106 protein-coding genes, 1 pseudogene and 1 riboswitch (1 of these 108 running past the window's edge) are annotated in these 114,836 nt (G+C 60.0%); of the genes and pseudogenes, 51 read left to right on the forward strand and 56 right to left on the reverse strand.

The genetic code is table 11. The features are described from left to right. The 3 genes in view from QOV41_RS03390 to QOV41_RS03400 are tightly spaced (at most 56 nt apart) and all read left to right on the forward strand, a layout consistent with a single transcriptional unit that may run on beyond the window. Positions 1–264: the final stretch of an iron-containing alcohol dehydrogenase gene (locus QOV41_RS03390; protein ID WP_284579522.1), read on the forward strand. The gene continues 951 nt to the left of window position 1, outside the view; the window shows 264 of its 1,215 coding nt (coding positions 952–1,215); its start codon lies beyond the left edge, outside the window; it ends in the stop codon at positions 262–264. 26 nt (positions 265–290) lie between these two features. Next, positions 291–1,751 (forward strand): NAD-dependent succinate-semialdehyde dehydrogenase, encoded by a 1,461-nt coding sequence (locus QOV41_RS03395; RefSeq protein ID WP_284579523.1) that lies wholly within the window; start codon positions 291–293, stop codon positions 1,749–1,751. Positions 1,752–1,807: 56 nt separating this feature from the next. Next, the gene (locus tag QOV41_RS03400) at positions 1,808–2,503 is read left to right on the forward strand and encodes a GntR family transcriptional regulator (RefSeq protein WP_284579525.1); all 696 of its coding nucleotides are present in this window, start codon (positions 1,808–1,810) and stop codon (positions 2,501–2,503) included. Positions 2,504–3,099: 596 nt separating this feature from the next. Here the strand turns inward: QOV41_RS03400 and QOV41_RS03405 are convergent. The 4 genes from QOV41_RS03405 to QOV41_RS03420 all read right to left on the reverse strand — a co-directional run bounded on the left by QOV41_RS03405 (position 3,100) and on the right by QOV41_RS03420 (position 7,316). Continuing rightward, on the reverse strand, positions 3,100–3,465 hold the full coding sequence (locus QOV41_RS03405; protein ID WP_284579526.1) for a recombinase family protein: 366 nt from the start codon (positions 3,463–3,465) through the stop codon (positions 3,100–3,102). A gap of 223 nt (positions 3,466–3,688) precedes the next feature. Then, positions 3,689–4,018: a DsbA family protein gene (locus tag QOV41_RS03410; protein ID WP_284579528.1), complete on the reverse strand. Its 330-nt coding sequence runs from the start codon at positions 4,016–4,018 to the stop codon at positions 3,689–3,691. Positions 4,019–4,480: 462 nt separating this feature from the next. Then, positions 4,481–4,900 carry a Ros/MucR family transcriptional regulator gene (locus QOV41_RS03415; protein ID WP_284579530.1) on the reverse strand — a complete coding sequence of 140 codons (420 nt, stop codon included), beginning with the start codon at positions 4,898–4,900 and terminating at the stop codon, positions 4,481–4,483. Between the two features lie 1,150 nt (positions 4,901–6,050). Further along, positions 6,051–7,316 (reverse strand): GGDEF domain-containing protein, encoded by a 1,266-nt coding sequence (locus QOV41_RS03420; protein ID WP_284579531.1) that lies wholly within the window; start codon positions 7,314–7,316, stop codon positions 6,051–6,053. Between the two features lie 218 nt (positions 7,317–7,534). Between QOV41_RS03420 and QOV41_RS03425 the strand changes: the two genes are divergently transcribed. Continuing rightward, the gene (locus QOV41_RS03425) at positions 7,535–7,873 is read left to right on the forward strand and encodes a hypothetical protein (protein ID WP_284579533.1); all 339 of its coding nucleotides are present in this window, start codon (positions 7,535–7,537) and stop codon (positions 7,871–7,873) included. A gap of 139 nt (positions 7,874–8,012) precedes the next feature. On the opposite strand, the gene QOV41_RS03430 is transcribed toward QOV41_RS03425, so the two are convergent. Next, positions 8,013–8,225, reverse strand: coding sequence for a cold-shock protein (locus QOV41_RS03430; protein ID WP_284579535.1), 213 nt, complete (start codon positions 8,223–8,225; stop codon positions 8,013–8,015). A gap of 376 nt (positions 8,226–8,601) precedes the next feature. Here QOV41_RS03430 and QOV41_RS03435 point away from each other — a divergent pair, with 376 nt between their 5' ends. The 7 genes from QOV41_RS03435 (at position 8,602) to QOV41_RS03465 (ending at position 15,840) form a co-directional block, all read left to right on the forward strand. Continuing rightward, positions 8,602–9,663: a LacI family DNA-binding transcriptional regulator gene (locus QOV41_RS03435; RefSeq protein ID WP_284579537.1), complete on the forward strand. Its 1,062-nt coding sequence runs from the start codon at positions 8,602–8,604 to the stop codon at positions 9,661–9,663. A 107-nt stretch (positions 9,664–9,770) separates the two neighbouring features. Continuing rightward, entirely contained in the window at positions 9,771–10,997 is a 1,227-nt protein-coding gene (locus QOV41_RS03440) for an ABC transporter substrate-binding protein (RefSeq protein ID WP_284579539.1), read from the forward strand. A gap of 72 nt (positions 10,998–11,069) precedes the next feature. After that, a complete protein-coding gene (locus QOV41_RS03445) occupies positions 11,070–11,996 on the forward strand; it encodes a carbohydrate ABC transporter permease (protein WP_284579540.1) in 927 nt (308 codons plus the stop codon). Then, positions 11,996–12,868, forward strand: a complete 873-nt coding sequence (locus QOV41_RS03450) for a carbohydrate ABC transporter permease (RefSeq protein WP_284579542.1) — start codon at positions 11,996–11,998, stop codon at positions 12,866–12,868. Before QOV41_RS03445 ends, QOV41_RS03450 begins: the two co-directional genes overlap by 1 nt. Positions 12,869–12,877: 9 nt before the next feature. Continuing rightward, complete coding sequence (locus QOV41_RS03455) at positions 12,878–13,951, forward strand: zinc-binding dehydrogenase (protein ID WP_284579543.1); 1,074 nt, start codon at positions 12,878–12,880, stop codon at positions 13,949–13,951. 5 nt (positions 13,952–13,956) lie between these two features. Beyond that, on the forward strand, positions 13,957–14,751 hold the full coding sequence (locus QOV41_RS03460) for a sugar phosphate isomerase/epimerase family protein (RefSeq protein ID WP_284579544.1): 795 nt from the start codon (positions 13,957–13,959) through the stop codon (positions 14,749–14,751). Positions 14,752–14,763: 12 nt separating this feature from the next. Continuing rightward, positions 14,764–15,840 (forward strand): ABC transporter ATP-binding protein, encoded by a 1,077-nt coding sequence (locus QOV41_RS03465; RefSeq protein ID WP_284579545.1) that lies wholly within the window; start codon positions 14,764–14,766, stop codon positions 15,838–15,840. 79 nt (positions 15,841–15,919) lie between these two features. On the opposite strand, the gene QOV41_RS03470 is transcribed toward QOV41_RS03465, so the two are convergent. From QOV41_RS03470 to QOV41_RS03560, 19 genes are all read right to left on the reverse strand, one after another. Next, positions 15,920–16,111 carry a hypothetical protein gene (locus QOV41_RS03470; RefSeq protein WP_284579546.1) on the reverse strand — a complete coding sequence of 64 codons (192 nt, stop codon included), beginning with the start codon at positions 16,109–16,111 and terminating at the stop codon, positions 15,920–15,922. A gap of 430 nt (positions 16,112–16,541) precedes the next feature. After that, on the reverse strand, positions 16,542–18,914 hold the full coding sequence (locus QOV41_RS03475; protein WP_284579547.1) for a PAS domain-containing hybrid sensor histidine kinase/response regulator: 2,373 nt from the start codon (positions 18,912–18,914) through the stop codon (positions 16,542–16,544). A gap of 31 nt (positions 18,915–18,945) precedes the next feature. Beyond that, positions 18,946–19,599, reverse strand: a complete 654-nt coding sequence (locus QOV41_RS03480) for a chemotaxis protein CheX (protein ID WP_284579549.1) — start codon at positions 19,597–19,599, stop codon at positions 18,946–18,948. Further along, positions 19,596–19,976, reverse strand: a complete 381-nt coding sequence (locus tag QOV41_RS03485; protein WP_284579551.1) for a response regulator transcription factor — start codon at positions 19,974–19,976, stop codon at positions 19,596–19,598. The genes QOV41_RS03480 and QOV41_RS03485 overlap by 4 nt, the downstream gene beginning before the upstream one ends. A 333-nt stretch (positions 19,977–20,309) precedes the next feature. Continuing rightward, positions 20,310–22,235 carry a chemotaxis protein CheA gene (locus QOV41_RS03490; protein ID WP_284579552.1) on the reverse strand — a complete coding sequence of 642 codons (1,926 nt, stop codon included), beginning with the start codon at positions 22,233–22,235 and terminating at the stop codon, positions 20,310–20,312. Continuing rightward, a complete protein-coding gene (locus QOV41_RS03495) occupies positions 22,235–23,107 on the reverse strand; it encodes a CheR family methyltransferase (RefSeq protein ID WP_284579554.1) in 873 nt (290 codons plus the stop codon). The genes QOV41_RS03490 and QOV41_RS03495 overlap by 1 nt, the downstream gene beginning before the upstream one ends. Beyond that, entirely contained in the window at positions 23,104–24,168 is a 1,065-nt protein-coding gene (cheB, locus tag QOV41_RS03500) for a chemotaxis-specific protein-glutamate methyltransferase CheB (protein ID WP_284579556.1), read from the reverse strand. Before cheB ends, QOV41_RS03495 begins: the two co-directional genes overlap by 4 nt. After that, positions 24,165–25,586 carry a chemotaxis protein CheW gene (locus QOV41_RS03505; RefSeq protein ID WP_284579557.1) on the reverse strand — a complete coding sequence of 474 codons (1,422 nt, stop codon included), beginning with the start codon at positions 25,584–25,586 and terminating at the stop codon, positions 24,165–24,167. The genes cheB and QOV41_RS03505 overlap by 4 nt, the downstream gene beginning before the upstream one ends. Before the next feature lie 2 nt (positions 25,587–25,588). Further along, positions 25,589–27,499: a methyl-accepting chemotaxis protein gene (locus QOV41_RS03510; protein ID WP_284579559.1), complete on the reverse strand. Its 1,911-nt coding sequence runs from the start codon at positions 27,497–27,499 to the stop codon at positions 25,589–25,591. A 1,323-nt stretch (positions 27,500–28,822) separates the two neighbouring features. Further along, the gene (locus QOV41_RS03515; RefSeq protein WP_284579560.1) at positions 28,823–29,875 is read right to left on the reverse strand and encodes an NAD-dependent epimerase/dehydratase family protein; all 1,053 of its coding nucleotides are present in this window, start codon (positions 29,873–29,875) and stop codon (positions 28,823–28,825) included. A 24-nt stretch (positions 29,876–29,899) separates the two neighbouring features. Further along, a complete protein-coding gene (locus tag QOV41_RS03520) occupies positions 29,900–30,478 on the reverse strand; it encodes a TetR/AcrR family transcriptional regulator (RefSeq protein WP_284579561.1) in 579 nt (192 codons plus the stop codon). A gap of 217 nt (positions 30,479–30,695) precedes the next feature. Continuing rightward, positions 30,696–31,352: a response regulator transcription factor gene (locus tag QOV41_RS03525; RefSeq protein WP_284579562.1), complete on the reverse strand. Its 657-nt coding sequence runs from the start codon at positions 31,350–31,352 to the stop codon at positions 30,696–30,698. Positions 31,353–31,591: 239 nt separating this feature from the next. Then, positions 31,592–32,293: a response regulator transcription factor gene (locus QOV41_RS03530; RefSeq protein ID WP_284579563.1), complete on the reverse strand. Its 702-nt coding sequence runs from the start codon at positions 32,291–32,293 to the stop codon at positions 31,592–31,594. Next, positions 32,290–33,471: a sensor histidine kinase gene (locus tag QOV41_RS03535; RefSeq protein ID WP_284579565.1), complete on the reverse strand. Its 1,182-nt coding sequence runs from the start codon at positions 33,469–33,471 to the stop codon at positions 32,290–32,292. The genes QOV41_RS03530 and QOV41_RS03535 overlap by 4 nt, the downstream gene beginning before the upstream one ends. A 347-nt stretch (positions 33,472–33,818) precedes the next feature. Next, positions 33,819–34,958 (reverse strand): amidohydrolase family protein, encoded by a 1,140-nt coding sequence (locus QOV41_RS03540; RefSeq protein ID WP_284579566.1) that lies wholly within the window; start codon positions 34,956–34,958, stop codon positions 33,819–33,821. 325 nt (positions 34,959–35,283) lie between these two features. Continuing rightward, positions 35,284–35,751, reverse strand: a complete 468-nt coding sequence (locus QOV41_RS03545) for a phosphatidylglycerophosphatase A family protein (protein WP_284579568.1) — start codon at positions 35,749–35,751, stop codon at positions 35,284–35,286. Next, positions 35,751–36,350, reverse strand: coding sequence for a DedA family protein (locus QOV41_RS03550; RefSeq protein WP_284579570.1), 600 nt, complete (start codon positions 36,348–36,350; stop codon positions 35,751–35,753). Before QOV41_RS03550 ends, QOV41_RS03545 begins: the two co-directional genes overlap by 1 nt. 273 nt (positions 36,351–36,623) lie before the next feature. After that, positions 36,624–37,862 carry a sensor histidine kinase gene (locus tag QOV41_RS03555; protein ID WP_284579571.1) on the reverse strand — a complete coding sequence of 413 codons (1,239 nt, stop codon included), beginning with the start codon at positions 37,860–37,862 and terminating at the stop codon, positions 36,624–36,626. A gap of 54 nt (positions 37,863–37,916) precedes the next feature. Then, complete coding sequence (locus QOV41_RS03560) at positions 37,917–39,860, reverse strand: serine hydrolase domain-containing protein (RefSeq protein WP_284579573.1); 1,944 nt, start codon at positions 39,858–39,860, stop codon at positions 37,917–37,919. Positions 39,861–40,122: 262 nt separating this feature from the next. On the opposite strand from QOV41_RS03560, the gene QOV41_RS03565 reads away from it, so the two are divergent. Continuing rightward, the gene (locus tag QOV41_RS03565) at positions 40,123–40,371 is read left to right on the forward strand and encodes a hypothetical protein (protein ID WP_284579574.1); all 249 of its coding nucleotides are present in this window, start codon (positions 40,123–40,125) and stop codon (positions 40,369–40,371) included. A 625-nt stretch (positions 40,372–40,996) separates the two neighbouring features. Here the strand turns inward: QOV41_RS03565 and QOV41_RS03570 are convergent. Together QOV41_RS03570 and QOV41_RS03575 are read right to left on the reverse strand one after the other, a co-directional pair. Beyond that, positions 40,997–41,365, reverse strand: a complete 369-nt coding sequence (locus QOV41_RS03570) for a hypothetical protein (RefSeq protein ID WP_284579575.1) — start codon at positions 41,363–41,365, stop codon at positions 40,997–40,999. Then, complete coding sequence (locus QOV41_RS03575) at positions 41,322–42,143, reverse strand: alpha/beta fold hydrolase (protein WP_350151108.1); 822 nt, start codon at positions 42,141–42,143, stop codon at positions 41,322–41,324. The genes QOV41_RS03570 and QOV41_RS03575 overlap by 44 nt, the downstream gene beginning before the upstream one ends. A gap of 52 nt (positions 42,144–42,195) precedes the next feature. Further along, positions 42,196–42,307, forward strand: a riboswitch (TPP riboswitch). Here QOV41_RS03575 and QOV41_RS03580 point away from each other — a divergent pair. From QOV41_RS03580 to QOV41_RS03605, 6 genes are all read left to right on the forward strand, one after another. Next, complete coding sequence (locus tag QOV41_RS03580) at positions 42,298–42,906, forward strand: YkoF family thiamine/hydroxymethylpyrimidine-binding protein (RefSeq protein ID WP_284579576.1); 609 nt, start codon at positions 42,298–42,300, stop codon at positions 42,904–42,906. (Overlaps the previous riboswitch by 10 nt.) 16 nt (positions 42,907–42,922) lie before the next feature. After that, positions 42,923–43,717, forward strand: coding sequence for an ABC transporter permease (locus tag QOV41_RS03585; RefSeq protein ID WP_284579577.1), 795 nt, complete (start codon positions 42,923–42,925; stop codon positions 43,715–43,717). Continuing rightward, positions 43,714–44,463: an ABC transporter ATP-binding protein gene (locus QOV41_RS03590; protein ID WP_284579578.1), complete on the forward strand. Its 750-nt coding sequence runs from the start codon at positions 43,714–43,716 to the stop codon at positions 44,461–44,463. The genes QOV41_RS03585 and QOV41_RS03590 overlap by 4 nt, the downstream gene beginning before the upstream one ends. A gap of 3 nt (positions 44,464–44,466) precedes the next feature. Further along, positions 44,467–45,474 (forward strand): ABC transporter substrate-binding protein, encoded by a 1,008-nt coding sequence (locus QOV41_RS03595; protein WP_284579580.1) that lies wholly within the window; start codon positions 44,467–44,469, stop codon positions 45,472–45,474. After that, the gene (locus QOV41_RS03600; RefSeq protein ID WP_284579582.1) at positions 45,471–46,271 is read left to right on the forward strand and encodes an NtaA/DmoA family FMN-dependent monooxygenase; all 801 of its coding nucleotides are present in this window, start codon (positions 45,471–45,473) and stop codon (positions 46,269–46,271) included. Before QOV41_RS03595 ends, QOV41_RS03600 begins: the two co-directional genes overlap by 4 nt. Beyond that, positions 46,268–46,774: an LLM class oxidoreductase gene (locus QOV41_RS03605; RefSeq protein ID WP_284579584.1), complete on the forward strand. Its 507-nt coding sequence runs from the start codon at positions 46,268–46,270 to the stop codon at positions 46,772–46,774. Before QOV41_RS03600 ends, QOV41_RS03605 begins: the two co-directional genes overlap by 4 nt. A gap of 485 nt (positions 46,775–47,259) precedes the next feature. On the opposite strand, the pseudogene QOV41_RS03610 reads toward QOV41_RS03605, so the two are convergent. Beyond that, positions 47,260–48,301 (reverse strand): annotated as a pseudogene (locus tag QOV41_RS03610) (IS110 family RNA-guided transposase). Between the two features lie 164 nt (positions 48,302–48,465). Continuing rightward, a complete protein-coding gene (locus QOV41_RS03615) occupies positions 48,466–49,494 on the reverse strand; it encodes a LacI family DNA-binding transcriptional regulator (protein ID WP_284579586.1) in 1,029 nt (342 codons plus the stop codon). Between the two features lie 49 nt (positions 49,495–49,543). Here QOV41_RS03615 and QOV41_RS03620 point away from each other — a divergent pair, with 49 nt between their 5' ends. From QOV41_RS03620 to QOV41_RS03640, 5 genes are all read left to right on the forward strand, one after another. Continuing rightward, the gene (locus QOV41_RS03620) at positions 49,544–51,946 is read left to right on the forward strand and encodes an alpha-L-rhamnosidase (RefSeq protein WP_415926740.1); all 2,403 of its coding nucleotides are present in this window, start codon (positions 49,544–49,546) and stop codon (positions 51,944–51,946) included. 57 nt (positions 51,947–52,003) lie between these two features. Further along, the gene (locus tag QOV41_RS03625) at positions 52,004–53,290 is read left to right on the forward strand and encodes an ABC transporter substrate-binding protein (RefSeq protein ID WP_284579588.1); all 1,287 of its coding nucleotides are present in this window, start codon (positions 52,004–52,006) and stop codon (positions 53,288–53,290) included. A gap of 71 nt (positions 53,291–53,361) precedes the next feature. Further along, positions 53,362–54,252 (forward strand): carbohydrate ABC transporter permease, encoded by an 891-nt coding sequence (locus tag QOV41_RS03630; RefSeq protein ID WP_284579590.1) that lies wholly within the window; start codon positions 53,362–53,364, stop codon positions 54,250–54,252. Then, a complete protein-coding gene (locus tag QOV41_RS03635; protein ID WP_284579592.1) occupies positions 54,249–55,076 on the forward strand; it encodes a carbohydrate ABC transporter permease in 828 nt (275 codons plus the stop codon). Before QOV41_RS03630 ends, QOV41_RS03635 begins: the two co-directional genes overlap by 4 nt. A gap of 4 nt (positions 55,077–55,080) precedes the next feature. Further along, positions 55,081–56,157 carry an ABC transporter ATP-binding protein gene (locus QOV41_RS03640; protein WP_284579593.1) on the forward strand — a complete coding sequence of 359 codons (1,077 nt, stop codon included), beginning with the start codon at positions 55,081–55,083 and terminating at the stop codon, positions 56,155–56,157. A gap of 161 nt (positions 56,158–56,318) precedes the next feature. On the opposite strand, the gene QOV41_RS03645 is transcribed toward QOV41_RS03640, so the two are convergent. Both QOV41_RS03645 and QOV41_RS03650 read right to left on the reverse strand, forming a co-directional pair. Then, positions 56,319–56,849, reverse strand: a complete 531-nt coding sequence (locus QOV41_RS03645) for an AAA family ATPase (RefSeq protein ID WP_284579594.1) — start codon at positions 56,847–56,849, stop codon at positions 56,319–56,321. Positions 56,850–57,026: 177 nt separating this feature from the next. Further along, positions 57,027–57,914 carry a LysR family transcriptional regulator ArgP gene (locus QOV41_RS03650; protein WP_284579596.1) on the reverse strand — a complete coding sequence of 296 codons (888 nt, stop codon included), beginning with the start codon at positions 57,912–57,914 and terminating at the stop codon, positions 57,027–57,029. A 74-nt stretch (positions 57,915–57,988) separates the two neighbouring features. Here QOV41_RS03650 and QOV41_RS03655 point away from each other — a divergent pair, with 74 nt between their 5' ends. Together QOV41_RS03655 and QOV41_RS03660 are read left to right on the forward strand one after the other, a co-directional pair. After that, complete coding sequence (locus QOV41_RS03655) at positions 57,989–58,618, forward strand: LysE/ArgO family amino acid transporter (RefSeq protein ID WP_284579597.1); 630 nt, start codon at positions 57,989–57,991, stop codon at positions 58,616–58,618. Positions 58,619–58,620: 2 nt separating this feature from the next. Continuing rightward, positions 58,621–59,520: a dihydrodipicolinate synthase family protein gene (locus QOV41_RS03660; protein ID WP_284579598.1), complete on the forward strand. Its 900-nt coding sequence runs from the start codon at positions 58,621–58,623 to the stop codon at positions 59,518–59,520. A 372-nt stretch (positions 59,521–59,892) separates the two neighbouring features. On the opposite strand, the gene QOV41_RS03665 is transcribed toward QOV41_RS03660, so the two are convergent. Then, positions 59,893–60,429: a dihydrofolate reductase family protein gene (locus tag QOV41_RS03665; RefSeq protein ID WP_284579600.1), complete on the reverse strand. Its 537-nt coding sequence runs from the start codon at positions 60,427–60,429 to the stop codon at positions 59,893–59,895. Positions 60,430–61,353: 924 nt separating this feature from the next. On the opposite strand from QOV41_RS03665, the gene QOV41_RS03670 reads away from it, so the two are divergent. Then, positions 61,354–63,399 (forward strand): methyl-accepting chemotaxis protein, encoded by a 2,046-nt coding sequence (locus tag QOV41_RS03670; protein WP_284579602.1) that lies wholly within the window; start codon positions 61,354–61,356, stop codon positions 63,397–63,399. 191 nt (positions 63,400–63,590) lie between these two features. Here the strand turns inward: QOV41_RS03670 and QOV41_RS03675 are convergent, their stop codons facing one another. Continuing rightward, positions 63,591–64,460 carry a TlpA family protein disulfide reductase gene (locus QOV41_RS03675; protein ID WP_284579604.1) on the reverse strand — a complete coding sequence of 290 codons (870 nt, stop codon included), beginning with the start codon at positions 64,458–64,460 and terminating at the stop codon, positions 63,591–63,593. A 179-nt stretch (positions 64,461–64,639) separates the two neighbouring features. Here QOV41_RS03675 and QOV41_RS03680 point away from each other — a divergent pair, with 179 nt between their 5' ends. Further along, positions 64,640–65,356 carry a LysR family transcriptional regulator gene (locus QOV41_RS03680; protein WP_284579606.1) on the forward strand — a complete coding sequence of 239 codons (717 nt, stop codon included), beginning with the start codon at positions 64,640–64,642 and terminating at the stop codon, positions 65,354–65,356. Between the two features lie 43 nt (positions 65,357–65,399). On the opposite strand, the gene QOV41_RS03685 is transcribed toward QOV41_RS03680, so the two are convergent. After that, entirely contained in the window at positions 65,400–65,723 is a 324-nt protein-coding gene (locus tag QOV41_RS03685; protein ID WP_284579608.1) for an ArsR/SmtB family transcription factor, read from the reverse strand. A gap of 49 nt (positions 65,724–65,772) precedes the next feature. Here QOV41_RS03685 and QOV41_RS03690 point away from each other — a divergent pair, with 49 nt between their 5' ends. Together QOV41_RS03690 and QOV41_RS03695 are read left to right on the forward strand one after the other, a co-directional pair. Next, positions 65,773–66,231, forward strand: coding sequence for an SRPBCC family protein (locus tag QOV41_RS03690; protein WP_284579609.1), 459 nt, complete (start codon positions 65,773–65,775; stop codon positions 66,229–66,231). Continuing rightward, on the forward strand, positions 66,228–66,704 hold the full coding sequence (locus tag QOV41_RS03695; RefSeq protein ID WP_284579610.1) for an SRPBCC family protein: 477 nt from the start codon (positions 66,228–66,230) through the stop codon (positions 66,702–66,704). Before QOV41_RS03690 ends, QOV41_RS03695 begins: the two co-directional genes overlap by 4 nt. A gap of 603 nt (positions 66,705–67,307) precedes the next feature. On the opposite strand, the gene QOV41_RS03700 is transcribed toward QOV41_RS03695, so the two are convergent. Beyond that, entirely contained in the window at positions 67,308–67,973 is a 666-nt protein-coding gene (locus QOV41_RS03700) for a hypothetical protein (RefSeq protein WP_284579611.1), read from the reverse strand. A 746-nt stretch (positions 67,974–68,719) separates the two neighbouring features. Here QOV41_RS03700 and QOV41_RS03705 point away from each other — a divergent pair. Further along, a complete protein-coding gene (locus QOV41_RS03705; protein ID WP_284579612.1) occupies positions 68,720–69,706 on the forward strand; it encodes a hypothetical protein in 987 nt (328 codons plus the stop codon). Between the two features lie 280 nt (positions 69,707–69,986). On the opposite strand, the gene QOV41_RS03710 is transcribed toward QOV41_RS03705, so the two are convergent. The 5 genes from QOV41_RS03710 to QOV41_RS03730 form a co-directional block, all read right to left on the reverse strand. Beyond that, a complete protein-coding gene (locus QOV41_RS03710; protein ID WP_284579613.1) occupies positions 69,987–70,220 on the reverse strand; it encodes a hypothetical protein in 234 nt (77 codons plus the stop codon). A 263-nt stretch (positions 70,221–70,483) separates the two neighbouring features. Next, complete coding sequence (locus QOV41_RS03715) at positions 70,484–71,707, reverse strand: GGDEF domain-containing protein (protein ID WP_284579614.1); 1,224 nt, start codon at positions 71,705–71,707, stop codon at positions 70,484–70,486. 135 nt (positions 71,708–71,842) lie between these two features. Continuing rightward, positions 71,843–74,200: a sensor domain-containing protein gene (locus QOV41_RS03720; protein WP_284579615.1), complete on the reverse strand. Its 2,358-nt coding sequence runs from the start codon at positions 74,198–74,200 to the stop codon at positions 71,843–71,845. 278 nt (positions 74,201–74,478) lie between these two features. After that, positions 74,479–76,494, reverse strand: coding sequence for a HAMP domain-containing methyl-accepting chemotaxis protein (locus QOV41_RS03725; protein ID WP_284579616.1), 2,016 nt, complete (start codon positions 76,492–76,494; stop codon positions 74,479–74,481). A 298-nt stretch (positions 76,495–76,792) separates the two neighbouring features. Continuing rightward, complete coding sequence (locus QOV41_RS03730; RefSeq protein ID WP_284579617.1) at positions 76,793–77,005, reverse strand: hypothetical protein; 213 nt, start codon at positions 77,003–77,005, stop codon at positions 76,793–76,795. 727 nt (positions 77,006–77,732) lie between these two features. Here QOV41_RS03730 and QOV41_RS03735 point away from each other — a divergent pair. After that, positions 77,733–77,945, forward strand: coding sequence for a cold-shock protein (locus QOV41_RS03735; RefSeq protein ID WP_284579618.1), 213 nt, complete (start codon positions 77,733–77,735; stop codon positions 77,943–77,945). 77 nt (positions 77,946–78,022) lie between these two features. Further along, the gene (locus QOV41_RS03740) at positions 78,023–78,217 is read left to right on the forward strand and encodes a DUF6894 family protein (RefSeq protein WP_284579619.1); all 195 of its coding nucleotides are present in this window, start codon (positions 78,023–78,025) and stop codon (positions 78,215–78,217) included. Positions 78,218–78,249: 32 nt separating this feature from the next. Here QOV41_RS03740 and QOV41_RS03745 read toward each other — a convergent pair whose 3' ends face one another. Further along, positions 78,250–78,678, reverse strand: a complete 429-nt coding sequence (locus QOV41_RS03745) for a response regulator (protein ID WP_284579621.1) — start codon at positions 78,676–78,678, stop codon at positions 78,250–78,252. A gap of 236 nt (positions 78,679–78,914) precedes the next feature. Here QOV41_RS03745 and QOV41_RS03750 point away from each other — a divergent pair, with 236 nt between their 5' ends. Then, positions 78,915–79,361, forward strand: coding sequence for a response regulator (locus tag QOV41_RS03750; RefSeq protein ID WP_284579623.1), 447 nt, complete (start codon positions 78,915–78,917; stop codon positions 79,359–79,361). A gap of 224 nt (positions 79,362–79,585) precedes the next feature. Further along, on the forward strand, positions 79,586–79,951 hold the full coding sequence (locus tag QOV41_RS03755; protein ID WP_284579624.1) for a hypothetical protein: 366 nt from the start codon (positions 79,586–79,588) through the stop codon (positions 79,949–79,951). A gap of 591 nt (positions 79,952–80,542) precedes the next feature. Here the strand turns inward: QOV41_RS03755 and QOV41_RS03760 are convergent. Beyond that, positions 80,543–80,929, reverse strand: a complete 387-nt coding sequence (locus tag QOV41_RS03760) for a response regulator (protein ID WP_284579625.1) — start codon at positions 80,927–80,929, stop codon at positions 80,543–80,545. 215 nt (positions 80,930–81,144) lie between these two features. Beyond that, on the reverse strand, positions 81,145–81,828 hold the full coding sequence (locus tag QOV41_RS03765; RefSeq protein WP_284579626.1) for a GntR family transcriptional regulator: 684 nt from the start codon (positions 81,826–81,828) through the stop codon (positions 81,145–81,147). Between the two features lie 131 nt (positions 81,829–81,959). Between QOV41_RS03765 and QOV41_RS03770 the strand changes: the two genes are divergently transcribed. From QOV41_RS03770 to QOV41_RS03785, 4 genes are all read left to right on the forward strand, one after another. Continuing rightward, the gene (locus QOV41_RS03770; protein ID WP_284579627.1) at positions 81,960–83,489 is read left to right on the forward strand and encodes an aldehyde dehydrogenase family protein; all 1,530 of its coding nucleotides are present in this window, start codon (positions 81,960–81,962) and stop codon (positions 83,487–83,489) included. A gap of 99 nt (positions 83,490–83,588) precedes the next feature. After that, on the forward strand, positions 83,589–84,554 hold the full coding sequence (locus QOV41_RS03775; RefSeq protein ID WP_284579628.1) for a sugar ABC transporter substrate-binding protein: 966 nt from the start codon (positions 83,589–83,591) through the stop codon (positions 84,552–84,554). A 107-nt stretch (positions 84,555–84,661) separates the two neighbouring features. Then, positions 84,662–85,678, forward strand: coding sequence for an ABC transporter permease (locus QOV41_RS03780; protein WP_415926741.1), 1,017 nt, complete (start codon positions 84,662–84,664; stop codon positions 85,676–85,678). Then, positions 85,675–86,403 (forward strand): ATP-binding cassette domain-containing protein, encoded by a 729-nt coding sequence (locus tag QOV41_RS03785; RefSeq protein WP_284579632.1) that lies wholly within the window; start codon positions 85,675–85,677, stop codon positions 86,401–86,403. The genes QOV41_RS03780 and QOV41_RS03785 overlap by 4 nt, the downstream gene beginning before the upstream one ends. Positions 86,404–87,352: 949 nt before the next feature. Here the strand turns inward: QOV41_RS03785 and QOV41_RS03790 are convergent. Further along, positions 87,353–88,015 (reverse strand): ArsR/SmtB family transcription factor, encoded by a 663-nt coding sequence (locus QOV41_RS03790; protein WP_284579634.1) that lies wholly within the window; start codon positions 88,013–88,015, stop codon positions 87,353–87,355. Positions 88,016–88,074: 59 nt separating this feature from the next. Here QOV41_RS03790 and QOV41_RS03795 point away from each other — a divergent pair, with 59 nt between their 5' ends. Continuing rightward, positions 88,075–89,319 carry an MFS transporter gene (locus QOV41_RS03795; RefSeq protein ID WP_284579636.1) on the forward strand — a complete coding sequence of 415 codons (1,245 nt, stop codon included), beginning with the start codon at positions 88,075–88,077 and terminating at the stop codon, positions 89,317–89,319. A 14-nt stretch (positions 89,320–89,333) separates the two neighbouring features. Here the strand turns inward: QOV41_RS03795 and QOV41_RS03800 are convergent, their stop codons facing one another. From QOV41_RS03800 to QOV41_RS03815, 4 genes are all read right to left on the reverse strand, one after another. After that, complete coding sequence (locus tag QOV41_RS03800; protein ID WP_284579637.1) at positions 89,334–89,864, reverse strand: AAA family ATPase; 531 nt, start codon at positions 89,862–89,864, stop codon at positions 89,334–89,336. A gap of 479 nt (positions 89,865–90,343) precedes the next feature. Next, positions 90,344–90,727 (reverse strand): type II toxin-antitoxin system VapC family toxin, encoded by a 384-nt coding sequence (locus tag QOV41_RS03805; RefSeq protein WP_284579639.1) that lies wholly within the window; start codon positions 90,725–90,727, stop codon positions 90,344–90,346. Further along, positions 90,724–90,984, reverse strand: coding sequence for a type II toxin-antitoxin system Phd/YefM family antitoxin (locus tag QOV41_RS03810; protein WP_284579641.1), 261 nt, complete (start codon positions 90,982–90,984; stop codon positions 90,724–90,726). The genes QOV41_RS03805 and QOV41_RS03810 overlap by 4 nt, the downstream gene beginning before the upstream one ends. Positions 90,985–91,747: 763 nt before the next feature. Beyond that, a complete protein-coding gene (locus tag QOV41_RS03815) occupies positions 91,748–92,056 on the reverse strand; it encodes a BrnA antitoxin family protein (RefSeq protein WP_415926742.1) in 309 nt (102 codons plus the stop codon). Between the two features lie 275 nt (positions 92,057–92,331). On the opposite strand from QOV41_RS03815, the gene QOV41_RS03820 reads away from it, so the two are divergent. The 3 genes from QOV41_RS03820 (at position 92,332) to gpmI (ending at position 96,462) form a co-directional block, all read left to right on the forward strand. Further along, positions 92,332–93,363, forward strand: a complete 1,032-nt coding sequence (locus tag QOV41_RS03820) for a serine hydrolase domain-containing protein (protein ID WP_284579642.1) — start codon at positions 92,332–92,334, stop codon at positions 93,361–93,363. 635 nt (positions 93,364–93,998) lie between these two features. Next, positions 93,999–94,790 (forward strand): ion transporter, encoded by a 792-nt coding sequence (locus QOV41_RS03825; protein WP_284579644.1) that lies wholly within the window; start codon positions 93,999–94,001, stop codon positions 94,788–94,790. Between the two features lie 133 nt (positions 94,791–94,923). Next, positions 94,924–96,462, forward strand: a complete 1,539-nt coding sequence (gene gpmI / locus QOV41_RS03830) for a 2,3-bisphosphoglycerate-independent phosphoglycerate mutase (RefSeq protein WP_284581168.1) — start codon at positions 94,924–94,926, stop codon at positions 96,460–96,462. 51 nt (positions 96,463–96,513) lie between these two features. Here the strand turns inward: gpmI and QOV41_RS03835 are convergent, their stop codons facing one another. The 3 genes from QOV41_RS03835 to QOV41_RS03845 all read right to left on the reverse strand — a co-directional run bounded on the left by QOV41_RS03835 (position 96,514) and on the right by QOV41_RS03845 (position 100,481). Beyond that, entirely contained in the window at positions 96,514–98,181 is a 1,668-nt protein-coding gene (locus QOV41_RS03835; protein WP_463054428.1) for an ABC transporter permease, read from the reverse strand. 36 nt (positions 98,182–98,217) lie between these two features. Next, positions 98,218–99,246 (reverse strand): extracellular solute-binding protein, encoded by a 1,029-nt coding sequence (locus QOV41_RS03840; RefSeq protein ID WP_284579646.1) that lies wholly within the window; start codon positions 99,244–99,246, stop codon positions 98,218–98,220. Positions 99,247–99,392: 146 nt separating this feature from the next. Continuing rightward, positions 99,393–100,481, reverse strand: coding sequence for an ABC transporter ATP-binding protein (locus tag QOV41_RS03845; RefSeq protein ID WP_284579647.1), 1,089 nt, complete (start codon positions 100,479–100,481; stop codon positions 99,393–99,395). A 551-nt stretch (positions 100,482–101,032) separates the two neighbouring features. On the opposite strand from QOV41_RS03845, the gene QOV41_RS03850 reads away from it, so the two are divergent. Next, entirely contained in the window at positions 101,033–101,521 is a 489-nt protein-coding gene (locus QOV41_RS03850; protein ID WP_284581170.1) for a DUF2087 domain-containing protein, read from the forward strand. A 346-nt stretch (positions 101,522–101,867) separates the two neighbouring features. Here QOV41_RS03850 and QOV41_RS03855 read toward each other — a convergent pair whose 3' ends face one another. After that, positions 101,868–102,353: a GNAT family N-acetyltransferase gene (locus QOV41_RS03855; RefSeq protein WP_284579649.1), complete on the reverse strand. Its 486-nt coding sequence runs from the start codon at positions 102,351–102,353 to the stop codon at positions 101,868–101,870. Positions 102,354–102,458: 105 nt separating this feature from the next. Beyond that, a complete protein-coding gene (locus QOV41_RS03860; RefSeq protein WP_284579650.1) occupies positions 102,459–103,484 on the reverse strand; it encodes a hypothetical protein in 1,026 nt (341 codons plus the stop codon). Positions 103,485–103,789: 305 nt separating this feature from the next. On the opposite strand from QOV41_RS03860, the gene QOV41_RS03865 reads away from it, so the two are divergent. The 3 genes from QOV41_RS03865 (at position 103,790) to QOV41_RS19715 (ending at position 105,453) form a co-directional block, all read left to right on the forward strand. Next, positions 103,790–103,957: a hypothetical protein gene (locus tag QOV41_RS03865; RefSeq protein WP_284579651.1), complete on the forward strand. Its 168-nt coding sequence runs from the start codon at positions 103,790–103,792 to the stop codon at positions 103,955–103,957. A gap of 56 nt (positions 103,958–104,013) precedes the next feature. Further along, positions 104,014–105,140, forward strand: a protein-coding gene (locus tag QOV41_RS03870) for an IS3 family transposase (RefSeq protein WP_415926715.1) whose coding sequence is annotated in 2 segments (ribosomal slippage) — positions 104,014–104,254 and positions 104,254–105,140 — 1,128 coding nt in all. Because the reading frame shifts where the segments join, the coding sequence is not laid out codon by codon here. Positions 105,141–105,210: 70 nt separating this feature from the next. Then, positions 105,211–105,453 (forward strand): GNAT family N-acetyltransferase, encoded by a 243-nt coding sequence (locus QOV41_RS19715; RefSeq protein WP_350150521.1) that lies wholly within the window; start codon positions 105,211–105,213, stop codon positions 105,451–105,453. Here the strand turns inward: QOV41_RS19715 and QOV41_RS19720 are convergent. Next, positions 105,450–105,854 carry a cytidine deaminase family protein gene (locus tag QOV41_RS19720; RefSeq protein WP_350150524.1) on the reverse strand — a complete coding sequence of 135 codons (405 nt, stop codon included), beginning with the start codon at positions 105,852–105,854 and terminating at the stop codon, positions 105,450–105,452. The two genes, QOV41_RS19715 and QOV41_RS19720, sit on opposite strands and share 4 nt — an antisense overlap. Before the next feature lie 196 nt (positions 105,855–106,050). Between QOV41_RS19720 and QOV41_RS03875 the strand changes: the two genes are divergently transcribed. Then, complete coding sequence (locus QOV41_RS03875; protein ID WP_284579652.1) at positions 106,051–106,719, forward strand: DUF2161 domain-containing phosphodiesterase; 669 nt, start codon at positions 106,051–106,053, stop codon at positions 106,717–106,719. Positions 106,720–106,786: 67 nt separating this feature from the next. On the opposite strand, the gene QOV41_RS03880 is transcribed toward QOV41_RS03875, so the two are convergent. Then, positions 106,787–106,945 (reverse strand): hypothetical protein, encoded by a 159-nt coding sequence (locus QOV41_RS03880; protein WP_284579653.1) that lies wholly within the window; start codon positions 106,943–106,945, stop codon positions 106,787–106,789. 117 nt (positions 106,946–107,062) lie between these two features. On the opposite strand from QOV41_RS03880, the gene QOV41_RS03885 reads away from it, so the two are divergent. The 3 genes from QOV41_RS03885 (at position 107,063) to dinB (ending at position 110,677) form a co-directional block, all read left to right on the forward strand. Beyond that, complete coding sequence (locus tag QOV41_RS03885) at positions 107,063–107,371, forward strand: TM2 domain-containing protein (protein ID WP_284579655.1); 309 nt, start codon at positions 107,063–107,065, stop codon at positions 107,369–107,371. A 152-nt stretch (positions 107,372–107,523) separates the two neighbouring features. Continuing rightward, on the forward strand, positions 107,524–109,596 hold the full coding sequence (locus QOV41_RS03890) for an ATP-dependent helicase (RefSeq protein WP_284579656.1): 2,073 nt from the start codon (positions 107,524–107,526) through the stop codon (positions 109,594–109,596). Between the two features lie 10 nt (positions 109,597–109,606). After that, positions 109,607–110,677 carry a DNA polymerase IV gene (gene dinB / locus QOV41_RS03895; RefSeq protein ID WP_284579658.1) on the forward strand — a complete coding sequence of 357 codons (1,071 nt, stop codon included), beginning with the start codon at positions 109,607–109,609 and terminating at the stop codon, positions 110,675–110,677. A gap of 41 nt (positions 110,678–110,718) precedes the next feature. On the opposite strand, the gene QOV41_RS03900 is transcribed toward dinB, so the two are convergent. Continuing rightward, positions 110,719–113,262 carry an ABC transporter permease gene (locus QOV41_RS03900; RefSeq protein WP_284579660.1) on the reverse strand — a complete coding sequence of 848 codons (2,544 nt, stop codon included), beginning with the start codon at positions 113,260–113,262 and terminating at the stop codon, positions 110,719–110,721. Then, positions 113,259–113,963, reverse strand: coding sequence for an ABC transporter ATP-binding protein (locus QOV41_RS03905; RefSeq protein WP_284579661.1), 705 nt, complete (start codon positions 113,961–113,963; stop codon positions 113,259–113,261). The genes QOV41_RS03900 and QOV41_RS03905 overlap by 4 nt, the downstream gene beginning before the upstream one ends. A gap of 13 nt (positions 113,964–113,976) precedes the next feature. Between QOV41_RS03905 and QOV41_RS03910 the strand changes: the two genes are divergently transcribed. After that, on the forward strand, positions 113,977–114,660 hold the full coding sequence (locus QOV41_RS03910; RefSeq protein WP_284579663.1) for an arylesterase: 684 nt from the start codon (positions 113,977–113,979) through the stop codon (positions 114,658–114,660). Positions 114,661–114,836 lie beyond the last annotated feature (176 nt).

Here is a 114,836-nt window from a genome sequence, read left to right on the forward strand (position 1 = left end):
AGGGCCCTTGGGCTCGCTGAAGGGGATGAGGCGGCCATGGCGCGCGCGGCAATCGACAAGGTCGCCGAGCTTCTGACCCAAGCCGGAATGCCGGCGACCCTTGCCGAGATCGGCTTTGAGGCAGACCGTATTGACTGGGCTGCCGAGCAGGCCATGACGGCGGCCCGGCTGGTCAAAAACAACCCTGTATTCCTGCGGCTCGAGGACATGCAACGCATCCTGCGCGCCGCCTTGCATGGCGACCGCGCCACGCTCGCAGCCTGAACCATAACGATTAGACGGATTCAATCATGTCCCAAGCTCATTCAGTCGACTTCAGCGCACTGCCCACCGACCTCCTGATCGGAGGGACCTGGCGCAAGGGCAATGGTGGGGAGGCGATCGAGGTGATCGATCCCGCCAGCGAAACGGTGCTCGCCTCGGTCGCCAATGCCTCGATCGAGGACGGCATTGCTGCGGTTGATGCGGCGTCAGCGGTGGCTGCCGCCTGGGCTGCCACGCCGCCGCGGCAGCGCGGTGAAATCCTGCGCCGCGCCTATGAACTGATGATGGCGAGATCGGAACACTTCGCCGTGCTCATCGCCCTTGAAAATGGCAAGGCCCTGCCCGATGCCCGGGGAGAGGTCGCCTACGCCGCCGAATTCTTCCGCTGGTATGCCGAAGAGGCCGTGCGAGTTTCCGGGGATATAACCCCTTCGCCCTCCGGCAATTATCGCATCATGGTGCAGTACCAGCCCATCGGTGTTTCGGTTCTGGTTACTCCCTGGAATTTCCCAGCCGCTATGGCGACGCGCAAGATCGGGCCGGCCCTTGCAGCGGGCTGCACGTGTATCCTCAAGCCGGCGACAGAAACGCCGTTGACGGCTCTCGCCGTGGCTCAGCTCCTTGAGGAGGCCGGTGTTCCCCCCGGCGTGGTCAATGTTGTCACGACGAGGTCCGCGGGCAAGGTTGTCGGCGCCATGCTTCGCGATCCGCGCGTGCGGAAGCTCTCCTTCACCGGTTCGACCGAGGTGGGCCGCATCCTCCTGCGCGAGGCATCGCATCAGGTCCTCAACTGCTCGATGGAACTGGGCGGAAATGCGCCCTTTATCGTCTTCGAGGACGCCGATATTGATGCAGCGCTCGCCGGAGCAATGATCGCCAAGATGCGCAATGGTGGGGAAGCCTGCACAGCAGCCAACCGGATCTACGTGCATAGCGCGATCTATGATCGCTTCGCCGAACAACTCGCCGAACGCATGTCGCAGCTCGTGGTTGGAAATGGCGCAGACCCGGATTCCCAATGCGGCCCGCTGATCAACATGGCGGCAGTGGACAAGGTGCAGGAACTGGTCGACGGCGCGGTGTCGCACGGGGCCAAGATCGTTACCGGTGGCCATCGTCTCAACAGGCCGGGCTTCTTCTACGCCCCAACCGTGCTTCGCGATGTGCAGAAGGGTGCCAAGATGCTCGAGGAAGAAATTTTCGGACCGGTGGCGCCGCTCGTGCGCTTCTCGGACGAGGATGAGGTGATTGAGGCGGCGAACGCCACCGAGTATGGCCTTGTCTCCTACGTCTTCACCAGTGACCTGGCTAGGGGCCTACGTGTGAGTGACCGGCTTGAAAGTGGCATGGTCGGGCTCAATCGTGGTCTTGTGTCGGATCCGGCGGCGCCGTTCGGTGGTGTCAAGGCCAGTGGCCTCGGGCGAGAGGGCGGCCAGCACGGCATCCTCGAGTACATGGAAGCCAAGTATACAGCACTTGCCTGGTAGAAGCGGCTAGCGCGTCGGTCTGGGCAAGTGTAGAAGCGGCGCTGCCAGGAGTTAAGATGGTCGGACGTAGTCGGGATGTGATTTCTGAGACGAAGACGGAGCCGGCCCTGGCCCGCCCCGTCCGCCTGGCCGATGAGGCCTATGATCTCATTCTCGATCAGTTGATTTCGCTGAAGCTTCCGCCCGGCGGGCGTATCACTGTCGACGAACTGTCCCGGCAATTTGGCATTTCGCAGACTCCGATCCGGGAAGCGCTCGGGCGGCTCGAGTCCGATGGGATGGTGATCAAGACCCATCTCGTAGGCTATCGCGCCGCACCGCAGCTGACGCGCGAGCAGTTCGAAAAGCTCTTCGAGCTCCGGCAATTGCTGGAGCCCGCAGCGGCCCGTCGGGCCGCACAGAGCGTGACGCCGGATAGTGCCGATCGGCTACGTCAATATGTGGCGGCCATGCGTGAAGAGGTCGAGCGCAATCTGCGGGTCAAGTATGGCCGCTTCGCGCAGCACGACAAAGAGCTGCACGTAATGATTGCCGAAATGGGTGGCAATGAGCTGATCGCGGATGCCCTTTCGCGCCAGCATACTCATGTGCATATCTTCCGGCTGTACTTCCACTCCTGGGTAACCGAAAGCGCGATCCTCGAGCACGAACATATCGTCGATGCGATTCTTGCCGGCGACGCTGACCGGGCGGAGGCAGCGATGCGGAAGCATCTGGCCAGTTCGTGGGATCGTGTCAGTCAAGGCTTCTGAGGGACACTGACCGCTTCGTTGCCCATCCCAAGCGAAGGTGGCAGGCTTTTCGACCAAGTTGCTCGAAGCTCGATCGGACGCATAGTAAGTGATGTCCATTCGCACACGGGAAGGGAAGAGCGCACGTAGCAATCTTGCCCACCGGATCCGGTCCAGATCGCAGGATTTGGAGTTCTTCGCCTGAGATATTCTCCATTTCGACAGCGAGAACCTGTTCCCGGCACCTGAGGAAGGCGTGCCCGGTGGCGCTTGCCGGGCTCTCAGGTGCCGGGAAGTCGGATCGTTCTGTCGGACGACTACGGCGGGGGCCTAACAGGCCTTCGCCTCGGTGGATGCCGCCGGGATCGACGTATGGTTAGCAAATAGGAAGGTAGTCGGTAGGCGATACGTCCGAGGCGTGGGTGACGACCAAGTGGTGGACGGTCGGCACGCTGGACGTGATCGGTGTCGAGCGGGACAAGGTCCACATGCCGTATGTCCTGCTGGCCGACGAGGACGGCTGGAGGGCGCGGTCTTCATCAGCTTACTGCATGTCCGGAATTGGCTGGAGTCCCTGTTTCTTCTCCCTTTTGCGGCGAGAGCGTTCTCGAATTTATCTATAAATGTCGATGAACACCGTTGGCTGAAAAAGAGCCTTCCGAGATCGAGCGGTGCAGGCTGTGTGTGCTGCCGACGATTGCAACACGTTTGTCGCCCACGATGACCCTGGCAACGACGCTGCGCAGGTAGTTGCGCCGCAACGCAGCGTCGCCGTTGTAGAGCTTGTCACGCACGGTGCGGGAGAACGCTTCGATGAGTTCGGCGCGTGACGGGTTGGTGCCCGAAACGCCTGCGTCGACGAAGGACTGTGTCACTGTCCAGCCACGTGCCTGGCAAAATGCTTCGATCTGGTGCTGCTGGCTGGGCAGAGAGACGTCTCCATCCGCCTGACGCATCGTACTGACACGCAGGTAAGCGGCCACCCGCCACTTACCGAGGCCAAGTGCTAGCGGCAGTCGAGCGAAACCTCTGTCTGCATATTATGTTGATGCGACATCGAGATAAGTGACTCGACAGGGAGTCGATCGCGGAGGACGATTGCTTGGAGATCTGAGGCACCGCGTCACGCTTGAACTCGTTGCTGAAATTGCCTTTGCCCATGTAGGCCTTCTTGCCTCAAAATTAGGGAAGAAGGCGTCTACAAGTCTAGGGGCTATTCAGACCATAGCCCTCTAGGGTTGCGACAGTGGCCATCCTCAGTGCCTTCAACTCAGGGTCCACAGGATAGGGAGGTTGCCCGGCCCAAGGTAACCCATAGCGCTTCGCTCGCCGTTCGATGGCGCGCCACATGTACGCCGCCTTGGCTGGCTTTTTGGCGAATGGGATGTTGTCCATCTCGACCATGATGGCGCGAACGTTGAAAGGGCGCCAACGAAGGATCAAACCGGATTGTTCGGCCAAGGCAGCCCCGCGAAGGGCGCTCAGGTACGTGTAAGTGCTCCCCGGAAAGTAGAAGACGTCGAGTGTTCCCGGCATCGGTCATTCCTCCAATCACCGGGAGAGGGGAGTACAGGCGGACTCTGTCATCGCATAGAGCCAGAGGCAGCGCCTGCGAGGGCCGCATTTGCTCTGGGGTGTTTTTGTGATCGGCTGGGCAGGAACGGGTTCGCTGAGGAACGGATTATGGGCACACACAGGTCTTAGCCCCTGTGACTTCCAAAGTTCACTTGCCCCGGCCTCGCGCTGGGGCTTTCTTTTTCCTGGTGGCAGAGGCGATCAGATCGCCTTCGATACTGCGGTCCTTTGCAGATCCCAGTCACTCGCCTCAGCGTCCGTCGAGGACATTGCCGCACGCGAAAACGCTCCGGCGAGCAATGCTGCCGATCTGAGTGGAGGTCTACCCATCAAAGCGCTTTGCCAGACTGCGCAGGAGTTCAAAGCTTCTCTAGTTAGTTCGCGGCAAGCCAAGGTCGAGATGCTGCAGGTGTGGCACGCTACTCAAGCAGCGTTTGCTGCTTTCCTTCCCAGCCCGTGAGTCTTGGCCAGCTCCGAACGGCGCTCTGCGTAGGCTGGGGCTACGATCGGGTAGTCCTTGGGCAGGTTCCATTTCGCACGATACTGGTCCGGCGACAGCTCGTGGTCCGTTCCAAGGTGCCGCTTCAGAGACTTCATCTTTCGCCCGCATTCCAGGCAGATAACGGCTTCTGGTGTTACCGACTTCTTTATCGGCACCGCGGGCCTTTGCGGCTCCACCGGTGGGGTGGCCGGCTCACCAGCATGAGTGGTGCGCAGCGCTGAGTGCACATCTGCAATCAAAGTCGGCAGGTCCCTGGGGCTGACCGAGTTGTGTGCCACATAAGCCGCAACCACGTCCGTCGTCAGAGCCACAAAATCTGGTGCGTGTTCCTGTTCATCCATTTATGGCGTTCCTCGCTTCTTCTGCGTCCTGCAATCAATCTGGCACGCGTCAGTCCGGCAAGTTAAATCTGGTGTGCAGGCTGGATGAGGCTGCTCTTATCCATCGCAGTAACAATCGCCCGCCATACCCACAGGCTAGCCTGGCTTTCGGGCCGCGCTTCCCCTTCAGCAACAGCTGAGTTCTCTTTCACATCAGAAGGAAAACCTCGATTGGCGTCCACCAACCGAGGTCTCCTGTCCCAACGAGCCAAGCGGCACGTGCACATCGCGCCGCGCTCAAGCTGGCTCCGCCGCGACGGCAGGATAAAGCTATGGCGCTGAGAGGACAACCGGGCAGGCTGCTACGGCGCGTTGCGCCGCCACCTGTCGAAGTCGTTGTAAACGGCTTCACCAATTCGAGGGCAGTAAGGCTGGGCTTTACCCCCAGCGCCCATCAGATGCGGGCACTTGGCTCGTAGCTCGTCCGAGAGCCAATAGGTGAAGCCCTTCTCGCGCCGAACCCACTCCGACGTTGCGCCGCATGTGCTGCATGTCGCGGCCACTATACCTCTCCAAGCTGCTTTCGAACGGGCCTTCTGCCACAAACTGGCGGACTCGGTCGAGGCTGGCTGCGGGCGAATCCTCGCAGCGAAGCCGTTGCGCTCCGTGGTGCTGCGGCTGAAACGTGTCAGCAGACTTTGAGCCGCTAAAGGAGCGAGCTCAATGCAAGGGCGGTCTCGTTTAATGGCCTCGATACAGTGGCAGCACGTAGTTGGCTACCAGCTGGTCTGATGCATCCGGTGCGACCAGACGGAAGCCAGTAGCGGCAACCCAGGCTGCGATCAGGAACACGGAGATCAATAATGCGAACGCTGCTATTGCTGATGCGCGGGAAGTCCGCTCCAGGGGCACAATGGTGACCTTTGAAAGAGCGGGTCTGCACGAAGATTGCTGTTGTTCAGTCAAGGCACTGCCAGAGTGTTCAAGAGCGCCGCACCTGCTTCGATTAAGTCGGCGTCATAAACAGGGATACCATGGCGCAGACTCGTGCTGTGATCACAATTGTTCCACAGCGGAACAGTTATTTGTTCTCGAATTCAGTATGCGGCCGGTGAGACGGCGGCGAGGGGCTTCGGGTGGGATCATGGATCATTTCACTCGGAGCGGCCTTTCAGCGGGGCTGCACTGAGGCCCTGTTAGTCTCAACCAAGCCAGCATTCCCTGAGTGGTGGACGTTCGTCTCATGGCCTCGCTGACAAGTTCGGTTCCGCCCCCTCCTTTTCGCCCGGTAAAGCTGGTGATCTGCAGCCTCAAGCAAGCCGTCGTAGTCATGCCCTTGTGTGGAATGACAGATGCCCGCACTGGCGGTCACCTCAATGGCTACCCCGTCCTGGGTAACACTTGCTGTTGCGATGGACTTCCTCAAACGCTCTGTCGCTTCGAACGCTTGATCAGCCTCCACGTCGGAAAGGATCACAGCGAACTCCTCTCCACCTATGCGAGCAACAAAATCACCATTGCTGATCCCCTGAAGGAGAAGAGCGGCAATTCTTCTCAGCACGACATCTCCTGCGGCATGACCATGCCGGTCGTTGACCCTCTTGAAGTGGTCGATGTCGAACAGCACCAGAGCGAACTGGCTGGAGCCGGCCTCCAGCTTGCTTCGAAGATACGCATCGAAAGCCCGGCGGTTGCTGAGTCCAGTCAGCGGATCCATCATCGCGGCCCGCCGCAAATCGTCGGCAGCACGCTCCGAAGCCAGCGAGAGCACGAGAAGAGTGCCGGTGGCGAGGTGGAAGAGGGCTACAATGAGGTGCACCTCCAGGAGGGTGTCGTACGGAATGTAGCTGCTGATCTGATCTGCGGCGGCGATGCCTTGGAGGGCCCGGGCGCCAAACGAGATCGCCATAAATAGATAGGCGCCGATCAGACCAATTCGGGACAGGAGCCCGTCATGGCGGTCACGCCAGAACTCGTAGGCCACAAGGAAGGCTTGGGCAGTCAGCACAACATTGGCCGCTGAATAGTTGGCGGCGCGGTCTGATGAGAGCAGCGCGAGGACAATGAAGGCAGGAGCCGGCGCCCACACCATCATATTCTGAACGGATCGTCCGCTAAACTGTCGAGCTGCGGCAAGACGGAGGCTGAACCCCGCAATCAGGAGCGCATCCGGCCAAACCGCCAAATGCGGGGGTAGATCTGGTGCGGTGAGATAGAGGACCAGCCCAGCCGCAAGAGCGAAGTTGGCAGCGATCCAGCTCAGCCAATGGCGGTCTGCTGGAGAGCGTAACCACACCCCCATATAGGCTGCGACCGATACGAGCAGGATGACAATGTTCGCCACGAACAAGGTCGAGTTGTCCAGCCCCATGGTCGCCTCCCGGTAGTCAATTCGGAGCCCATAGTCGAGCGGGAAGGTTATTATAGTGCTTCTCAACCTGCATCCGTCCGGCATGGGTGCCCCCTCAATCGTGGAAAGTGCTTAGGACTTCGTAACCTTGCTCCCGCATGTGCTTCACAAGGCCAGCCATGCTGCTGCGCAACCCAGAGCCTCTTCTACCGTTCTCCCAGAAGGAGGATGCCATGGAGGTAGGCAGAGATACTGCCCAGCGAGCGGGTACCGGGAATCAGGAGAATTCAGGAGCAGGCAGGTCAATGCTGCCGAGTGGCCTCTATGGCGTGCGCTTCAGGTACCAAGGCAAACAAGCTTCGGGCGTTGTGACCATAACAGGCGACAGCTTCGCTGGCGGTGACAGCGGCATGGCGTACCATGGCAAACTCATCCGAAGTGGCGGGCAGCTCAGAGCCAAAGTGACGACGCTCCGGCACACCGATACCGGCGGTGTTGCCCTTCTGGGGAGCGATAATTTGGAGTTAGTAGCGGAAGGCCAGCCCACCGCGAGTGGCGCGATCTTCTCAGGTGACGCGCCTCACACCGGCCAGCGGTTCGAGTTTTCCCTCAGTCGAATCCGAACTCCAGGTCTCACCTTTTGAACTCTATCTGTGGCGGTGTGCCCGCGCCGACCAAGACACCCCAACTCGGTAAAGGGGGTGGAACGGCTGCTGGCAGCTCACCGGAGTACGGAAGCCCTGCTAACTGGTGCAAGGGGCACCTGGTGGCGCCCCATCAATCTCAGTCGAGTAGCTTTAGATTGGTAGCCGACTCTTTGCCGTCGCGACCCGTCTCGAGTTCGTACTCTACCTTGTCGTTCTCATAGAGGCTGTCGAGCCCCGAACGCTGAACTGCTGAGATGTGAACAAACGCGTCCTTGCCACCGCTCTCCGGAGAGATGAAGCCGAAGCCCTTGGTGGTGTTGAAGAACTTGACGGTGCCTTTGATAGCCATATGGAAGTAGTCCGTTATGCTCTCGTGCGAGCGGTTAAGCCACGTGCGACATGCAGGTGGGTGACGTTCGCATGTAGTGGAGCCCGGAAGCCGAATGTGCTTCGGCAGTGGCAGCCGACTTAGGCTGCAAACGTGTGCGCGCAAGATATCCGATCACCGCGCGGCTGCAAGTGAAAGCCGCATCTTCCTGCAGTCCGGTCTAGGTGGCGCGGCCCGCGGACGGCCCGCCGAGGAGCAGCAAGTGCGACAAGGTTTCACTTTCTCATCCGATGCTGAGTTCCGAGTTTGCGAGCGCCTCCACATCAGGGACAAGCATCGGAAGGCTTGCCAATCACATGAATGGTGGACATTGAGAGCGGCTGATCAGGAGTAGCTATTGTCAAAGCGACCGACCCTCAAGGATGTGGCTGCCATTGCTGGTGTAACAACCGCTACGGTTGCCCGTGTTCTGAAAAACTCTGGGTACGTGGCCGCCGAGACCCGCGAGCGCGTGTTGAAGGCGGTTGAGCAGACCGGCTACAGGGTGAATTCACTCGCCCAGAGCCTGAAGCGGAATCGCAGCTACGTCATTGGCCATCTGCTCAAGTCCACCGTGCCCAACCCCTTCTATGTTGAGGTCGCCCGTGGGGTGGAGGAGCACGCCCGGGCTCGCGGCTATACCGCTCTCACCTACAATGTGCAGCATGATGCCAAGGCCGAGCGCCAGGCCATCAATACGCTGTTGGGATGGCGGGCCGACGCCCTGATCTTCAGCACCCCTGTAGAGGCGGCCAATGTGGAATATGTCGCCCAGCAGAAAGTGCCGCTGGCCCAGGTGGAGCGGCCAAGAAGCCCCCTCGGGCACCGCATCGTGGTCCACAACTATCCCAGCGCCGTGGCGGCCATGCGGCACTTGACCGACATGGGACACCGCAGGATTGCCTATGTGGGTGCAAGCCTATTGCCCGAGGACGGGCCTGCGGCTCTCTACGGGTATGTAGAGCGGGAGCGCTTCGAAGCTTTCCGGGATGTCATGCAGCAGGTCGGAAGCCTCTCGGAAGACCTCATCAGCTTTGGAGAGGCCTATATAACGGACGTGCCCACGGCGCAGGGCCACGGTTATCAGGCGACCCGAGCGTTGCTTGCCCGTCGCGATCGGCCTACGGCGATCATGGCGAGCAACGACATTCTTGCCGCTGGAGCGCTGCAGGCGATCCACGAGGCTGGCTTGAGGGTTCCTGACGATGTTTCGGTGATCGGGTTCGACGACACCATCGCTGCCTTCCTGACACCCTTGCTCACCACCGTGCGCCTGCCGGCCCGAAGGCTCGGGGAAATGGCAGCTCGGCTCGTTATCGACCAAATCGAAGGTCACGGCGAAGTGGCGCCGGATGGCCTGGCTCTCGAAGCCGAGCTGGTCATCCGCAAATCGACAGCTCCTCCACCCGCTCGCCCCTAACTCAACGTCTTGACAAGCGTTCGAAGCGGGCAGAACATGTCAACGATGACACATGCCCGAACAGGGGCAGGTCGGAACGGCGGCTAATCACCGCCAAGGGAGGAATTATGACCAAGTTGACGAGGCTCGCAGCCGCGAGCGTACTGTCTATCTGCGCCACCGGTGTTCTGGCTCAGGACACCGTGACCCTGCGTGTATGGGACACCTTCACCGAAACTTCCGAAGGCATGGACGCCCTGATTGCTGCGTTCGAGGAAGCCAATCCGGACATCGACATCCAGCGTGACGTGCAGTCAGTGGATGACATGAGCCCCACCATACAAACGGCCCTTAATTCTGGGTCCGGTCCCGACGTCTTCTACTACGACACTGGCCCGGGTTTTTCCGGCGTTCTCGCCGATGCGGGCCTCCTGCGACCGCTGGATGAGCTCTATGACAGCGGCGAACTCGACCATTTGTATGAATGGACCCGTGAGCGCTCGACATTTGGTGGTCAGACCTATGGCATCGGCAATGCCGTTGAGTTCCTATCGGTCTACTACAACGCGGACATTTTCGAGGAGCATGGCCTATCAGAGCCATCCACCTACGAAGAGTTCCTCTCGGCCTGTGACACGCTTAAGGAGGCTGGCATCATTCCTGTTGCCTTCGGCAACGCCGCCGGTTGGCCCGCATTCCACATCTTCAGCCTCTACGCGAACAATCTGGTGCCGCAGGACCAACTGCAGGCGATGATCCGAGGCGAGCAGTCCTGGGATGCGCCTGAGGTGGTGGAGGCGATTGATGCCGCTTTCGTCGAGATGCAAGATCGTGGTTGCTACAGTCCTTCGGTGAACGCGGCGAGCTATGACGATGCCAATGCGTTGTTTACGTCGGGTATGGCGGCGATGACCATGACGGGGAGCTGGATCATCCCAGTTTTCAGCGAAGCACCGTTTAACGTCGACTTCTTCTTTCTGCCCGCGCCTGAGGGTGGCACCACGACCCCTCCTGCAGGGCTGGGGTCGGGGTATTTTGTCTCGGCTACGACCGAGAACCCGGAAGCTGCGGAGCGCTTCCTCACCTTCATCTTCGATCCTGAGAACGCCTCGTATTGGGTGGAAGACATGTCGATCCTGCCACCTTATCCAGTTGAGGCGGGGGAAGTGGATGCCACGCCACTGCTGGCCAAGACCATGGAGTCGCTGGATCCAGACGCCATGGGGCTCAACATCGACGTCCTGACGCCCGAAGCATTCAACACGACGATGCTTGACGGCTTCCAAGCTGTGCTCGGCGGTGATCGCACTGCCGAAGAACAGGCTGCGGCCCTCCAGTCCTCCGTGGGTCAGTAGCTCAAGGGCCTGCCAGGAGCGGCAAGCTCCTGGCAGGCCACCGACCCGGTGTTGCCAAGCCGAGGACCCATCATGTCACGACCCAAGCGATCGCGCCTCCAGGCCCGCCAGCGCGCAGGCCTCTGGTTCGCCTTGCCTGCTCTTATCGTCTACCTGGTCTTCTTTGGTCTGCCGTTTGCAGCAACTGTCTGGCTGAGCTTCACCGAATGGAACGGTGTCGGCTGGCCTGATTTCACGGGCCTTGCAAACTATCTTCGGCTGGTCACCGATCAAGCCATGTGGGCGGCCCTGCGCAACAACATGATCTGGGTGGTGATCGGTACTGCCGTGCCAATTTTCGTCGGACTGATCCTGGCGGTGATGCTCTGGTCGGACCCCCGGCAGTCTCTCGTCTACCGTACAATCTACTTCCTGCCGGTGGTGCTTTCACCAGTGGTGATCGGCATCATTTGGATGTGGATCTTCAATCCTATCTTTGGGCTGCTCAATACCGGCATTCGAGGAGTGGATGCGGCCCTGGTCGGCATTGGACTCGATCTCGGGCTTGATCGGCTGGCCATCGGCTGGCTGGGCGAGCGGGGAACAGCCCTCTACGCCGTCCTCATTCCAGCTATTTGGTCCTATCTGGGCTTCTGCATCGTAGTGCTCTTTGCGGGTCTGCAGAAGGTCGACCCGGAACTCGTGGCCGCTGCGCGGGTCGATGGAGCCAATGCCCGGCAGCGCTTCCGTCACGTCATTGTTCCGCAAATCCGCCCGGTCCTGACAATGGTGATCGTCTACACAGTCATCGGCGGCTTCAACGTTTTCGATCTGGTCTGGGTGATGACGCAAGGCGGGCCCAACAACGCCACCGAAGTCATTGCCACTTACACCTACGAAGTCGCCTTCCGAGCAAACGAGTACGGCTATGGAGCCACCCTTTCGATGGTGATGTCCGTCGTAGCTCTGCTCGCGGCCTGGCTCGCCATGCGCATCCGCCGCGGGGAGGCACCGGTCTGATGAACGTACATTCCACGAACCTTCCAGTCACACGAAGAAAGACCCGCTCCAGGCGCCAGAGCGCCACGCGGTGGTGGCGCCACATCGTTCTGTTCTTCTTCGCGGCGTTGTCTTTCTATCCGATCCTCGTGATGTGGTTCACGGCGCTCCGGCCCATGCAGGAGGCGATGCGGAGCCCATTCGGCGTGCCAAGCTCGCTCTATCTCGAGAACATTACCACCGCTTGGACCCGTGGACGCTTTGGCGCCTATTTCCTCAACTCGGTGATCATCACCGTGCCCAGTGTCATCGGTGTTGTCGCTCTATCGGCACTGGCCGGCTACGGCATCGCGCGGTTCCGCTTTCGCGGGCGCATGGCGATTTTCTTCCTGATCCTCCTCGGGCTCACCGTGCCGTTCCAATCGGTGATGATCCCTCTTTACTACCAGCTTCTCGCCATGGGGCTCCTCGGCACGTACCTGGCCGTCATTCTCCCCTCCATTGCGTTCGGTCTGCCATTTGGCGTGTTCCTGATGCAGTCGTTCTTTGAGGACCTGCCCAAGGAGCTGCATGAGGCTGGCAGGACGGACGGCTGCAGCGAACTGCGCATCTTCTGGTCCATCATGCTGCCCCTGGCCCGCCCAGCAATCTCGACCCTGGTGGTGTTTCAGTTCATGCGCAGCTGGAATGAGTTCCTGATGCCGCTGCTCTACCTGCAGAACGAGGAGCTGCGCCCCATTCCTTTGGGACTCATGTTCTTCCAGGGCGCGTATGCCCGGGACATCGGGTTGATTGCCGCGGGCGTCTCGCTGGCCACCATTCCGGTCATCATTGTCTATCTCATCTTCCAACGGCAGTTCGTCCGCGGTCTCACCGCCGGCGCTGTCAAATAGAGGCCCCGTATGAACGAGCGTCCCGTGCCGCTGAAGCCCAATCTGCCTTTTCAGCTCACCATCGAAGCCCCCGGCAAGGTGGGTTTTGAGACCCATGATCCGCAGCCCCTTGGGCCCCATGAGGTGCGTATCGCCACACTCTACTCCGGGATTTCCGCCGGCACAGAGATGACAGCCTTTCTTGGGACCAGTCCTTTCCTCAACCGCCATTGGGATCCGCAGCAGCGCCTCTTTGTGGAAGGCGAGCAGAGCTGGACCTTCCCAATGCCTGCCATGGGTTACGAGGAGGTGGGGCGCGTGGTTGAAGTGGGCACAGGCGTCACCAAGGTCCACGAGGGACAGGTCATCTGGGGCACGTGGCGGCACCGCAGCGAGCATGTCGCCTCCGAAGACTGGGCCGCGATGCGGGTGCTTGCTCCCGACGTGGACCCAAAGCTCGGGATCTTCTCACAGATTGGGGCGATTGCCCTCAACGCGGTGATCGACGCGAACATTCATCTTGGCGAGTATGTCGCCGTATTCGGCCAGGGCGTGCCGGGTCTGATGGTGACGCAACTCGCTCGTCTCAATGGGGCAACGGTGATTGCGGTAGACCGCATGGCGTCGCGTCTCGAACACGCAAGAGAGCTGGGCGCCGCCCACACCATCGATGCGTCACAAGGAGATGTCGCGGCACAGATCAGGGGCATTACTGGTGGACGTGGCGCCGACGTGTCCATCGAGATCTCGGGTGCCTGGCCGGCCCTGCACGAAGCGATCCGGTCCACAGCCTACAACAGCCGCGTCATTGCCTGCGGCTTCTTCCAGGGAGAAGGCCAGGGGCTGCGCCTGGGGGAAGAGTTCCACCACAACCGGGTGGCGATCATCTGCTCGCAAATCAGCGGCCTCAACCCAGGACTTGACCACCGCTGGGACCGTAGTCGCCTGGACCGCACCGTGATGGGGTTGATTGGAGAGGGCAGGGTCGATTTCGGGCGTCTGATCAGCCACGTGGTTCCTGCACTGGGTGCGCAGGACGCCTTTGACATGCTCCGCGAGCGGCCAGGAGAATGCCTCCAGGTTGTGCTCGATTTCCAGGGATGACCACCATGAAGCTTGCTGTTCAAGAGAACCTCATCCCCGGCAGAGACCTGATCAGCCAATGGAGGCTTATCCAGGAGATTGGCTATGAAGGCATCGAGCTGCGCGGCAGCACCGGAATGCGGGAGCGGCTACCCGAACTGCAGCGGGCTCGTGCTGAAGGGGTCGTGTTCTCATCAATCTGCGTGATTTCCGATCGGTTCATCGGTGACTTCGACGCCGACCGCCGCGCTGAGGCGCTCAGCGCTATGACCGAGCTGTGCGACGTGGCGGGGGAGGTGGGCGCCACAGGCGTTATCACACCCGCATCCTATGGCATGCACTCTGATCGGCTGCCGCCCTTCAAAGCGCCACGCGAACCGCAAGAAGATCGCGCCATCCTGCTGCAGATGTTGGGCAAGCTTGGAGAGCACGCTCGCAGTCGCGGCGTAACTGTGCTCCTCGAGCCGCTCAATCGCTACGAGGACCACATGGTGAACACGTTGCGGCAAGGGGCGGAGCTCTGCCGATCTCTGGGGCTCCACTCAGTCCGGTTGATGGCCGACCTCTTCCACATGAACATCGAAGAAGCGAGTTTGGCGGCAAGCTTGAGGGAAGCGGCTGACGTCGTCGCTCATGTGCATCTCGCGGATAGCTCGCGCTTGGAGCCCGGCACGGGGCACACCGACTTCGCGAGTGCCTTCGCGGCTCTCGAGGAGATTGGATTTAAGGGGTGTGCGGCAATGGAGTGCCGCTTTTCAGTAGACCCTGAGGCAGCCCTGCGGTCCGCGTACCAGGTCCTGCGCCGCTCGGCAGCCAGATAGGAGATCGGCAAAATGGCAGACGTCGTCTTGGAGCAGGTCACCAAGTCCTTTGGGTCAACGCAGGTCATCAAGGGCGTCGACCTGCAGATTGCCTCCCATGAGTTCGTGGTCATGGTGGGGCCATCTGGTTGCGGAAAATCAACCCTGCTGCGGATCATCGCGGGGCTGGAGGATGTCACCGATGGGACCATCCGCATCGATGGCGAGGATGTGACGGACTTCGAACCCGTGGACCGGGGCATCGCCATGGTGTTCCAGTCCTATGCTCTTTATCCCCATATGACCGTTGCTGAGAACATGACGTTCGGCCTCCGGGTTACCAAGGTTCCTCCTCAGGAAATTGAGACCAGGCTTGCCGAGGCAGCACGGATGCTGCAACTCGATGACTATCTGGATCGCCGCCCAGCCCAGCTGTCGGGTGGGCAGCGCCAGCGGGTTGCTATCGGACGGGCGATTGTCCGCGATCCAAAGGTCTTCCTGTTCGATGAGCCGCTGTCGAACCTCGATGCCGAGTTGCGCGTGCACATGCGCCTCGAACTTGCCAGACTTCACACGCGGCTCGGCTCGACCATGATCTACGTGACCCACGATCAGGTGGAGGCGATGACCCTGGCCGACAAAATCGTGGTGCTCAACGGCGGAAGAATAGAGCAGGTGGGGCCACCCCTGCAGGTGTTCGACGACCCCAACAACATGTTCGTCGCCGGGTTCATTGGCTCGCCGAAGATGAACTTCCTGCCGGCTCGCGTGACAAGTAGCACCGAGCCGACTTTTTTGATCGAGGGCAGGGAGGAGGCGGCGATTGCATTGCCGTGGCTCAAAGGATCACTTGAGACGGGCGAAGAAGTGAGGATCGGAATCCGTCCGCAGCACCTACGCATTGCGGATGGGGGGCTGCTCCGCGTGCAACCCGATGTCGTCGAGCAGCTCGGAGATGTTAGCTATTTGCATGGCCTTTCCCCTGGTGGCGTCGAGATTGTCGCCCAGCTTGCAGAGCGTCTGCCCTCCGTTTCGACAACCGAACTCCGGCTGGACTTCGATCCTGCACAGGTATTTGTCTTCAACGACGAGGGACACCGGCTTCGGTGAGGGTCAATTCTGTGCTGCACCAATCCAGGTAGCAGGCGAACCACCAGATCGTGCTGGTGACTGCACCAGCACCATCGGCTCAGTGGAAGAGGCTACCGGGGCTCTCTTGCAGGGGAGGCCGCTCCGGCAATCGGGAGAACACGAGCGCAGCTTGCTCCCGGCGCATGTCCTCCTCGAGAGCGGCGATCACCTTGTCGGTAAGTTCCGCAATGTTGGGAGGAGCTTCGGTTGAAACGTCCCGGTCCAGTTCGAATTCGTTGTAGCTGTCCATCTTCTCGCCCTCTGATCAGGTCGGGGCTAAATGGCTGACCGGAAATGCGGTTCCTGATGCCACCTGATCTTCACAGAACGATGAACTTGCTCCCGGGTGAAGACGCCTCCCTCGAGTGGCTATTCTCCAACTGTTGAACGGCAGCAACGCGCCCCCATTCTGCCGTTCAGGCGTTCGGCTCCGGTTCCTGAAACCTGCCAGCCCGCTTAGTGGCAGGAATGACCATGTTGGGGTGGAGTACTGACGGTCGGCTTTTAGGTAGCCTGTTAAAAAAGCAGACGCTCTTGGAATGCCAATGTTGGAGCTGTTTGCCGCTGCTTCGCAGTCGCGAGTAGCAGACGTTTCACACGCCTCGTCTGCAGAGGTGTCTTTGCTCTTCATGCGCACCTTCCCACAAGCGGCTGGGTGTAAGCACGGCACGCGGGAAGATCTATGGGTCGACCAACATCTGACGTATCTTCGTCGCCAAGTCGTCCATGGCGAACGGCTTGGTGATCATGTCCATGCCCGCACCAAGAAAATCGGAGCGAGAGGCAGCCATTGCGGCATAACCCGTGATGAAGAGAACACGCAGTTCGGGGCGGGATTGCCGAGCGAGGTCAGCGAGCTGGCGGCCGTTCAGGCCGGGAAGGCCAACATCGGAAATCAAAAGATCAAGACGAGCACTTGATTGCAGGATCGGTAAAGCTCCATCGCTATCCGCAGCCTCCAGGGCTAGGTAGCCCAGCTCCTGTAGAACATCGACAACCAGCAGCCGCACTGCAGGGTCGTCTTCCACGACCAGCACCGTTTCGCCCTCTCCCAAGGGTGTTCGTTCGATGGTCGGTGATGAGGTGATAGACGGTGCGCCATGATCGCGCGGTAGGTACACCGACACGGTGGTACCCTTGCCCACTGTACTGGCTATTTCCACATGCCCCCCGGACTGCCGCACGAAGCCGTAAATCATGGAGAGACCTAGCCCGGTACCCTGTCCTATCGGTTTGGTGGTGAAGAATGGATCAAAGGCCTTATCAAGGACCTCGGTGGGCATGCCCTCACCAGTATCTATCACTGCAATGCGCAAATAGTCTCCTACGGGCACTTCATCCACGCTTGAGGTGATCCCCTCCGCAAAGGTCACGTTGGCCACCTCGATGCGCAGTTGCCCACCATCCGGCATCGCGTCGCGAGCATTGATTGCAAGGTTGAGCAAGGCGCTTTCAAGTTGGTTCGCGTCGGTCACTGCCCGCCAGCAACTCTCCGGCAGAACGGTTTGCAGGGTGATGCGTTCACCCAGCGTACGGGTCAGCAGATCCCGTATTGAGTTTATCAGCGGCACCACATCGGTGGGCTTGCGATCAAGCGACTGACGTCGAGAGAAAGCCAGCAGGCGGTGCGTCAAGGACGCTGCGCGCTGAGCCGAGGTGATTGCCGCACTCATGAATTTGTCGAGTTCATCATAGCGCTTGTTGGCTATGCGGCGCTTCATAATGTCGAGCGACCCAATAATGCCGGTCAGCATGTTGTTGAAGTCATGCGCAATGCCGCCCGTCAATTGGCCAACAGCTTCCATTTTCTGGGACTGCCGCAGCAACGCTTCGGTTTCTTGCAGGATCTCCGCTTGCTTCCGCTCGGCGGTGATGTCGTGGCCGTAGAGATAGATCAGCTCGCCTTCAGCTGCTGCATCCCACGAGAACACGTGCAGTGACCCACCAGCGCCAACGAGCGCCACTTCCTCCGAGGCTGGTGGGCTGCTCCTGTTGAAGGCGACAAGCCGCTGCGCCTGGTCGCGCTCTTGCCCGTTAGCCAAGTCAACGAACGCCCTGCCAATCAGACTGGCCTCTTCGTAACCCAGTACAGTGTGCCAGGCCGGATTGACGTCTCGAATGACGCCATCGACCCCGACGACAGTAAGCAAGTCACGCGAGTTCTGCCATACCTGATTGCGCTCGCGGGTGCGCTCACGGACGTTTTCGGAAAGCGCTTCATTGGAAAGCCGTAGTCGCTCTTCGATGCGCTTAGAGTCGGTGATGTCGTAGAGGACGCCGATATATCGTAGCCCACTCGTCTCCATGTCCTCTTGGTACTCGCCGCGGCGGGCAAGCCAGCGTGTCTCTCCGGTATCTGCGCGTGTGATGCGGAACTCGATATTTCTTTCCGATCGCGGCTTGCTCGGCAGCTTGGGATCGATAATCGGACGATCTTCGGGATGAACCAGCAAGTTAATGGTTCTGACGGGAAGCACATTGGTCGGGTGCAGGCCGAGCAGCCTGCAGAACTGCCGTGAAACTGCTACGGTGCCGTAGCCTTCGGTGTGTTCAAAGGTGCCTATTTCCCCGGCGGTCTGAGCCACCCGCAATTGATCCTCAGTTCGCTTGCGATCGGTGACGTCAATAAGAGTGCCGTGAAACCGAATGGGCTGATCCTGCTCGTTTAGGACAGTTCCGCCATGGGCGTGAACCCAGCGAATACCGCCATCCTCCCGTTGCAGCCGGAAGTCCTTCGAGAAAACCTCCGCCCCGGCCAGCATACCCGCCACTGCGAGTCGGATGCGGCGAACATCTTCGGGATGGATGCTGGTGAAAAACTTACTAGTCGGCACACCTTGGGCAAGCTCAAGTGGGTCTTGACCGGTTAATGCCGCGAATCGCGGATCCGCAGTCAGACGGCGCGCCGCAATGTCCCATACCCAGCCGCCGGCAGCTCCCGCAGCTTCGAGGGTCAGTTCAAGCCGATGCCTTGCATCCTTGATCTGCCGCTGCAGTTCAGCAAGCTCAACTTGGGAGGATCCAGATTCATCCATATCTTCGTTGGTCAGCACTTAGGCAAGGCTTTCATCATTGTCGTAGTTTTCACCCACCGACTGCCCAGTTGCTGTCAGCGGTCACGCGGCTGATGAAATCGCCGAGCAGCTCCTTGAGTACGCCGAGCGAGGGGAGATCCATGATCATGGCAATATAGCCTCGGATGTTCCGGTCGCGGACGGAGAAGTTTATATACAGAAATAGCACGAGACCGTCAGTTTCGGCGCCTGTATCCACATCGAACAATACCTTGCCATCACCGTACAGAACCCTCGGCAAGGACATCTGCAGCGACTGGTTGAGCATGTTGGCAATCGTGCCAAGGCAGCCATTCAGGATCACGTTTCCCGTTTCGGCAAGCGCTTCGTCCTTGAGGGAGGCGACTTCGGTGGAGTCCAACTCGTCTCCAACGATGGCCCTGACCAGTTCGAGGCTGTTGTCCTCAGGGAAGATCAAAAGAGCCTTGCCAGAGAACGCACCACCGAACTCTTGTCGGATGGCAACCAGATCGTCGCTTTCGCGCTGGCCGATCAAGGCTGCAGCGGCATTCTGGGTAACGACCTCGACAGAAGGGACCGAGAGTAACACCTGCTTGCCTACCATTTTGCGCAGGCTAGCAGCAGCACGGCTCACGCCGATATTGACGAGCTCAGTCAGAGCATCGCGCTCAAGATCGTCAAGCGTCACGCCTATAGAGGTCATGCGCCAACCTGACGCAACCGCAGAGCCGCACCCCTGAGAAACCCCTTTATGGCGTCCTCCGTCACGGGCTTGCCGACAAAGGTCGCGTTCAACTCACGAGCGCGAGCAACGATCTCGTTCTGCACATTGGCCGTGATGATCGCGATTGGCATCTGTGGATAGGATTCCCGCAATTCGGCCGCGAGCTCCAGGCCATCCTTGCCCGGCATATTGAAATCGAGCACTGCCAGATCCACAGGCTGGTCCTTTACAGCTTGCAGCGCTTCCTCGGCATTGCTGGCTTCTACCCGTTGCCATTCCGGCTGGAGGGCGGCGATCGTCTTGCCAGCCACGATACGCGCCAGCTTGCTGTCATCCACGAGCAGGACCGTGACCATCCAAGAAACTCCGTCATAATGTGGATCCGAGGACCACTAAATTTAAACTGTAGGTGCACGACTGATCATCGACAAGCTAAGCCGCCGTCGTGTCAGGTGTACCACTTTTAACCAGCGGCAATAACCATCGCTGGATAAACTCATGTGAAGTCCTGCCTGTTATCTGAGGCGCAAGGGCCAAGATGACCTGCCACAGTGCCGTGTGTATCCACCCAGCCCCTGCGATATCTACTGGTAGGTCAGGGTTGGTCTGGATCAAGGCAAGCAGCGTCTCTGCTTCTTCTGCGCCACAGTCTCCGGAAAGAATGATAGCATCTGGCCTCAAGGTTACGCTCATCCTACCAGCTCCGCCACATCCAGCACCAGCAGCACCTCGCCACTGCCGAGCACCGTCGTACCCGCCATCCCAAGCATACCCTTTAAGAGACCACCAGGGGGGCGCGAAATGGTTTCAATCCGCTCGTTGATTTCATCGATGATGATGCCTACGCGTTGGTCGACGAGTTCCAGGACCAGAACGATCATCTCCTCGGCGGGTGGGGCCTTGGCCAATCCAAGTAGATCAGAGAGCGCCAGCAAGGGAACAGTGTGGTCCCGCAGCACGAAAGCGCGATTGGCCCGGATCGAAGTAATTGCCTCTGGTCTGATGCGCACAGTTTCAACGACATCCTGCATAGGCACGCCGTAGCGTTCGCCGCAGACAGAAACAACAAGTAGTTGTGTCATGGCGAAGCTGATCGGCAGCCGCAGCGTCGCTATCGTTCCCTGTCCCAAGCGGCTGTCAAGGCCGACTGTGCCACCAAGCCGCGCAATGTCGGTCCTTACTGCATCCAGTCCGACGCCGCGACCAGAGAGATCGCTGACCTTTGCAGCGGTGGAGAATCCCGGTGTAAACAAAAGGTCGAAGGTATTGCGATCGGAAAGCGATTCAGCACGTTCCGTGCTTATCAAACCCTTCCGCATGGCGGTGGAACGGATGATGGCGGGATCGATGCCGCGCCCATCATCGGACAAGCTGACCGATATGGTATCGCCTTCGCGGACCACCCGTAGTTCTATCCTTGCCGCCGCAGATTTGTTTGCAGTCAAGCGCTCCGCTGCCGGTTCAATGCCGTGGTCCATCGCGTTGCGAACTAGATGAAGCAACGGCTCGAACAACTCGTCGACGATAGTCTTGTCTGCTTCGATCGTGTCGCCGTCGATCTGCAGGTGAGTGGGCTTCCCCAGGCGCCGAGAGAGGTCGCGCACCATGCGGGGCAGCCTATTGAACGCCTGAGCCAAGGGTACCATACGCGTCTGCAGCACACCTCCGTAAAGCGCTCCACTGACGCGATCGAGGTCCTTCAGCGCTGCGGCTATGCTGCGGGCCAGTTCGGCACCACCTGGCAGTGCGATCGCTGTTTCTCCCAGTGCCGACATGCTGTTCTTGGTGGTTATGAGTTCACCGACAAGATCGAGCAAGGTATCGATGCGGGCTGGATCGACCCTGAGACTGCGCGCGGTGTCGGCCCGAGCCTCTGTCGGTGCGAGCTCCACTGGCTGTTCTGACGCACGGCGCAGGGACAAGATCTCGACCTGATCCGGCACCAGCCGAAAAATCGCTTCCACATCGCCGATGGGCGCAGCGCTCAATGCTTCGAAATGTAGATTGGAGCGGAATGGATCGAACATATCTATGGTCGACCATGGATCACGGTGTTTCACCGCAAGGTGAGTGAGCTGCGGGATGGATGCGATGAGTTCGAGGGGGTCGTCTCCGCTGAAAAAGCACTCTGGGTGCGGGCGATAGCGGAGCGCCACGGTTGCGCTACCGCCGACCTGGGCTGCCAGCGACAACGCCCACTCCGCGGCGTCGCTCGCCTCCGGCTCATCCGCGTGCCCTGCGCCCCCAACTAGCGCCTGCTCCAGCGCACTGGCTTGCTGGAGACGTTGAGGGTCAACGGCGCCATGAGCATCAAGATCATCGACGCACCGATCAAACCACTCGAGGCCCGCGCTGATGGCGTCGATTTGACTTGTGTCGAGATTCGCAGCGCCGGAACGGACGCGGCCAAGACTGTCCTCGGCAGCATGCAGCACCGTGTGCAAAGGCGTTAAATCGAATAGCCCAGTTGAACCCTTGAGGGTATGTACGGCGCGAAAGACGCTGTCGAGCCTGCCCGAATTGTCCGGCTCTACCTCGAGCGCCAAGAGATTATCAATCGCCGCCTGAACGAGCTCCCGTGCTTCCAGGATGAACTGATGCAGCAGCTCGTCCATCACGTCACCTCCGGCCGCTGGTAGACGATGGCCTGAGGGAAACGCCGGGTGATGAAGCGCTCGGAGATGCGTGACATGGACTCAGAGTGTCCCAGGCACACGTACCCGCCGGGCAGGAGGCTCGTGAACAGGTTTTCCACGCAGCGAACGCGCGCGATAGCATCAAAATAGATCAGTAGGTTGCGGCAGAAAATGACGTCGAAGCGGCCCTGCCGCGCCACTGATGCAGCATCGGTGATGTTGCAGGGGGTGAATATTACGGATTCCCGCAAATCTGCTATCAGCCTCACGCGGCCGTCCTCGGAGGGCAGGAAATAGCGCTGAATGAGTTCTGGTGGAAGTCGCATCACGGCACGCGAGCCGTAGTCCGCCTCTAGCGCTTCCGCGACGATTTCTGTGTCAATGTCGGAGCCCACGATCTCAACGTTAAAAGCGTCGACTAGCGCCCAATTTTCCAACAGCCAGATCGCGATCGAATAGGGCTCTTCGCCGCTTGAGCATGGCACAGACCAGATCCGGATCTTTTCGCCTGGCTCCTTGGACTGGATGATCTCGGGCAGAATGGACTGGCTTAGGCAGCTAAGTTGATGCTCCTCCCTATAGAAATAAGTCTCGTTGACGGTGAAGCTGTTGATCAATTGCTCGACTTCGCTTGGCTCGGTTCTTAGTAGAGCCTGATAATCGGCAAAACTGGTGAGATGCCTTTGAGCCATCCGGTCGGCCACACGACGGTCGATGTAGTACCGCTTGGCTTCCCCGAAGCGCATACCGGTGCGGGCATGAAGAAAATCAGTGAGGGTCGCGAGGTCAGCAACTGACAGCGCCGGCAACGCCTTGGCTCTGTTAAGCAGATCGGCTCTACTCGTGCTCATGCCAGCAACTCCGCAAGGCGGCGCGGAATTTCGTCAATCGGCAGCATTTCCGAAGCTCCGCCCCGCTTGGACAACTCCCCAGGCATGCCCCAGACCACAGCAGTGTCCCGCGTTTCGCCGATGGTGTATCCGCCCGCTGCGCGAAGCTCCGCCATGGCGGCGGCACCATCGGACCCCATACCGGTTAGCAAAACGCCAAGAAGCTGCGCTGCTGGGACATACTGGCAGGCACTGCGGACTAGGCGATCAACACTTGGGTGCCAGAGGTAATCCTCCTGTATGGGAGCAGCATTCGCCACCAGGTGCCCAGCGCGCGTCCCGATAATCATGTCCGTTCCACCACGGGCGATATAAACGCCGCCTGCCACCAAGGGCGTTAGTCCGCTGACTTCGCTAATGGAAAGGGGGGACAACTTGTCGAGCCGGCGTGCCAGCGGTCCAGTGAAAGCGGCCGGCATATGCTGGGCAATCACGATCGGCCAACGCAAGGTTTCGGGTAGATTGGAGAGTAGGATATCCAGAGCGGGCGGGCCGCCCGTTGACGTGCCGATCACAACCAGTCCGGAAGCACCCGGGTGCGGCGGGCCGGCCCTGAGGGCAGCGGGAACTGACACGGCACTAGCATTGCGTAAGCGCATCCGCTCTGCCAGACGTCGCGCTCGCGGTAACTGGACTGCCGCCGCGGCCCGGACCTTGGCGAGCAGATCACCAGCCAGCCTGTCCATATGGAGCGACACGGCTCCTTCGGGCTTTGCGATGAAGTCCACGGCGCCCATCTGGAGCGCGGTCAAGGTTTCTTCCGCGCCATCCTCGGTCAGCGCCGAGACCATCACGACCGGAACTGGATGCTCCAGCATGATGCGGTCGAGGCAAGCTAGACCGTCAAGCTTTGGCATGTTGATGTCCAGTGTCACCACGTCGGGGCGGAAGCTGATTATTTGTTCGAGCGTCTCCAACCCATCGCGTGCTACCGCGATGTCGAAATCACCTGCCCCCTTGAAGATGCCGCTGAGCAGCTTGCGCATGAGCGCAGAGTCTTCTGCAATGAGAAGTCGGATCACGCGGCGCCTGCGGAGGTCTGCCTGACGGCCATGTCAGCAAGCAGGTCCTGCTCTGCGCGGCTCAGCAGTTCCGCAGGATCGATGAGCAATATAAGCTCCCCGTCCTTTCCGAAGTGGACCACTCGATTGAACACGGTCGAACCTTCCGCAGACAGGGGGGGTGCAGCGACAACTTCGGAACTCGGCACAGAGACGATCTCGGAAACCGCATCCACGACAAGCCCGGCCTGCAGATCTCCAACCGTAACGACGATTACACGTGGCTGCACGGTCTCTGCCGAGGCCGGGGCGTCAAACCGCTGCCGCTGGTCGATGACCGGCACCGGCCGGCCGCGAAGATTGACTATACCGCTGATAAAACGCGGTCCATTGGGTAAGCGGGTGATGGTCTCTGGTAGGCGGAGGACCTCCTGAACCGCGGCAATCGGAAGACCGTAGCGCTCAGGCCCAAGCTCGAACACTACGAACTGCTCCTGTACTAGAATCTCGCCCTTATCAGCCATGATTGCAGCTTTCTCCTCGGTGCCAGAGAGTGTCGCTTCAACGGCTTTGTTGGCGAAGAGCCGAGGGACAGAAAGGATCGACAACAAAGGCTTACCCGCGCCCTGTCGACCTATTGCATCGAGTTCAGCCTTCCCTGCACTGCGCTGGAGAATGGGCGGAACTTCATCGACTGCTGCTTCGGGCAGCCGCAGAATTGCTTCAACACTATCAACGACGAGCCCGATCTGCGCGCCCGCTTGGTCAACCAACAGGACGCGGCTCTCGCTAAGTTCGCGGTGGTACATACCAAAGGCCAATAGTGCGCCAAGCGATAGGATGGGTAGCGTGTGGTCGCGCACCTCGGCCACGCCGAGCACCGCATCATCAGCACCTGAAACGCGGGAAACTTCTGCAGGAACGCGCAGGACTTCGACGACCGAGTCGAGCGGCAGAGCAAAGCTCTGCCCAGCGACTAGAAATGCCAAGAGGACGCGGTGGGCCATCTCCGGCACCCCCGAGTCAAGAACCGTTCCAACGGCTGCAAACTTTTTGGACGTTTGGGGCGTCTGTTGCCTGAACCCTGCTTCGAGTAGCGGCAAGAGATCGATGTGCTGGGTGCCCACAGTTTCCTTACCAATATCCAGCCGCAGCACGGCGTCGACCAGCACACCAACCGGACCACCATTGTCGACCACAACGAGCCGTTCTTCACTACCGGGATCCTGATCCATGAGCCTGGCAAGAGAAATAACCGGCAATACAGCGCCGCGGACATTGCTGACGCCCAACAGGGCTTGGGGTCCATTTGGCACTCGCGTAACCTTGGGGCGTCGCAGCACCTCGACGACGCTTTCCCCGCCAAGTGCATAGCTCTGACCAGCCACCGACACAGTTAGGTGGCGCTGGGCAGTGGAGCTGGCTACCTCTGTACTCACCCTCAACTCGCCGCTTGGAGTTCTTCGGACAGCAGCGCGATCTCTTCGATAGCCGCCGCCAGGTCCTCTGCTGCACTGGACTGTTCGCGCGCTGCGGTGGCGGCCTGACCAGCAGCCGCGCTCGCCTCCTGAGCCACCGCGGCGATCTGCTCGGTGCCTGCGAGGATTTCACGCACGGCTCTAAGCACTTCGTCCGCACCCGATAAAATTGCAGAATTGCCCGAGTTGATCGCTGCGCAATCGCGTTGCACTTGATCCAGACGATCGACAATAAGCCGGTTACGCGCGAGTTCGGCCTCAGAGGTCTGAACCGTCACCTCGAGGTCCCGGCGGGCGGCACCAATAGTGCTCTGGATCGAGCGTACATTTTCTTTGGCGCTTTCGATGGTGTCCGAAGCGTTGTCGGCTAATTTGCGGATATCGCTCGAGACGATGGCGAAGCCGCGGCCCTGGGCACCGGCGCGCGCTGCCTCAACCGAACCGCTGACGGCCAGCATGCTGGTTTGCACGCCAACCAGGATGATCCGATCCACAGCTCGCTCGATCCGGCGCGACACTTCATCTAGCGAACCGAGAGTTTCGACAGCGGCACTTATGTTGGCAATCCCGGCCTGGAGTTCGGCACCAATGCCGACCACGCGGCTTCTGCTGCGGGTCAGCCGCTCCGAGATACCTTCGATCTGTCGCACCGCCTCGCGAGCATTTTCAGTGCTGAGGCCGGCGCTGGTTTCGATTTCTGCCATGGCTGCATTAGATTCCTGGGTAGCAGCAGCCTGCTCCTCTGCACCCCGGCTGATCTGATCCACCGCGATCAGGATTTCGGCCGCCGCGCTGGACAGCTCTTGCACTGTAGCCGACAATTCCTCGGCGGCAGCACCCATTGCCGCCGGTCCGTTTTTGCTGTCGCCGCTCTCGCCCAGGTCTTCAGCCAATTGCGACAGGATCTGCGCGGCCTGCTGGCTTTGATCCAGTGCCGCACTCTGTTGCTGCACGGACCGTTGCGCTTCGCCAGCGGCAGCGGCCTGCTCTTCGGCGGCGGCGGCGACATTTTCAGCCCCCTTTTGTGCCTCACGGGCAGCAAGATCGGCTTCCACAGCGGCTGTCAGAATGATGCTGCTGCCATCCAGCAGGGCGAGCAAGTCGCCACGAATAGCACCTAGTTCGCCCGAGACCTCTTGGCCCACTTCGGTCTGTGCCCGAGCCGAGTGCGCGGCCGCGGAGATAAGCGTGGCGACCTCGGCCACCCCGTCAGCAACGGACTGGGCCAACTGCTTGACGGCACGCGCACTCCGCTCAGCGCTTTCCGCGAGCGCCCGAACTTCGTCGGCTACCACGGCAAAACCGGCGCCCTTGTCGCCTGCCCGCGCGGCTTCGATCGCCGCGTTGAGCGCCAGAAGGTTTGTCTGGTCGGAAATATCAGCGACGACAACCGTCGTCTCGCCGATGCTGCCGGCCTGGGTCTGCAGCTTGTTAATCAGATCTACAGCCGTAAGCTGGCGCGCAGCATTGTTCTCGATGGCCAGCAGCGACGCTTCAATGGTTGTGGTGGCCTCTACAACGGCTGCCTGGAGGATTTCAGTCTGGCGCCTGGAGGCTTCCGCATCGCTTCGAGCAGCTGAAAACTGGCGGGACAGTTCTGCGACGGTTGCGAGTGACTCGTGAGCAGCCCCCGCTGCTTCCTCGGCTCCGCTGGCGATCTGCTCAAGCGTACGCCGCAGTTCTTCGGAGGCAGCTGCCGATTCTGCTATTCCGCTCGCCAACTGCATTGTAGCCGCCGCCACCCGCTCAGCGGCTTGGTCCCGGGACACCGGCATTCGTGGCTTCGCTGGCGTTCGGGAAGCCTTTGGATCAACCGCAGCAGCAGGTTCAGCAACCTTGCGCTTTGCGAGAGTGGTCGTCTTGACGAGTGCCATGCGCTATTCTTCCGATCTAACTTCAATCAGCCTGACGGGAGTATCACCCCGTAGCGCAGGAGCATACTGGTACCTATCACGTAGACCTTACAATGGCGTGGAAGGTCGACCGCAAAAGCGCGCTGGTGACCGGTGAGCCCTCGTCTAGTCCTGACCCCGCTAACCGGCAGGAGCCGCTCGTGGCTTAACGCCGTATTCCTAGGCTGCCCGAATGAGGGGCTTCGCCGAGCGGCTGCTATTGGGATACGGCTTTTGGGCAGTAAACGGCAGAGGTGGGGTCGGGAGCTGCCAAGGCATACGGTCCTGCGAACGGCAGCAATCCGCTAAACGTCACCTAGGGGCGGTCGGACCGGAAACGGCCCCCAAGTTGCCGCTAGACCAACTCAAATACGATCTTCACCAGAGGTCCGCCCACCTCCTCCCTTCCTCAAGATACGGCTTCTGGTGTCTGGCCCGGCGATGGCCGGGCCAGGGAACTCTGATGCATCCGCTTGCGCCTGCGGCGCACATTTTGAGCAGGGGACCCTGAGCTGGACTGACCCCAGATCTGTCCACTGGCGCCTGCGGCGCTTGCCCCAGCTGCGGGGCTGCTGGGGTGGGGAAGGGTAGGCGGTCATCTCTGGCGTTAACCCCTGGCTCGGATCTTCTTCTTCTTTCGATGAATGGCCCCGAAGGGGATCAGGGAAGACGGATCTCCGATCCGTCCATATCTCCGCCAAAGGGACGGCTTGCCGTCCCGTTCCGCGGTGGCAACCCTGAGGTCCATTGCCGAACGGAGTTACCGTCGCGAGCCCCCGGCCGACCTCAATGGGTCAGCGGCGGCTGAGTCAGGGTGAACCTCGCCCCATACGCTGAACTCCCATTGGTCTGCGGCCCTGAAGAACTAAGCGCCGTCCGGCCGGAAACTGCGCAAGGTGATTCAACGAAGTCTAGGGGTGTTGTAGGGCTTCTCGAACTCAGCGTGCGAATTCAATGGTGTATGTGTTCGCAGTTCTATTCTGACCGGCGCGCCATTTTCGGGCAAAACTAGGCACCATTGGTCGCGCGGAGCCCTTGCCTTCAGATACGGGTTTCAGAATGTAGTCATTAGGTCCGCAGATGCGGATTGTGTCCCATACTCGGCTGCGCTTTGGTCCTCACTGCCGCACTGGACGGCTCCGCAGCGCGTTCTATGCCCGTACTTGCTCTCAGTCGGTTCCGGGTCGAGTGACAGTGGACAGGGTTGCACGAGAGGTTGGGGCAGTTGTCGAGGGGACCAGAGTTCTGCCAGCCGGCAGAAGAATGTGCTTGGGCCATATGGCGTGCACCATTGGCATCAGCCCTTCACTCCGATCGACGTCCGCGGACAGTCTGTTCTCGTAGTTCAGCCAAGCCCGCCTCTCTTGAAAACACGGGAACGTAGCCCAGTTCCGTCCTGGCTTTACCGATGTCCAGCGTGACCTCCACAGCCGAAGTCGCATAGGACTGCATAGTCAACGGTGCGGCGATCCTGCCGCCGGAGATCTTGCCCACAGCATCGCCGATCCTCGCGATTGCCTTTAGGAGCGCGCGTGGCACCGACTTTTCTGGGACCTCTACCCCTTGCGTCTCCAGGATTTGTGAGATGAAGCTCCGGAATTCCACCGGCGCACCGTCGGTGATGAAATACACCTCTCCGCCTGTGCCCCGGCTCAGGGTCAAATCTATTCCCAGGCATAAATTTGCAATGTGCGTGGTCGACGTCAGGTAAGTTCCCCCATCGATCCACGCCATTTGCCCCGATCGTGCAGCCTGCACCAACATCGGCAGCGCGGTGGTGTCGTCCCGTCCCCAGACGAAGCGTGGGCGCACGACCATTATGCGGAGCTCCAGTGAGTTGAACGACAGAGCAGTCTTTTCCGCAGCGGCTTTGCTCCGTGAATAGCCACCGGCTGGGCGGCGAGGGAAAGGCCGTGACTCACTGGCGTTGACGATAGGGTGCCCATCGGCGAGCACGGATTCGCTGCTGATATGCACAGCCCGGCCAATGCCGGCCTTTCGAGCCATCTGGAAGACACGGCGCGTGCCCTCCCGGTTGGTCCTTTGCTGCGCTTCCGTGGACCGGCCGTGATCGGTGTTCGCGGCGGCGTGCACCAGAGCATCGCAGCCTTTCATGGATCCGGCGAGATCTGTTGAAACGATGTCGCCGACGACCGGCGTTGCGCCAAGCTCGCGTATGAGATCGGCGCCTGACTCACCTCTCGACAGACCAATGACATTAGCTCCTGCGGCCACGAAGTGTCGGACGAGATTGCGTCCAACATAGCCACTCGCTCCGGTGATGAAGATGCGTTCCGGGAAATTGGGCGCAAGCGCGCTGGTGGCCGGCGATGCGCCCGCCTTCTTATCGTTTGTCATGATGTTATCCTGTTGGTGTTGTTGTCAGTCGGTCCCTGGCAGCGGACGCTCTTGTGGCTCTACAGCCGCGAGCCATTGAAGTTCGCGCAGGATCCGCGCGCGCTCTTCGTTGCTGAACCGATGAAAGTCCAGATTCTCAAGTAATTTCAGGCCTTCGAGGGCAAGGTAGGCCAGCTGCGCCCCTCTTGGAGATTGGGCCGTCCGCTGAACGTCTTCGATGACCCGGGCTTGATTGGCCTGCATCTTGGCGCGCAGCGCCTTGTCCAGGACCAGTGCGGCGCTCAAGTTGAGGGCGGCATTGCGGAAGGGCTCCGAAATGGGGGTTCGGGCGCCCAGTATCCTGCCCGTGATCGCTCGGTTCTCGTGTGTATCAAGACTCCCTTCCAGCTGCCCATGCATGGCATTGTCCCGAGCGAAGGCCCTTTCCACGACAGCCTCAAGCACGGCTTGCTTGGTCTTGAAGTCATAGAGGACGCTGGCCTTGCTAATTCCTGCCTCTTTCGCGACCCGGTCGATCGATAGATTTGCCGCACCATCGCGCGCGACAACTCGTTCGGCGGCGTCGAGAATGCCTTGCTGATCGATTGCCCGCTTGCGGCCCATAACATCGCCTTTTATTTCCAACCATCCGGTTATAAAAAATCTGGAGTTATCGTCAAGGGTAACGGCCCCCTACCGCTGTGGAGAGCGCGGAAAGCGGTCCGGCCTTGAGTTCGGCGACTTCTTCGCCGCCCACTGGAGCCCTTCGTTCCCTTTGTGCACGCGCTGCCAAGCGGTCATTGCTCTCCAGCCTGCCTCGAACCGGCTGCTGAAGCTCTCGTCAACTTCCGCGCAACCAGGCCAGCACGGCCAGCACACGACGATGTTCCTGCTGGTCGTCGAGCAGACCAAGCTTGGAGAAGATGGTCGATATGTGCTTCTCCACGGTCCCCGCTCCGATGTCGAAGCGAAGAGCGATGGCGGCATTGGTAAGCCCCTCGGCCATTGCCCCCAGAACGTCTCGTTCGCGAGGAGTCAAGGATTGGAGAGGATTCTGACCACCTTTAAGCAAGCCGCTGATCACCTCCGGATCGAGCACCGTCCCCCCGGAAACGATACGCTGGATGGAATCGTAGAACGTATCGATGTCCACCAGGCGATCCTTGAGGAGATACCCGACGAAGCCTTGCCCATCGGCAAGTAACTCCTGCGCGTACACCCTTTCAACAAACTGACTGAGAATGAGCACCGGAAACCTGGAGTATTCTCGCCGTAAGGCAATGGCCAACTTCAGACCCTCATCGGCGAAGCCCGGTGGCATCCTCACGTCCATGATGGCGAGATCGATCTCAAGATTTGGCAGCGCCCGCATGAACTCGTCGCCGTCCGCAAAGGCCCCTGCAACGACGAAGGAAGCTTCCTCGATCAGCCTCACCAGTCCCTCGCGGAGGAGCACCGAGTCCTCTACGATGGCGATCCGCAGCGATTGTTCTGACAAGCCGTTTTCCTCACTTCTGTCCGACTGGGTCGGCACTGCCATGCCGTGGTCTTGCTCAACTATGACTATCGAGCGGGACTTGGCTTCCAAGCCCTCGCATCATCCGAAAGTTCAGCGGCAATCGTCCAAAAGCCGTCCGACCCCGGTCGTGCTCATCGCCGCGATACAAGTGCGCCCGAAGTTAGTGGAGGGCCGTTTTCCCGCGTCGGCAGTTTACTCCATCACAAGCTTCGCCACACTCATTCCCCAGGGCTGACAAGCCGGGTTTCGTACCCGATGATCACCAGCTGCGCGCGGTCGCGCGCGTTCATTTTCCCAAGAATGCGACTGACATGCGTCTTTGCCGTCAGCGGTGACATGCCGAGCGCTCTTCCGATCTCGGCGTTGGTCTTGCCACGTGCGACCTCGACCAGTACTTCGCGTTCACGATGGCTCAGAACATCGAGAGGACCCGGGTCGCCAGGACGAATGACAGGTCTGCGAACGAAGTCCGCAACGAGACGCTTGGTCACCGTTGGCGAGATCAGGACGTTGCCGGCGGCGGCGGCGGTGATGGCCTCGATTAGGAGTTGGGGAGGAGTGTCCTTGAGCAGGAAGCCCGAAGCACCCGCTCTCAGCGCCTCGTAGATGTACTCGTCGAGCGCGAACGTGGTGAGCACTAGAACCTTGATAGCGCCGAGCCGTGCGTCGCCGCAGATCGCCCGCGTCGCTTCAAGCCCGTCCATGCGAGGCATGCGGATGTCCATCAGCACTACGTCTGGACGTGTACGCCGGGTCTCGGCGATCGCCTGCGCGCCGTCGCCTACCTCGCCGACGACCTCGATGCCCGGCTCGCTGGCCAGTAGGGCGGCGAAGCCGCGACGCACTAGCTCCTGATCATCCGCCAGCAACACGCGGATGGCGTGAGCCGTCACCTCAAGCTCTTGCGACCGAGCACTCATGCCTTCAAACCGTCGGATAACTGGTAAGGCACGAAAGCGCGCACCACGAATCCGCCATCGTCGGTTCGTTCGGCTTGCACGGTGCCACCAAGTAGTTCTGCTCTCTCTCGAATCGCGACCAGCCCGATCCCAGTCCCGGGAGCAGCGGCGCGTGGTGTGGCCGGAGCGTCGTTCGACACCGTGACGTGCGCGCCGCTGTCGGTGTGCCGGAGGTGGACGGTGGCAGGCACCTGGCCGGCGTGGCGGGCGACATTGACCAGGCACTCGTGCACGATGCGGTGCACCGTCAGCACGGTGCTATCCGCCACGCCTATGGGAAAGCGCCCCTCCTCGATCAACTCGACCTCTTTCGGGTGCCCCTCGGCGGCAATCACGTCGCTCAGCGGCGTCGTCGCCACCGGCGTCGGGCGGAGCGGAACCGACTCGTCGGATCGAAGGAGCCCGAGCAGGGACCTCAGTTCGTCGAGCGATCGCCTGCCTGTCTTGTTAATATCCACGAGCGCGACGTGAGCCGCTGCAGGATCGCGCTCGAACCTGTGGGCGGCAATGCCGGATTGGACAGTGATCGCCGAGAGCGAATGGGCGACGATGTCATGCAGATCGTAGGCAATGCGAAGCCGTTCCGCCTGCAGCCGCTCGGCAACCTCGTGGTCCACCGCTTCGGCCCGACGCCGCAGGTTGGCGCGGCTGGCCTCAGCCGCAGCGATCGGGAGCAAGAGAACTGCCGCGTCGGTGACCCACTCCAGCCAGAACGGCTCGTCGTCGAGTTGCACCCCGATGCTGGCCACCACGATCGCAACGACTGATGCGAACCAGATCACGGAACGGTCATCGCTCCGGCGCACGATTTGAAAAAGTCCCACGACAAGCAGCGGTCGAAGGCCGACCGGGCTAGCGGTCCATGTGAGCGTAATGATGTCGAGCGCGCTAACCGCTACCAAAGTGGCCCGGCCAAACCTGTCGCCGCCGACGATCAGCAATACTGCGGCGATGCACCCTGTCGCGATCCCCGGAAGTTGTCGCTCCGCCACGACGTCCGGATCGGAAACGAGCACGCTGATTGACACGGTGAGCGCGGCAAGAAGCACAGCCAGATCGACAAGCCCAATCCGGCGCTCGACGTGTTTCACAAAACCACCATCGTACTGACCGAAGGTAGTCTTCTTGCCTGGCGGCATTTTCCTGTACCTGCACAATTCATCGATTGTTCGATCAAAGCGTTGTCCCTCCGCTCCTGTGCGTGGTTTGGCACACTGGTTTGATGACCGCAGGCGCCAGACACCAGCTGCAAGTATAGGAGGGTGGGGCGCAAACACTGGAGCACATTCTGGAACATGCATCGCCGTCTCGCCACGGCCATCTGCCGCCCCGGAGAGCAGGTCTGGCTTGCACCCAACGACAGCGGACAAGATTGCTTGGCGAAGATGCAGCGATGTTCAATGCTATTGGCTGTATCCTGAGGATACAGCCAACACGATATCCGGTGTCGACCCTGCCGCCACCGAAACCACCGGTTTCGGACGCGTCAGACCTTTATGCCGAACAGCTTTTCCGCATTGCGGAATGCGATCTTCTCCTTGGCCTCACGAGGCAAATCTACCGCCCGGAACCAGTCGGTTCCCTGCTTCATGTCGGCGAACGGATAGTCGGTGCCGAACATTACCCGATCCACACTGATGTACCTCAGCAAAAGGTGGAGCAGTTCATCCTGGAAGAAGGCGCTGGTGGTGTACCAGAAATTGTCGCTGAAGTATTGCCCGAGCGGCTTGTCCAGTGAACCTTCGGTGGATTCGCTCATATCCCCCACGATGCGCTCGTAGTAGAAGGGAAGCCCCTCTCCCATGTGGCCGAGGATCATCTGCAGTTTAGGGAACCTGTCGAACGTCCCCGTGAAGATCAGTCGAAGGCATTGCGTAAGGGCCTCCTGGTGCCATCCATAGCCTGAACCACTGAAAATGTAGTTCTGGAACGTCTGGTCATCGCCTGGCCGTGTCGTGCGGTAATAGATATCATAGACTGCTTCAGGTGGGTAACCCGGATGCAGGTAAATGGGCACACCAAGTGCTTCGGCACGCGCCAGCAGGGGGTCAAAGTCGGGATGGTCGAGGAATTTTTCTCCGATGAATCCATTGGTCATGGCTCCCACAAAGCCATCTTCCCGAACGGCGCGTTCAAGTTCGTCCGCTGATGCCTCGGGGTCCTGCAGAGGAAGGGTTGCATAGGCCTGATAGCGCCCGGGATAGGTGGCCATCGGGCCCTCGGCGATCATCTTGTTGAGACGGTACGCAAAATCGATGCCTTCCTGACCGGGGACATCTTGCACGCCCGGTGTATGTGCGGAGAGGATCTGAACATTAATCCCCGCCTCGTCCATCTTGGCGATGCGGTCAGGGCCGATTTCGAGAAGACCGGTCCCCTCGAGATACTCCACGTGTTCATCGTTGATCGCATTCAGTGCGATCAATTCGTCGGTGGTATAGGTCTCTTCCGTGGCAATGAATTTCAGGTCCTGGTCCCGCAAGGCGATGACCGATTCGGCCGCGGCGGCGCGGGTGACAATGGCCGGCGCGGCCAGTCCGGCACCAACACCAAGTGCAGCCGCTCCGCCCAGAAATGTGCGGCGTCCCATTGCGAGGTTCTTTTGCGGTTTGTCGGTTGGTTTCATGTCAGATGTGCTCCGAGGTTTGTGTCTCCCATCAAGGTATTGGCCGCCGACAGTGGCCGCATCCGCCCGCGGGATGTGAGGCCTACTCCCACCGGAGTACACCCGCTCGAGAACCTCGTTCCCAAGGAGGGCGCCGAAGAAGGAGCCTGGCAAGCCACTGGGCTGAGTCAAAGCAGTTGCGCCGATCGGACCACGGTCTGGGCGATCTCGCCCAATCTGGGTCACTCATCGATCGGCTTACTCGAACCTGCCATCCGTGCGAACGATCGATAGCGGCCCAACGCATTGAAATGACAAGCCGGTCATACCGGTGCGATGTGGCGGTTCAGTTGCGCCGCGCTTGCCAGACGCGCATAGGAACGAGGAATGCGCCGACCAGCACAGCAATGACCAAGTCATCGCCCATCACGCCATAGGCGCCCGGCAGCGCCTCCATCGCCGACATCGGCCATGGCTTGATCCCGTCGACAACCAGATAGCCGATAAGCGGGAGAATGATCTGCCAATGGTCGCGAGGACGCACGAAAGTCAGCAACAAGGCCGCACCCGCCACCTCGTCCACGACGATACGGCCATCGTCGGCGATGCCGGTTGATCGTTCTGACTGATACGAAGCCCACCAGCCAACGAGAATGATGCCGAGAGTAAATGGCCAGAAGATCGGAGGTCTTTGGCCGAAAGCGCAATAGACAGGGAGGATCGAAAAAACCGCTGCCAGCGTGGGGACGATCGGTGAAAGACCAAGGCCAAACCAAGTCGAAAAGGCAAATGCCACCCAATCCACGGCGTGCACTATCGGGCGCCGTTCGAGAGCAGATGGAACGCTCGATCGATGCAGAAGCCGGCCATAAACGAGAGGAGCACTGCGACCGTCATCGCGAGAATGGGGTTTTTGTCGAACCAGACCCCCGCAAACACCGCGATCAGAAAAGTGTAACCGGCCCAAGCCGCACCGGCGATGGCCGAGATCGGTGCGAACCTATGCCATGGAAAGCCGGTCGCTCCTGCGGTTATGTTCACCGCTGTCCGGCCGACCGGGATCTCGCGCGCCGTCAGGATGATCAGCACGGGTCGCCGATTGAGTTCCTTACGCGCCCACATACTGGCGCGGGCCACCATTTGCCATTTCGACCCACTGATCCGCTCTTGCCCAAGAAACCTGCCGAAAAGATAGGCTATATTGTCGCCGCACACGGCGCCCGCTACGGTTGCTGCTATGAGCAGGTACATTTCGGGCGTCCCTGTTGACGCCGACAGCGCAGCAAGAGCGACGACGACCACCTCGCTCGGTATTGGCGGGAAGAAGGCGTCGATGAGGACGAATGCGAAGATCAGCACGTAAATCCAGGGCGACCCCAGAAGTGGAGAGATGATCTGGTTCCATAAGTCCATGTGAGACGCGGCTTCCGATGAGTGGTCCAAGGCATCATCATGACGGTGATGATCGGGGGGCACATCCGCCAGCGGGAGTTGAGGACTACTCTGGTGGGAGTATGTACTCTCGGAGATTTGGCTTATTCGTGCTCACACGCTTTCGAAATGCGTTCCATGGGCAAATGTGAGTTGCTCAATCATCGACTTCGCTCAACGAGCGTTTTCGGAAGTTCGGAGGCGACCGCCTTCACGATCGGCAATCCTGCAGCTATCGACTGGCGATCATCCGTTTCATGAGAGCCTGGACGGGATGCGCAGGGTGGCCGAAGTGGGACCACCTCGCGGACTGTCCACTGAGAACTGACCTCCGAGGCCCTCGATCCTTTCGGCGATTCCAGCAAGCCCATGCCCAGGCACCATCCTTGCGCCGCCGGCTCCGTCATCAGCGATCGTCACGGCGATCGTCTGCCCATTTGACTCCGTCCCACAGGCAATGGTGACCTGATTTGCGCCGCTATGCTTTGTGGTGTTGGCCAGAAGTTCCGCGACCACGAAGTAGATGCCCTGCTGCACAGCGGGCGGGATCTCGATACTAGGATCCAATGCCGTCGAGACGGTGGTGGGGATCGAATTGCGCTCGGCCAGTGCCGCCAAAGCTGCTGTCAGTCCCCGATCCTGCAAAATCGGAGGAGCCAACCCTCGCACCAGGCTCCGCAGTTCGTCGAGGGTCAGAGCTGATCGGCGCCCTGCTTCCGCGAGCAATTCGGCAGCGCCCTTGGGGTCGCTGCCAAGCTTGCGCAGCGTCCGGCCCTCGGCGGCCACCCCCGACTGCCGGGACCTGCGCAGGCCTGCCATCTGGGCATCGAGTTCCTCGGGGCTGTACCTCCCAAGGAACACCCTCGCAATGCGGTCATGAAGCGCAACCATAGTCCGGGTGAACCACGGCAGCCCGGCTGCCGCGGCAGCGCCGAGCACGGAATAGGCAAGGACCGTGAGGGCGCCATGCACGAAGGGCGGGGGCGTCCAAACCGTCGGCCACCAAACTATCGGGTCGGTGATCTCTCGCGACAGCATCACGGCCCAGTCGTTCCAGATCCACCGCGTGGCGCCATTCACAATGGTGGCGATCCAGACGAGAGCCAAGCTGCCGGTGAAAGTGCCCAGCGCAAGGTAGAGCCCACTATGGACGATATAGCTCCACTGGTGGCCGTCGAGCAGAACCAACCTAATACGCTGCCACCAGCCCTGGTCGTTGAAGTCCGGCCAGCTCGGCGGCTCGATTGCCACGGCACCCGCCCAGGTGAGGCGCTGGATCTCCAGCGCCCCGAACCAGCGAGCCAATCCTGCTGCGGCGAAAAGCAGAATGAGACCAATGCCTAGCACGGTCAAACCAGCGCCGACCGAAACCAGCACTATCATCAGCACTGGCACCGTGAGAGCCAGCGGCAAGGCGGTCAACAGGAACAGGCTCTGGCGCGGCACCGGCGCCCACCGCTCGCGACTGAAGAGCGAGCGGAAGGTAGCTGTCATTGTTTTCACAAAAGTCGGGGGAGTGGGTTGTGCCTTCTGGTTCATCATCCCCTCCTAGTAGCTCACGCCGATTTTCAGCAGGTTGTAGACGAATGCCGTCCAGATCACCCCGATTGAGGCGAGCGCAAAAGTGATGGCGACGATGATCGACCACACGCCTCGCCGATCACGAATAGCGTAGGCGGCATTGGCTGCGGCGCTGGCGCCCAGGCCAAACGATCCGATCACCGTCAGGGCCTGCAGTGTCATCACCAAAGGATCGGTCCTGGTGCTCAGCAGGCTCAGGTCGTTGAACATCGCCGTCAGCATCGCGATCCAGCCCGCGAACGCAACGACGATCACCAAGGCCGATGCGCGCAGCCCGTGATAGGCCACACGAGCGCCAACGGGCAGCGCAAGCGGCGCGCCATAACGCCGGCGGATCAAAGCGGCAGCAGGCCATTGTGCGGCAGCAATCGCCAGAACCCCTAGGCTCGCGAGGAGGGCAGGCAGGAGCCAGCTTACCGAGCGCTGCCATGGTACCGGATCATACACCATGGTCGGCGCCATGGTGTCGAGGCTGAAGCGGGCTGCACCCGTTTCGTCGACGATCGCTGCAATGCGTTCGTGGCTGTTGCTCGACTGCCAGACGAATGGCTCCACTTCAATCCATTCGTGGATATCGGCACCGATGATGGGCAGGTTGGTTCCCTGCAGCTTGCCATCTTCAGTCACACTGATGACTGTCGGCTCCAAGAGTTCGGCCAGGCTAATGAAGCTTGTGTCGGAGCGGCGCGACGCCGTCCACTGGCCGACTAGGCGATGGGCATTTCCCTCCCCAATGTCGGTAGACAGCGGCGCATCTTCACCGGGAAAGTAGCGATCGGCGAATTCCGAGAACAACAGGGCCCGCAGATCATAGGCCGCCTCGTTCTCGCCGGTGCTGTTGATGGAGACAAAAACGCCGACGCCTTCGTCGATGAACAGATTGACGTCGGAATGGAAGGTCTGGGTGTCGCCGCCATGGCTGATCACGCGATGCCCGTTGATTGAATTCTCGTAGAACCCGAGGGTCATGCCGTTGAGCGCCGGAATGCTGGCGAAGGCTCGCTCGTGCATGAGCCGCGCTGTTTCGGGCTCAAGGATTTGCGCTTCGCCCAAACGACCTTCATTCAGATGCGCCAGCATGAAGCGGGACATGTCGGGAGCGGTGACAGTAAGTGCCCCAGCCGGCGACGCGGCTGCCAATTCGAACTGCGTCGGCTGGCCGCTGGCTGTGTGATAGCCATGGGAGAGGTCGCTGAGCTGCGCCTCCGTCAGGTCCTGCGAGAAGGTCGCGCTCTCCATATCGAGTGGCGTGAAGATGTTCTCGTCGACATATTCGCCGAACGGCTCCCCCGAAACGCGCTGAACGATGTAGCCGGCGAGCGCGGTGGCATAGTTGGAGTAGGCGGGCGTGGTCCCCGGGGCGAAGATGCGCGCCGGGATGAAGTCCCTGACGAGGTCCTCGAAAGGCACCACGGCTTGCGGATCGAATGTGATGACGTGCTTGAGTTGTTCTTCGAAGCCCGCCGTGTGAGTCATGATCTGCCGCAGAGTGATGGGCTGTCCCTCGAATGGCGGAATGATGAAATCGAGATAGCTGTTGACGTCGGTGTCAAGGTCGAGTGCTCCGCGCTCAACCAGTTGCATCACGGCCGTCCAGGTCATCAGCTTGGACACGGACCCCGCGCGGAACAGCGTTCGCATCGGATCGACTGGCTTGCCAGTGCCGACATCGGCCACTCCATAACCCCTGGTCGTAAGGACGTCGCCGTCAGCGACGACCGAGACCACAGCGCCGGCAATGTCACCGGCCTTGAGAGCATAGGGCACGATACCGTCGAGCCAAGTGTCGACGTCTTGCTGTTGGAGCCTCTTTTCCGCAGGCTCTGGCGTCGGTGAGAGCTCAGCCTGTTGTGCCAGGGCCGGGCCGGTGAGCGTTATTGCCAGCGTGGCGAGCATGGTCAGCGTTCGCATTTGAAACCTCATAAATTGAATGGTTTCATTATCGATGGCGGCTCTGCTCGCTAACACCGGGAGCACCCCCTGAAAGGACTGGGGGGTAACCCCCAGCCCCTCCATCCGAAAGGGCTGTCGCCTGGCCCAAGTACATCCTCGGTTAAGTAATCGGTGCCGTCGCACGGCCTAGATCGCGCACGTCTCGACCGAGTCGCTAGCGGGTCTTGACCATTAAATCACGTGATCAGTCGTTGAGCACCTTCGCCATCTACGCGCCGATATGCCCGCTCGCATAACCGGTATGGGCGCCGCCCCTGCCTTCGCCAACGAAAGCGACGACGAAGACACCATCCATGGCCGCTCCAAGTTCGCCATTGAAACTGCGCTTCGCGACCGGGGCGTGCAAACCACTGGCGTAGAAGAATGGAGCGGTCTCATCCGCGCCTGGGTCCCGAACGGGCATGGCGGCACGAGCATGCTGTTCTTTGATGCCGACACCTTGCAGCCGGTGACACCGGGGCGAAGCTGAACCGGCCCTATGGAGGCGGCCACGCCGCCTGCAGCCCTCTTTGGGAATGGTCATGTGTTGTTGAGCGGTAGCTAATAAAATGGGCAACCACGTAATCAGCAGGAATGACTGCAGGGGGGCGGCAACTGCCATCGGGCCAGATTTGGCTGAACGCCTGCTATTCCGCCTTTGGCTCCCGAAAGCATAGGTAATCGGGATCGCTCTGATCATGAGACGGGCTGTTCCAATCGTCGGCGCTGGCAGCTCGGCGAGCCGGGTCCGCCAGTCGGGCGTCATGCGACGGATCATCTGCTCCAAGCCGTTCTTGATCTACTTTCCATACACTTTCGGCGCGGCTTGATAGCTGCCGAGGCAGGTTTGAGCGCCACCTTCTGCTTAAGATGGAAGGTTGCCCCAGGTGGGGCGTTATCGATCATTTGCCGTCCTGTGCCCGATCCTTGCTGCATCGAGGGGGGCTTGGTCCCCAATAGGACCAAGCCGCTCTTGGGAAGCGCGAAGCTCCACATCCCCTAAATTGCAACATGCGGAAGGCCATCAAGGACAACGAGGGGATGGCAAGCGGACTGGTCGCGCTCGGGCGGCCCAACCGACTTGTCCGCAGATCGCAGTTTTTGCTGGCGCTCCGTTACACTGCCAATGCCGGAGCTCTAGCGTTGTTGGAGTACAGCACCTGCGTTTCGTGCCGTTTGCCCGTTATGCGGTCAAACAGGTGCAGACTGGTCGGCTTGGCCGCCAGTCTAACAGCTTTGCCTTCGAGCGGCTCCTCGCTTGGTGCAAGCATGACGGCGATGTCGGTTTCCCCCACTGCACAGCACAGTAGGCAATAGGCGATCCGCCGAGTTCCTCGACGAGCTCTACAGTTTGGTGGCAGAAAGGCCTCGCGCGGCACTGTTTCGAAGATCCGTTGCAGCCGCGGGTCGTCAGAACTGCTTTGGCTGGCCATCAGCTCGCTATACAGACGACGCGCGTCGATCAGGTGCTTGGTTTCTTCCATCCGCACTCCTTTGATGCGTCCAGTGGCCCAGCAAAGAGGTTCGCCACTGCACCGGCACATCCAGATTGGCACAATGGCCGCCCCGCTTCAGCTCGACGAATCTGAGATTGGGAGAATCTAGGAGCTTCTCCATATCACCTTTGAGGCGCAGGTTGACGGCTCGATCGCGCCCACCCCTAAGCACCAGCAAGGGCGGGTTGAATGCCCGGGCACTTTCCAGGAAATCATAGCGGCGGATATTGGCGGTGATTGCCGCGCCGGCTACGACATTGAACTGGCGCATTGCCTTTTTGATGATTGCCCCGCCCTGAGGGCTCCTGGTGGTGCCGCGTGCCGTTAACCAGGCGATCACCGGCGCTCCCGGCAGGAAGACTAGGCGCAGTGCCAGCGAGGTCGCCGCCGGCAAGTCGAGGGAGAAGCAGGTGCCGAACAGCGCCAGCGTCTCCAGTCGCTTCTCGGCCGGCGTGCCGAGGAGATAGAGAGCCAGGATGCCCCCCAGCGAATTGCCGACCCAGTGCACCTGACCGGCGCCAGCCTGGTCCAGGATATCGAGCAGGTCCTGCGCCAGCGCCGGACCTGTGAAGCCCGTAGGATCAATTTTGGCGGGTACCCCAGACAAGCCATGCCCGCGGAGATCTGGCACCAGGACGCGGTGGCCCTGGCGAGAAAAGGCAATCGCCTCAGCGTGGAACTGCTCGCTGGATGCGCCCAGCCCGTGCACCAGGAAGATGACGGCGCGGACTTTATCGTTTGCGCGAATTACGTTTGATCGGCTCAGATGGACCCCGTTGAGAAGGCTTGCATTTGAGGAACTTCAGCGCATAAGGTGTGGCCATCCACAGGGGTGCTCCGTAGGTCGGGGCTGAGATGAGGGCAGATAGCCTTCGGACCCTATAGCTGATCTGGGTAATACCAGCGGAGCGAGGCGGGCGATGTTTTCTGGCGCACAGATTTCCCTATATCCCATGACCGACGACTTCGTCGGCGTCATCACGAGCGCCTTGTCCGCGCTCGATCCCTATCGCGAGCAGTTGCGCATCGAGACCGACGATATCGCGACGCTGCTGGTCGGTCCCCCAGAAGTGCTGTTCCCGGCCATGCGCGACCTGTTCAGCGCCGCCGCGCGCAGCGGCAAACATTGTGTCCTTTCGGCTACCCTTTCGCGCGGCTGTCCCGGCGAGCCCGACGATGCCATCTGCGCTTCGTCGCATTTCGATGGCCCGGTCGCGCCCTTGGCCGAACGGCAGACGACAGCGCTGGCCGCGGTGCAGAATGCCCCCGACATGGACGTGTTTTCGGTCGCCCAGCTCTCGCTTTACGTGTTGGGGCAGGGCAACCACATGGACGAAATCTATGGCTGCATCGACTTTCTCAAGCAGTCGGGTACGTTCGAGAAGTCCAAGCATTTCGCCACCAAGCTCAATGGCGATACCGGTGCCCTCTTTGCCACCATTGAGCAGGTTTTCTGCCGCTTCGGCCCACCGGAGGGCCATGTCACCATCGACCTGACGGTTTCGGCCAACAGCCCCAGCGCCCGCTGAACAGGAAGGCCGATTCATGTCGAACGCCGCCTTGCCGGGCCTGCTCGCGCGCCTCTTCGGCCATGCCGGACCGGCCGTAGCCTCGGTCTCCACACTGATCCTGGGCTGGGAAGCCTATGTGCAGCTTTCGGGCATTTCCGCAACCGCTTTGCCCGCGCCGTCGCGCATCATCGTCCAGGGTTTCGAGCAGCGCGAGGCCCTCGCTCGCCACACCCTCGCAACGCTTCAGGCCACGACCTTCGGCTTTGCTTCTTCGCTCACTGCCGCCTTTGTTTTCTCGATCCTCATTGATTTTTTCCGGCCGCTACGCCGGGCTTTGTTTCCCGTCTTCATTATCACCCAAACCCTGCCGCTCGTGGCCATCGCGCCGCTGATTGTCTTGTGGTTCGGCTTCGGCCTCACACCCAAGATAGTTCTGGTGGCGCTCGTCACCTTCTTCCCCATGCTGGTGGCCCTCGCCCAGGGCTATGAAGCCACCGACCACAATATCTCGGCGCTCCTTGCCTCCATGGGTGCCTCCCGCTGGCGCATCTTCGTCATGGCTCGGCTGCCCTCCGCCTTGCCCTATTTCTTTGCGGGCCTGCGCATCTCGATCACCTATGCGGTGGTCGGCGCCATCTTTGCCGAATATGCCGGCGCGGCCCGGGGCCTGGGCATTTACATCCTCAATGCCAAGAACAATTTCCGACCCGATCTTGTGCTCGCCGCGGTCTTTGTCAGCGCCACGCTTACGCTGCTACTGTTCAGCGCAACCGTGCTGTTGCAACGCGCCGCCATGCCGTGGGCTCGCCTGACGGAAAGCCGCCCATGAGCCCGGCCCGCCTTGACCTTAAAAACCTGCGCAAGAGCTTCGGCCCCACTGACGTCCTCGCCGATGTCAGCCTCAGCGTGCAACCGGGCGAATTCGTCTCCATCCTTGGCCCTTCCGGCGCCGGCAAATCCACCATCCTGCAATTGCTCACCGGCGCGACTACGCCCGATGCTGGCGAGATGCTGCTCGATGGCCAACCCCTCACCCCAGCGCAACACCGGTTCGCGTTCATGCCGCAGGGCGATGCGCTCATGCCCTGGCGGCGCATCATCGACAATACGACGCTTGGCCTTGAAATCCAGGGCGTCAGCCGTCAAGCCGCCCACGCCAAGGTCGCGCCGCTCTTTGGCGAATTCGGCCTTGCCGGCTTTGAAAACCACTATCCCGCCCAGCTTTCGGGCGGCATGCGTCAGCGCGCCGCCTTGCTGCGTACTGTCGTCCAGCAGCGCTCCATGCTCCTGCTCGACGAACCCTTCGGCGCGCTTGATGCCCTGACCCGAACCCAGATGCAGTGTTGGCTGGCCGATATGTGGACCCGCCACCGCTGGACAGTCCTCCTCATCACTCATGACGTGCGCGAAGCCGTGCTCCTGTCCGATCGCATCTATGTGCTGTCGGCCCGTCCCGCCCGCGTCGCCCATCAATTCCAGGTTCCCCTCGAGCATCCCCGCCAGGTTATCGGGTCACCGGCCCTTGCCGCCCTGGAAGCCGAAGTCTTGCAGACCCTGCTCAATCCAGAGAACTGATCCATGACCCTTTCTCGCCTGATCCCCGCGCTTAGCCTTGCTGCCACGCTCGCCATAACGCCAGCTTTCGCCCAGCCCACTCCCGTCACCATCGCGCTCGACTGGACGCCCAATACCAACCACATCGGCCTCTACGTCGCCGAAGCGAAAAGCTTCTACGAAGAGGCCGGGCTTGCGGTTGAAATTCTCCCCTATACCGATACGTCCGCCGGAACACTGGTCGCCAACCATGTTGCCGATTTCGGTATCCTGGGCTCCATTGGCCTCTTTACCCAGCGCACCGCCGGTGCCGATCTCGTCGCAACCTATGCCCTGGTCCAGACCGAAACCGGGCGTCTCGTCTTCAATGCCGACCGGCAGGATATCCAGACACCTAGCGATCTAGACGGCAAAATCTATGCTGGGTTTGGGAGCGCCTGGGAAAGCGCCCTTATCGGCACGATTATTCGCCACGATGGTGGCACAGGCGAGTTCGAAACTGTCACACTCGGCACCTCTGCCTATGAAGCCCTTGCCAATGGCGCGGTCGATTTCACCCTCGAAGTCTATACCTGGGAAGGCGTTAAAGCCGAGCGTGACGGGCCGGCGCAGCGCGCCTTCCGCTACGCCGATTTCGGCGTGCCTGATCAGCACACCAATTTCATCGGCACCAGCAGCACCTACCTTGCCGCCAATGCCGAAACTGCCAAGGCCTTCATCGGCGCCACCCAGCGCGGCTATGAGTATGCCGTTGCCCATCCCGATGAGGCCGCCGACATCCTGGTCGCCGCCAATGCTGATGTATTGCTCGACCGCGATTTCGTCCGTGCCTCTCTGCAAGCCCTGATCGATGGTCACTATCTCAAGGCCGAAAACGGCACTGTCGGCACTATCGACCCCGCCAAGATGGACGCAGTCGGCACCTTCCTGTTCGATGCGGGCATCCTCAAGGACGGCGATGGCGCTCCGGTAACCGCCAAGCCCGATTTCACCGCCTATTACTCCAATGACTATCTCGGCAGTACGCCATGAGTAACAGCCGGCGCATGGGGCTCAATGCCGTTATATTTGGCTTGGGCAGCCATGAAGCCGGCTGGCGCATGCCGGAGAGCAATGCCTTCGCCTCGACCGATCTCGCCTATTGGATCGACATTGCGCGTCGCGCCGAGAAGGGCGGTTTCGATGCCCTCTTCCTGGGCGACGTGCTGGCTCTACAGCAAAGTGCTGATCGGCATCTTTCCGATGCCATGGACCCGCTGGTCATCCTCTCGGCCCTTGGCTCAGTCACGCACCGCATCGGGCTTATCGGCACCGCCTCGACCAGCTTTGATCACCCGTTTCATCTAGCCCGACGCTTTGCCTCGCTCGATCACATCACCAAGGGCCGGACGGGCTGGAACATCGTCACCTCGTCCAATCCGCTTGAAGCCCGCAATTTCGGGCTCGACGCCATGCCCGATCACGCCGAGCGCTATGCCCGCGCCGTGGACGTCACCGAGGCTGCAATTGCCCTCTGGAACTCGTGGGCCACAGCAGCCCGCATTGCCGACAAGCAGTCAGGCCGTTATCTCGATCCCGCCAAGGTGCAGCCCATCAGCCACGACGGCCCTTTCGTGCGCAGCCAAGGTCCGCTCAACGTCCCTCGCTCACCACAAGGTCGCCCAATCCTTGCGCAAGCCGGTGCCTCCGAAGCCGGCCGTGACTTTGCCGCCCGCTATGCGGACATCGTCTTCACCGTTCAATCTGACCTCACCGACGCTCAAGCCTTCTACCGAGATATGAAGGCGCGCGCGCGGTCCTGCATGGCCGCGCGCCCGAAAGCCTATTGATTTACCCCGGCATCGTACCCATCGCCGCCCGCACCCGTCAGCAGGCCGAGGATCGCCTGGCGCAAATGAATGGCTTCATGGTCATTGAGCACGTGCTGGCCAAGCTCTCCGAGTTCCTCGGTGCCGATCTCGCCCAAGCGGATCCCGATGCCCCATTGCCCGACATGATAGGTGTCAATCCGTCCCAAAACCAGTCGAGCCAAAGCCGCGTCGCCGTTCTGGTCAATATCGCTCGTCGCGACCACCTGACCCTGAGGCAACTCCTTATGCGTCTCGCCAGCGGGCGGGGACATCTGCTCGCCGTCGGTACCGGCGATGATATTGCCGCCACTATGGAGCTCTGGTTCGACAATGGCGCCGCTGACGGCTTCAACGTCATGGCTCCTGTCATGCCAGCCGACCTGCAGAGCTTTGTCGATCTTGTCGTCCCGGCGCTCGTGAATAAGGCACTATTCGAAGTCGACCACCAGCCTACTCTCCGCCAGCGCCTTCGCCTGTCCTAAGTTACGCTGCAGGGCAATCTATCCAGCAGCTATTGAGGCGCCGCGATAAGCCCCATTCTTGCCGTTCAGGCGTCCAGCTCGACCTTCCGGAAATTGTCCGTGGGCAAGGCGAGAGATGATGACCATGAAGGGGTGGACAGCAGACTGGCAGCTTCTCTATCGCGGTTTGTGTCAAGGGCCGAACGGGGTCATCTGCCGCCAAGAGGTGGCATTGTCAGGCTTGGAAGAACGCCGACGAGCGGCGCACGTATAGGGTCACGCTTTGCTGCTTGGCATGAGGTCGTGCCACACGGGGCTCGCGCTTCTCTTCGAGGTCGGCGCCTTGGCCGCCCCATGATGGAGTAAGAAAGGCGGAGTGGATCAATCTTTTGGGCGCCCTTGCCGAGGGGGCAGGGCTGCTGCCAGTACGATCTCACGCCACCTTCGTCCCCGTGAGGACCTCTTTCCTGCCGAGGCAGAACCGTCAGAACTTCTGTAGGGGGTAATCAGGCGATCGCTGCGGTAGGCTCACTACCCCAGCGGAATTCGGTGCCGTCGGTCCACATCCGGTGCAGGATCACCGCCAGGCGGCGCGCCACGGCAACAATGGCACGGCGCTGGCCTCGGCGCTGCGCGACCCGCATGCCCCACGCCTTCAGCCACGACCACTTCCCGCGTTGGGTGAGCAGAACCTGCGCGGCCTCGTACAGCATCGTGCGCAGCATGGTGTCGCCGGGCTTCGAGATGCCGCCATCGTAGTCGATTTCGCCCGACTGATGAGGACGAGGCGTCAATCCGACATGGGCACCCACCGCCCTGGAATGAACAAAGCGCTGCGGCTGGTCGACAGTCGCCCGGTAGGTCAACGCAACTACAGCACCGACACCCGGCGCCGTCATCAATCGCCGGCAGACGGGATCATGCCGCACGACGTCGAGCAGCATCCTGTGCAGCCTGGTGAACTCCTGGCGCATGACGCGACGGATGGTCAGCATCGGCTCGACGATGGCGGCAAGCCTGGGCAAACCTTCAACTAGCTCGCGGATACGCGTCTCGAATCCAGCTTGCCCGACCACGCCGACCTTCAGGCCGAAGTTGCGCAAGGTGCCACGCAGGTCGGCGTCAACGTCCAGCATCTTGCGCTGCACCAGCTTGCGCGCAGTCAGCAGCATCCGCTTCTCCTGGCTTGCCAGCGTCTTCACATGCACCGGCTTGAACAGGCCGACGCGCAATCATCTGGGCAATGCCGCGCGCGTCGTGTCGGTCGGACTTGTTGATCTGCTGCGCCTTCAACAGCGACTTCATATGACGAGTCTCGACGCAGATCACGGGCAGGCCCGCTTCCGCCATGCCGTTGACTAGCCACTGCGACAGAGGCCCAGCCTCAATCCCGACGCGGCTATAGTCCACGCCAATCGAACCCAGCAGCGTGAGGATATCGTCCGGCTCGGACGGCACCTTCTGCTCGCATATCACCTCGCCAGCCTCATCGACGACGCACACCGCCGTCTCCTTCACCGACACGTCCAGTCCCACGAAATGCGCCATCGCCGTTGCTCCTTCCTTAGATGCTTGAGGTCAGGTGCGACCTCGTCGGCATCGTACTTGAAAGGGCTGCAGCTTCCTGATCTCAGATCCCACCGCAGCCGCCGCGATACACCATCTTGTAGCTTGGTATTAGCGAAAGCAGACTTCAAACCGTGTTGTGATCGTCAAGGCCTTCTGCCGGAGCTGTTGCGTGCGACAACGCGCGGCGTAACCAGGAAGTGCGCGGTTTCGGTGCGCCCGCGTACGCGCTCGATCAGCATGCGTGCAGATTGAAGCCCCAAAACCTCCCCCGACTGATCGACGCTGGTGAGGGCGTTCTGCGCGAAATCGCAGAACATGGTGTTGTCGTACCCGACAATCGCTAGATCATCCGGGATGCGCAAGCCGAGCTCGGTCGCAACGCTGATGAGTTCGAGGGCGATGAAGTCGGTCCAACAGAAGATGGCCTCGGGTCTGTTGGGGCCGTCCAGCAGACGCCTTGCTGCAGCCTGGATCTCCCGCATGGTTTGGCCCGACCGTACGATGTTGACGGCCGCGCCGGCACCCTGCTCGATCATTTCGCGGCGGTAGCCCATCTCGCGCTCGGGGATGATGGTCGAACTAGTCGAGGCGAGGCTCAGCATGGCAATATTGCGATAACCATTGCCGATGAGGTGCCGCACGACGAGCCGGCCGCCGAGCTGGTCATCATTGTTGACGGTGTCGAAATCGGGATTCTCTGCGGCGTGGTGACCGATGGTCACCAAGGGTTTGCGCTGCGCAAAGGTGGCAAGCTGGCTCTGGTCTTCGGTGGTCCCGATGAGGATCAAGCCGTCCATTTGTCGGTCGATCATGGATTCGATCAGCGCGGTTTCTATGGTTACCGCTGCCTGGCTGATGCCGAGCATGACTTGATATTGCGTGCGCTCAAGTGCGGCATTCACCCCCGCCAATATGTCGGCGAAGAATGGATTGCGGATGTCGCCGAGTACAACGCCAAGAGCATAGGTCTGGCCGCGCATGCCCCGTGCGGAGGCGAGCGGTCGATAGCTGAGCTTGTCCATTGAAGCCCGGACCTTGGCACGTAAGTTGTCGCTTACCCCGTAGGCGTCTCGAAGCACCTTGGACACTGCAGCGACCGACACGCCGGCGTCTTCGGCAACTTCTCGAATCGTCACGCGACCAGTCTTCCGGCTCATCTTCACTTCGCTCATGTGCGCCTCCTCAAGCCTTCTGACAACGTAGAACAGTACACGAGCCGGAATGAACCGGCTCTTGGCGGGGAGGAAGAACGTGCACGACGTGTTGCAGGAACATGCGCCTATGGCGTCGGTGAAGTGGACTGCCGAGATGGTGCGTCCGCTCAGCGACAAAGGCGTGGGCACGCCGGCATCGTTCATCCAGAAACGCTTTGAGCTTGATGATCTCACCGGCAGGGAGACTTTGCGCATCAGCGCGCTGGGGCTCTATCGGTGCTTCATCAATGGCACGCGGGTCGGAAACGATCTGCTGACGCCAGGCTGGACAGCTTACGACAAGCGCCTCTCCTTCCAGACCTACGCTGTGGGCGACCTGCTCAAGGCGGGGGAGAACGAGATCACCATCTGGCTAGCCGACGGCTGGATGCGCTCGCAGATGATGTGGGGCAAGCATCCGATCTACAACGTCTGGGGAGACAAGATCGCTGCCATCGCCGAATTGCGGGCGAGCCCTGAAGCAATCGAATTGCTGCTTGGAACAGATGCCACTTGGGAGAGCGGGGAACTGCCCATCCGCAAGTCCGGCATCTATTTCGGCGAGGCCTATGATGCGCGGCACCCGATCAAGGTGTCGGCCGGAACTGAGCCTGTTGCGTTTGATAGCAAGATTCTGGTCCCGCATGAGACCACGCCGGTTCGGGAGATGGAGGCAATTGCTCCAATCAAGTCCTGGACGGACGAGGCGGGGCGGACCATCCATGACTTCGGCCAGAACATGGGCGGCTATGTCGCCTTTACCGTCAGGGGAGAGGCCGGCGCCCGCGTCGTAATCGATAATGCCGAAATCCTCGACAAGGACGGCAACTTCTACAACGTCAACTATCGCACGGCGGAGTCCACGCTGGACTACACGCTCTCGGGTCAGGGCGAGGAGCAGTATCGGCCGCATTTCACCTTCCAAGGCTTCCGCTACGCGCGGGTGGCGATCACGGGCAATGCCCAGATAACCAAGATCGAGGCCGTGCCAATTAGTTCGGTGACCGAGGTCAAGGCGGAGTTCACCTCGGCTAATCCGCTGGTCAACCGACTGGTCCTCAATACGCTCTGGTCGCAGCGCGCCAATTTCATCGAGGTTCCCACCGACTGCCCGCAGCGTGATGAGCGCCTGGGATGGACCGGTGATGCGCAGGTTTTTGCTGGAACGGCGTGTTACCTCGCCGATGCACAGGGCTTCCTGACCAAGTGGATCCGCGATGTCATGGCGGACCAGCGCGAAGACGGGGCGGTTCCCCATGTGGTGCCTGACCCCACGCGCATGCAGCCCGAACATTATCCTGGCTTTTACGGTAGCACCGGCTGGGGCGACGCCATTGCCGTCGTGCCCTGGCAGCTGTACCTCCACTATGGCGACACCGCGATCCTCAAGGAAGCGCTGCCGGCAATGGTCAAGTGGGTCGACTTTGTCTGGTCGATCAGCGACGGGCCGATTGTTTCGCCGCCTCGGCAGTGGGGCGCGCGCGGCTTCACCTTCGGTGACTGGCTCCAGCCCGGCGGTCCTTCGGCCAAGCCACTGCCGACGATTGGTGACGACGCTGCCGCCACCATTTATCTGCACATCACGTCGGCGCTGGTGGCGCGGATTGCCCGGCTCGTGGGCGACGAGAACCTCGCCAGCCGGATGCAAGACATGGCCGATGCGGTCAAAGCCGCCTTTGCCCGCGAGTTCATCACTCCTTCGGGACGGCTGGCCTATGACGACCAGACTTCCTACGCACTTGCCTTCCTCCACGACCTTATCCCCGAGGAGCACCAGCATGCGGCCAAGCAATATTTCAAGGCCACCATGTTGCGCTCGGAAGGGCGGATCGGCACTGGCTTCATTGGTACTCCGGCATTGTTGCCGGCCTTGGTCAAGATCGGCGAACCTGGCATCGCGGCAGATGTCTTCCTACAGGAAGACGTTCCGGGCTGGCTCTACCAGGTCAGGATGGGCGCAACCACGATCTGGGAACGCTGGGACGCGATCCAACCTGACGGCACGATCTACAACCCGCAGATGAACTCCTACAATCACTATGCCTATGGTGCTGTAACTCAGTGGTTGCTGGAAGGTGTTGCTGGTTTCCGGCCCGATCCGGAAGCACCTGGATTCGAGAATATCATTTTCGAACCCACCATCATACCCGAGCTCTCGCCAGTCGAGGCGCATCACCATTCCCCCTGCGGTCGAATCCGAGCCGCTTGGACGGTAGATGGGGACAAGGTGCGGTACGAGGTGGAGGTGCCGCAGGGTAGTTGCGGATTGCTCCGGCTGCCCGCTGCCTACCGAGACGTCACTGTCGATGGGGAAAGCTCGACTTCCGGCGAGCTGAAGCTGGCGCCGGGACAGCACGTCATCACCTTTAGCTATTCACCCCCGAAGGGCCTCGAGCTCAACAAGGTGGAGATCAATGCGCGCACGCCGTAAGGCGGCGCGATTTAGGACAGCACGCCCGCTTCAGCGGGTGAAACACGGGAGGAACCGATGCTGAAAACCAAGACTGCACTAACTACCCTGACCACGAGCTTCATGGCCGTGACGGCTCTTTCGGGTGCTGCAATGGCGCAGAGCACCACCTTGACCATGCTGGTCGACAACGCTTCCCACACCATTGCCATCTCTGAGGCACTGGTGGAGGCGTATGAAGCCGAAAACCCGGACGTCAACATCGAGATCGAAACCCGGCCTGGTGGTGGTGAGGGCGACAACATCGTCAAGACGCGGCTTGCAACCGGACAGATGACCGACATTTTCTGGTACAACAGCGGTTCGCTGCTGCAAGCTCTCGCGCCTCAGCAGACGCTGGTCGACCTGAGCGACGAGCCGTTCATGGACAGGATCATGGACAGCTTCAAGCAAGTGGTCTCCGCCGGTGAGGGCGTTTATGGTGTTCCGACGCGGCCGGCTGAAGCGGGTGGCATCTTTTACAACCGCACGATCTACGAAGATCTCGGCCTAGAAGTTCCCCAGACCTGGGATGAGTTCATGGCCAATAATGAGGCCATCAAAGCTGCGGGTATTCCTGCCGTAATCCAGACCTATGGCGAACCCTGGACGAGCCAAGTGCTGCTTCTCGCCGACTACTACAATGTCCAGAACGCCGTTCCTGATTTCGCTGAACAATACACTGCCGGCCAAGCGAAGTTCGCCTCCACTCCTGCGGCTCTGCGGGGCTTTGAGTATCTCAAAGAGGTGCATGAAGGCGGGTACATGAACGAAGACGTCGGGGCAGCGCGCTACGAAGACGGCTTGCGCATGCTCGCCGAAGGCGAGGGCGCTCACTACCCGATGATCACCTTCGCCATTCCGGCACTTTCGGAAGGCTATCCGGAGCAGATCGAAGATGTTGGGTTCTTCGCCTTGCCGGCTGCTGAAGCCGAGGATACCGGGCTGACCGTATGGATGCCCGCAGGCTTTTACATCCCCCAGACGTCCTCGAATATCGATGCTGCGAAGCAGTTCCTGGACTTTGTCGCCAGCCCCGAAGGGTGTCAGGTGCAGAGCGAGGCCGTGGCTGTGAACGGGCCATATCTGATCGAAGGGTGTGAACTGCCTGACGATGTGGCCGCACCCGTGGAAGACCTGCTTCCCTACTTCGAGAACGGCAACAACGCCCCGGCGCTTGAATTCCTCTCGCCAATTAAGGGACCAATCCTGGAGCAACTCACCGTCGAGGTTGGCTCCGGATTCCGCGAGCCAGCCGATGCCGCCGCTCTCTATGACGAGGACGTCCGCAAGCAGGCACAGCAGCTTGGTCTCGAAGGCTGGTAAGGCTTAATTCAACGGTCGTTCCGGGCGAGTTAACTCGCCCGGGACCCATACCGCCACCGATGGGAACCGTGATGGCAGCGTCCACGTCCATGTCCTCAGCACCTCAACGACGATCACCTTACCCCGGCTGGTTTTTTCTCCCGGCGGCGGTGATTTACACGGTGCTGTTCCTGACGCCGACCTTCGCTTCACTGTATTTCAGTCTGACCCGCTGGAGCCTGTTCAGCTCCACTTTCATCGGGTTCGACAACTTTGTGCAGTTCTTCCGTGAACCCTTCTTGGTTCAGGGGCTCATCAACACGGTGATTTATGCTGGGGTCACCTCAAGTCTCAAGGTGGTGCTTGGGCTGCTCCTGGCAGTTTTGCTGACCAGCAACATCATCGCGCGCGGCGTCCTCCGATCTCTCGTATTCTTCCCCGTGCTTGTATCCACGATCGGCGTCGGCATCACGTTCACCGCGCTGATGCACCCCACCAATGGCATGATCAATGAAGGTCTGGCCTTGCTCGGGATCAATGGTCCGGGCTGGCTCACGGACCCGAACCTGGCACTGCTATCGGTTGCCATGGTGGACGTTTGGAAAGGCGTGGGGCTCGCCACCGTCATTTACATCGCCGGCATTGTCGCCATTCCGGCTGACTATTACGAAGCGGCGCGGATTGATGGCGCGACCAAGCTCCAGAACTTCTTGTATATCACGCTGCCGCTCGCCCGTCCGGCGACGGCGACGGTCATTATCCTGAGCTTCATTGGCGGCCTTCGCACATTCGATCTGATTTGGGCCATGACGCGGGGTGGCCCAGGTTTTGCCTCCGATACGATCGCATCGGTCATCTACAAGCAGTATCAGTCGGGCTTCTTCGGCCTATCGACCGCAGGCAACGTGGTGCTGTTCGTGTTGATCGCCATTTTGGTGGTGCCGCTCACCATGTTTCTCAATCGCCGGGAGGGCCACCAGTGAAATCGCGCGGTTCGGTCGTTGGTGGCGTTTTCGCCCTGGTTTTTGCCATCCTCATCTTTGTGGTTCCCTTTGTCTTCATTGCACTCCAAGCACTAAAGGACCAACGGCAGTCCGCTCGGCTCGATTTTACCTGGCCTACTAGCTTCCACCTCTGGGAGAACGTGGTCGAAGTGGTCACCACCCGAAACTGGATGCTGGTCACGGCCTTCGTCAATTCCTCGATCCTGACAGTCGCGAGCGTGACCTTGCTGGTGGTTTTTGCCGCCATGGTCGGATTTGTCCTGTCGCGCCGTAAAACGCGTTGGAATCCGTTGATCGAGTTCCTGATCCTAGCCGGCTTGATGATCCCGCCTGCGGTGGTGCCCACGATCTGGCTGCTCCAGGAGCTCAAGATCTTTGGTACGCTCCATGGTATGATCTTGATCGAAGTCGCGTACAATCTGCCGTTCTCGATCATCCTCTACCGCGCGTTTGTCGCGACCATCCCAAAAGAGCTCGACGAGGCGGCGATCATCGATGGTGCCCGTCCGCTGGATGTATTCTTCCGGGTGATACTGCCGCTACTGTGGCCGGTGACGGTGACCAACATCGTGGTGCAGTCCGTCAGCATCTTCAATGATTTCACGAACCCGCTCTACTACCTGCCAGGCAATCAGAATGCGACGGTGCAGCTGACGCTCTACAACTTCCAGAGCCAGTTCAACACGTCCTACAATTTGCTCTTCACCAACATCCTGCTGATCACCATTCCGCCGCTTCTCGTTTTCCTGTTCTTCAACCGGCAGATCGTCGCAGGAATGACCGCTGGCGCCGTCAAAGGATAATTCCATGGCCGGACTTGAACTCAAAGAACTGCGCAAGAGCTACGGAGAGGTGGAGGTCATCAAGGGCGTCGACCTAAATGTCTCCCATGGCGAGTTCGTCGTCTTTGTCGGGCCATCTGGCTGCGGCAAGTCCACGCTCCTGCGCATGATCGCAGGGCTTGAAGATATCACCGGCGGCGAGCTGTGGATCGGTGAGAAACTCTGCAATGCCGTCGAGCCGCGCGACCGCGGGATTGCCATGGTGTTCCAGAACTATGCGCTTTATCCGCACATGACTGTCTACGACAACATCGGTTTCGGTCTTAAACTCGCCAGAACACCCAAGGAGGTGCGGGACACCAAGATCCGTGAAGCGGCACGCATTCTCAAAATGGAGGACCTGCTCCAGCGCAAGCCTGGGCAACTTTCGGGCGGTCAGCGGCAGCGCGTGGCTATCGGCCGCGCCATCGTGCGGCAGCCGGAAGTCTTCCTGTTCGATGAGCCGCTCTCCAACTTAGACGCCGCGCTGCGGGTCGACACGCGTATGGAAATTGCCAAGCTGCATCAAGATCTCGGCGCGACGATGATTTACGTCACACACGACCAAGTTGAGGCTATGACGCTGGCCGACAAAATCGTCGTGCTGAACGGTGGGGTTGTGCAGCAGGTTGGCTCGCCCATTGAGCTCTACCAGCGGCCCGCCAACCTTTTTGTTGCCGGCTTCATTGGATCGCCGAAGATGAACCTCCTCAACGCCAAGATCGATGCTGTCGGTTCGAACAGTGTAACCGTCTCCGGCCAGGACGTCGCGTTGATCGAAGTTCCTGCTGGGAGCGCAGAGCTCCGCGTTGGCGATGCAATTACCATCGGCGTCAGGCCTCAAGTTTTGGCACTGCGCGATAACGGATCTCTAGTCGGCACGGTCGTTCTGGTCGAAAGGCTCGGCAGCGAAACCAATGTCAGCGTCGAGCTACCGTCAGGTGCCAGTATCCTTGCCGTCCTAGACGGCGATCAGCCGCTTCGGCAGGGTGAAGCAATCACCTTCGGCTTCGCTCCTGGCGACGCGATCCTGTTCGATGCGAACGGACGGGCTTGCCGCTAGCAAACTGATCGAGTAGCTCGCACCTGGGTTTGCCCTGCGCCCTTGTCACATTAGAGGCAAAGACGTGTTGTCCGGAGGTCGATGAGTGCGCTTATAGACGCCGAGTAGATGTCTCCTTTCAGACTGTCTCGAGATTGATCTCAGAGACCGCAAGGGGGTCGTTAGCTGAGATGGCCCAGGACGATATCCGCTCGCTCTGCTACCCCGACCTTCGGTAGGATGAAGGTTTCGTACCCAAGCTCGCGGTACGCGATAAGTAGCCGGTCGTACTCTGCGACTGCCTCGGCCAGACTGTGTTGCCGCTGCTCGTCGGTCACGTAAATCTCTGGCCAAGGAGGCGCCAGAAAAACGCTCCGATGGTAGCGGTCATAGGGCTCCAATAAATTCTCGGCGGACCTTCCTGTCGCATGCTCAAGCGCCACCGCCGCGTCCACCAAGCCTCGGTCGAAGAAGACCCAACCTGCTTCGTCCACCATGCGTCTCTGGTCCTCGGACGCGAGATCGAGAGCTCGCTTGGCGAAGGCGGAAAGGTCGACCCAAGGCAGCGCAAGTCCATCGCCGCGTTGCTCCTCCTCCACAATCCTGCGGCCAGGCTCAGGTACGACAGGGAAATCCCTTCGCTCCAGCTCTGAGAGGAGAGTCGACTTCCCGCCACCTGAACAGCCGGAAAGCACAACGTGTCGCAGGTTCATTGGTATCTCGCATTCGATGTCTGCTGTCGGGGTAACCTGCGGAGGCCTGCAAGCACCGGGAAGGACACTGTTGCTGCTCTTGGAACCTGGCACCACCGCGATGCATCTGCGGCGGCTTGTTCGGGGTGCAAAGCGCAGCGTCGGCTTTAGGGCTTCCCAGCATGAAGCGGAGTTCGGTCATTGCAGCGCAAGGCTTGCTGTTGAGCGGACAGCATCAGTCAAGCGGTCCAGCGATTTCACCGGCAGGCGAGCGACGATCCAGTTCAACGCCACAGCCATCCGAGTGTCAGGCAGCAACTCCACGAGCGTGCCGGCGGCAAGGTGTGGTTCGGCCAATATAAGGGGCTGCATACCCCAGGCCAGCCCGGCGCCCGCTAGATCAATGAAGGCTTGGGTTGATGGGACGGAATAAATGGGGGCGTCGAGTTCGATGCTGAACGTGTTCCGGACCCACCGCGCCTGAAGGCTGTCTCGTTGATCGAACCGTAAGCAGGGTGCCTCGGCAAGTCGTTGTGCATTTACCCCGTGTGGGAAGAAGCGGGCGACGAAGGCAGGGCTGGCGCAAGCCGCATAGGGCAAGGAGCCGAGCGGGATCTTGCGACATCCCTGCACCTCCCCGGTCTCGGCAGTGACCGCTGCTACCACCTCGCCTGAGCGGAGACGCTCGGCTGTGTGCGCCTCGTCATCAAGTACGAGGTCGAGCGGAGTACCTGCCGCGTGTCCAAATGCTCTCGCCGCCTCAGGAAACCATGTTGCCAAGCTATCCGAGTTCACTGCCACCTTGAGGGGATGGCGTCGTTGCTCTTCTCTATCCGGCATCAGGTCTGGCCCGAGCTCGGTTTCAAGCAAGCGTACTCGGTCAAAGTGAGCCGTAAGTGTTCGGCCCATCTTGGTGGGCCGGCAGGGCTGGCCTCGAATGATGAGAACGGTGCCAAGGCGCTCTTCAAGCCCACGCACACGTTGGGACACGGCAGAAGGGGTGATGCCAAGGACGGTGGCAGCACGTTCAAAGGTGCCTTCGTTGATGACGGTGGCAACGGCAGCGAGAGCGGGGTAATCGAGCATAGATGAAGCTAAGCTTCATCGGGGTAAGATTTTCAAGTTTTACTTCTGCCGTGGTTGGAGTCATCAGCTCGGCTATGACAACCCTCCTGCCACCGTTCCTCTCGGGCTTTGCTCTATCCGCTGCCCTCATCATTGCCATCGGCGCGCAGAACCTGTTCGTTCTCCGACAAGGACTAAGGGCCGAGCATGTTGGCCCGATCGTGCTCTTCTTCGGTCTATCCGACGCGTTGTTGATCGCTGCCGGCATCAGCGGCGTTGGCGCCTTTCTCTCCGCTGCTCCCCAACTGACAACCTTCCTTGCCGTCGGCGGGTCAGCTTTCCTCTTCTGGTATGGTCTCACAGCTCTCCGCCGGATGGCTTCGCCCAATGCAATGTCGGCAGCGGAGGGTCCTGGCATGGCATTGGGGCAAGCCTTGACCACCGGCGCTGCCTTCACCTTCCTGAACCCACACGTCTACCTCGACACGGTATTGCTCATGGGAACGGCCGGATCGGCTCAGCCAGAAGAGTTGCGTCCGATATTCGCGCTGGGCGCGGCGGCGGCAAGCTTCACTTGGTTCGCCACCCTTGGCTATGGTGCCCGTCTGCTGCAGCCTGTCTTCGCCCGTCCCTCCGCATGGCGGGCTCTGGACTTGGTAGTCGGCATCGTGATGATGAGCCTGGCCGCTTCGCTCCTCGTCAAAGCCTTCAATCACTCGAGCTGATCATGGCCAGTCTTTTGCCGTTTAGTGGTCTTTGCGCCTTCCCTGTCACACCGACAGATAGTCAGGGGAGGGTCAACACCGAGATTCTATCTCGGCTGCTGGAGGCGCTCTGTGCTGCAGGCGTGGACTCCATTGGCTTGCTTGGTTCGACCGGCATCTATGCCTATCTGAGCCGTGACGAACGCCGCCGGGCCGTAGAGGCCGCAGTGGATTGCATCGGCGGCCGCATGCCTCTGATGGTGGGCATCGGCGCCCTTCGAACTGATCAAGCTCAGGACCTCGCGCGAGATGCGGAAGGCGCTGGTGCCGATGCGTTGCTGATGGCACCGGTTTCCTACACTCCACTCACGCAAGAAGAGGCCTACGAGCACTATCGCGCAGTGGTCGGGGTCGCTGGCTTGCCGTTGTGCATCTACAACAATCCAAGCACCACCCACTTCAGCTTCAGCATCGATCTGCTCGAGCGATTGTCTAGTGTTCCCCGTATCAGGGCGGTGAAGATGCCATTGGCAGCAAAGGGTGACCTCCTCAGCGAAATCGCCATGCTGCGTGGCCGAACGCTGTTGGCGATTGGCTATAGTGGTGACTGGGGCATGGCCGACGCCTTCCTGGCAGGCGCAGACGCGTTCTACAGTGTTCTTGGCGGATTGATGCCAAGCCCAGTTATGGCGCTGGCCCGAGCTGCGCAGGAGGGCGATGTGGATCGGGTGCGTGCGATCGATGCTGAACTCAAGCCACTATGGGAAACGTTCAAGTCGTTCGGCAGCTTGCGTGTAATGTACGTCCTCCTCGATCTGCTCGGGTTTGGAAAACTCGAGCCGCCTCGTCCCATTCTCCCGCTCGAAGGACATCCTCGGGACCAGGTCTTGGGCGCCGCAGAACCTCTCCTGAAGTCAGTATGAAGAGCCGCTTCTCAGCGGCGTGCAGATCGGCGTGGGGGACCGATCGCTCTAGCAACTGCTGAATGTTGGTCCGTTTACCCCCGCTGAATGGCGGTTTCAGCAGGCAGCAGTTTCACTCTGAACGGCAAAGATGGGGTCGTTAACTGAGATGGCTGAGCACGAAGTCCGCCCGCTCCACAACAGCAACCTTCGGCAGGACGAGCGTCTCGTATCCAAGTTCATTATAGGCCAAGAGGAGTCGGTCGTACTCGGCGATGGCCTCGGCCAGCCCATGAGGCTCAACTTTGCAATGTCTGACCAGTGCATGGTTGCCGAATGACGGCTAATGATCAGCTTCCATTGGCCACTTACGCACGCCGCAATGGTCCTTGATCATCTCTTGATCCGATAGTGCGACTGCACAAGGCCAGACGGGAAGCTCGTTGTCGAGACATGTTCGAGCATGACATCAGCATCGAGAGCGCCAAACAAGGGTAACCCTTCCCCGATCAGAACAGGGACGCGGCTGATCACCATGTCATCGATCAGTCCGGCCCGAAGGAAAGACTGGATCACGGCGCCGCCGTCGATATAGACGCCACGCCAACCACGCTCCTCAGCAATCCTCGTGGCTTCGTCGGGTGAAGCATTGATGATCTCCACCTTGCTTCGAAGCGACTGAGGAACATCAGAGTTTGCGAGTGTGCGGCTCAGCACCAGCACCTTCTTTTCATAGAACCACGGCTCGATGTCTTTGACAGACTCGAATGTTCCGCGTCCCATGACGATGCCGTCAAGCTTGGCCATGTGAGCATTATAACCATGGTCTTCACCAAGGCTCGAGAACCCCGTCAGCCAGCCGATGTCGCCATCCCGCCGCGCGATGAAGCCATCCACGCTTGTTCCGATAAACACATGTCCTTTGGGCATTGTGGAACTCCATTGTTGAAGGCCGATGGAGCTACCCGTTCCTCCTGTCAGATAGTGGCAGCAAAGTTGCCGCCGGTTTTGTAAGGCTCCATTCTTAGTTGCTCGCGGAAAGTAACTCCCGCTGCCAAGTAGCGGCATGTTCACGGGCGAAGTGGTCCGTTGCCCGAAAGAGAAAGATCCTGCCTGTTCCTCCACGGCGGCGATCTGCTATTCCCCGACGGCTTTAGCGAGAAGTAGCGATCCCTGACCACCCTTCAGTCCGACAACAACCCAACGTTTCTCGTTCGACAGCCTCGTGTCTTCCCTGAGCTCAAAGCCGATCCTTTCCATTGTTCCGCAACGAGAACGGCCCCGACCGGGGGCGCGGATCGGAGCCGTTGGACTGTATCAGGAGGTCAGTCGCGCCATTGAATCGATGGCACCTGATTTGGGTTCCCGCTCCGGCAGCGGCCCGTAGAACGCGTCCTTCCAGAGCTGGATCTCCCGCACCCCCGCCGGTCGCCTGATCACCGTGTGGCCGACATCATCGGAGTTCGCGTACCGCTCCCGCCCCGGACGAAATTGGGTTGCCGCAATAGGGGGAACGGGGGCCGAGTGGGACCGGAGTATGTGAAATGTCACACTGGATGAAGACTTGGCTTCGTGTCCGCTTGCAGGCTTAAGTTCTACATTACCGGACTGCGGGAAAGGGGATCGCCTCCCGCCATCGGCTTATGACGGGAACGGCACAGGCCACTATGCCGCGGCCCGTGACCGCCTGGCTGCGCAAAGGGAAACGGTCCTTTCCCGCTGATTAACTTTTTCTGCGGTATTTAATAGGCAGAAGCCCGGTCTCGGGCGCTGCGTCGGCCGAGGGGCAGACGTCTCCTGCAGTTGACCTTGAGGGGTCCATTGAAGTCGCCCTTTTGGGGCTAAGGTTATTCCATGCTGAAGTTGAAGATCTCCACCCGCATCTACCTTCTGGTAGGGCTGTTTTGTGCTGCCATTGCCTTAACGGCACTTCTGACTGTGAAGGAGGTCGCTCAGACCCGGCACGAGATGCGCCAGCACGAGCTGACATCGATCACCCAGGCGGCCATGGCACTGGTCGCGGCGCAGCAGGCACAAGCGGCTTCGGGAACGGTCAGCGAAGAGGAAGCCAAGGCCAAGGCACTCCAGGCGCTGAGCGAGATTCGCTATCGCGGAAGCGAGTATATGTTCGTTCTCGATCTGTCGGGTCAGATGCTGATGCACCCGATCAAGCCCGAGATGAACAACACCAATCAGCTCGCACTTGAAGATCCCAACGGCAAGCGGCTCTTCGTTGACATGGTGGAAATCGCCAAGGCCCAGGGTTCCGGGTTCGTGGATTACCAGTGGCCCAAGGTCGGGCAGGACCATCCGGTCGACAAGCTCAGCTATGTGGAGCGGTTCTCCCAGTGGGGTTGGGTGATCGGCACCGGCGTCTATATGGACGAAATCTACGCCGAGAACGCCGCTTCAGCTCTAAAGGAGGTTGGCATTGCCGGCGTCATCCTGCTCGTGGTGGGCGCCGTTGCCGCGCTGATCGCCAGAACCATCACCAGGCCGATTACCGGACTGACCAAAATCATGGGCAAGATCGCCGGCGGCCAGCTCGACACTGAAGTGGAAGGCACGGCGCGGGGTGACGAGATCGGCGCAATGGCGCGGGCCGTTGAGGTGTTCCGCGAGAACGGCTTGCGCATCGCCGAAATGACCGCGGCGGAAGCCGCCCGTATCATCAAGGACCAGGAAGCCCGTGCCCAGATGATGGGCGAGCTTCAGGCAGCTTTCGGTGGGGTCGTCGGTGCCGCCGTCGCGGGTGACTTCTCCCACCGGGTGCCGGCCAGTTTCCCCGACAAGGAGCTCAACACGTTGGCCGAAGGCGTCAACGAGCTCGTCACGGTGGTCGACAAGAGCATCTCGGAGACCGGCCAGGTACTGGGCGCTCTCGCCCGTACCGATCTCACGCAGCGCGTCAAGGGTGACTACCAGGGCGCCTTGGCACAGCTCAAGACGGACACCAATGCCGTGGCTGACAACCTCACCTCGATCGTCACCCAGTTGCGCAGCACCTCGCGCGCGCTTAAATCTGCCACCGGCGAAATCCTGGCGGGCGCCAATGATCTCTCCGAGCGCACGGCCAAGCAGGCCGCGACCATCGAGGAAACCTCCGCGGCCATGGAGCAGCTGGCCAACACCGTGGGTGACAATGCACGCAAGGCTGGCGAAGCCGCCCGGGGCATCCAGTCTGCCGCCCAGCTGGCGGGCGAAGGCGGCGAGGTCATGAGCCAGGCGACGTTGGCCATGGAGCGCATCACCACGTCCTCGGCCAAGATCTCCAACATCATCGGCATGATCGACGACATCGCCTTCCAGACCAATCTCCTGGCACTCAATGCCTCGGTTGAGGCCGCGCGCGCCGGTGAAGCGGGTAAGGGATTTGCGGTCGTCGCCATTGAAGTGCGCCGTCTCGCCCAGTCGGCCGCCCAGGCCTCATCGGAGGTCAAGCAGCTGATTGAGCAAAGCGCGACCGAAGTCAGCGGCGGCAGCAAGCTGGTCGACAGCGCAGCCGGCAAGCTCGCGGCGATCCTTGAGGCGGTCCAGGAGAACAGCCGCCTGATGAAGGATATCTCCGCTGCCAGTGCCGAGCAGTCCTCGGCCATCGGGGAAGTCACCACCGCGGTGCGTACGCTGGACGAGATGACCCAGCACAACGCGGCCCTGGTGGAGGAGACCAATGCCGCAATCGAGCAGACCGAAGGCCAAGCCAGCGAGCTCGACCGCGTGATAGACGCCTTCAAACTTGATGATGCGGCGCCGAAGCGCGCCGTGGCCCCTGCTTCGCGCGTGGAACCGGCCAAGGGCGCTGGGATCAAGGCGCTGCAGTCGAAGGTCAAGTCGGCCGCCCAGGCCTATCTGACTAATGGCAATGCGGCGCTTAAGCAGGACGACTGGAGCGAGTTCTAGAAAGCCTTGTCTTCTATCCCGGCCAGCGCCCCTGGTCCGGATCGCGGGCTTCACCTCTTTAACGAAAAGGCTGCAACGGGGTGGTAAGCGGATGGTCAGCTTCCAGAACGCCCGGCCAAAAACCGGACATTGCCTGAAGCAACAGTATGAGAGGTACCCATCGGAATGGACCAGAGGGCCGCTCCCGATACTCAGAATGCGGTGGCAAGATAACCAACTGTTCCAGCCGCCAAGCCGCCCAGTAAGAGAGTGGCGGCAGCCCCTCGGTAATCCTTTGGTAGGAACGGAAATAGCTTGCTAGCACCTGCCATGACCCCGAATGGCGGCACCGCCCGCCAGACGTCATGAGCCACTTTCCGCCCGCCACTCCGAATCACACCCGGTAAATGACCGATTGCCTTCAGCAATGGCCAGAGCATGGCTGAGCTCTTGCCTTTGACGATAGCGCGTCCAGCTATCACCCTAGCAATCGCCCGCTTCAACCCGCCGGCGTCATTTGCCCAGTGAGCGCGAAACAGGATCCGACCTTCGGGGCTGAGAAGGTAGGCGGAGTTCGGCTTTGGTCCCAGGGCTCTGTGGAGGGTGCCGTCAAGATCATCGACGGCCGCCTCGAAATGAAAACCGTGGTGCTTCTTCAGGCGTTCAGCATGCCGTTTCTTTTCCGGGAAGGTTTTCGGCTGCGGGATGAGCTCGCCCGGGTGAGCCTCGCGGGTGTTCACCACGACGAACCGGACGTGGTCTCCGAAGCTCTTGTACAGCTTGTTTAGAACTGGCCCGGAGCTCTCGGTGACGGGACATGTCAGCGAACCAAAGACCATCAGGACGGGCGTACTTCCCAGTTCCACGCTCCGGAAGCGTCCCCCTCCGATAATTGGAAGATCGAACGCGGGCACCATGTCACCCGGACCTGGATCAGATCTCTTGAAGGCCATGTCCTGCAGGATCAGTCCTGTTGTGAAAGTATCGTATTGGTACCGCTCATCCGAGCTGCAGTTCCTGCTGGTGACAAGTGAAGCCTGAGCCACTTCTTCGTTCTCCTGAGCCATCGACACCAGGAACATGGATGTGCAATCTTGCTACAGCAATTGCCATGTACGCACATCGGGTGAGCAGATTTGCACAAGAATCCACTTCGGCTCGATCTCTCGCTCCTAGCTGAGTTCAGAACCGCATCAACCTTTAGCCAGGTTGGGCAGCGTCTTGGAATTGCCCACACCACCGTGTCACGGAAATACGGGACATGGAGGAGCACTTTGGCTCGAGTTTGGTGGAACGGGTTGGTGACAAAGTTCGCCTGAGTGAGGCGGGAGAGCGAGCTGCCGACGTGGCAGAACGGATGGAGCAGGAGCTTGCTGCGCTGGAAAGAGGGATTTCTGGTCACGATGACCGTCTCTCCGGACGCGATGAGCTAACCACCGTTGACCTGCTGGCGCAGCGCTACATGCCAAGTTTCGCTGAATTCAAGGAGCGCTACCCGGGAGTGGAATTCCTGATCTCCACTGATGTGGACGTGAAAAGTCTGTCCCGCAGGGAGGCTCAGATTGCTCTGAGGCTCACCAACGCGCCCGAAGACTACCTCTACGGGAGAGTCCTGGAGCGGCTCGAGTTTCACGCCTATGCTGCAAATAAATTCAAGCCAGGCGTTCAGCTCTCATGTCTACCTTGGCTCGACTACTCCAGTCACCCCTGCGCGTCTCGTGCCGAAGACTGGATGCGCCGGAATGCTGGTGGAGCGTTAGCCTCCACGTTTGTTGGCACCCCATTGATGATGCTGCGTGCCGTTCAGCAGGGAATGGGAGCGGGCATGCTGCCAGCGGTAATCGGCGAGCAAGAGGCTGGTCTCCGTAGGCTCTCCGATGAACCGGCTTTCTCTCTCGATGTGTGGCTCCTCGCCCCCAGGGAACTCAGGCGAACAGCACGGGTAAGAGCATTGTTCGAGTGCTTGATTCGACTCTAACCACACAGCGCCTACGCGATCTGCTCCAGGGAGCTATCCATGGTCAGGCTTCGACCTGCTGCCTAAGGCGGCTCAGCATGCTGACGGCATAGGCAGCATAGGGGCCGATCCAGCGCTCATGAATGGCATGGATCGGCAGGGCGTCGAGATGGTTCCAGCGCTCGCGGCCACGCCGCTCCGCCACCACCAGGCCCACCTCCTCGAGCACGCCGAGATGCTGCATGACGGTGCAGCGGTCCAGCTCTGGCATCTGCGCGCAGAGCGTGCCGGTCGTCAGCGGCTCCACTTTCAACAGGTCGATAATCCGGCGCCTCACCCGGTGGCTGAGCGCCCTGAAGATCAGGTCGTTTTCGTCTTCGGTTGACATGTTATATTTCTATAACATATGCTTCTGCCCGTCAAGCAGGAGGTGGGCAGTGGCGTACGAATTCAGGGTCAGCGGGCGCATCGCCAAGCCAGTCCGCGACGTATTCGAGGCTGTGGTCGAGCCAAAGCAACTTTCAGGGTATTTCACGACCGGAGGCGCCCAGGGCCGGCTCGAAACCGGGGCGACGGTAACCTGGGACTTCCATGATTTTCCCGGAGCCTTTCCCGTCCAAGTGATCGAGGTGGAGCAGGACAAGAAGATCGTTCTGCGCTGGGGCGCCGCGGACGGACCCGACGACGGGAGGCAATACGAAACCACGGTGACCATGACCTTTGAGGCGCTCGATGACGGCCGCACCCTGGTCGCTATCGCCGAAGAAGGTTTTCGCGACGGACCGGCGGGGCAAAAGGCAGCCTTTGGCAATTGCGAGGGCTGGACCGGGATGCTGTGCGCGCTAAAGGTCTTTGTGGAGCACGGCATCAACCTGCGGGCAGGGTTCTACAAGTGACTGGGCGCGTCGTAGCCATTGCGCAGCATGACTTCGGGAGACTGAGCGCCGATGAGGTATATCAGGCCTGGACCGATCCGGCCCTGCTGACGCGGTGGATGGCCGAGCACCTCAAAGAGCAGGATCCGGCAGCCGCGCTCGCGCGTATCGAGGTGAGTGCCGCCGTCGGCGGACGATTCTTCTTCGCCGATACTCGGGAAGGATCGGCAGCGTGGGGTTACTATAAGGCGCTCGAGCGTCCCAAGCATATTGTCTTCAGCTGGTTCGTCTCGCCCGAGGAAGAGCAGGAAGACAATTCGGACGTCACTATCGAAATCACTCCGGCCGGGGCGGGATGCGCCGTCACCATCACGCACGAAATGAGCGACGAGTGGGCCGATTACGTAGACCGCACGGCAGCAGCCTGGCGCTCCATGCTGCAGGCGATGGACGGTAGTGCTGCCGGATCGTTGTCGAGTGGAGTCACCCCTTAATGCTCTGTGGCCGGCGACGCGGAGATTGCTTCCCAGGGTCCGGGTGGTTATCGGCGAGTTTGTCCGGCGGACTCAGGCTGGGGAGTTGTAGCGGAGTAGAGGCGTGTTGCGGGTGGGTTTAGGACCGTCTCCCCCTGGCCCTTGAATGGCTGAAGATACACTGCTCCCGTCCGGTGGCTCTGCCACAAAGGAGACTGCCAAAGGCAACCGGCAAGAAATCACCGCTCACAGAGACAGCCGAAGCTTGGAGAGCTGATTGGCGATTTGCTCCAAAATTTCATCCAACGGCGTTGGGGTTATTCGGCATGAACCTGTAACCTAGACCGTTCGAGCTCTTAAGTACGTCCTCGGTCGACATGCTCGGGACCGAGAGCCCGATGATGTAGATCGTGGTACCGAGGTCCTTCGCCTTCGCGCAGGTGGCCAGTAGGCGTTGGTCCATTAGTTCCCGGAAGCCAGTCGTGCTGTCGCCTGGTTGGCTCACAACCTTTCAGAGACTTGCAAGCTTGGCTCTCAGCTGGTCGCGACCTCTCCTGTTCCAGGGTCGCGCCGGACAAACAAAACGGCCCCCGATGGGGGCCGTCATCGACGCTTATAGGTCGACTATGCAGACGCATCGACTACGAGTGTGATGTCACCTTCGGCTGACGTGGTGACAGCAACAACCTGGTCGACGGTGTACCCGGCCTCGTCGAGTTCTGCGGCAAGAGTTGAATTGGCTTCGATAGCGGCCTGGATCTCTGTAGTCGTGGTGGCCTGTACGCTCACGGCCTGATCGAGTGCACTGGCGTTCTCAGCCGCATTTCCGCGAAGTTCCGACAAGGTTACGATGGTGACCTCGGCATCAGCCTCGATGGACTCAATGTCTGCAGCGGTGACCGAAGAGGTGCGCAGCTCGGAGATGATCTGACCGTAATTGATCATGTCCGACGATGCCTCGGCCGCGGCATTTCCACCCGCATTGCTGTTCGTCGCCGCGTTCAGGGCGCCATTGCCGTTGCCGCCTGCGTTGCTGCTGGCGCTAGCATTTGACGAGCCACCGGCGTTCCCGCCTGCATTGCTGTTGGCGTCGCTATTGCCACCCGAATTGCTGTTTGCACTCGCGTTTGCGCTGCCTCCAACTCCTGCATCGACGCTGGTGCTCCCGGCGTCAACGGAGACGCTGCCTGCGGCATCCAGTGCAGCACCAGAGTTGCCTTGCGCCAGAGTTGCGGTAGAGGCAGAAGCCAGAAGTGCCGTTGCGGCGAAAAGCTTGGTGAAGGTCTTCATAGTGGTCTCCTCGGAGAGATGATCTGCCCCCCGGCAGAGCCACATAACGGCGCCTCTACAAGCTGGTTGCTGCCCCAGTTGGGGTGTTTTCATGGCAGAATCTGGCGTCCCTGCCGACCCCACCGGCAACGGGGAGACGGAGCAGTCTGGCTGATCACAAACTGCTCGGAAGGAGCTTGCCCCGCTATGTCTCTCGGGACCGAGACCCACTTAAATACTGTTCCTGTTGCCGAGTTCTGCAGCGCCACCTGTTCCCAAAGACGCACCGCGTTTTACCGTTTGCGGCGTTACTGCGAACGCTCTGAATAGGACCGTTAATCAAGAAAGACGGCATTGTCCCTGTGCCTAGTTGGTTAGCCCAGTGCAAAGCGCATCAGATCGCATGATCGTTGGAAACGCTATAATAACAACCACCGTGGCATTAACTGCCTCGGCAATCAGGAGAAGCTGCTGGGGAGGGTGAACTGGCACTACCGAACATACTCGGACTGCTGAGGCGGGAAGAGACCGCGCTCCAGCCAGCGCCGCGCGTTGCAGGAGCCAGTCGGACCGGTGGCCAGATCCACGAAGCCGCCCCGCTGATCGATCGATTCACTGCGGCTCTGGAGATCCGACCAAAAGGACGCGCCGGCAGTTTCGTACTTGTACCTCGCGAAACCGAGTTCGAAGAGTGGCGCCAGATTGTTCCGATCCTCTCGATTACACTTGAGCACGAGATATCCAGGAAGCTACGCCCTGGCGACGTCATGGAGAAGGCGGCAGAAGGACAGTACGTCGTTCTATTCAGCAGCAGCGAACCCTCCACAACACAAACCCAGTCAGATCAGATCTTCAGGGCCTTCAAGGCCGCGGCGACAAGGCACCATTCCGACACTCCGGTAGGGTTGACGGGTTTTGTTGCGGACTACGATGTGGAAGAACTCAAGGAGCAGGATGCTCCAGCTGAAGCCCTCATTGGCCATCTCGTTCGCGTGGAGCAAGAGGTCCAGCGCGCTGCTGAGGAGGAGAGAACAGCCAAGCTGAACGCTAGAAGGGTGCTTTATTCGCCTGTCGTACACAGTCGAAAGAACATCGTGGTATTCAGTCGTTGCACTCTGGACGGTGATGCACCTCAGGAACAATTCGCCGGCCTTGGCGGCATGCAGAACCAAGGGACTTGCGCGGTATCCCGATCCGAATTCGATGCTTTGCTGCTAAAAAAGGCGATCGCTTGTTCAGGGGGGCAGCTCCGAACCGGAGGCGCACCTCTTGCACTCGTCCCCGTCAACCTCTCGACGCTACTAAGCGGTGCCTCAGGCGATCACTATCTTTCCCTGCTGTCGGCTATGCCAGAACAGTACCGGAAGCTGTTGATGATCGAGATATCCGGTCTACCGATAGGGTGGACAGCACCGGAGCTATCGAGAGCGGTTGTTCTAATCTCTCGGTATACTAAGAGAGTTGTGGTGCAGCTCCCCTTAGACACTCGACATCTAGCTGCTGTGGGGGAGATTGGCTCCTGGGCGATCTCCGTCGATCTATCAGGGTGCCGAAGCACCGATGCCCGTCTCCCTAGCCTGCTCGGCCAGTTTACAAGCGCCGCCTTCTCCTGCGCCATGAACTCGATAGCCTATGGCGTCGATTCCACGGGACTGGCGGCACTGGCGAGAAGCACCGGGTTCTTGTTTATCAGCGGTTCTGCTGCTCCCACTGCCGACGCCGCCCAGAGCGCGATCGGCAGAAAAGGACGATAGGGGTACTTGCAGGGACCATGAGCTGTTTCGCACCGTCAGTCCGCCATCGGTTTCTGGGGCAGCCACGTACAGACATTCGCATCGAGGGGTAGTTTTGCCTATGGCAAACCAAACCGGCAAGGACGGCAACAAGGCATTCGCCGTTGCGGCCGGTGCCGTCTAGGTAAAGTGCAAGCGCGGATTGAAGGGACGGCTCACCACGTTTGCCCACGCTAGCCTTATAAGCTGCACGCTCGTTGCCCGTATTAGCGATCATAAGTGAGGCTCCGGCGATCAAGCCCTACTCAGCGAGACCGGGTGGTAATGTCCCTGATCTGAACAGCAGCTTTGGCTCATCATAGGTGTCAGCTTCGACGTCGATGTCTGCTGAGTAAGCCCAAACGCCCAAACGTGAGGGGGCGATGCGCTCGGCTGCTGCAATTGCCTTTTCTGCGGTCTTATGCTGTTGCGGCTGATCGGGCTCTAGTTTCCTGCCCTTTTGTCGGAAGCCCTGCACGAAATAGAAAGTTGCCACGGCGGGTCTCCTGTCTCGCCCGCGCATAACACGCACCCTGGCTCAATCCAACCATCGGAGCAACCAACATGACCATACCAACCCGCGTGGCGCTTCCTGCAGTCGGTTCATGGAGCCTCGTATGAAAAGAAAAAGGCGCCCAAGAGACCGATGAGGAAAGCGCGGCCCGTACTCGACTGGACGATGGTGCAAGGCCCGCACCGCAGCGGCGATCTCCGTGGGGCCGTAGGGGTTCGCGGGCTACAAGGCTCGCGTGCCAAATGCTAGGCCACGTTATTTAGATCACTACCGAAGCTCGAATGGGCCTCGGCAACCCTGTTACGCCCACTTTTCTTGGCGGCATACAGTGCCAGATCAGCGGCACGCATTAGCCCTTCTGGCGATTGCGCCGCGGTCACTCCTGAGACTGCCACACCAATGCTCAGGGTGACCCATGGACCAACAGAAGACCTTGGGTTTTGCAAGCGCTCCGCCTCAACTTTGGACCTGATTGCCTCCGACAGCTCCAGTGCCTTTCTGGAATTGTCTCCGGTCAGGATCACGAGGAACTCTTCGCCACCATAGCGGGCCACGTAATGTGAGTTTGCTGGCATTGACTCTCGTATGATCCGCGCAACCTCCGCCAGACACCTATCGCCGACTGCGTGCCCGCGTTCGTCATTCAGCGCTTTAAAGCAGTCGATGTCACACATCAGCATGGCAATGCCGCCACTCAGTGCATCTGGGAATCGTAGCGTGTCCAACATTCTCTCAAGATCGCGTCTATTGGGCAGTTTGGTAAGCGCGTCGGTCCTCGAGAGAATGTCCAGCCGCTCGTTGGCGCGAGCAAGTTCGTCAACACGATGGGCATCTCGCAACTCCAGAAGAAAGGTACGATGTGCCAGGATGGTCATCGTCCGCCGGGCGACGACGGTCGCGGCTACCCCGCTTGCGAAGAACAAGAAGGCTGACACAGCGCTGGACGTGCTCACTTCCGGATTGCCCAGCTGAAACGCCAGGTAAAGTCCGAGAGCGACGGCGGCAATCGCCTGGGTGGTAATGGCAGGGACATTGAAAATGATGATGCCGGCCACGGACACGAACAGCATGATGCTAAGGTAGCGCTCGTAGAATTCTGCTCCCGCTGCCGCCCCCATCAGGCAAACTGACAGCAATATGGCTGTCATCCCCAACACTAAGCTGCCATTTAAGAACAGGTCTGAGCGCTGGCGGCGCCAGACCCAATAGACGAATAAGGCTGCAGGAGGGATAATGAGCGAGGGGAAAAGCATGGGGTATGCTGCCCCAGCAGGGAGCAGCAAGATGTTCGTTCCCATGGCCAGCGCGTCGAGCAGGATGACCCACAACATCCAGGATCGAATAATTTTGGCAGTCTGCTTGAAGGAGCGGTCCCGAAAGCGTTTGGCCAGCGGACCGGCAAGCCGAATATCTCGGGTTCTTCCCGAAAGTAGCCGCTCAACCTCGTCGTTCGATGTTTCTTCAGCCATGTTCACGCCTGTCGTGTGGCCTGGCATCAGAGAACTCAGGCTCAACTATTTTGTGGCGCGGCGGAATTAATCCTGCGTGAATTGCAGAGGGACAATCCCCCGGTTCTCGCAAGTGGCTGAAGCCGACCAGAGCCATCAATCGATGCGGAACTGGTCGTGTGGGACTGGTCTGCCAAACAGATAGCCTTGCCCCTGCCGGCAGCCTTCTTCTTTCAGCCAATCGGCTTGGCTCTGCAGCTCAATTCCTTCGGCAGTGACAGCGAGTCCGAGGCTGCTGGCCAGTCCTAGGACAGCTCTTATGATTGCCTCTGAGTGTCCACCGCGTCCAATCTCAGCCACGAAGGAGCGGTCGATCTTTATCTTGTCGAAGTGAAAGTCGCGAAGATAGCTCAGCGAGGAATAACCCGTGCCGAAATCGTCGAGGGCGATGCCCACGCCCAGCCCCTTGAGCCTGGTAAGCAGGTCAAGATTGTGGTCGGTATTCTGCAGTAACACGGACTCCGTGATCTCGAGTTGTAGTCGGCGGGGGGGCAGGCGGGCAGCCGCTATTGCATCCGAGACATCATCGCACAGGCCTTCCGCCCGGAACTGAACAGGCGAGAGGTTCACGGCCACAAAAGTGTTTTCTGGCCATGCCAAGGCATCCCGGCAGGCTTGATGGAGAACCCACCGCCCAATTGGTACAATCTGTCCGGTCTCTTCGGCCAGGGGGATGAAGTCGGCGGGGGAGATCATCCCTCGCGTGGGGTGCATCCAGCGAAGGAGCGCCTCACATCCTGCGAAGTGTCCGGATGCTAGGTCTACCAGGGGCTGATAGTGTAGCTGAAGTTGGTTGTTCTCCAGTGCCTTCGACAGGTCTTCCTTCAAGGACTGACGATGTTGAAGGTGTTCAAGCATGGCTTGCTCGAAGAACCGCCAGACGCCTCGCCCGTCCGCCTTGCCTCGGTAAAGGGCAATGTCAGCTCTCTTCATGAGCTCCGTGGGATCAAGATCCCTGTCGCTCAAAGCGATGCCGATGCTGGCCCCGATCTCAACTTGGCTTCCCTCGACGCTGATGGGCGATTTTATCGTTGAGAGGATCGTGTCCGCCAGAGCGGTCGCCGTCTCGAAACTGCTCGATCTCTGGAGAAATGCGAATTCGTCGCCTCCAATCCGAGCCAGGTGGCATTCCGCTGAACACAGAGGCGAGAGTCGACCCGCGACTTGGCGGAGCACTTCATCCCCAACAGCATGCCCTCGGGTGTCGTTGATCTCCTTGAAGCCATCGAGATCCAGAAGCAGGATGGAGACACCTTGTTCGTTCGTCTCTGCGACAGCTGAGGCTAGCTCGAGCCAAAGTTTTTCCCGATTGGGTAAGCCGGTAAGTGTGTCGTGATGTGCTAGATGGGTCAGCGCGTCGTGGGCCCGCTTCTCCTCGGTGATATCTCTAAAGAAGATTGAGAGACCATCGAGGGTAGGGTAGGCCTGCGACCTAATCCACCTCGACAGCACGGGGATATATCCTTCGGCGTTGCGCGGCTGCCGTTCCGCCATTGCTTGTTGATAGGCCGTGTGAAACTCACTACCCACTTGTTCCGGGTAGAGGCGCCAAAGATCGGCGCCAGGCTTGAGTTCATCCTTGTTGCCGGTCAGCTCCCATGCGTGCTTGTTGACGTATTCGACGCGCCAGTTTTGATCGACCACGATGACACCATCGGTCGTGCTTTCAAGTACTGCGTTCACCAGGGAATTGGCCGATCTCTGAGCCATCTCGGCCGCGCGGAGGGAAGTGATATCCAAGGCCGATCCGATATAGCCCTCGAAATCACCACCAACGGAATATACCGGTTGAGCGACATCCAACATCGACTTCCAACAGCCGCTCTTGGTCAAAAGCCGGTATTCGGCTGAGAATGCTTCTCTGTTTCGGAAAGCCTTGCTGAAGACATCATGCAGTCTTTGCCGATCCTCTTCATGGATGGGCTGCAGCCAGCCTAGCCCTAAGGCTTCAGCATTCGGCTGACCTGTCAGGTCGGTCCATAGCCTGTTGATGAAGGTGGTCTGTCCTTGAGTATCACTCACCCAAATCACAGCGGGCGAGGATTCCGCCAGATTTCTAAGTCGCTGTTCACTCTTGCGGAGTGCATCCTCGGCGAGCTTGCGGTCGTGAATGTCCTCGGTGGAGCCATACCACCCGATTACACTGCCATCTTGTGCCTTCCTTGCTGTCGCACGACCTCGAAACCATCGATAAGTGCCGTCCACCAACCGGACACGTTTCTCGTGATCAACACGAACCCCGTACTTGAGCGCATCTGACCAATTCTTCCTGACCGCCTCCAGGTCGTCCGGGTGTAGGACGCGCATCCATCCTGAGCCAAGGCATTCTTGTAGCGTCAGCCCCACCAGCTGACGCCACCGTGAGGAAATCTCAAGGAGTGATCCGTTCCCGTCCGCAATGAAGGGGAACTGTGGGTTGAGTTCGAACGAATAGCGATAATGCTCCTCGGCCACTTCGCCGGAAGACTCCTGGGCAGCTGCCTGTGCTCGTCTTCCGAACCCATTCTGGCGCCTTGACGAAGTACCGTTCGAGTCCATTGATGACATTCCGTTGACTCAAGAAACCCGTAATTGAACGGACCCGAGCACTAAAGGATTGTAAGAGACCGTTAGGCCCTGACGCACGCCGTACTCGCCCCGGCGGGGGTTTTGACGCCCTGCGTTTCGGAGCAGACTAGGGAAGCAGACGTTACCCATTGGCGCGTGGAGGCCGCAACCGGCGGTCTCCGGTTTTAGAACTCGCTCCAGTCATCCTGTTTCAGCGCGGCGTTGCCACGGGCCAGATAGGCCCTTGCAGCACCTTTGACTTTCTCCTGCAGCGCTTTGATGCCGGTGGGTGCAGAGGCGCGGACGCTCGGCGCTGGGGCTGTGGCTGGCGCGGCTGCTTCATGCACGCGGAACACCGCAACTGCCGCATCCAGTTCACCCGCCTGTGCTTCGGTCTGTTCAATGGCAGCATTGGTCTGTTCCACCAGCGCGGCGTTGTGCTGGGTCATTTCATCCATCTGCCGCACGGCCGTCGTGACTTCGGCAATCGCCGAGGTCTGTTCCGAGCTCGCACTGGCGACGGCCATCATCAGCTCATTGTTTTCCTGGACGGCCGTGAGAATGGCGCCGAGCTTGTCGGCGGCCAGAGCCACCAGCTTGGAGCCGCCCGTTACCTCATGGGCGCTTTCCTCGATCAGCTTCTTGACGTCTGCCGACGCCTGGGCCGCCGACTGCGCCAGGCGGCGGACCTCGATCGCAACGACAGCGAAGCCCTTGCCAGCTTCGCCGGCGCGTGCTGCCTCGACCGAGGCGTTGAGGGCCAGCAGATTGGTCTGGAAGGCGATATCGTCGATCAGCCCAATAATGTTAGAGATCTTGGCCGAGGAGGTGGTGATCCGCTCCATGGCCTGGTTGGCCTCGCCCATGACCTTGCCACCCTCATCGGCGAGCTTGGCGGCTGCCCGGGTGCGGCCCGCCGCCTGGTCGATCCGCTGGCCGTTCTCGGTGACGGTACCGGCAAGCTGCTCCATGGCGGCCGAGGTTTCTTCGATGGCCGCCGCCTGCCTGGTTGTGCGCTCCGCCAGATCATTGGCACCTGAAAGGATTTCGCCGGTGGCGACCTTGAGCGAGCGCGAGGTGCCGCGCAGCTTCAGCACCAGCTCGGTGAGTTTGTCGCTGACGGCATTGGTGTCGTCCCTGAGGCTGGCAAAGGCGCCCTGGTACTGCCCTTCCATCTTCTGGGTGAGGTCGGTACGCGCCAGGGCGGAAAGGACCTGCCCGGCTTCGGCCAGAGCCGCATTGGTGGTCTCCAGCATGGTGTTGAGGTTGCCGGCGACCCGGTCGAGATCGTCGTCGTTGAAGCGCTCATTGATCCGGCTGCCGAAATCACCCTGCACGGCCGCATCGATGACGCCGTCAAAGGCTGCCTGGAAGCGCTGCATGGTCTCGGCACGCTCGGCTGCGGCGGCGTCTCGCTGCGCCTTCTCGGCATCCGAGAGCTGCATGGCCCGGCCATTTTCCTGGAAGACTTCAAGCGCCTGGGCCATGCGGCCCAGCTCGTGCTGCTTGTCAGCCCCGGTGATCCCGACCTCGTAGTTGCCCTGCGCGAGTTCACCCATGAGCTCCGTCATGCCGCTGATGGAGCGGGAGAGCCAGCGACCGGTGGCGATGGCTAGCCCGATACCGACCAGGGCGCCCAGCACTGCGATGACGGTGACCAGGAGCTCAGTGGCGTGGACCTGTGAGACCGCCTGTGGGCCCAGTGTATTCTGCATCTCCTTTGCATGGTTGAACATGGTCTGCAGGTTCTGCGCCATACTGGCGGCCTGCTGACGGAGCTGTTCGAAGGCGGGAGTGTCCGTCCCGACACCGCTCTGGACCATGCCTTCAAAGGTCTGCCGGTAAGCTGTCGCCGTCTCGACAAGCTTGGCGAGCTCATCAAGGGCTAGCTCATCGCCCTCGAACATGGCGTAGCCATCCGCATCGATGGTGCCGACGTCCTCGATCTTGGCGACGATCTCCTCGGGCGTGAATGAACCTGGCGCTCTGAAATATTCGTCCACCGCAAGGCGCATATCGATCAGGTCATTGGTGTAGTCGCTGAGCTCCAGCGTCTCGCGCGCCGCCTGCCGGTAGTCGCTGAAAATTCCGGCGAGGCTGGACACTCCATAGAAACCCATAACGCCAATGCCGGCGAGAATGACGATGAGAGCACCAAACGCAGCGAAAATGCGGGCGGCGATGGAGAGGCGGGAGAACATGGCAAACCTTCTGGTCACGTAGCGTCACTGCCGCGGAGCGGGTGCGACAGTTTCGTGACAAGGATAAATTCCGCGTGTTAATTTAACGTGCTGACAGCCAGCTTACAGGGGGTGGCTTGGACGCCGCCTTAACCGAGCGTTCAGCAAAGTACTGCAACATGTATTGGCACGATTGGTATTGCGTACGTGCTGCTTGAGAGCACCGAACGCCTGCCCTCCTGATTTCGGGGGGCGGGCGTTTCGCTTTAGTTCACGTTTGCTAGTTTGTGCGACGTCTCTGCTGCCTTGTAAGAGCCCGTCACTTGCCCGGAAACTGCAGAACCTTGGCGCTCGGCCGAATTTTGAAGGCGACCTCGTATCCGGTCTCGATCGCCTCTTCGATGCGCACCTGGATATCTGAAAGGTTGCTGCCGCGCTGCAATCCCAGGACCAGATGCTGGAGTTCATCGCAGACGGAGAGAATATCCTTCTGCTCCGAGCTCTCAACTAATCTGATTGGGCTCGCTTGCATCACGCACTCCTAAAGGCACCGGCAACGCTATGCCGTGCTGCGGTCGATCTTGCAGCAGCTGTCCCACTCTAGGGTTAAGGGGAGCTAAGTGGGTGACGTCCCTTTTCGTGTAGAGGGGCACCATCTCCCCTCCGTCTATTCGGAGGGGAGAAAGCGGCAAAGGGAATGACATTGGTGGGAGCCGCCAATTCGGAAAGCTCTAGGCTATGCAGCGTCTCAACCAACAGTGACATGATCTCGAGCAGCTCGGGCTCGAGTCCCTCTGTTCTCATCAGAACAGCGTGTGCTCGTTGGACGTGATCCTTGGCGAGCGTGATCGGGCTTGGCATCGTTGATCTCTCCTTGGAGCTCCTCGTAGCGCGCCAAACGTCTCGCGGCACCTCCGGTTCTTGCTCTTCCCCGTCAACGACCGAGTAAGCTTTACCGCGGCTCAAGAAAATCGGGCGTATTTTACGGAAAGCTGGGACAGCGAACCGGAAGCTGCTGCATTCTCTTTCGCTCTTCCCTGGTGATCTTTCATGCGCAATGCCTCCTGCTGCCTCTTTGCCTTGAGCATATCGCCCTTGCAGATACTCCGCTGTTGGCTATTCTGCTTCCATACGTTTGCAGCCTAAGTCGGCTGCCACAGCCGGGAACCCCGGCTCCTGGGCTCCACTCCGTGCGAACGTCACTCCACCTGCATGTCGCAGAGGGAAAACTGCTCGCTCGAGAGCACAGAGGATCATCCATGGCTACAAAGGGTATCGTAAAGTTCTTCAACACCACCAAAGGGTTCGGCTTCATCTCCCCTGAGGGTGGTGGTAAGGACGCGTTTGTTCACATCTCCGCTGTTCAGCGTTCCGGGCTAGAAAGCCTTTATGAGAACGACAAGATCGAATACGAGCTGGAAAAAGGCCGCGACGGGAAGGAGTCAGCGACCAATCTAAAGCTGCTTGACTGACCTAGAGGGGCACTGTGGTGCCCCCATCTGACTGCAGGGGAATTGGGATCGCCTCGGCTCTCCCGGGAGCTGATAGGATGTTTGTGATCGAAGGTGGCCAAAAGCTGGTCGATGACTCGGAGCACGAGGCAGCCCGCAGCCTCGGCGAGATGTGCCGGGACCGCCTGACCTTAGGCCGAGATATGCAGGACCTCAGCATTGCGGTTCGGGATGAGACCGGACATCAGGTGCTCGTCGCTTCCCTACAGTACAGTCTCTTTGGGGATCCGTGACGCGGGCCCATTGCCGCGCCGCCTCATGAAGCTCAATGCCCGGGAGACCTGTCGTTCCCGCCAGCACTCCGGCCGGCATGTTGCCATTGCGCCTGCACAAGCAGCTCCAGGCACTCGACGGCTCTGTCGACCTCAAAGGGCTTCGACAGCATGATGCTGTCGGTGACGCCGAAACGGTGCCAGTCCAGTGCGCCCTCACCGCTGGCATAGACCACGGGGATTCCTGCGCGTAGCTCGCGGGCGTGCCGGGCTACTTCCCAGCCGTTAGCACTGCCAGGCATCCTGATGTCGGTGATCAGACCGATGAACCGGTATGGCTCCGTTTCGAGGAGCTTGATGGCCGCATCTCCCGTTGAGGCGAGCACGACCGCATAGCCTGCATCTTGCAGGCCTTCCTCAAGGGTCATGGCGAGCAAGTACTCGTCCTCGACCACCAAGACTGTGGGGTCTCTGCTTTCCATACCATTATGCCCAGAAGCTGAACTCGTAACAATCGGGAAGATGTCCGGTTCAGTTCCATCACGGTTCTGGAATTGTAATCTAGTCCTTGGTGCAGGTCACCGGGGAATGACACGCACCCTGCCGGGCGTTTCCTTTTGTCACAAAATTACCATTCGTCATCTACCGTGATGAGGCGTAGGGTTGTCGGATCAGCGGGCATGCGCTGCCCGCCTTTCAAGTGCACCCTGAACACCGGATGTCCCTGATTGGAACGAGAACGCTCCATCCTGGAGCCGTTTGCGCCGAGGGAACTGCCATGGGCTGCCTGTCCAATGTGAAATCCGCCCTTGTCGTCGAGGATGATTTCCTTATCGCTTCCGATATTGAGTTGATGCTTTCCGAGATCGGCGTTCGTGCAGCAACCACTGCAGCGAGCTGTGCCGAGGCCTTCCAGGTCCTTGAGCGTGGCGGCGTCGATTTCGCAACCGTGGACATTCGTTTGGCAGATGGCCGATGCGACTCGCTGGTGCAGGTGCTGGAAGAGAAGGGCATCCGCTTCGTCTATGTCACGGCCAGCGAGCGCTCCGAATGTCCATGGGTGAATGCCCCGTGGGTGAAGAAACCAATCTGCCATGAGGCGTTGCGGGCAGCGGTTTTCAGCACTTTTCGACAAGACGGCATACCCGGAGGGGAAGAGGCCTAGAGCAAATTCACCAGCGGCTTCTTGGTGTCCGTCCCCTCGTATAGCCGTGGTTCACAGGCCGAGTGGCGCGGTGCATTTAACTCTGGAAGAATGAGTACTGCGGTCCTTTGGCGAAGACGGAACCGAAACCAGAGTCCGAGGATTAGCGGCGCGACTGACCTCCACACAGTCTCCCTTCGGCCCCGGTCTCCGTTCGGGGCCGTTTCAGTTTAGAGGACATTGAGATGCGTCGATCCTTAGCCTTGGCCATGTCGCTGACGTTGGCATTTACCGCTTCCGTCTCCGCCCACCACAAACCAGGCCATCACATGCCTCCGGGACAGGCGAACAAGAAGGGAGCACCGGGGCAGGGGACAAAGATCCATGCACCAGGACAGATGGAGAAGGTCTATGACCCGGAACTGGTGATCCCCACCGAGGTGGAATTTGTTTGCCTGGTCACGACCGACATTCCGGGGGACCCATATTCGCGCGTATCTTTCACCGAATGGCTCCCTCGAGACGAAGCAGAGGCCAAGGCCGACGAGGGTAAGAGCTTCGTCATCTATCACCCGGACCTGAACACCGAAGAGGGCTGTGTGGGATTCTGACTGGGAACGGGTGGCGGTGAGGCGGCGGTAGCCGCCTCGCTCGACGGCGTTTGGACGCAGATCCCCAGCCCGGCTCATACCTTAGCGCTTTGACCCCGATCACCAAAGAGAGTGCTCGCATCTTGCCAGCGTCCAGAACGATAGCGTGCGAGCAGGATTAACGGCGCGACTGCCCCCCTTTGCAGTCTTACCGCCTCGACGCGCGCCCCGGTCGGGTCTCCTTTCTTCAAGGACCTGTTCACCTAACCTGGAGTCGATGCGAACCTCCCGAACAGCACCCGGTTTGCGTTCATCTGATCATCGACGGATCCGCAACAATGCATCTGAAAAGCCCTGCCGAGGAACTCCTGCACTTCAAGCGAGCTCTCGTGGAATGGCGTTGGCTGTCCGGGCTCTCAGATCGCCCCGAGGAAGTTGTCTGGCTCCTCAACATAGAGGCCCGGAAGCTCGGGACCATGCGACCGAATGCGTGATGCTCATGGACGACTTCAGGCTGCTCGCTCAAGAGTTGCGGGACCAGACCGAGAAGGCAGGCAGCGGATGGTGAGAGCCACAAAGCTATTGTCCGGGTCTCCCTCCGTTTACGTCTGACTACTTGTCCGTCGGCGGAATGGTGTTCAACAGCTGGGAAACGGCGGTGACCGCCTGATCAACGGCGAAGGGTTTCTGCAGCATGACGCTGTTGGGCACGCCGTGCGCGGACCATTCGACTGCCTTGTCACCGCTCATGTAAACAACGGGGATTGTCGGCACTAACTCCCGCGCGCGGTGAGCGACGTCCCATCCTGTCAGCTTGCCCGGCATCCGGATATCCGTGACTAGGGCATGGAAGCGGTGCGGATCGGCCTCCAGAACGGCAATCGCCTTGACGCCATCGTGGGCGACCTGGACCTTGTATCCGCCTTCCTTGAGGGCTTCCTCGAGGACCAGCGTCAGCATGGCCTCGTCTTCAACTAGCAGAACGAGGATCTCGGGCATGGAACGACACGGGCGGCCAAGTGGCCGATGGGCTGCTGTACGCCTAAGGCAAGGCTAACACAAGTATCCTTCCTCGATGGAAGAAAAGATAGGCTACCCGGCAGCCATCCAAAGGAGGTATCCTGCAACGGCTGCTTTCGGCGAGCCGTTGGTTGACCATGAAGGACGGAAGGGGGTCGAGTGGGGACGGTCAGGCGTAGCTCCACTTCGGGTATCTAGATGAACAGTCCCGCGTGTCGAGTCTCAAGATCGGGCAAGTCGTCGAGTATACTGCCGAGATGCTCCGCCATCGCGCTCTTGGCGCGCTCGACGTCCTGCTCATCGATTGCTGACATGATGGCCCCATGCTCCCTTACCCTGCGTTCCATATCAGACTCGCTTTGCAGGGTCATGTTGCAGACGCGGTCCATATGCGTCTTCATGTCCGCGATCGCGACCCAGGCAATGCCCACCCCCGCTCCTGTGGCAATGGCGATGTGGAATGCTTCGTCATGCTCCCGAAAAGCTGCGTGATCCAGCCCGGACGCAGCTTCCTCTTGCTTGAGCAGCAGATTGGCAATGCGCTTCCGCTGCCAGGGATCAAACGACTGTGCGGCTTTTGCTACTACCGCGATCTCAACTGCCTGGCGCACAAACAGCGCCTCGGTCATCTCCCGGGCTGAGATCCGGGCCACCACCGTTCCTCGGTGGGGGCGGATTTCGATGAGGCGAGAATTGGCGAGACGAATAAGCGCCTCCCGCACAGGCTGGCGGGATACCCCCAGGCGGTTGGCAATTTCCTGCTCTGACAGGCGTGTGCCAGGCAGCAGCTCCAGTTCGATGATGGCTCGGCGAAGATCCTTTTCGATCTTCGCCGCGGCACTTTCGCCGCTCTCCGCTGCCTGAAGGTCTAAGGTCATACTACATCTCGTCCATGCGATTGACAGCTGTACCAACCCGTCATACGGTACCATACAATTCCATACAGGACGTGATTAGATCCGTCCATCAGCCCGGAGGAGGGTAGGCTCAGCCTGCCAATTCGATGCTCATGCAGTCACGCTTTCAGGACAATTTCGTTGCGCCGAACCTTAGTGACACGCGCCTGTCGAGTAAACGCGCCTATCGCATGCTGATCGATGGTGTTTCGAAAGATGCAGTCTCTGGCCAGGTTATTGATCGGGAGAGTCCAGGTCATCGCAGTTGTGTAGTTGGAGCTTGGCCCCAGGCAACAGCAGAAGATGTCGGCGGGGCGATTGGCGCCGCACGCCGCGCCTTTGACCATGGTCCTTGGCCACAGATGAGTGGAGCGGAACGCTCGACCATCCTCCACCGGGTCGCCGAGGGCATCCTGGCGCATTCGGAGGAGTTGGCGCTCATAGAGTGCCTTGAAACGGGCAAGCCGCTTAATCAGGCGCGTGGCGAGATCGAGTACTGTGCCGACCTCTGGACCTATGCCGCAGGGCAGGCGCGAGGTCTAGAAGGAGATACGCACAATGCCATTGGTGCCAACCGATTGGGGCTCGTGCTGCGGGAGCCGGCTGGTGTGGTCGGCATCATCACCCCCTGGAACTTTCCCTTCATCATCGTCTCCGAGCGGGTGCCTTGGGCTCTTGGGGCAGGCTGCACGGTGGTGGTGAAGCCAAGCGAATTCACTTCGGGAACGACGATCCGCCTTGCTGAAATCGCCCTGCAAGCCGGAGTTCCTCCTGGCGTCTTCAATGTGGTGACTGGCTATGGTCCGGAGGCCGGGCAGGTGCTGGCAGAGGATCCGCGCGTTGACGTGTTGGCATTCACTGGCTCCGTCCGGGTCGGCACGCACCTAGCGTCCATTGCGGCAGCCGGGGTCAAACGCGTGGGCCTCGAACTTGGTGGCAAAGGGCCACAGATCGTCTTTGCCGATGCCGACCTCGAAGCCGCTGCCGATGGGATCGCCTACGGCGTTTATCATAACGCCGGCCAATGCTGCATCTCGGGCAGCCGACTGATTGTCGCCAATTCGGTTAGAAGTGCGCTGCTGGAGCGGTTGCTCGACTTGTCGAGGCGGCTGCCCTTCGGGGACCCGCTCGGGGAGGGCACCCGCTATGGCGCCATGGTGTCGCAAACCCACCTCGACAAGGTAGCGAGCTACGTATCCGCGGGAGTCAAGGAAGGGGCGGAGCTCCTCCTCGGCGGAGACATGGTCGCGGCCACTTCTGGTAACTACTTCGCTCCAACCGTCTTCGACAAGGTGCGGCCCGACATGCGGATCGCGCAGGAGGAAATCTTCGGACCGGTGCTCGCCACCATCGGCTTTGACACGCCAGAAGAAGCGGTTGCGCTCGCCAATGGCACACCATTCGGCCTCTCGGCCAGCGTCTGGTCGCGAGACCTCGAGACGGCAATCCAGACCACGCGGCGCCTGCGAGCAGGGCGATGCTGGATCAACTCGGTCATCGACGGCACGCCGGAAATGCCTATTGGCGGCTACAAGAAGAGCGGCGTTGGACGTGAGCTCGGCCGCTACGGCTTCGATGAATATTCGCAGTTCAAGGGTCTGCACATGACCCTGGGGCGGCCACAGCCATGGTTCCAGCACTAGAGGGCTGGAGCTGTGCACGAGATTGGTCGGTGCTGAGGAGTGCGCCGATTGATGCGGAGGTCTGAGGAGACTCCGCAGTCATCAAGGGAGGAGACGATTATGAAGTTGAGAGCACTTAGCAGAAGTTTGTTGGCGGGCTGTGTGGCTTGCGTCGGCGTCGGTGGAGTGGTGGCGCAGGATCAGGAGCAAGAACCTGTATCGGCGACGATGATCATCTATCTCGATCCGAGCGTGCAGTTCTTCAATCCGGTTGTGAAGGGTGCCCAGGACGCGGCTGCGGCGTTCAACGTGGATCTGGATGTACAGTACGCCAACAATGATCCGGTGCGACAGAACGACCTGATCGAAAGCGCCATGGCAACTGGGGTGGACGGCATCGCTGTTGCCATATCCAGTTCGGATGCGTTTGACGACAGCATCTGCTCGGCCGTTGAGGCTGGCATCATCGTCATCGGCTTCAACAATGACGACTTAGAAGGGGCGGATGGCAATTGTCGGCAAGCCTATGTTGGAATGGACGAGTTCGCTTCCGGCTACGAGCTCGGCACGCGGATGATCGAGGCATTTGATCTTAAGAAAGGCGATACGGTCTTCAACCCTCGGGAAATTCCTGAAGCCAGCTTTGCTGTCGCGCGTGGTGGTGGCATCGAAAAGGCCATGGAAGAGCACGGCATCGAAGTTGAAACGGTCCGGGCCGGTCTGGATCCTGCCGAAGCGCAGAACATCATGGCCCAGGCCCTGATCGCCAATCCCGACATCAAGGCCGTATTTGGCACTGGTTCGGTAACCTCGACTGTCGGTGCAGGCGCCATACGGGACGCGGGGGTCGATGTGCCCTTCGGAGGCTTCGATCTCGCTGTCGAAATCGCCGATGCGGTCGAGTCCGGTGCGATGTTCGCGACCATGGATCAGCAGCCCTATTTGCAGGGCTACTATCCCATCGCCATGATCGCCATGGCCGCCCGGTATGGACTGACCCCAACCGACGTGGACACGGGACAGGGCGCGTTCCTGGACCAGTCGCGCATCGGCACTATCAAGCCGCTTATCGGCACCTATCGCTGATCACTTGACGGCTCTGCCGGCGAGGCTGCCAGCAAGGTGGATCCACTTTGCAGGCAGTCCAAAAGAAGCGTCGGCGGAGCACACATTCTCCTGGACTGGAAATGACCGTGACCGAACTCACCAATGTTCGCGCCGCGCCTCGGCGATCGGCTGCGGAGTGGCTGTATCACATCCTGAGCATGCCCGCGGGCGCCATCCTCTTGGTGTTCCTGGTTGTGCAACTTGCCTGCATCATCGCAGGTCTCCTGTTCCCTGACAGCTTCCGCTATCTTTCCCCGCAGAACATGGGGATCATGATGCGCTCCGTGCCGGTGCTAGGGTGCCTGGCGCTCGGCGCCGGCATCTTGATGGTTGCCGGTGAGTTCGACCTATCGATCGGCTCGGTCTACACCTTCACCGCCGTCATCATGGCCATACTTGTGGGCAACGGCATCGATGCATTCATCGCGGCGCCGATTGGCCTTCTCATCGGCGCTGCCATCGGCCTGATCAATGGTGCTCTGACTCTCCGATTTAATCTGCCGTCCTTCATTGTGACACTTGGGGGGCTGCTCTTCTGGCGGGGAGCCGTGTTACTGATCAACGGCGCGGTTCAGGTCCGATTTGATCCCAATCCCATGTTCAACGCCATGTTCTCGGGCACTGTACTGGGGCTCAATGCCGCCTTTATTTGGTTTCTCCTGCTCTGCGGTCTGTTCCACCTGCTGCTGCATCGGCATCGCTTCGGCAATCATGTCTTTGCCACCGGCGGAAATCGTTCGGCGGCCACCGCGATCGGCGTCAACACGGCTCGGATCAAGCTCACGGCATTTGCCATAGCTGGCACTATGGCAGCGTTCGCGGGCATACTGGCCACGACCCGTGTGGGTAGTGTTCAGCCAGGCCAAGGCACCGGACTGGAACTACAGGCGATTGCGGCTTGCGTGATCGGTGGGCTGTCGCTGCGCGGCGGCCGCGGGTCGATACTGGGCATCTTCCTGGGCGTGATGCTGATCTTCACCATCACCGACGTCCTGCTGCTGATGCGGGCGCCAGGCTTCTATCTCGACATGTTCATCGCCACCCTCATCGTCGTCGCTTCGATCTTCAACCACGGTCTTGATCGTCGGGGAGACGCGTCATGAGCCTTCTTGCTCTACACAACATCAACAAGTCCTTCGGTCCGCTGAAGGCGCTGACTGACCTCAGCTTCGAGATCGGCGAGAATGAAGTTCTTGGGCTGCTAGGCGACAATGGTGCCGGCAAGTCCACGACCGTGAATCTGATCTCGGGCATTCACCAGCCAACATCTGGGTACATCTCCGTCAACGGCAAGAAGCAGTTTTTTACCTGTCGTAGGGACTCAGCCGATGCGGGCGTAGAGACCATTTACCAGAATACCGCCCTGGTGGATTCCCTCTCGATTTCCCGCAACATTTTCCTGGGGCGCGAAGTCACTAACCGGTTTGGCATGCTTGATTTAAAGCGTATGCGCGACATCTCCATGCAGGTGCTCGAAAGCGCCGTGCACATCTCAGGTATCGACTCGCCAGATAAGCTGGTGGGGGATCTGTCGGGCGGTCAGAAGCAGGCGGTCGCCATCGCCCGTGCGGTGTTTTTCAAGCGGCGCATACTGCTTCTAGATGAGCCGACTTCCGCCCTGTCGGTTCGCGAAACTGAAGCGCTTCTCAACCAGGTTCTGCAACTTAAGCAGGAAGGTGTCTCAAGCGTTCTCGTGACGCACAATCTCTACCATGCCTATCAGGTCTGCGACCGCTTCGTGATCATGAGCCACGGCACCAAAGTTCTGGACGTGGCCAAGGAGGACACCACAATTGAAGAGCTCACCGGTCACGTGGTACTGACATAGCAACGGCCCGAAGAGACCTGAGCCAACGGCTGTTTGGGTTTCCATTAGCTTTAAGGCAGCTTCCATCCGGACACCGGTCAAAGCTGCGATTCCCTGCGAGGCTGCGGCTCAAGTTCGTTGTGCATGCGGGCCGCTGGGATGGGGAAGCTTTCGTCCGGAATGGCGGCGTACATTGCCAGGTATTCAGGAAAAATGGATGGTGCAGGAGGAGCCATAGCAGCAGTTACTGGTGGGATAGTGGTGGTCGTGCAGCCGGCAAGAGCCAGAGCGGCAAGGCTGGAAGCGCCCAGCATCATGTGCCGGCGCGAGATTGGTGTTGAATGCATGTCTTTGCAGCCTGTGGGGGTTGCCTCTCAATAGATCTGGATGAGGGTGTTACCGGCTTGAAGGCGCCGGCATCCTCACGGGGCTTGTGGTGGCCGGCACCGTCCCTCGTTTGCCAGACCGGCAACCCCAATTGCATCCAGTTGAGTGAAGGTTGCGACTTGCTGCTCGAAAGTGCAGCTCACCGTCAGCGGCAGGACGCCAGTCGCCTGCTGGCATGGGATGGCATGCCCTTTGACCTTCTTTGAAAGCCGGTGCCTTCTGGAACAATGCGTCCGCTTCCGCGCAGACATCCTGATCGGCGACTGTCCAGAACTGCCCAGTTGCCGCACTTGCAGCCATGGTCGGCCCGGACATGGATGCCAAGCTGAACAGTGCGACAACGATGAGGATCAAGAGCCGGCTCATAAGCGATGTCTAATATATCCAGCGCCGAGATGCGAGGTGACGCAAGATAGAGTTCGCGTGCGTTGCGCCGGTACAGCAGCGGCTCGGCCAACCGTGGTGTCGTAGTCCAAGCCTGCAGTACTCCGGTGGCTCTCCAATCGCTAGCAAGCGATGCCTATGCTCCGATCCCACGCTCCCGCTGATGATGGCGGAAGAAGAGCATGAGAACGCCCAGAGATCACCCCGCTTTTATCGGGTAACCCCCGGCCTTCCACTCGGGAAAGCCTTCGGCCATGCGCCTGACCACGTACCCCCGTGCCCGAAGCGCAGCAACGGCCTGGTGCGAGAGGACGCAGTATGGGCCCCGGCAGTAAGCGACGATTTCGCGTGTGGTCGGCAGCTCCGAAAGCCTCGCCTCCAGTTCACCGGGTTGGATGTTTAGCGCGCCAGGCAAGTGACCGGCGGAGAACTCGTCGGCGGGGCGGACGTCGAGCACCGTTACGCTGTCGCTTTGCATTCGAGTCCGTAGTTCGGCTGTCGTGATTGGCTCCAATTCGTCCGGATCGGTGAAGTAGGCGTCGATGATCTCCTGAACAGCGCCGATGTTGTGGGCAGCCAAGTTTCGCAATGCGACGACCGCTTCGGTGATCGGCCCATCCTGCAAGCTGTAGATGATGTTCTTGCCGTCCCGGCGCCCCGTGACCAGCCCCCCTTTGCGGAGCTGCTGCAGGTGTTGGGAGACATTGGCGAAGGGAAGCCCTGTTCGCTGCACCAACCTTTCCACTGGGTGTTCCCCCTGCGCTAGCAGTTCCAGGAGCTCGAGCCGGTGCTCACTGGCGAGGAGGCGGGCCAGGGCTGCGAAGTGGCTGTAAAGGGCACGCTTGGGGTTGTCGCTTGACATTCCGGCTCCGCTTCATTCAAGTTCTGCGTTGAATGTATTCGAATGGAGCGAAATCTGCAATGCGTCCAATGCACCGCCAAGTGGCCCTCCTCGCAACCGCGCAGGCCCTGTTCCAGATTGTCTCAGCGCTGGTAATGACCATCGGCGGGCTTGCCGGCAGCATCCTTGCTCCGTCTCCGGAATGGGCCACCGTTCCTATCGCTGCTATGTTCCTGGGAACGGCGGTATCGACTGTCCCGGCCTCGATGTGGATGACCCGAGTAGGCCGCAAGATCGGGTTTGTCACCGGAGCCAGCCTTGGCGCCCTTGGTGGCCTCTCGGCGGCGGCGGGCATGCTCACCTCGTCTCTGGCCCTCTTGTGCCTGGGCACCTTCCTTGCTGGCGCCTACCAGGGGTTTGCCCAGTTCTATCGGTTCGCGGCATCGGAAGTGGCAGAAGGGGACTTCAAGCCACGAGCGATCTCCCTGGTGCTCGCCGGAGGCGTTGTGGCGGCGGTGCTCGGGCCTTTGCTTGCCCGCTTCGGTGGGGAGCTGATTGGGTCGGCTTACACCGGATCGTTCCTCATCCTGTCTGTAGCGTCGCTGGTGGCGATCGGGGTTCTGCTCGGTGTCGATGTTCCCCAGTCGGTGGATACTCCCGAGGAAAAGGCCGCGGTTCGCCCTTTGACCCAGATCGTCCGGCAGCCCACCTACATGGTCGCCATGTTCGGTGCTGTGACGGGCTACGGCATCATGATCATGGCCATGACCGCCACGCCGCTGGCGATGGTGCACCACCACCATGGGCTGGATGCGGCAGCCACCGTCATCCAGTTGCACGCGCTGGGCATGTTCCTGCCCTCGTTCTTCACCGGATCGCTAATCGCCCGCTTCGGCGTACTGCAGGTGATGTTCACCGGCATCGCCCTTCTCACCGGACACGTACTGATCACCCTATCCGGTACCGGCATCTACTCCTTCAGCGCGGCTTTGATCCTGCTTGGTGTGGGTTGGAACTTCCTCTATATCGGCGGCACCAACCTACTTACCCGCGCCTACACAGTCGCCGAGAAGGGCAAGGCACAGGCTACCAATGACCTTACCATCTTCATCGTCGGGCTCTTGGCATCGTTGAGCGCGGGCGTCCTGCAGAATACGATTGGTTGGCAGGCGATGAACCTACTGCTATTGCCGTGGCTAGCCTTCGCTGCTGCCGCTATTCTCTGGTTGGGCATGACAAGCAGGAAGGCCGTGGCTGGCGTAACCTGCCTCGACGTTGTACACTCTACGGCAGCTCTCGGGATGGCATTGTCGGAAGCCGAGTAGCAAAGACAGGGTCGCTAGCTTAGATGGCGCAGGACGAAGTCCGCTCGATCTCCTACCCCGACCTTCGGCAGGATGAACGTGTCGTACCCAAGCTCGCGGTACGCGATCAGCAGGCGGTCGTACTCTGCGATCGCCTCGGCCAGAGTGTGTTGCCGCTGCTCGTCGGTCACGTAGATCTCTGGCCAGGGAGGCGTCAGGAAAACCCTCTGATGGTAGCGGTCATAGGACGCCAGTAGATCCTTGGCGGAGCTACCTGTCGCATACTCAAGCGCCACCGCCGCGTCCACCAGGCCTCGGTCGAAGAAGACGCAGCCGGGTTCGTCCACCATGCGTCTCCGGTCCTCGGACGCGAGATCAATAGCTCGTTTGGCGAAGGCGGAAAGGTCGACCCAAGGCAGGGCAAGTCCATCGCCGCGTTGCTGCTCCTCCACGACGCGACGACCCGGCTCGGATACGACGGCAAAGCCCCTCCGCTCCAGCTCTGCGAGGAGGGTCGATTTCCCGCCACCCGAACAGCCGGAAAGCACGATGTGCCGCAGGTTCATTGCATCTCGCATTCGATGTCTGCTGTCGGGGAAACCTACGGAGACTTGTAAGGACCGGGAAGGGGTCGGAAACCGCCACTCCACAGATACCCGCCATGATCGTTCATTTTCCAGCCGGTCAGCAGGATCTCCAGGTGCTTCGGCACGCTTAAAACCCAACAGAGTCAATTACCCGCCGGTGCAGCATATCTCCACGGGCAGTTCGCTGATCTGGCGCTGCTTATGCCGCCGGCGATGGCACTGAGGGTCGCTGCCAGCCAGCATAGGAATTCACGCGGCTCAGCGTGCCGGTTCAAATGAACGAAGCGATGATGGCCCAGTTCTCGACATCGGCACCGGCATCATGACCGGGGGAGGGGAGTGCGGTAAAACACAGCTTTCTTTGAAGCTTCATATTGGCGTGGTGTAAGAACGCCCGTGGATACGCTGGATGTAAGACGATTGCAGGACGTTATGGGCAAGCTGGACGCTGCTTGCACTCAGAGTGCCGACTGGACGTCGGTTTGCGAAAAATCGTCACCTACAAAGAGCAGGGCGCAACTGTGAGAGATTGCAAGGTCATAGGCGAAACAGTCGCCGTAGTTGAGCCCGGCTGGATGAACGCCCTTGCCCCAGCGTTGGTACGCGGCAGCAATGCGGCGGGCAGAGGCCGCAGTCACTGACACTGTTTCAAAGCCGAGACCCTCAAGCAGGGCGGCTACTTCCTCCGCAACGTTGCGCCGTCCGGCCACGATCAAGACCTCGGCTGCTGTGCCTGCAGATATCAGGAGCCGATCGGCTCCTTCGAGAACTGTCATGCAGACTTCCGCTTCGGGCTCATCGAAAACAATTGCCAGGAGAGCCGAAGTATCGACCGTAATCATTCCGGCATGCCATCATCATCACCGTAAAGGAAGTCCTGGCTGCGCGCGGCTGTGGGGCCAGGGCGTCTCTTGGCGGCAGCGGCTGCCCTGACCATTTCCATCAGTTGCCGCCGGCCGCGCGGTGTCGCTGCTGGGGCGCTCGGCACCAGCCGCGCTACGGAATTTCCATGGCGGGTGAGAATGACCTCCTCGCCAGCCTCGGCTCTCCGCACCAAGTCGGTCAATTGGCCTTTCGCCTCGCTCACCGGTATTTTCAATTTCCTGCTCTCCGCTCACCTATCTTAAATGGTCCACTTGATGGTCCAAGTCAACGGGCTTGTCCGTGTGGTGCCGATGGTGGGACCCGACGGCGATGTGCGTTTTGGAAGTAAGGCCGCACGACGATCTCGCAACGCCGGACGGCTTCCAATTAACCAGCTGCTTGGACAGCATGTTCCCCGGCACAAGACGCGAAATCCACTGATTGAGGGTTTGCGCGAAGGCCGGTTGAGGGTCGGCCAAAAGCCGACGGCCGCAATGTTCCACGCGCTCCTGCGCTAGCCCGCTGCAAGGCTTCTTCGTCCATAGCGAACTCTAAATTGGTGCCACGACGCTGGTGCACTTGACCAATCGGCAACCCATTTCAATGCGCCGCCGCGGCGAGTCAGGGCTGTTGGCCTCCATCAGCCGGTCTCCCGGCACGTCCTGGATCTTTCGGTCTGATATGGGAGCTTCTTGCCTCTGAGATCGGGCGCGTAATCGCGGTGTCGGGTGCGGCACTCCCTGAGCAAGCTGACAATGCCGGGGTAAGACCATGCCGAAGCATTGTGCTGCTCGTACTCGACACCAAGCGGTATCGGCTGCCGATGCACCGACGAAGTGCCTTGAGGAGCTGGCGGCAACGTCAGCATGTTCCTTGTCAGGCGCTGAAGCTTATGGCCCCGCGTGAGATGCCCGCTCCCAGAGAGGATCAAAGGTCACCCATTGTGTGGAAGGAGCCGGGAGTTGCCTGGGATGGTATTTCCGATCTGAGCGGCTCCTTCAATCTAGCCTAGCAGCAGTACGTAGCGCGGCATTGATGCGGTCCTGCCACCCGGCACCATCCTCCTGAAAATGCTCGAGTACATCACGGTCAAGGCGGACAGAGACGAGCTCCTTTCCAGCCGGAACGGGCTTCGCCTTGGGCGCGGGATCGGTCGTTTTGCTTGTCGCTGCTTTGAACGCTGCTTCTGCGGTCTCGGTAGCACTGAGACGTCTGCGGGGAGGGTGGACCATCTTCGGCAACTTTGCTGCTGAGGAATGTAGATTGGGAACACTCCTTATAGGCCATAGGAGCTTGTTATAGGCCATAGGAGCTTGGTCGACCAAGATTCAGACGCTCGGCTACCATTTCTCTTGTTCTGCCCCCATTGATATCCGCATGCACAGGCCGGCAGGTGACTTCGTCCGCTTCAACTGAGCCCGGTCAAGGCTTGCTCCAGGATTGCCCAATGCCTGCTTGTTTCTCCTTCTCGCTTGAACCGGACAGTTAGCTCACGGCCCCGATTTGGCCAGCCGGCTCAGTCGCCCATCTCCCTTCAGCACGACGTGAAGCAACGCGTAGTCCTTTCAGGCTTTAGCGCTACATGAGTGTTCATCCTGTCTTGCCCGCGCTAAAGTCCGCCCTCCTGATCGGCATAGTTCTGCTGCCCAGCCTTGCTCTCGCGCAGGCACCAGACGTTAAGACGCGGCTCTCAACCATTCTTGCTGACGCTGAATCTCTGGTTCCGCTCGAGACGGTGATCGTCTCGCTGGATGGCGAAGTGGTTGCGCAACAGGGCTATCGCGGCAATTCGGTTGCCGAACCGACCAACATCAAGTCTGCCTCCAAAAGCATCATCTCGGCGCTTGTGGGCATCGCCATCGATCGCGGTTTGATCAAGGGGGTCCATCAACCCATCGCTGAGCTGCTCCCGGACGCGCTGCCGGACGACCCTGATCCCAGACTCGATGAAATCACGGTAGGCAATTTGCTGTCCATGCAGGCAGGGTTGGAGCGCACTTCGGGCCCAAACTACGGTGCTTGGGTCGCCAGTCCGAACTGGGTGCGTTTCGTGCTTGCCCAGCCCTTCGTCGACGAGCCGGGCGCGGCTATGCTGTATTCGACCGGTTCTTCCCATCTGCTGTCAGCTATTCTAACTCGGGTGGGCGGCCAGCCCTCACTTGAGCTGGCGAGGGACTGGTTGTCGCCGCTCGAGGATTTCTCCATCGCTGCATGGGACCGCGATCCGCAAGGCATCTACTTTGGTGGCAACCAGATGGCGATGAGCCCTACGTCGCTACTCACCTTTGGTGAACTCTATCGCAATGGCGGGCTCGCCGCTAATGGCGAACGGGTCCTGTCTGAGGCTTGGATTGCGCAATCGTGGGAGCCGCGAACCAATTCTCGTTTCACCGGAGACCAATATGGCTATGGCTGGTTCGGGCGTGAGATTGCCCAAGAGCCGGTGCACTATGGCTGGGGATATGGCGGGCAAATGCTCTACATCGTTCCAGATCTCGAGCTTACCGTTGTGATGACTTCCGACGAGAACAGTCCATCTGGTCGCACCGGGCACCGCGATGATCTGCACCACCTCCTCGGCGAGATCATCGAGGCGGTAAGATCGGGAGCCTAGGGTAACTCAGGGCAGGCAGCCCGGTGCAATCAGCAGGCAATCGCGAAAAAGGGCAAGTGGTCTATCGCACGAAATGAGGCCACATCCCACGCGCTGGTCTAGGCCGCCCCATTCCGGCTTGGCCGTAATCGGCGCACTATCGTGGTGGCGCGGTCGTGACGTCACTTCTAGGCACTGGGACGAGGAGCGTGACCGGCCGCAGCGCGGTCGGCTGCTGGCGACCAGTTGCCCCATTCCTATTCCATTCCCTTTGGATAGTAGGTGTTCGGCAGTCGCGCGCTATCAATCCACCCTGAAGACCGACTAGAAAGAGCCCCACCTCTTCTCTGTTGCCGTAGGGAAGGCAAACGACACTAGTCAAGCGCCTGTTCTGGCCTCGATCCAATGTTAGCCCAGTCCTAGGCAAACCGGCAGGGGCGTGCCGAAAGAAGAACTGTAGGCCAGGTGGCCTCATGAATGGCAGTGCGAAGGCGCCGGTCACAAATGGCGCGACCAGGCTGGCCGAAGTGCCCTGTGTAGCCGGATCGCCGCTATCGCGAGCAAGAATTTTATTGCCCTGAGGCTGGTCGGCGGCATGGTAACGCGCCAGCGCTCTAAGGAGTATAGTTGCTGACATTGCGAGAGGAGAGAGCTCCATGAACGAGGCTCCCGACCCTCAGAGTGGTCCACCCGACGACGAGCAGGAACGTTGGGCCGTATTGACCCAGCTCGAAGAGTGGCTTGAGCAGCCGATGCTGATCTTGTCGTTCATATGGCTCAGCCTGGTCATTGTCGAGCTCGTGTGGACGAGCTCGGGCGTCTTTGAATGGCTGGGCATCCTCATCTGGATCTTGTTCGTGTTGGAGTTCCTGTTGCGTTTCGCGCTGGCTCCCCGCAAGTTTCGGTTCCTGCGAGGCAATCCGATCACGATCGTTGCCCTTGTTGCTCCTGCGTTTCGGTTCCTGCGTGTCCTTCGCCTGCTACGCCTGACGCGTGGGTTGCGTCTTGTTAGGATCGTTGGCACAGCAAATCGCAGTTTCGGCGCAATGCGGAAGAGCTTCGGCCGTAGAGGGCTTGGCTATATGCTCGCCACGACGACACTGGTTATTCTGTTGGGCGCCGGTGGAATGCTGGCCTTTGAACCGGCTGGCGAAGTCAGCGGCGGTTTCTCCGGTTATGCGGAGGCAGTCTGGTGGACGGCAATGTTGGTGTCGACCACCGGATCAGAATTCTGGCCGTCGACCGCGGAGGGGCGGGTGCTCGCGTTGCTCCTGGCAATCTATGGCCTTGCGATCTTCGGATACATCGCGGCTAGCCTAGCGACCTTCTTCATAGGGCAGGAAGCCGCCGCAGTGGAAAGCGACGTCGCCGGTTCGCGCGAGATTGCTGCACTACGCGAGGATATTGCGGCTCTTCGTCAGGAGCTGCACCAAATGGCTTCGCGATGAATACGCCACGTTGTCCTGAGTTCAGGCACCGTCTCGTTAAGGATGCAACGCGAGCACTGCCGGGAGGATTACGGTGGTCGAGGGAAGATGCCGCCCTCTGCCGCGCGGTCGGTAAAGTGCAATGAAGGAGGCTGTGGTGGCGCCAAGACCGGTCGTTCTTACCATTCTTGATGGCTGGGGCTGGCGGGAGGAGTCCGCAGACAACGCGGTCCGCCTAGCCCGAACGCCGGTTTTCACCAGGCTGTGGGAGCAGTGTCCGCACGCCTTCCTCGACACTTCCGGATCCGATGTGGGCCTACCCGATGGACAGATGGGGAATTCTGAAGTCGGGCATATCAATGTCGGCGCTGGTCGCATCGTAATGCAGGATCTGCCACGCATCACCCGGGCTGCAGCAGACGAAACCCTGGCGCAGCTGCTCGAGGATACCGGGTTGATCTCGGCACTTAGGGCCAGCAATGGTACCTGCCACCTGATGGGTCTCCTATCGCCGGGCGGGGTCCATTCGCACCAGGACCATGCTGTTGCACTCGCACACATACTGGCGGCGTCGGGCGTCCGAACGGTTCTGCATGCCTTCACCGATGGACGCGATACGCCTCCGCAATCCGCTGCCGACTACCTGGCGAAGATCGAGGCTGCCCTGCCGCCTTCTGTCGGCATTGCGACAGTATCGGGACGCTACTGGGCCATGGACCGCGACAACAGGTGGGATCGCATCAAAACCGTCTACGACGCGATAGTGGACGCTCAGGGCACGGTTTTCCCTAGCGCCCAAGCGGCGATTGCCGACGGATACGCGAAGCAGGTCACCGATGAGTTCCTGCTTGCCTCGGTCATCGATGGATACTCCGGGCTCCAGGATGGCGATGCCGTGCTCTCGTTCAACTTCCGCTCTGACCGGGTCAGGCAAATTCTGACGGCTCTACTCGATCCCAAATTCGAGGGTTTTGCGCGAAGACTGCCCAGGCTCGCTGCGGTAATTGGCATGACGCAGTACAGCGATGAGCTGGACCGTGTGATGAGCGCGCTGTTTCCCGCCCAGACGCTGTCAAACGGCCTCGGGGAGACGGTTGCTAAAGCGGGGCGAACCCAGCTGCGGATAGCAGAATCTGAGAAGTATCCGCACGTGACATATTTCCTAAATGGGGGCGAGGAGACACCCTTCACTGGGGAAGACAGGATCATTGTAGCATCACCCGATGTTGCCACCTACGATCTCCAGCCCGAGATGTCAGCACCGGAAGTGGGCACCCGAGCCGCTGAGGCAATTCTGTCGGGCAGATACGACCTTATCGTTCTGAACTTCGCCAATCCCGATATGGTCGCACATACAGGGAACCTGAATGCAGCGATCAAAGCAGTCGAAGCAGTGGATATTCAGCTCGGCCGGATCGCCGATGCCGTGCATTCGGTTGGCGGGGCGCTGCTGGTGACTGCCGATCACGGCAATTGCGAGTTGATGCGCGATCCGCGCACCAGAGGGCCTCATACAGCTCACACCACAAACCCTGTTCCGATCCTGATCTACAACTCGGATCGGCAATCTTTACGCGACGGACGGCTTGCGGATGTTGCGCCAACTCTTCTCGACCTCATGAGATTGTCGAAGCCAGACGAGATGACCGGGGGGACGTTGGTAAGTTCGAATAAGCGGGATGCCGGGGTGTGAAGAACGGCAGGCAAAGTATAGCTGAGATCTTCGTCCGAATGTCGGCTCTTTTCACCGCAACCGGCCGGTGCGGGCCAACAGTATAACCGGCAGCATGCCCACGGCCACGATGATCAAGGCTGAAAGAGACGCTTCCTCGTAAGTTCCCCTTGCAGCTTCGCCATAAAGCAGAGTTGCCAAGGTTTCCACGTTTAATGGTCGGAGCAGTAGTGTTGCTGGCAGTTCTTTCATGCAGTCCACAAAGACCAGCAGCCCAGCAGCAGTGATTGCCGTGCGTGAGAGCGGCAGGTGAACGCGCAGCAAGGTGCCCGTGGCGGTCTCCCCCAGCGTACGAGACGCATGGTCAAAGGAGATCGGAATTCGGCTCAAGCCAGCTTCGATGCCGCCGGCGGAAATAGCGAGGAAGCGAGCCGCGTAGGCGTAGACAAGAGCGGCTCCTGAACCCAGGACCAGCAGGCCTATGGGAAAGCCAAGCCAGGCCTTGAACAGGGCGTCGAGGCTGCGGTCGAACGCGGCGACCGGGATGAGAATGCCGATGGCGAGTACCGTTCCGGGTACCGCGTACCCGAGTGCCGCGACCCGCGCCGCGCCATTGACCCACCGGCTGGGCTGCAGGCGAGCCGCATAGGACACGGCGAAACCAAGGACGAGCACGACGCCAGTACCGACGGCCGAGAGCAGGACCGTGTTGGCGGTTGCGCGGACCAATGCCGTCGAAACCCCGGCGAACTCGATGCGCTCGACGGCCTCCACCAGAAGGTAGGCGGCAGGGCCAACAAAGCCAATGAGGACGGGTAGGGTGCCTAACCCGAAGGCCACGAGTGACTTCCAGCCACGCAGGACCTCGGGCGCCATTGGTCGGGCCCGCTGGGCGCTTGCGGCAAAGCGCCTACTCCGCCGTGCCCGACGCTCCAAGACAATCAGCGCAAGCACGATGGCAAGCATCGCCAATGCGAGCTGTGCCGCCCCTGCCAGATCGGTTCGGACGATCCAAGTGGTGTAGATCGTTGCCGTCATTGTGCGAACGCCAAGGAATTGAGCAGCGCCTACATCATTCAGCGTTTCCATTAAGACGAGACTGATGCCGATCGCGATGGCTGGGCGGGCAAGAGGCAAGGCGACCCGCCAGAAGACTCCAGCGCGGGAGACGCCGAGGGTACGGGACACCTCCACCAGATTGGCCGCCTGTGTCAGGAACATGGCTCGGGTCGTCAAATAGACGTAGGGGTAGAGTACGAACCCAAAGACCAGGATGGCTCCCCACATCGAGCGAATATCGGGCAAGCGAAATTCGCGTGGGCTCGAATATCCCAGAAAGGCGCGCACCATGCCCTGAATGGGCCCTAGCGGGCTCAGCACATCCAGATAGGCGTAGGCCATGATGTAGGTGGGGACCGAAAGAGGCAGCAGCAGCGCCCATTCCAGCACGCCGCGCCCTCGGAAACTATAAGCGGACATCAACCAGGCTGAACCAGTGCCGATGGCGGTCGCTATCAATCCGGTGCCCAGCAGTAGGAGTGCGGTATTCCAGGCCGCTTGCGGCATCACATGCACTGCCACATGTGACCACAGCAATCCCGTGCTGCCCCCGAGCCCTGCATAGGCAATCGCTATAAGGGGAAGAAGCGCCAAGGCTGCGGTGACAAAAGCCACTGCAGCCCAGACGCTCGTACCGGTTAGCCGCCGCTGCAGCGGAGCTGAACTGAAAGCTATCGACACCGGAGAATGCGGCGGGGCGACCCCGCCGCCTGTCCGTTAATTGCCGAAGGTGTCGAAGTTGACTTCGTCCACCAGTTCGCTAGCACGCTGACGGTATGGCAGGATCTCGGTCAGCTGCATCTCGTCTGGCTGCAATGTGCCAAAGTCGGCGATGATGGGGTGGACTTCCGCCGTCTCGGTTACCGGATACTCGAAATTTGCTTCGGCATAGAGCTTTTGAGCTTCGTCCGAAACGAGATATTCGAGCAGCTGCACGGCCTCCTCGCGGTTGGGAGAATGTGCGGCAAGGGCCGCGCCCGAAACGTTAACCAAGGTTCCGCCATTTTCAAAGGTGGGCAGGATCACCTTGATTTCCTCGGCCCAGGCCTGCTGTTCATCGCCACCAGCGCCGCTGGTCATCAGGCCGACATAGTAGGAATTGCCGATGGCAATGTCGCAGACACCTGCAGCAATGTCGCGAGCACCGTCACGGTCGCCGCCCGCAGCGACACGAGCCTGGTTCGCCTTGATGCCTTCAAGCCACTCGCGAGTTGCTTCCTCGCCATACTTGGCGAGATAGGCGGCAAACATGGCGGTGTTGTAGGGGTGCTGACCCGAGCGGATGCACAGCCGGCCGCGCCACTCTTCATCGTCCAACTGCTCATAGGTGAAACCGTCTACATCGAGGTCCTTGGCCGCATAAAGCACTCGGGCGCGGCCCGAGAGAGCGAACCAATTGCCCTCCGGATCACGCAGAGCCTCCGGCACGGCACTCTTCAAAACTTCCGAGTCAACAGTCTGGGTCAAGCCGGCATCGACCAGGTCGACAAGTGCGCCGAAGTCCACGGTCATTAGAATGTCAGCCGGGGAGCTTTCCCCCTCTGCCGCTACGCGTTCGATCAGGCCGTCCTGGAGGTAGACGGTATTGACCGCGATGTCGGTCTTGGCCGTGAACGCATCCAGAATGGGCTGGATCAGCCCCGGTTCACGCGTTGTATAGATATTGACCTCTTGGGCCAGTGTCGGAACCGCAGCGCCGAGCATCAAGATGCTGGCAGCCGACGCGAGTGTGGCAAGACGGGACATGGTGCCTCCCAGGTGAGTTGTTGACGGTCGGACGCCAAGCTCTCCCCTGCGTCCTCAAGAAGGCATAAGGCATAGCTGACCGCCAGGGTCAACAATTAACTGCTTTCTTAGATTCGTTCTAATTCTTTGATCTTGTTGTAGTTTCGTCAGCTTCTCTGATGCAGGGCGGCTCGGGCGGCGTCATCTGCTGAAAAGACCATGACGTCCTTTGCCGCCACTTCGATGTTAACCTCTTGTCCCACCTCGATTTCGCAACGGCTGCTGGTACGCATCACCAGGGGATCGGCAAGACCGGGCAGTGCCAGGGTGATTTCCTCGATCTCGCCGAGCAGCACGCGCCCAAGCACGCGAGCAGTTGGTCCATCAACGCTGAGTGCGATTGCCTGGGGACGAACAAACAACTGCACTGCGCCCGAACTGCCGCATGGGGCCGGGAAGCGGCCGAGCGGGGTCTCCAGCCAGTCGCCCTTGCGCACTGCAGGCAGCCAATTGACCTGGGAGAAGAACGCCGCTGCATAGGCGGTCTGTGGATAGCTATAGATCGCGTCCCCAGAGCCGGTTTCGACCACCCCACCCTTGTGCATAAGCACGATCTCGTCCCCTAACGTTAGTGCCTCCTCAGGGTCATGCGTCACAATGATGGTAGTGGTGCCCAGAGCCTTCAGCAGTGAGAGCGTCTGCTGGCGGACTGAGTCGCGCAAACCCCGGTCAAGGTTCGAAAACGGCTCATCCATCAGCAGGATATGCGGTTGCGGCGCCAGAGCTCGCGCCAGCGCCACGCGCTGCTGTTCGCCCCCCGACAGCATATGCGGATAGCGGTCGACCAGGGCCTCGATGCCAAGGCGGGCAATCACGTCCTCCACCCGGGCGGCCGCAGCCTTGCGGTCGAGGTTCTTGAGCCCAAAGGCGATGTTCTGCCGCGCGGAGAGGTGCGGGAACAGCGCATAATCCTGGAACATGAAACCCACATTGCGCTTTTCCGGCTCCACGAAAGTGTCGGCACTGCTGACCACCTGTCCATCCAGCGCAATCGTGCCAGCCTCGATGCCTTCTATCCCCGCAATCGCCCGCAGCAGGGTCGACTTTCCGCACCCCGACTGCCCCACAAGACACACGATGTCCCGCTTTGCTATGTCGAGATCGACCTCGCGCAAGGCATGGACATCTCCAAAGCGCTTGGTCACGCTCTTGAGGCTCAGGATGGTTCGCTCGGTGCTTTTTTGTTTCAGGAGCATGGCTCCCACAAGATCATTGACAATCGAGTTGTCAAGGTAAGCCGGCCAGACGGAGCTCTGTGGGGTGGCAAGCTCGGTGGCTGCAACAGGCAGTTGCCTTTTCAGCTCCAACGAGATCCTGCTTGCCAGAACCGATAGGCCGCAGATCATGTGCAGTGTCGGCTATTCATGTTTGGCACGTCCGGTGCAGACATCAACATGCATGCGACATCCCTAGCCAGTCGCAGTCCACTCGAACAGTGGTTTACCTCTGCACCGATTGCAGGTGGCCCGTTCTACCGCTATTGTTGGGGCGGGTCCGCAGTTCACCCAGGCGTCACCGTCCCGAAAAGGGAGCTAAACCTGCTGGAAGGCCCGCACGCACTCTCGTTCTCGTGCCTCGTCGACAAGCCGGTGACCATCGATCTCCCAATCGGGCGGGCACGTGGAGAGCGACTATGCCCAGACACCTCATTCCATTTTCTACCGACGACATATCTTCCCTTGCAAAGTCGCTGCGCCGGCAGCTGGCGGACAGCACCACACTGCCGAGCCATCTAGAGCTCCTGAACATGTTGGCTAGGGCAGCCGGTCAGCGGAACTTTCAGCACCTGCGATCTCAAACCGAGCCTCGTCCAGTGTCGACATGGCCGGACGCGGAGCCTGCGTCGGCATCTCCGGAACTGCCTGCTTTTGTTGTGAAAGCTGCCCGGTTCTTCGACGAGAAGGGCAGGTTTACGGCTTGGCCCGCCCGAACAAGCCTTCAGAACCTTTGTCTTTGGGTGCTTTGGTCCGCAATGCCTGCCGACCACGCTTTCACAGAGCGCGAGATCAGCGACCACCTGAACATGCTACATACATTCGGTGACGCAGCTATCCTGCGGCGGACGCTCTGCAACCTCGGACTGATGAAGCGAACGAAAGACGGCCGGGTCTACCATCGGTGTGAGGTCATTCCTTCGCCGGAAGGGGCTGCTTTGATAAAGCTGTTGGCTGGCCGTTCGACCCTGAGACGATCAGGCACTGAGATGCAGAGGACTGCTGCATCTGCCTCTCGGTGAGCAGTGTGGTCTCGCCAATGACCTACTTGGGTCGGCTTTTAGCTCACTCGCACTCCGTCGATCAAAGGCCACGAGAGAACTCGGCCGATGCGCGGCGTATGGGGCTGAGTAGATGTGCCTATCAGCTTGCCGTCACCATACAGATGGGTTGCGTCACCTCCGTGGTGCCCAGTCGCCAGGGAGACCACATAAGTCCTTCCAGGTCAGCTGGGGTGAAGGGCCGGATGTCGAACATGTCCTGCAAAAGACGCTCAGGTCCAAACCCCGCAACGGGTGGAAGCGGTTATCGCGAAAACATGGTTTAACGGCAGGTATGCGAGCAGAATTTGCAATGCCTTCGCAACGCTCATTTCATGGCCAACATAGGTAAGGCCGGGCCCCACTGCGTTTGCTGAGGTGGTCCAGAGGGCTCAAATCCTACCTTCTTGTAGACGGCTATCACTCGAGCATTATCTGGATGCGGATCGGTTGCGATCACAGGTACGCACTCATCAAAAAGAGCCTGCATCCGCATCGCGATAAATGCTGCGCCATGCCCAACCCCGACCATTTCAGGATCTCCGATGAACTGGTCGATGCCCCGGGCGCCCCTGGGCAGGTAAGCAAATGGGTGATCCTCCCACCCGTGGACTGTGTAGTCCTGCATGTACGCAAAGGGGCGACCGGTATTTAGAACAATCCAGCGTCTTACTCGAGGATCAGTCAAGTCCTTCTCGTCGTACGGTTCCCGGTGCCACCATTGACGGACATGCGCGTTCGATTGCCATCTTGCCAACATACCAAGGTCATCCGGCGTCACCTTGCGGAAACTGTATTGATCGGCGGCTGTCATGCGAACAGCTTAGCAAATCCGCCAGGCAGTCGGTATGGGCTTATAGAACCGCGAAGGCTTCAGGCGGGGGGCAACAGCCGAGATGGCCAACCGGGAACACCGACCTTACACATTCGAGCGCTGCGAAGGCTGCATATCGCCTATCGCAACAAAGCGGCTATCGCGATCAAACACCCCGATGCATGCACGCGCGACAACAAGGGCAACTGCAAGGATCATGATGGGCAATATGATCAGTTTGGCAATGTAGGCGACCGCCAATCCAATTAGAAGCGCGAACAGCTCTTCGGACCGCTCAAGGAACGTGTCGATTGCGGTCAAAGAGCTTGTCACCTGACCGATAGCTTGAGTGCCAATAGTAACGGCTTGCCCTCCTAAGCCAGAGATAGCACCGCCCACGGCATCTCTCGCCGACCCCAAAGCGCTTGTTAGGTCCCCCCACAGAGTGCCCTGCTCTGCAGGTACGCTGGGCTTTAAGCCGTCCTTTGGCTCTGGAATCTCGGGCAGTTCGGTTGCTGCCTCCAACTCGCCTGTAAAACCGGAGAGGTCACGTCCGAGATTGGCGTCAGGAGGCAAATTCTGGCTACGCGATGCTGCGGCATCCACATAGCTACCGCCCAACACGGACGCCAGCGCGTAAGTGCCAGGCAACGCCACCAGTCCCATTAGTCCAATCGCGATCATAACCGCCGAAACGCGGCGGAGGGCGCGGAGATAATGGCGTTGCACAGGCGGTAGGAACTGCATGGCAGCGGGAACGACCAAACCTATTCCCAACACAATCGCTGACAGGGAGGTCGCGATAGGCAACATCACGAAGAGGACGCCTGAGAATATGGCCAAGGCGAATAGGAGGTTTGCCATCCTTTCGACGGTGTCAATCACTGGTGTGATGACTTGGCCCGGACTAGCTTCCAATCCGATCACCCCTATCCCGCCACTTAGATCTGCATCAGCAGGGACTGCCAGCACTCCTTTCAACACACGCAGTGACGTGTAAGACACCGCCATGGCAGCTGCGACATCCCGGTTGTACTGGACTCCCCTCTCGAGCAGCGGGTTCGCGTAGGGTTGGAAGGCAAGTATCAACGACAGCGCGATCGCTAGGGACAGGAGTAATTTTCTCAGCACGGCAACCCCAACGTCACAGAAGGCGGGCGGCGTGGATAGGTCGCTTCCGCTATTCTCGTAAACCGCAGCCTTGCCACGGTCTCGCGTCAGATTCCTGGCCGCCTAACCAAAGTCAACTGATGCGACGCACTGCAAGTGGCTAATCCGAGGGTTCGATTGAGCCACAACAGGGGGAACCGCACACTCCCTCGATACCGGGCTGTTCTGGAGTTTCCGAACTGCCCGCCCTCGGGTAAGTTGGGGCCAGAAGCAGACGATCTCCGTTCGCAGTCGGAGTACCTCTCCCCCTCAACTATCTGGGTCTCATGACAATCATCATTCGCGATGCTGCCGAAGAGGAGATTCCCGCGATCTTTGAGGTTCGTACGAGCGTGCGGGAGAACCATCTATCGGTCGAACAGATGGCGAAGTTGGGCATCACGAACGAGACGATCCGCCAGGCTCTCCGCAAGGAGCCTTGCATCTGGGTCTGAATAGCCCCTAGATTTGTAGACGCCTTCTTCCCTAATTTTGAGGCAAGGAGGCCTACATGGGCAAAGGCAATTTCAGCGACGAGTTCAAGCGGGACGCGGTGCGTCAGATCACCGAGCGGGGGTATCCCGTTTCGGAGGTGTCGCAGCGTCTGGGGGTGAGTGCTCATTCGCTCTACGAGTGGCGCAAGAAGTATGCATCGGATGTTTCCAAGGGTGGGGATCAGGCCGATGAGATCCGGCAGCTTAAGCGAGAACTGGCGCGGGTCACTGAGGAGCGCGACATCCTAAAAAAAGCGGCCGCGTACTTCGCCAAGGATGCAAAGTGAGGTACGCGTTTGTCGCCGAGCATCGCCAGCAGTTCTGTGTGCGCACCATGTGCCGGTGCCTTTCCATCCATCCCAGCGGCTATTATGCGTGGCTCAAAAGCCCTTTGAGCAAAAGGGCGCGGGAAGACATTCGCCAGACCGAGCTGATCGAAGAGGCCTGGAAGCAGAGCGGCAAGGTTTATGGCTACCGCAAGCTGCATGACGACCTGCTGGACCAGGGCGAGACCAGTTGCGCCAATCGTGTTGCGCGCCTGGCCAGACTGGCCGGGATCAAGGCTCAGATCGGCTACCGGCGCCGGCCTGGTGCCTATGGAGGCAAGCCATCTGTGGTGGTCGACAATACCCTGGCTCGTCAGTTCGACGTCGATGCGCCGGACACCGCCTGGGTGACCGACATCACCTATATCAAGACCATGGAGGGCTTTGCCTATCTGGCCGTGGTCATCGACCTGTTCTCGCGCCGCGTCGTCGGCTGGTCACTACAAAGCCGGCAGACCAGTGAGGTCGTCCTTCAGGCCCTGCACATGGCTGTCTGGCGCCGAAAGCCACAGAACACGGTGCTAGTCCATTCCGATCAGGGCTCCCAGTTCACCAGCATGGACTGGGCTAGCTTCCTGCGACACCACAATCTGGTTCACTCGATGAGCCGGCGCGGCAACTGCCATGACAATGCTGTGGCCGAAAGCTTCTTCAACCTGCTCAAGCGCGAGAGGATCAGGCGTCGGACCTATCGGACACGGGACGAAGCCCGCCAAGATGTGTTCGATTACATTGAGATGTTCTACAACCCCACCCGAAAGCACGTCCGCAACGGCATGCTCTCACCCGTCGAGTTCGAACGGCGGCACCAAATCTAACCCCGAAGGTGTCTACAGAACACGGGGCTATTCAGTCGCCGTAAACGGAGACGATATAGTCGGCTTCTCAATGGCGGATGCCGCGGATGCCTGCGTGTTCGCTGCTTTCGTCCGGCCGCAATGGCAGGGGCAAGGCATCGGACGCCGTCTCATGGAACGAGCGGAAGCATTCCTGTTCGAGCGTCATTCGTCGATCTGGCTCCACACCGACGGCTCTTCGCGTGCTGCCAGCTTCTACGAACGGTTAGGATGGGAGCGAATGCCAGAAGTGGAGCAACGGGATGCCCGGTTTGAGAAGCGCGCTTGGCGCTAGGCGAGTGGCTCGGGCCAAGCGTGCTCCGGAATAAGCTCTCGCAGTGGACCAGACGTGGCAAGTCCAAGCACGATTTCTGCGTCCAGATTTTCTCCGTCGATTTGCCGCATAAACTCGCGGCAGACACCACACGGTGGAAGTACGTGGAGTTCGCCCGTTTTGTCATTCTGCCAAACAGCCACGACCTTTCGTATCCGACACTCCCCCGACGTTATCATCGCTGCAATTGCACTACGTTCGGCACATAGGCCCCAGCTTGCGGTATCAACGCAAACGCCCTCATAGATCTGTCCATTGCTTGATACGACTACCGCTCCCACATCGCCGTGCAGCCGACCGTCACCTGTATGATGGCGCCGAATTAATTTAGCGGCGCGGTTGATCAGTTCTTTGTTTTCCATGCACTTAAAACTAGCATTGCTGCGACTTTTGCATAGGAACTTGCTGGTTCCATCATCAGCTTTGTTCGATTAGACGTCGAAGCCGATGCTCCCTCAAGCTTGCTGAGCCGCTTTGCCCCGCGGAGGTGGTCTGAGCGCGTGCACCGGGCGAGTGACTCAGCTACGGATGCGCTCGTCATCTCCAACAAGTGGTACCATGGCTGAGACCGATCTCTATCTCCCACTCAAGACGTTCCTGGAGGGGCTGGGTTATTCGGTGAAGGGCGAGGTCAACGGCTGTGACCTCCTTGGCGTAAAAGAGGGTGATCCGCCCGTTCTCGTGGTGTGCGAAATGAAGTTGAGCTTCAACCTGGAGCTTGTTCTTCAAGGCGTCGACAGGGCAACCGCTTGCGATGAGGTCTGGCTGGCGGCCCGCTTGTCGAAAGCTGGCAAGGGACGGGAGCGTGATGCTCGGTATCGCAATCTTTGCAGGCGCTTGGGGTTCGGGCTGTTAGGTGTCTCCGCGGCTGCGTCGGTAGAGATTATCGTGGCTCCGTTCGCCCTCACTCCTCGGAGGGACTCGAAACGAAGATCCCGCCTGCTGGAGGAGCACCGCCGCCGCGTTGGTGACCCGCAAAAGGGTGGCGGCAGTCGCCAGCCGATCATGACAGCCTACCGGCAGGATTGTATCGCATGCGCCAGAGCAATGCTGACTGCGTCACAAACACCGAAACAGCTAAAGGTGCTGGTGCCAAGAGCGCCCATGATCCTGAGGCGAAACGTCTATGGGTGGTTCGTGCGCGAGAGCAGGGGTGTCTATGGTCTCACCAATCTCGGCCGATCCGCCGTCCAGAGTTACTCGCAGCAGGAGGAGCCATCTACGTGAGCAGGCGACCTTACAGTTGCTTTTGTGATTTCATGAGGATGGAAGTCGATCTCATTGGCACTACCGTTCATTCCAATGGGCCAGGACGAGCCAGACGCTCATTGATCAGGATATCACCCGCTTCCTGAGCGCTGATACGAATGGTCGCTAACCGGCGTTTGCTGCTGGTGCCGTCATGGTTGAAGTTCGCAATCGTCCAATCGTTGCCGTCGAGCAGCTCTAGCATTCGCGGGCTGGCCATCGAGATCAAAGCCAGCAGCGTGGGAGCACTTGATCAAGTCCGCAGGTCCTTGAACTTCTGCATCTCCTGCCCCAATTACCTTGTTGTCCAGAGGGAAGTACCATGACGACTGATCGCGCCTACGCCCAGTACGACATCGAGAAGAAATCGCTGATCGTTGCCTATGTTCTCTGGTTCTTCCTGGGCTATGTCGGCGCGCATCGATTTTATCTGGGCAGGCCCGTTTCCGCTCTGGTCCTGCTTGCCCTGTCAGCGTCCATTCTCTTGCTGACCTTCGTTAGCTTTGGCTTTCTCAGCTTCCTGTGGTTCATCGTAGGGCTCTGGTGGCTGATCGATGCACTCCTGATCCCTGGGATGGCAGCAGGTCGAAACAGCAGGATCGCTGACCGGGTCCTTGGACGCAGCCGCTAGGCGCAACGTTCCTGCTTACGAGCTGCCACGATCTCCGCCGCTGTTGGGAACGTGTCGCGCATTGTAGCCCTGGAGCGTAAATCGCCAGCATAAAGGTTGCGAACAAAACGAGAATACGGTTCCTTGCTCCTCGTGCTGGGAGCTTTCGATTCGTGCCGTTCGACACCACCTATCTTGAGACGCTTAATCCCGAGCAGCGCCGCGCGGTAGAGCACGGCGTAGGTCCCGCCAAGGCCTCACCGCTACTCGTGATTGCCGGAGCCGGCTCTGGCAAGACCAACACCTTGGCCCATCGTGTGGCGCATCTGGTGGTGAATGGCGCCGATCCCCGGCGCGTTCTGCTGCTTACTTTTTCCCGCCGCGCTGCCGCAGAAATGAGCCGTCGCGTTGAACGCATCCTTGCCAGTGTGGTGGGGAGCAACGGCTCTGGCGCTGGTACAGATGCGCTCGCCTGGGCGGGCACCTTTCACGGGATTGGCTCACGTCTACTTCGTGAGCATGCGCAGCACATCGGATTGGATCCGGCCTTCACCATTCATGATCGGGATGACTCCGCGGACCTCATGAACTTGGTGCGTCATGAGCTGGGTCTCAGCCAGGCCAAGAGCCGGTTTCCCGCCAAGGGAACGTGTCTCGCCATCTATTCCCGCGTGGTGAACGCTCAAGCCGATCTTGAGCAGGTGCTCAGGACTGCCTTTCCGTGGTGCGCCATGTGGGCGGACGAACTCCGGGGGCTGTTTGCGGCCTATGTTGAAGCCAAGCAGCAGCAGAACGTTCTCGACTACGATGATCTGCTGCTCTACTGGGCCGGCATGATGGTCGAGGCCACAATCGCGGCGTCTGTTTCGGAGCGCTTCGATCATGTTCTGGTGGACGAGTATCAGGACACCAACCAGGTGCAGGCGTCCATTCTTCTAGCCCTCCGCCCAGGAGGGCAGGGGCTGACCGTGGTGGGTGACGACGCCCAGTCCATCTACTCGTTTAGGGCGGCCACTGTTCGCAACATCCTGGACTTCCCAGCCGCCTTCTCGCCGCCCGCTGACATCATTACCCTCGACCGCAACTATCGGTCCACGCAGCCGATCCTGGCTGCCGCTAATGGCGTGATCGAACTTGCATCCGAGCGCTTCACCAAAAATCTTTGGACCGCCCGCCAGTCGGCAGCCAAGCCGCGGCTTGTCACCGTGCGCGATGAGGCGGATCAGGCAAAGTATGTGGTGGAGCAGGTCCTCGAAGCACGAGAGGGCGGTACCCAGCTCAAGCAGCAGGCAGTCCTGTTCCGCACCTCCAGCCATTCCGGTCCGCTCGAAATCGAGCTCACCCGGCGCAACATCCCATTCGTCAAGTTTGGCGGGCTCAAGTTCCTGGATGCCGCGCACATCAAGGATCTTCTAGCGATCCTGCGATGGGGGGAGAACCCGAGGGACCGAGTAGCTGGCTTCCGGGTTCTGCAACTGTTGGCAGGCATCGGGCCAATCAGTGCTGCCAGAGTGCTCGACGCCATGGAAACCGGGCCGGAGCCAATCTGGGCACTTGGGGAGGTGCCCTCGCCACCTCGGGTCGACGAAGGCTGGCAAGGCTTAGTGGAGCTGATCTCGCGCCTTGTTCGGAAAGACGCCGGATGGCCAGGGGAGCTCGGCTATGCCCGGCTTTGGTATGAGCCGCTGATGGAGCACCTCTATGAAGACGCGCCAATCCGGCAGGCAGATATCCTGCAGCTTGAGCAGATCGCCGCGGGATATCCCAGCCGCGAGCGGTTCCTGACCGAACTCACCCTCGATCCGCCCGATGCCACAAGCGATCAGGCCGGCGTGCCGCTGCTCGACGAAGACTATTTGATCCTTTCCACTATCCATTCAGCCAAGGGGCAGGAATGGAAAGCGGTGCACGTGCTCAACGTCGTCGATGGCTGCATTCCGTCCGATCTAGGGACCGGCAGCACCGAGGAGCTCGAGGAAGAACGCCGCCTGCTCTATGTGGCGATGACCAGAGCCAGGGACGATCTGCACCTGCTGGTGCCGCAGCGGTTCTATGTCACCCAGCAGACCAGGAACGGGGACCGGCACCTCTACGCCCAGCGAACCCGCTTCATTCCGCGGTCGAGTCTCGGGCTTTATGAGGACATGCTCTGGCCGCCGGTAAAGCCCTACGAGGGGATAGGCCTCTCGCCCGCACCGGTGCCTACCGACCTCACCGCCCGCATGCGCAACATGTGGGCGAAGTAGGCAGCCCAGCATGCGCAAGATCATTCACATCGATATGGATGCGTTCTATGCCTCGGTCGAGCAACGCGACAATCCCGAGCTACGGGGCAGGCCAGTAGCAGTTGGGCACGGTGCGGCACGAGGTGTAGTCGCGGCAGCGAGCTATGAGGCGCGGACGTTTGGTGTCCACTCCGCCATGGCATCGGTCACAGCCATGCGGAAGTGTCCCGAGCTGGTGTTCGTGCCACCACGCTTTGACGTCTATCGGTCCATTTCAGCGCAGATCCGAGAGATTTTCGCCGAGCATACCCCGCTGATCGAACCGTTGTCGCTGGATGAAGCCTATCTGGACGTGACGGAAAACCTGCAGGAGATTCCGCTGGCCACCGACATCGCTAACGCGATCAGAGCCAGGATTAAGCAGGTCACCGGACTCAATTCATCGGCCGGTGTCAGCTACAACAAGTTCTTGGCGAAGATGGCATCAGGGCACCGCAAGCCGAACAACTTCTTTGTCATCCCTCCGGAGCGCGGTGCCGCCTTTGTTGCGAGCCTGCCGATCGAGAAGTTCCATGGAGTGGGCCCCGCGACGGCTGCCAAGATGCACCGCATGGCTATCACCAATGGTGCTGACCTCGCGGCACTCACCATGGAGGAGATGGTGGTCCGGTTTGGGCGGTCTGCCGAATACTGGTTCGATCTGTCCCGGGGCATCGACCATCGGGAAGTCAAACCCAACCGAGAGCGGAAGTCGGTCGGTGCCGAGGACACCTTCCGCGAAGATATCTCCACGATTGAAGCGGCGCGAGAGCTTACCCGGCCGCTGATCGATAAGGTCTGGAACGTGTGTGAGAAGCGAGACCTCTATGGGCGGACGGTCACCCTGAAGGTCAAGTATGCCGACTTTCAGCAGATCACCCGAGCTCGCTCCTCTGCATCGTGCATCACCAAAAAGGAGGAAGTGGCGGATATAGTGGAGGTGCTCCTCGGGCAGACCTTTCCGCCTCCGAAGCCAGTGCGCCTTCTGGGGATCACCGCATCCGGGTTCTCTCAGCCGTCAGAGATACGGGGACAGCAGTTGATCTTGCCGATCACGGTTTGAGGCATCCAGGGGTGCGACGTCACGATGCTGTTGCGCGTGGACTACGACGTTTCGGCACGCAGTTGTTGGGCAGGGCGCACAGACATGGCCGACCAGGTGGTCAAGACGCCCGTCGCGATCGTTACGACCGTTGCACCGATCACTACGACAGCGATCGTCAGTAGGTCCAGGGCGAACGGAATCTCCATGACGAACGTCAGGATGGCCCATGTTGCCATCACACCGAGGCCAGCACCCATGGCGGCGGCAAGGAGGCCCAAAAGGGAATACTCCACGATGAACGCCACTATGACTTTGCGGGATGTGGCTCCCAGCACCTTCATCACCACGGCATCTGCCTCACGCTGTTTTCGGCCTACAGTCATCGCTCCGGCCAGCACGAGAATGCCCGATATGACCGCAAGGCTTCCTACCAACGCCACAGCGTTGGCGAGGCTCGACAGAATAGCCTGGATTCGCGCCAGAGCATCGCCAACAGGCAAGAAGCTCAGCGTCGGGAAGGCGTTGCTGAGACGGCTTTCGACATCGGGCGCCGCTCCATCGATTACATTGATACTGCCCATGACGGTTTGTGGTGCGGTTTCGATTATGCCAGGCGAAAACAGCAGGCGGAAATTCAGACCGCCCTCCCGCCAGTCAATCTCGCGGAAATTGGCGATAGTGACGTCGATGGGGCGACCGGCGATGACGATGCTCAGCATATCGCCGACCGTAAGACCTAGCGGGGCGCGGAGTTCGGTGCTGAGGGAAACCAGAGGCGGTCCCGCATAGTCGCTGGCCCACCAAGAACCGTCTGTGACTGTCGAGCCGTCCGGCACATCCCGGGCCCAGCTAAGCGCTGTGTCGCCCTCAAACATGTCGGCGATCTCGTCCGGCACTGGGCCGAGATCGGCAGCCGGGATGCCTTTGATGCTTTCGATGGTCCCGCGCAGCATAGGAATGGTTTCGAGCGTTTCGATGTCGGGGTCGGAAGCGGCGAAGGCTTGCACCAGAGGCACCTGATCTTTAGGCATGTCAAGCAGCACGAAAGCTGGAGCATCCTCAGCAATCGCTCCATCGATCTGGGCCCGCAGGTTCTGGTCGAGCAGCGTGATCATCAGCAAGAGCGCCAGCCCCAGACCTAGTGACAGCACCACCACGGGTGCCGCCGAGCCGGGCCGGTGAATGGCCTGCAGTGCTTGGCGCAACGTGGCGTTAGGCAAAGGCGGCAGCAGGCGAAGAAAGGTCTGCAATAGCGATCCGGCCAGGCGCAGCAGCCCAAAAGCTATGGCTGCGCCGATCCCATACCACAGTACCAGCCAGGGGGACCCTGTGGTGAATACCGCCAGGCCGGCAATAGCCACCAGCGCCAAGAAGAGGGGTAGTGCGGTGCGCCAATGGGTGAGTTCGCGCCAACTGAGGTTGGGCTCACCTCCACCAGACGATCGGAATAGACTCGCTGGCTTCAGCTTTTGTGCGCCACGCAGCGGCAGCAGCGCGAAGGCCAAGCCAATCAACAAACCAAAACCGGCAGCGGCGAGCAGGGATCGAGGGTCAAGCGTTGGCGGTAGATCGATGGCCAACATGCCCGACAAAAAAGGCAGGGCAACAAGGCTGGTTGCAGCTCCGAGCACAAGTCCCAGCAAGACGCCGACCATCGACAGCACCAGAACCTGGGTCAATAAATGCACCATGATTCGGGCGCTGGTGGCTCCGAGGCTGCGCAGCGTCGCGATCGAGCTTTGGCGCTCGTTTATGTATGCGGAAATGGCATTTGACACGCCGACGCCGCCAACGAGAAGGGACGAGAGGCCAACAAGTGTGAGGAAGCGAGCGAAAAGATCGAAAAAGCGCTTTAGACTGGCCGCCGCATCTTCGGGCCGGCGGACATCCCAGTCGGCGTCAGGAAAAGCGGCATTGAGCTGCTCGATGGCTGCAGCGTCCTCTGCTTCACCAAGCAAGACCTTGTAGCTAAAGCGGCTCAATACACCTTGCTGTTCAAGGCCGGCCGCCACGAGTGCTTTGTCCGCGACAATGGCAGGCGAGCCCAGCTGAAAGCCTTGCGCCGCCTGGTCCGGAAGCCCGACAAGCTCTCCACGTACCGCAAAATCGGCGTTGCCGATCCGCAGTGTGTCTCCAACTGCGATGTCCAACCGTTCGAGCACGTCTTTATCAACGACTGCGCCGGGCAGCCCATCAAAGGGGGCAAGGAGCTCGTTGAGCGGCTGTTGCGTCTGGGGACTAACTGTTACCGTGCCCACCACCGGATAGGTGTCGCTCACCGCGCGGAGGCTGAGCAGCAGACTAGCCCCTTTGGCACTGGCTCGGGCGTTTAGATCAACCACGCGGGCTGTTTCGCCGAGGGCCTCGACAGCGGCGCGTTGCTCTCGAGAGATATCACTGCCCCGTTGACGCACTTCGATGTCACCGCCGAGAATGACACGGGCGTCGCGCTCCACTGCCGATTGCAGGGCCGCCCCAACCGATGACACAGCAGCAATTGCACCGACGCCAAGGGCCAGACAGGCCAGCAAAATGACGAAGCGTCTCACATCACCGCGCAGGTCGAGCACGGCAATTCGCATCCAGCCAAAGACGCGGCTCATGCGGGCACGCTTTGAGTGATCGCAGTCAGGTGCCCATGGTTCATGGACAGAACACGGTCTGCTCGGCGAGCAAGAGCAGGATCATGGGTAATCAGAAACACCGCCGTGCCATTGTCGCGCGCCAGGGCAAACATCATGTCGATGACCTTGGCGCCGGTATCTTGATCGAGATTGCCGGTTGGCTCGTCAGCCAATAGCAGTTTGGGCTTGCTAACGATGGCGCGGGCCAGCCCCACGCGTTGTTGTTCACCGCCGGACAGAGCCTTAGGGCGATGATCGAGTCGGTCGCCCAGACCTACGGCCGTGAGTGCCGCTGTCGCTGCACCCATGATCTCGGAATAGGACTGACCTGTCTCGGCGATCTCGAGCGCCAAAGCGACATTTTCCAGTGCCGTCATTGAGGGGATCAGGTGAAAGTTCTGGAATAGGATACCCAAGTTCTTTCGGCGGAAGATCGCCAGCTCGTCCTCGCTGCGACCAGTCAACATCGTGCCGGCGACGCTCACGGCACCGTTTGTTGCCTGTTCGAGCCCGCCCAGTACCATGAGCAGTGAGGTCTTACCGCTGCCGGAGGGGCCTACCACAGCCACAACCTCGCCTGGCGCAAGCGAGAACTCGATATCCTTAAGGATGTGCAGCGGTGTCTTGCCCGACTGAAGATGCAGGTTCATTGCCGCAGTGGCGACGACGGGGCTACTCATAGGTGGCACTTCCATGCGGAAATCGTTGAACGAGAAGTATGTGGTCCTGATGGAAAGAACAGCGATGATGCGAAAAATTGTTCGAGACGTGGTGCGTAGCGCTGTTGCGATAGCAATGGTGCTGGCAAGTGCGACGCTGGTGCCGGCCACGGCTGCCGAGCGGACGCTGATGCTCTACGGCGACAGCCTCATGGCCGGTCTGGGCCTCACAGACCAGGACGGCTTTGCAGGTCAGTTGCAGGAGGCGCTTGGCAATGACGTCACCATCGTCAATGCCAGCGTCTCTGGTGATACTTCGGCAGATGGTTTGGCGCGGCTCGACTGGTCGCTTGGTGAGCGTCCCGATGCCGTCGTGCTTGAACTCGGCGCCAACGACATGCTGCAGGGTCTCCCGGTGGATGGTATGCGCGAGAACCTGACCAAGATCCTTCAGCGCTTCAACGACGAGAACATCCCTGTGCTGCTGGCGGGAATGCGAGCCAGCCCAAGCTTGGGGAGCGAATATGTCAGCGCTTATGAAGCGGTATTTCCTGAGTTGGCCGAACAGTTCGGCACGGCGTATTACCCGTTCTTTCTGGAGGGCGTCGCCACAAATCCAGCACTGAACCAGGCCGACGGAATGCATCCAAATGCCCGCGGCGTCAGCACGATTGTTCAAGCCATCAAACCGTCCATCGAAGCGCTGCTGAACAGATAGTAGTCCAAGTGGGCACGCGATTGTTCGGCTGCGCAGGCCGGATGTCGCCTGTCCGGCAGTGTCGGTAACCTATGCATCAACGAAGTGCCTTGGAAAAGTAGGGTAACGTCAGCATCCTCCCGGGACACGACCCGAAGGGTTCTTTTGGGCGCAGGAACCAAACGGAAAAGCGGACA

This window comes from Devosia sp. RR2S18 (assembly GCF_030177755.1).
In the GTDB taxonomy this organism is placed as follows: domain Bacteria; phylum Pseudomonadota; class Alphaproteobacteria; order Rhizobiales; family Devosiaceae; genus Devosia; species Devosia rhizosphaerae.

Bases quoted from the DNA above. Each gene is read 5' to 3' on its own strand.
- QOV41_RS03395 (WP_284579523.1), top strand. From the start codon at position 291: ATGTCCCAAGCTCATTCAGTCGACTTCAGCGCACTGCCCACCGACCTC.
- QOV41_RS03400 (WP_284579525.1), top strand. From the start codon at position 1,808: ATGGTCGGACGTAGTCGGGATGTGATTTCTGAGACGAAGACGGAGCCG.
- QOV41_RS03410 (WP_284579528.1), bottom strand. From the start codon at position 4,018: ATGCCGGGAACACTCGACGTCTTCTACTTTCCGGGGAGCACTTACACG.
- QOV41_RS03415 (WP_284579530.1), bottom strand. From the start codon at position 4,900: ATGGATGAACAGGAACACGCACCAGATTTTGTGGCTCTGACGACGGAC.
- QOV41_RS03425 (WP_284579533.1), top strand. From the start codon at position 7,535: ATGCTGCCGAGTGGCCTCTATGGCGTGCGCTTCAGGTACCAAGGCAAA.
- QOV41_RS03430 (WP_284579535.1), bottom strand. From the start codon at position 8,225: ATGGCTATCAAAGGCACCGTCAAGTTCTTCAACACCACCAAGGGCTTC.
- QOV41_RS03440 (WP_284579539.1), top strand. From the start codon at position 9,771: ATGACCAAGTTGACGAGGCTCGCAGCCGCGAGCGTACTGTCTATCTGC.
- QOV41_RS03445 (WP_284579540.1), top strand. From the start codon at position 11,070: ATGTCACGACCCAAGCGATCGCGCCTCCAGGCCCGCCAGCGCGCAGGC.
- QOV41_RS03450 (WP_284579542.1), top strand. From the start codon at position 11,996: ATGAACGTACATTCCACGAACCTTCCAGTCACACGAAGAAAGACCCGC.
- QOV41_RS03455 (WP_284579543.1), top strand. From the start codon at position 12,878: ATGAACGAGCGTCCCGTGCCGCTGAAGCCCAATCTGCCTTTTCAGCTC.
- QOV41_RS03460 (WP_284579544.1), top strand. From the start codon at position 13,957: ATGAAGCTTGCTGTTCAAGAGAACCTCATCCCCGGCAGAGACCTGATC.
- QOV41_RS03465 (WP_284579545.1), top strand. From the start codon at position 14,764: ATGGCAGACGTCGTCTTGGAGCAGGTCACCAAGTCCTTTGGGTCAACG.
- QOV41_RS03470 (WP_284579546.1), bottom strand. From the start codon at position 16,111: ATGGACAGCTACAACGAATTCGAACTGGACCGGGACGTTTCAACCGAA.
- QOV41_RS03480 (WP_284579549.1), bottom strand. From the start codon at position 19,599: ATGACCTCTATAGGCGTGACGCTTGACGATCTTGAGCGCGATGCTCTG.
- QOV41_RS03485 (WP_284579551.1), bottom strand. From the start codon at position 19,976: ATGGTCACGGTCCTGCTCGTGGATGACAGCAAGCTGGCGCGTATCGTG.
- QOV41_RS03490 (WP_284579552.1), bottom strand. From the start codon at position 22,235: ATGGACGAGCTGCTGCATCAGTTCATCCTGGAAGCACGGGAGCTCGTT.
- QOV41_RS03495 (WP_284579554.1), bottom strand. From the start codon at position 23,107: ATGAGCACGAGTAGAGCCGATCTGCTTAACAGAGCCAAGGCGTTGCCG.
- QOV41_RS03510 (WP_284579559.1), bottom strand. From the start codon at position 27,499: ATGGCACTCGTCAAGACGACCACTCTCGCAAAGCGCAAGGTTGCTGAA.
- QOV41_RS03515 (WP_284579560.1), bottom strand. From the start codon at position 29,875: ATGACAAACGATAAGAAGGCGGGCGCATCGCCGGCCACCAGCGCGCTT.
- QOV41_RS03520 (WP_284579561.1), bottom strand. From the start codon at position 30,478: ATGGGCCGCAAGCGGGCAATCGATCAGCAAGGCATTCTCGACGCCGCC.
- QOV41_RS03530 (WP_284579563.1), bottom strand. From the start codon at position 32,293: ATGAGTGCTCGGTCGCAAGAGCTTGAGGTGACGGCTCACGCCATCCGC.
- QOV41_RS03535 (WP_284579565.1), bottom strand. From the start codon at position 33,471: ATGCCGCCAGGCAAGAAGACTACCTTCGGTCAGTACGATGGTGGTTTT.
- QOV41_RS03540 (WP_284579566.1), bottom strand. From the start codon at position 34,958: ATGAAACCAACCGACAAACCGCAAAAGAACCTCGCAATGGGACGCCGC.
- QOV41_RS03550 (WP_284579570.1), bottom strand. From the start codon at position 36,350: ATGGACTTATGGAACCAGATCATCTCTCCACTTCTGGGGTCGCCCTGG.
- QOV41_RS03555 (WP_284579571.1), bottom strand. From the start codon at position 37,862: ATGACAGCTACCTTCCGCTCGCTCTTCAGTCGCGAGCGGTGGGCGCCG.
- QOV41_RS03560 (WP_284579573.1), bottom strand. From the start codon at position 39,860: ATGCGAACGCTGACCATGCTCGCCACGCTGGCAATAACGCTCACCGGC.
- QOV41_RS03565 (WP_284579574.1), top strand. From the start codon at position 40,123: ATGCCCGCTCGCATAACCGGTATGGGCGCCGCCCCTGCCTTCGCCAAC.
- QOV41_RS03570 (WP_284579575.1), bottom strand. From the start codon at position 41,365: ATGGAAGAAACCAAGCACCTGATCGACGCGCGTCGTCTGTATAGCGAG.
- QOV41_RS03580 (WP_284579576.1), top strand. From the start codon at position 42,298: ATGTTTTCTGGCGCACAGATTTCCCTATATCCCATGACCGACGACTTC.
- QOV41_RS03585 (WP_284579577.1), top strand. From the start codon at position 42,923: ATGTCGAACGCCGCCTTGCCGGGCCTGCTCGCGCGCCTCTTCGGCCAT.
- QOV41_RS03590 (WP_284579578.1), top strand. From the start codon at position 43,714: ATGAGCCCGGCCCGCCTTGACCTTAAAAACCTGCGCAAGAGCTTCGGC.
- QOV41_RS03595 (WP_284579580.1), top strand. From the start codon at position 44,467: ATGACCCTTTCTCGCCTGATCCCCGCGCTTAGCCTTGCTGCCACGCTC.
- QOV41_RS03600 (WP_284579582.1), top strand. From the start codon at position 45,471: ATGAGTAACAGCCGGCGCATGGGGCTCAATGCCGTTATATTTGGCTTG.
- QOV41_RS03615 (WP_284579586.1), bottom strand. From the start codon at position 49,494: ATGAGCGAAGTGAAGATGAGCCGGAAGACTGGTCGCGTGACGATTCGA.
- QOV41_RS03620 (WP_415926740.1), top strand. From the start codon at position 49,544: ATGAACCGGCTCTTGGCGGGGAGGAAGAACGTGCACGACGTGTTGCAG.
- QOV41_RS03625 (WP_284579588.1), top strand. From the start codon at position 52,004: ATGCTGAAAACCAAGACTGCACTAACTACCCTGACCACGAGCTTCATG.
- QOV41_RS03630 (WP_284579590.1), top strand. From the start codon at position 53,362: ATGGCAGCGTCCACGTCCATGTCCTCAGCACCTCAACGACGATCACCT.
- QOV41_RS03640 (WP_284579593.1), top strand. From the start codon at position 55,081: ATGGCCGGACTTGAACTCAAAGAACTGCGCAAGAGCTACGGAGAGGTG.
- QOV41_RS03645 (WP_284579594.1), bottom strand. From the start codon at position 56,849: ATGAACCTGCGACACGTTGTGCTTTCCGGCTGTTCAGGTGGCGGGAAG.
- QOV41_RS03650 (WP_284579596.1), bottom strand. From the start codon at position 57,914: ATGCTCGATTACCCCGCTCTCGCTGCCGTTGCCACCGTCATCAACGAA.
- QOV41_RS03655 (WP_284579597.1), top strand. From the start codon at position 57,989: ATGACAACCCTCCTGCCACCGTTCCTCTCGGGCTTTGCTCTATCCGCT.
- QOV41_RS03660 (WP_284579598.1), top strand. From the start codon at position 58,621: ATGGCCAGTCTTTTGCCGTTTAGTGGTCTTTGCGCCTTCCCTGTCACA.
- QOV41_RS03665 (WP_284579600.1), bottom strand. From the start codon at position 60,429: ATGCCCAAAGGACATGTGTTTATCGGAACAAGCGTGGATGGCTTCATC.
- QOV41_RS03670 (WP_284579602.1), top strand. From the start codon at position 61,354: ATGCTGAAGTTGAAGATCTCCACCCGCATCTACCTTCTGGTAGGGCTG.
- QOV41_RS03675 (WP_284579604.1), bottom strand. From the start codon at position 64,460: ATGTTCCTGGTGTCGATGGCTCAGGAGAACGAAGAAGTGGCTCAGGCT.
- QOV41_RS03680 (WP_284579606.1), top strand. From the start codon at position 64,640: ATGGAGGAGCACTTTGGCTCGAGTTTGGTGGAACGGGTTGGTGACAAA.
- QOV41_RS03685 (WP_284579608.1), bottom strand. From the start codon at position 65,723: ATGTCAACCGAAGACGAAAACGACCTGATCTTCAGGGCGCTCAGCCAC.
- QOV41_RS03700 (WP_284579611.1), bottom strand. From the start codon at position 67,973: ATGAAGACCTTCACCAAGCTTTTCGCCGCAACGGCACTTCTGGCTTCT.
- QOV41_RS03705 (WP_284579612.1), top strand. From the start codon at position 68,720: ATGGAGAAGGCGGCAGAAGGACAGTACGTCGTTCTATTCAGCAGCAGC.
- QOV41_RS03715 (WP_284579614.1), bottom strand. From the start codon at position 71,707: ATGGCTGAAGAAACATCGAACGACGAGGTTGAGCGGCTACTTTCGGGA.
- QOV41_RS03725 (WP_284579616.1), bottom strand. From the start codon at position 76,494: ATGTTCTCCCGCCTCTCCATCGCCGCCCGCATTTTCGCTGCGTTTGGT.
- QOV41_RS03730 (WP_284579617.1), bottom strand. From the start codon at position 77,005: ATGCAAGCGAGCCCAATCAGATTAGTTGAGAGCTCGGAGCAGAAGGAT.
- QOV41_RS03735 (WP_284579618.1), top strand. From the start codon at position 77,733: ATGGCTACAAAGGGTATCGTAAAGTTCTTCAACACCACCAAAGGGTTC.
- QOV41_RS03740 (WP_284579619.1), top strand. From the start codon at position 78,023: ATGTTTGTGATCGAAGGTGGCCAAAAGCTGGTCGATGACTCGGAGCAC.
- QOV41_RS03745 (WP_284579621.1), bottom strand. From the start codon at position 78,678: ATGGAAAGCAGAGACCCCACAGTCTTGGTGGTCGAGGACGAGTACTTG.
- QOV41_RS03750 (WP_284579623.1), top strand. From the start codon at position 78,915: ATGTCCCTGATTGGAACGAGAACGCTCCATCCTGGAGCCGTTTGCGCC.
- QOV41_RS03755 (WP_284579624.1), top strand. From the start codon at position 79,586: ATGCGTCGATCCTTAGCCTTGGCCATGTCGCTGACGTTGGCATTTACC.
- QOV41_RS03760 (WP_284579625.1), bottom strand. From the start codon at position 80,929: ATGCCCGAGATCCTCGTTCTGCTAGTTGAAGACGAGGCCATGCTGACG.
- QOV41_RS03765 (WP_284579626.1), bottom strand. From the start codon at position 81,828: ATGACCTTAGACCTTCAGGCAGCGGAGAGCGGCGAAAGTGCCGCGGCG.
- QOV41_RS03770 (WP_284579627.1), top strand. From the start codon at position 81,960: ATGCAGTCACGCTTTCAGGACAATTTCGTTGCGCCGAACCTTAGTGAC.
- QOV41_RS03775 (WP_284579628.1), top strand. From the start codon at position 83,589: ATGAAGTTGAGAGCACTTAGCAGAAGTTTGTTGGCGGGCTGTGTGGCT.
- QOV41_RS03785 (WP_284579632.1), top strand. From the start codon at position 85,675: ATGAGCCTTCTTGCTCTACACAACATCAACAAGTCCTTCGGTCCGCTG.
- QOV41_RS03790 (WP_284579634.1), bottom strand. From the start codon at position 88,015: ATGTCAAGCGACAACCCCAAGCGTGCCCTTTACAGCCACTTCGCAGCC.
- QOV41_RS03795 (WP_284579636.1), top strand. From the start codon at position 88,075: ATGCGTCCAATGCACCGCCAAGTGGCCCTCCTCGCAACCGCGCAGGCC.
- QOV41_RS03800 (WP_284579637.1), bottom strand. From the start codon at position 89,864: ATGAACCTGCGGCACATCGTGCTTTCCGGCTGTTCGGGTGGCGGGAAA.
- QOV41_RS03805 (WP_284579639.1), bottom strand. From the start codon at position 90,727: ATGATTACGGTCGATACTTCGGCTCTCCTGGCAATTGTTTTCGATGAG.
- QOV41_RS03815 (WP_415926742.1), bottom strand. From the start codon at position 92,056: ATGGCCTATAACAAGCTCCTATGGCCTATAAGGAGTGTTCCCAATCTA.
- QOV41_RS03820 (WP_284579642.1), top strand. From the start codon at position 92,332: ATGAGTGTTCATCCTGTCTTGCCCGCGCTAAAGTCCGCCCTCCTGATC.
- QOV41_RS03825 (WP_284579644.1), top strand. From the start codon at position 93,999: ATGAACGAGGCTCCCGACCCTCAGAGTGGTCCACCCGACGACGAGCAG.
- QOV41_RS03840 (WP_284579646.1), bottom strand. From the start codon at position 99,246: ATGTCCCGTCTTGCCACACTCGCGTCGGCTGCCAGCATCTTGATGCTC.
- QOV41_RS03845 (WP_284579647.1), bottom strand. From the start codon at position 100,481: ATGCTCCTGAAACAAAAAAGCACCGAGCGAACCATCCTGAGCCTCAAG.
- QOV41_RS03850 (WP_284581170.1), top strand. From the start codon at position 101,033: ATGTTGGCTAGGGCAGCCGGTCAGCGGAACTTTCAGCACCTGCGATCT.
- QOV41_RS03855 (WP_284579649.1), bottom strand. From the start codon at position 102,353: ATGACAGCCGCCGATCAATACAGTTTCCGCAAGGTGACGCCGGATGAC.
- QOV41_RS03865 (WP_284579651.1), top strand. From the start codon at position 103,790: ATGACAATCATCATTCGCGATGCTGCCGAAGAGGAGATTCCCGCGATC.
- QOV41_RS19715 (WP_350150521.1), top strand. From the start codon at position 105,211: ATGGCGGATGCCGCGGATGCCTGCGTGTTCGCTGCTTTCGTCCGGCCG.
- QOV41_RS19720 (WP_350150524.1), bottom strand. From the start codon at position 105,854: ATGGAAAACAAAGAACTGATCAACCGCGCCGCTAAATTAATTCGGCGC.
- QOV41_RS03875 (WP_284579652.1), top strand. From the start codon at position 106,051: ATGGCTGAGACCGATCTCTATCTCCCACTCAAGACGTTCCTGGAGGGG.
- QOV41_RS03880 (WP_284579653.1), bottom strand. From the start codon at position 106,945: ATGCTAGAGCTGCTCGACGGCAACGATTGGACGATTGCGAACTTCAAC.
- QOV41_RS03885 (WP_284579655.1), top strand. From the start codon at position 107,063: ATGACGACTGATCGCGCCTACGCCCAGTACGACATCGAGAAGAAATCG.
- dinB (WP_284579658.1), top strand. From the start codon at position 109,607: ATGCGCAAGATCATTCACATCGATATGGATGCGTTCTATGCCTCGGTC.
- QOV41_RS03900 (WP_284579660.1), bottom strand. From the start codon at position 113,262: ATGAGCCGCGTCTTTGGCTGGATGCGAATTGCCGTGCTCGACCTGCGC.
- QOV41_RS03905 (WP_284579661.1), bottom strand. From the start codon at position 113,963: ATGAGTAGCCCCGTCGTCGCCACTGCGGCAATGAACCTGCATCTTCAG.
- QOV41_RS03910 (WP_284579663.1), top strand. From the start codon at position 113,977: ATGCGGAAATCGTTGAACGAGAAGTATGTGGTCCTGATGGAAAGAACA.